80 protein-coding genes, 1 tRNA gene, 1 rRNA gene and 1 pseudogene are annotated in these 82,758 nt (G+C 62.0%); 36 read left to right on the forward strand and 47 right to left on the reverse strand.

Annotation, left to right across the window (positions count from 1 at the left end):
* Window positions 1-103: ribosomal RNA gene (rrf, locus tag G7016_RS21605) — 5S ribosomal RNA — on the forward strand; the annotation flags it as partial.
* Between the two features lie 107 nt (window positions 104-210).
* Here the strand turns inward: rrf and queD are convergent.
* Complete coding sequence (gene queD, locus G7016_RS21610) at window positions 211-567, reverse strand: 6-carboxytetrahydropterin synthase QueD (RefSeq protein WP_181117770.1); 357 nt, start codon at window positions 565-567, stop codon at window positions 211-213.
* 162 nt (window positions 568-729) lie between these two features.
* Between queD and G7016_RS21615 the strand changes: the two genes are divergently transcribed.
* The 9 genes and pseudogenes from G7016_RS21615 to G7016_RS21650 all read left to right on the forward strand — a co-directional run bounded on the left by G7016_RS21615 (window position 730) and on the right by G7016_RS21650 (window position 9,080).
* Window positions 730-1,032 (forward strand): PepSY domain-containing protein, encoded by a 303-nt coding sequence (locus tag G7016_RS21615; protein WP_181117771.1) that lies wholly within the window; start codon window positions 730-732, stop codon window positions 1,030-1,032.
* Window positions 1,033-1,701, forward strand: a complete 669-nt coding sequence (locus tag G7016_RS21620; RefSeq protein ID WP_181117772.1) for a response regulator transcription factor — start codon at window positions 1,033-1,035, stop codon at window positions 1,699-1,701.
* Window positions 1,698-3,038: a sensor histidine kinase gene (locus G7016_RS21625; RefSeq protein ID WP_181117773.1), complete on the forward strand. Its 1,341-nt coding sequence runs from the start codon at window positions 1,698-1,700 to the stop codon at window positions 3,036-3,038. The genes G7016_RS21620 and G7016_RS21625 overlap by 4 nt, the downstream gene beginning before the upstream one ends.
* Window positions 3,039-3,073: 35 nt before the next feature.
* Window positions 3,074-3,595 (forward strand): annotated as a pseudogene (locus G7016_RS25665) (cache domain-containing protein); the annotation flags it as partial.
* Window positions 3,596-3,712: 117 nt separating this feature from the next.
* Complete coding sequence (locus tag G7016_RS25670; protein WP_375139711.1) at window positions 3,713-4,753, forward strand: methyl-accepting chemotaxis protein; 1,041 nt, start codon at window positions 3,713-3,715, stop codon at window positions 4,751-4,753.
* A gap of 105 nt (window positions 4,754-4,858) precedes the next feature.
* On the forward strand, window positions 4,859-5,935 hold the full coding sequence (locus tag G7016_RS21635; protein WP_181117775.1) for an AI-2E family transporter: 1,077 nt from the start codon (window positions 4,859-4,861) through the stop codon (window positions 5,933-5,935).
* Between the two features lie 69 nt (window positions 5,936-6,004).
* On the forward strand, window positions 6,005-7,897 hold the full coding sequence (gene mrdA, locus G7016_RS21640) for a penicillin-binding protein 2 (RefSeq protein WP_181117776.1): 1,893 nt from the start codon (window positions 6,005-6,007) through the stop codon (window positions 7,895-7,897).
* Between the two features lie 141 nt (window positions 7,898-8,038).
* Complete coding sequence (gene wrbA / locus G7016_RS21645) at window positions 8,039-8,638, forward strand: NAD(P)H:quinone oxidoreductase (protein ID WP_181117777.1); 600 nt, start codon at window positions 8,039-8,041, stop codon at window positions 8,636-8,638.
* Between the two features lie 43 nt (window positions 8,639-8,681).
* The gene (locus G7016_RS21650) at window positions 8,682-9,080 is read left to right on the forward strand and encodes a VOC family protein (RefSeq protein WP_181117778.1); all 399 of its coding nucleotides are present in this window, start codon (window positions 8,682-8,684) and stop codon (window positions 9,078-9,080) included.
* A 70-nt stretch (window positions 9,081-9,150) separates the two neighbouring features.
* Here the strand turns inward: G7016_RS21650 and nuoN are convergent, their stop codons facing one another.
* The 23 genes from nuoN to cspD form a co-directional block, all read right to left on the reverse strand.
* Entirely contained in the window at window positions 9,151-10,620 is a 1,470-nt protein-coding gene (nuoN, locus tag G7016_RS21655; RefSeq protein WP_181117779.1) for an NADH-quinone oxidoreductase subunit NuoN, read from the reverse strand.
* Between the two features lie 6 nt (window positions 10,621-10,626).
* Complete coding sequence (gene nuoM, locus G7016_RS21660; RefSeq protein WP_181117780.1) at window positions 10,627-12,159, reverse strand: NADH-quinone oxidoreductase subunit M; 1,533 nt, start codon at window positions 12,157-12,159, stop codon at window positions 10,627-10,629.
* 40 nt (window positions 12,160-12,199) lie between these two features.
* On the reverse strand, window positions 12,200-14,050 hold the full coding sequence (gene nuoL / locus G7016_RS21665; protein ID WP_181117781.1) for an NADH-quinone oxidoreductase subunit L: 1,851 nt from the start codon (window positions 14,048-14,050) through the stop codon (window positions 12,200-12,202).
* Complete coding sequence (gene nuoK / locus G7016_RS21670; RefSeq protein ID WP_181117782.1) at window positions 14,047-14,355, reverse strand: NADH-quinone oxidoreductase subunit NuoK; 309 nt, start codon at window positions 14,353-14,355, stop codon at window positions 14,047-14,049. Before nuoK ends, nuoL begins: the two co-directional genes overlap by 4 nt.
* A 3-nt stretch (window positions 14,356-14,358) precedes the next feature.
* Window positions 14,359-14,859 (reverse strand): NADH-quinone oxidoreductase subunit J, encoded by a 501-nt coding sequence (gene nuoJ, locus G7016_RS21675; RefSeq protein WP_181117783.1) that lies wholly within the window; start codon window positions 14,857-14,859, stop codon window positions 14,359-14,361.
* A 9-nt stretch (window positions 14,860-14,868) separates the two neighbouring features.
* The gene (nuoI, locus tag G7016_RS21680) at window positions 14,869-15,417 is read right to left on the reverse strand and encodes an NADH-quinone oxidoreductase subunit NuoI (RefSeq protein ID WP_181117784.1); all 549 of its coding nucleotides are present in this window, start codon (window positions 15,415-15,417) and stop codon (window positions 14,869-14,871) included.
* A gap of 10 nt (window positions 15,418-15,427) precedes the next feature.
* Window positions 15,428-16,429 (reverse strand): NADH-quinone oxidoreductase subunit NuoH, encoded by a 1,002-nt coding sequence (gene nuoH / locus G7016_RS21685; protein ID WP_181117785.1) that lies wholly within the window; start codon window positions 16,427-16,429, stop codon window positions 15,428-15,430.
* Complete coding sequence (nuoG, locus tag G7016_RS21690; protein ID WP_181117786.1) at window positions 16,426-19,143, reverse strand: NADH-quinone oxidoreductase subunit NuoG; 2,718 nt, start codon at window positions 19,141-19,143, stop codon at window positions 16,426-16,428. Before nuoG ends, nuoH begins: the two co-directional genes overlap by 4 nt.
* 119 nt (window positions 19,144-19,262) lie before the next feature.
* Window positions 19,263-20,630: an NADH-quinone oxidoreductase subunit NuoF gene (gene nuoF / locus G7016_RS21695; protein WP_181117787.1), complete on the reverse strand. Its 1,368-nt coding sequence runs from the start codon at window positions 20,628-20,630 to the stop codon at window positions 19,263-19,265.
* A complete protein-coding gene (nuoE, locus tag G7016_RS21700) occupies window positions 20,627-21,124 on the reverse strand; it encodes an NADH-quinone oxidoreductase subunit NuoE (protein WP_181117788.1) in 498 nt (165 codons plus the stop codon). Before nuoE ends, nuoF begins: the two co-directional genes overlap by 4 nt.
* Before the next feature lie 2 nt (window positions 21,125-21,126).
* The gene (gene nuoC / locus G7016_RS21705; RefSeq protein ID WP_181117789.1) at window positions 21,127-22,911 is read right to left on the reverse strand and encodes an NADH-quinone oxidoreductase subunit C/D; all 1,785 of its coding nucleotides are present in this window, start codon (window positions 22,909-22,911) and stop codon (window positions 21,127-21,129) included.
* 88 nt (window positions 22,912-22,999) lie between these two features.
* Window positions 23,000-23,686: an NADH-quinone oxidoreductase subunit B gene (locus G7016_RS21710; RefSeq protein ID WP_181117790.1), complete on the reverse strand. Its 687-nt coding sequence runs from the start codon at window positions 23,684-23,686 to the stop codon at window positions 23,000-23,002.
* A gap of 10 nt (window positions 23,687-23,696) precedes the next feature.
* A complete protein-coding gene (locus tag G7016_RS21715) occupies window positions 23,697-24,110 on the reverse strand; it encodes an NADH-quinone oxidoreductase subunit A (protein WP_181117791.1) in 414 nt (137 codons plus the stop codon).
* A 446-nt stretch (window positions 24,111-24,556) separates the two neighbouring features.
* Window positions 24,557-25,882 (reverse strand): isocitrate lyase, encoded by a 1,326-nt coding sequence (gene aceA, locus G7016_RS21720; RefSeq protein WP_181117792.1) that lies wholly within the window; start codon window positions 25,880-25,882, stop codon window positions 24,557-24,559.
* 470 nt (window positions 25,883-26,352) lie between these two features.
* The gene (locus G7016_RS21725; RefSeq protein ID WP_181117793.1) at window positions 26,353-27,093 is read right to left on the reverse strand and encodes a secretin N-terminal domain-containing protein; all 741 of its coding nucleotides are present in this window, start codon (window positions 27,091-27,093) and stop codon (window positions 26,353-26,355) included.
* 87 nt (window positions 27,094-27,180) lie between these two features.
* Entirely contained in the window at window positions 27,181-27,606 is a 426-nt protein-coding gene (locus tag G7016_RS21730; RefSeq protein ID WP_181117794.1) for a GNAT family N-acetyltransferase, read from the reverse strand.
* Complete coding sequence (locus G7016_RS21735) at window positions 27,599-28,765, reverse strand: ribosomal protein uL16 3-hydroxylase (protein ID WP_181117795.1); 1,167 nt, start codon at window positions 28,763-28,765, stop codon at window positions 27,599-27,601. Before G7016_RS21735 ends, G7016_RS21730 begins: the two co-directional genes overlap by 8 nt.
* A gap of 76 nt (window positions 28,766-28,841) precedes the next feature.
* Entirely contained in the window at window positions 28,842-30,212 is a 1,371-nt protein-coding gene (gene purB / locus G7016_RS21740; RefSeq protein ID WP_181117796.1) for an adenylosuccinate lyase, read from the reverse strand.
* A gap of 104 nt (window positions 30,213-30,316) precedes the next feature.
* On the reverse strand, window positions 30,317-30,940 hold the full coding sequence (hflD, locus tag G7016_RS21745) for a high frequency lysogenization protein HflD (RefSeq protein WP_181117797.1): 624 nt from the start codon (window positions 30,938-30,940) through the stop codon (window positions 30,317-30,319).
* Window positions 30,937-32,082, reverse strand: a complete 1,146-nt coding sequence (mnmA, locus tag G7016_RS21750; RefSeq protein ID WP_181117798.1) for a tRNA 2-thiouridine(34) synthase MnmA — start codon at window positions 32,080-32,082, stop codon at window positions 30,937-30,939. The genes hflD and mnmA overlap by 4 nt, the downstream gene beginning before the upstream one ends.
* A 163-nt stretch (window positions 32,083-32,245) precedes the next feature.
* Window positions 32,246-32,683: an NUDIX hydrolase gene (locus tag G7016_RS21755; protein WP_181117799.1), complete on the reverse strand. Its 438-nt coding sequence runs from the start codon at window positions 32,681-32,683 to the stop codon at window positions 32,246-32,248.
* Between the two features lie 61 nt (window positions 32,684-32,744).
* On the reverse strand, window positions 32,745-34,970 hold the full coding sequence (locus G7016_RS21760) for an NADP-dependent isocitrate dehydrogenase (protein WP_181117800.1): 2,226 nt from the start codon (window positions 34,968-34,970) through the stop codon (window positions 32,745-32,747).
* Window positions 34,971-35,343: 373 nt separating this feature from the next.
* On the reverse strand, window positions 35,344-35,595 hold the full coding sequence (gene cspD / locus G7016_RS21765) for a cold shock domain-containing protein CspD (protein ID WP_181117801.1): 252 nt from the start codon (window positions 35,593-35,595) through the stop codon (window positions 35,344-35,346).
* 222 nt (window positions 35,596-35,817) lie between these two features.
* Here cspD and clpS point away from each other — a divergent pair, with 222 nt between their 5' ends.
* Complete coding sequence (clpS, locus tag G7016_RS21770; protein ID WP_181117845.1) at window positions 35,818-36,240, forward strand: ATP-dependent Clp protease adapter ClpS; 423 nt, start codon at window positions 35,818-35,820, stop codon at window positions 36,238-36,240.
* Between the two features lie 31 nt (window positions 36,241-36,271).
* On the forward strand, window positions 36,272-38,542 hold the full coding sequence (clpA, locus tag G7016_RS21775) for an ATP-dependent Clp protease ATP-binding subunit ClpA (protein WP_181117802.1): 2,271 nt from the start codon (window positions 36,272-36,274) through the stop codon (window positions 38,540-38,542).
* Window positions 38,543-38,633: 91 nt separating this feature from the next.
* Here clpA and infA read toward each other — a convergent pair whose 3' ends face one another.
* The 3 genes from infA to aat all read right to left on the reverse strand — a co-directional run bounded on the left by infA (window position 38,634) and on the right by aat (window position 40,396).
* Window positions 38,634-38,852, reverse strand: a complete 219-nt coding sequence (gene infA, locus G7016_RS21780) for a translation initiation factor IF-1 (RefSeq protein WP_002553999.1) — start codon at window positions 38,850-38,852, stop codon at window positions 38,634-38,636.
* A gap of 98 nt (window positions 38,853-38,950) precedes the next feature.
* Window positions 38,951-39,658: an arginyltransferase gene (locus G7016_RS21785; protein WP_181117803.1), complete on the reverse strand. Its 708-nt coding sequence runs from the start codon at window positions 39,656-39,658 to the stop codon at window positions 38,951-38,953.
* Window positions 39,659-39,682: 24 nt separating this feature from the next.
* Window positions 39,683-40,396, reverse strand: coding sequence for a leucyl/phenylalanyl-tRNA--protein transferase (gene aat / locus G7016_RS21790; RefSeq protein ID WP_181117804.1), 714 nt, complete (start codon window positions 40,394-40,396; stop codon window positions 39,683-39,685).
* Between the two features lie 390 nt (window positions 40,397-40,786).
* Here aat and G7016_RS21795 point away from each other — a divergent pair, with 390 nt between their 5' ends.
* Genes G7016_RS21795 through cysG form a run of 6 tightly spaced genes read left to right on the forward strand, consistent with a single transcriptional unit; the run spans window position 40,787 to window position 48,496 of the window.
* Window positions 40,787-43,426, forward strand: coding sequence for a DNA translocase FtsK (locus tag G7016_RS21795; RefSeq protein ID WP_181117805.1), 2,640 nt, complete (start codon window positions 40,787-40,789; stop codon window positions 43,424-43,426).
* A gap of 51 nt (window positions 43,427-43,477) precedes the next feature.
* Window positions 43,478-44,101 (forward strand): outer membrane lipoprotein chaperone LolA, encoded by a 624-nt coding sequence (gene lolA / locus G7016_RS21800; protein WP_181117806.1) that lies wholly within the window; start codon window positions 43,478-43,480, stop codon window positions 44,099-44,101.
* Between the two features lie 15 nt (window positions 44,102-44,116).
* Complete coding sequence (locus tag G7016_RS21805; RefSeq protein ID WP_181117807.1) at window positions 44,117-45,442, forward strand: replication-associated recombination protein A; 1,326 nt, start codon at window positions 44,117-44,119, stop codon at window positions 45,440-45,442.
* Window positions 45,439-45,813, forward strand: coding sequence for a fluoride efflux transporter CrcB (crcB, locus tag G7016_RS21810; protein WP_181117808.1), 375 nt, complete (start codon window positions 45,439-45,441; stop codon window positions 45,811-45,813). The genes G7016_RS21805 and crcB overlap by 4 nt, the downstream gene beginning before the upstream one ends.
* A gap of 16 nt (window positions 45,814-45,829) precedes the next feature.
* Window positions 45,830-47,110 carry a serine--tRNA ligase gene (serS, locus tag G7016_RS21815; RefSeq protein ID WP_181117809.1) on the forward strand — a complete coding sequence of 427 codons (1,281 nt, stop codon included), beginning with the start codon at window positions 45,830-45,832 and terminating at the stop codon, window positions 47,108-47,110.
* Window positions 47,111-48,496 (forward strand): siroheme synthase CysG, encoded by a 1,386-nt coding sequence (gene cysG / locus G7016_RS21820; RefSeq protein WP_181117810.1) that lies wholly within the window; start codon window positions 47,111-47,113, stop codon window positions 48,494-48,496.
* Here cysG and G7016_RS21825 read toward each other — a convergent pair.
* From G7016_RS21825 to G7016_RS21850, 6 genes are all read right to left on the reverse strand, one after another.
* Window positions 48,493-49,494 carry a glycosyl transferase family protein gene (locus G7016_RS21825; protein ID WP_181117811.1) on the reverse strand — a complete coding sequence of 334 codons (1,002 nt, stop codon included), beginning with the start codon at window positions 49,492-49,494 and terminating at the stop codon, window positions 48,493-48,495. The two genes, cysG and G7016_RS21825, sit on opposite strands and share 4 nt — an antisense overlap.
* Entirely contained in the window at window positions 49,491-49,832 is a 342-nt protein-coding gene (locus G7016_RS21830; protein ID WP_219854704.1) for a TusE/DsrC/DsvC family sulfur relay protein, read from the reverse strand. Before G7016_RS21830 ends, G7016_RS21825 begins: the two co-directional genes overlap by 4 nt.
* Window positions 49,823-50,116: a sulfurtransferase complex subunit TusB gene (tusB, locus tag G7016_RS21835; RefSeq protein WP_181117812.1), complete on the reverse strand. Its 294-nt coding sequence runs from the start codon at window positions 50,114-50,116 to the stop codon at window positions 49,823-49,825. The genes G7016_RS21830 and tusB overlap by 10 nt, the downstream gene beginning before the upstream one ends.
* Window positions 50,116-50,475 (reverse strand): sulfurtransferase complex subunit TusC, encoded by a 360-nt coding sequence (gene tusC, locus G7016_RS21840; protein WP_181117813.1) that lies wholly within the window; start codon window positions 50,473-50,475, stop codon window positions 50,116-50,118. The genes tusB and tusC overlap by 1 nt, the downstream gene beginning before the upstream one ends.
* 1 nt (window position 50,476) lies before the next feature.
* Window positions 50,477-50,869 (reverse strand): sulfurtransferase complex subunit TusD, encoded by a 393-nt coding sequence (tusD, locus tag G7016_RS21845; protein ID WP_181117814.1) that lies wholly within the window; start codon window positions 50,867-50,869, stop codon window positions 50,477-50,479.
* 85 nt (window positions 50,870-50,954) lie between these two features.
* Complete coding sequence (locus G7016_RS21850; RefSeq protein WP_181117815.1) at window positions 50,955-51,626, reverse strand: Bax inhibitor-1/YccA family protein; 672 nt, start codon at window positions 51,624-51,626, stop codon at window positions 50,955-50,957.
* Between the two features lie 179 nt (window positions 51,627-51,805).
* Here G7016_RS21850 and G7016_RS21855 point away from each other — a divergent pair.
* Window positions 51,806-51,893 (forward strand) — tRNA-Ser (locus tag G7016_RS21855).
* A gap of 134 nt (window positions 51,894-52,027) precedes the next feature.
* On the opposite strand, the gene G7016_RS21860 is transcribed toward G7016_RS21855, so the two are convergent.
* Complete coding sequence (locus G7016_RS21860; RefSeq protein WP_181117816.1) at window positions 52,028-52,723, reverse strand: RES family NAD+ phosphorylase; 696 nt, start codon at window positions 52,721-52,723, stop codon at window positions 52,028-52,030.
* Window positions 52,717-53,118 carry an antitoxin Xre-like helix-turn-helix domain-containing protein gene (locus G7016_RS21865; protein WP_181117817.1) on the reverse strand — a complete coding sequence of 134 codons (402 nt, stop codon included), beginning with the start codon at window positions 53,116-53,118 and terminating at the stop codon, window positions 52,717-52,719. The genes G7016_RS21860 and G7016_RS21865 overlap by 7 nt, the downstream gene beginning before the upstream one ends.
* A gap of 192 nt (window positions 53,119-53,310) precedes the next feature.
* Here G7016_RS21865 and G7016_RS21870 point away from each other — a divergent pair, with 192 nt between their 5' ends.
* The 3 genes from G7016_RS21870 (at window position 53,311) to G7016_RS21880 (ending at window position 56,741) form a co-directional block, all read left to right on the forward strand.
* The gene (locus G7016_RS21870) at window positions 53,311-53,742 is read left to right on the forward strand and encodes a DNA methylase (protein WP_181117818.1); all 432 of its coding nucleotides are present in this window, start codon (window positions 53,311-53,313) and stop codon (window positions 53,740-53,742) included.
* Window positions 53,743-53,862: 120 nt separating this feature from the next.
* Window positions 53,863-56,028, forward strand: coding sequence for an outer membrane assembly lipoprotein YfiO (locus G7016_RS21875; RefSeq protein WP_181117819.1), 2,166 nt, complete (start codon window positions 53,863-53,865; stop codon window positions 56,026-56,028).
* Window positions 56,028-56,741 carry a DUF3142 domain-containing protein gene (locus G7016_RS21880; RefSeq protein WP_181117820.1) on the forward strand — a complete coding sequence of 238 codons (714 nt, stop codon included), beginning with the start codon at window positions 56,028-56,030 and terminating at the stop codon, window positions 56,739-56,741. The genes G7016_RS21875 and G7016_RS21880 overlap by 1 nt, the downstream gene beginning before the upstream one ends.
* A 16-nt stretch (window positions 56,742-56,757) precedes the next feature.
* Here G7016_RS21880 and G7016_RS21885 read toward each other — a convergent pair whose 3' ends face one another.
* The 3 genes from G7016_RS21885 to G7016_RS21895 form a co-directional block, all read right to left on the reverse strand.
* Complete coding sequence (locus tag G7016_RS21885) at window positions 56,758-57,084, reverse strand: hypothetical protein (protein WP_181117821.1); 327 nt, start codon at window positions 57,082-57,084, stop codon at window positions 56,758-56,760.
* A gap of 138 nt (window positions 57,085-57,222) precedes the next feature.
* The gene (locus G7016_RS21890) at window positions 57,223-57,579 is read right to left on the reverse strand and encodes a YajD family HNH nuclease (RefSeq protein WP_181117847.1); all 357 of its coding nucleotides are present in this window, start codon (window positions 57,577-57,579) and stop codon (window positions 57,223-57,225) included.
* A gap of 87 nt (window positions 57,580-57,666) precedes the next feature.
* Window positions 57,667-57,852 (reverse strand): DUF1289 domain-containing protein, encoded by a 186-nt coding sequence (locus G7016_RS21895; RefSeq protein ID WP_181117822.1) that lies wholly within the window; start codon window positions 57,850-57,852, stop codon window positions 57,667-57,669.
* A 220-nt stretch (window positions 57,853-58,072) separates the two neighbouring features.
* Between G7016_RS21895 and hpxO the strand changes: the two genes are divergently transcribed.
* Window positions 58,073-59,230: an FAD-dependent urate hydroxylase HpxO gene (gene hpxO, locus G7016_RS21900; protein ID WP_181117823.1), complete on the forward strand. Its 1,158-nt coding sequence runs from the start codon at window positions 58,073-58,075 to the stop codon at window positions 59,228-59,230.
* Between the two features lie 123 nt (window positions 59,231-59,353).
* On the opposite strand, the gene G7016_RS21905 is transcribed toward hpxO, so the two are convergent.
* The 3 genes from G7016_RS21905 to G7016_RS21915 form a co-directional block, all read right to left on the reverse strand.
* Window positions 59,354-59,764 (reverse strand): ester cyclase, encoded by a 411-nt coding sequence (locus G7016_RS21905; RefSeq protein ID WP_181117824.1) that lies wholly within the window; start codon window positions 59,762-59,764, stop codon window positions 59,354-59,356.
* A gap of 30 nt (window positions 59,765-59,794) precedes the next feature.
* The gene (locus G7016_RS21910; RefSeq protein ID WP_258195286.1) at window positions 59,795-61,903 is read right to left on the reverse strand and encodes an amylo-alpha-1,6-glucosidase; all 2,109 of its coding nucleotides are present in this window, start codon (window positions 61,901-61,903) and stop codon (window positions 59,795-59,797) included.
* A gap of 282 nt (window positions 61,904-62,185) precedes the next feature.
* Entirely contained in the window at window positions 62,186-62,563 is a 378-nt protein-coding gene (locus G7016_RS21915) for a hypothetical protein (protein WP_181117826.1), read from the reverse strand.
* A gap of 199 nt (window positions 62,564-62,762) precedes the next feature.
* Between G7016_RS21915 and G7016_RS21920 the strand changes: the two genes are divergently transcribed.
* Together G7016_RS21920 and G7016_RS21925 are read left to right on the forward strand one after the other, a co-directional pair.
* A complete protein-coding gene (locus G7016_RS21920) occupies window positions 62,763-64,295 on the forward strand; it encodes an MFS transporter (RefSeq protein ID WP_258195288.1) in 1,533 nt (510 codons plus the stop codon).
* A gap of 75 nt (window positions 64,296-64,370) precedes the next feature.
* Window positions 64,371-65,738: an MFS transporter gene (locus tag G7016_RS21925; protein ID WP_181117827.1), complete on the forward strand. Its 1,368-nt coding sequence runs from the start codon at window positions 64,371-64,373 to the stop codon at window positions 65,736-65,738.
* Here the strand turns inward: G7016_RS21925 and G7016_RS21930 are convergent.
* Entirely contained in the window at window positions 65,727-66,449 is a 723-nt protein-coding gene (locus G7016_RS21930; RefSeq protein WP_181117828.1) for a CerR family C-terminal domain-containing protein, read from the reverse strand. The two genes, G7016_RS21925 and G7016_RS21930, sit on opposite strands and share 12 nt — an antisense overlap.
* A gap of 100 nt (window positions 66,450-66,549) precedes the next feature.
* Here G7016_RS21930 and G7016_RS21935 point away from each other — a divergent pair, with 100 nt between their 5' ends.
* The 4 genes from G7016_RS21935 (at window position 66,550) to G7016_RS21950 (ending at window position 71,280) form a co-directional block, all read left to right on the forward strand.
* Complete coding sequence (locus tag G7016_RS21935; RefSeq protein ID WP_181117829.1) at window positions 66,550-67,683, forward strand: HlyD family secretion protein; 1,134 nt, start codon at window positions 66,550-66,552, stop codon at window positions 67,681-67,683.
* Window positions 67,676-69,238, forward strand: a complete 1,563-nt coding sequence (locus tag G7016_RS21940; RefSeq protein WP_181117830.1) for a DHA2 family efflux MFS transporter permease subunit — start codon at window positions 67,676-67,678, stop codon at window positions 69,236-69,238. Before G7016_RS21935 ends, G7016_RS21940 begins: the two co-directional genes overlap by 8 nt.
* Window positions 69,235-70,647: an efflux transporter outer membrane subunit gene (locus G7016_RS21945; RefSeq protein WP_181117831.1), complete on the forward strand. Its 1,413-nt coding sequence runs from the start codon at window positions 69,235-69,237 to the stop codon at window positions 70,645-70,647. Before G7016_RS21940 ends, G7016_RS21945 begins: the two co-directional genes overlap by 4 nt.
* A gap of 117 nt (window positions 70,648-70,764) precedes the next feature.
* The gene (locus G7016_RS21950) at window positions 70,765-71,280 is read left to right on the forward strand and encodes a CinA family protein (RefSeq protein ID WP_375139712.1); all 516 of its coding nucleotides are present in this window, start codon (window positions 70,765-70,767) and stop codon (window positions 71,278-71,280) included.
* Between the two features lie 60 nt (window positions 71,281-71,340).
* On the opposite strand, the gene G7016_RS21955 is transcribed toward G7016_RS21950, so the two are convergent.
* Together G7016_RS21955 and G7016_RS21960 are read right to left on the reverse strand one after the other, a co-directional pair.
* Window positions 71,341-72,225 carry a manganese catalase family protein gene (locus G7016_RS21955; RefSeq protein ID WP_181117833.1) on the reverse strand — a complete coding sequence of 295 codons (885 nt, stop codon included), beginning with the start codon at window positions 72,223-72,225 and terminating at the stop codon, window positions 71,341-71,343.
* Between the two features lie 379 nt (window positions 72,226-72,604).
* The gene (locus G7016_RS21960; RefSeq protein ID WP_181117834.1) at window positions 72,605-73,273 is read right to left on the reverse strand and encodes a polysaccharide lyase family 7 protein; all 669 of its coding nucleotides are present in this window, start codon (window positions 73,271-73,273) and stop codon (window positions 72,605-72,607) included.
* 629 nt (window positions 73,274-73,902) lie between these two features.
* On the opposite strand from G7016_RS21960, the gene G7016_RS21965 reads away from it, so the two are divergent.
* Both G7016_RS21965 and mqo read left to right on the forward strand, forming a co-directional pair.
* Window positions 73,903-74,577 (forward strand): polysaccharide lyase family 7 protein, encoded by a 675-nt coding sequence (locus G7016_RS21965; protein ID WP_181117835.1) that lies wholly within the window; start codon window positions 73,903-73,905, stop codon window positions 74,575-74,577.
* A 164-nt stretch (window positions 74,578-74,741) separates the two neighbouring features.
* The gene (gene mqo / locus G7016_RS21970) at window positions 74,742-76,403 is read left to right on the forward strand and encodes a malate dehydrogenase (quinone) (RefSeq protein WP_181117836.1); all 1,662 of its coding nucleotides are present in this window, start codon (window positions 74,742-74,744) and stop codon (window positions 76,401-76,403) included.
* A gap of 57 nt (window positions 76,404-76,460) precedes the next feature.
* Here mqo and G7016_RS21975 read toward each other — a convergent pair whose 3' ends face one another.
* Window positions 76,461-77,048: a flavin reductase family protein gene (locus G7016_RS21975; RefSeq protein WP_181117837.1), complete on the reverse strand. Its 588-nt coding sequence runs from the start codon at window positions 77,046-77,048 to the stop codon at window positions 76,461-76,463.
* A gap of 198 nt (window positions 77,049-77,246) precedes the next feature.
* On the opposite strand from G7016_RS21975, the gene G7016_RS21980 reads away from it, so the two are divergent.
* Both G7016_RS21980 and G7016_RS21985 read left to right on the forward strand, forming a co-directional pair.
* On the forward strand, window positions 77,247-77,471 hold the full coding sequence (locus tag G7016_RS21980; RefSeq protein WP_181117838.1) for a DUF2188 domain-containing protein: 225 nt from the start codon (window positions 77,247-77,249) through the stop codon (window positions 77,469-77,471).
* Between the two features lie 119 nt (window positions 77,472-77,590).
* On the forward strand, window positions 77,591-78,100 hold the full coding sequence (locus G7016_RS21985) for a ferritin-like domain-containing protein (protein ID WP_181117839.1): 510 nt from the start codon (window positions 77,591-77,593) through the stop codon (window positions 78,098-78,100).
* A 25-nt stretch (window positions 78,101-78,125) separates the two neighbouring features.
* On the opposite strand, the gene G7016_RS21990 is transcribed toward G7016_RS21985, so the two are convergent.
* A complete protein-coding gene (locus tag G7016_RS21990; RefSeq protein WP_181117840.1) occupies window positions 78,126-78,353 on the reverse strand; it encodes a hypothetical protein in 228 nt (75 codons plus the stop codon).
* A gap of 184 nt (window positions 78,354-78,537) precedes the next feature.
* On the opposite strand from G7016_RS21990, the gene G7016_RS21995 reads away from it, so the two are divergent.
* A complete protein-coding gene (locus G7016_RS21995; protein WP_181117841.1) occupies window positions 78,538-79,470 on the forward strand; it encodes a 5'-nucleotidase in 933 nt (310 codons plus the stop codon).
* Between the two features lie 9 nt (window positions 79,471-79,479).
* Here the strand turns inward: G7016_RS21995 and G7016_RS22000 are convergent, their stop codons facing one another.
* Entirely contained in the window at window positions 79,480-79,929 is a 450-nt protein-coding gene (locus G7016_RS22000) for a hypothetical protein (RefSeq protein ID WP_181117842.1), read from the reverse strand.
* Window positions 79,930-80,233: 304 nt separating this feature from the next.
* Between G7016_RS22000 and G7016_RS22005 the strand changes: the two genes are divergently transcribed.
* Complete coding sequence (locus G7016_RS22005) at window positions 80,234-81,637, forward strand: alginate export family protein (RefSeq protein WP_181117843.1); 1,404 nt, start codon at window positions 80,234-80,236, stop codon at window positions 81,635-81,637.
* 15 nt (window positions 81,638-81,652) lie between these two features.
* Window positions 81,653-82,758: 3-(3-hydroxy-phenyl)propionate transporter MhpT (mhpT, locus tag G7016_RS22010; protein ID WP_181117844.1), on the forward strand; the 1,106-nt coding region annotated here is incomplete at its 3' end.

Here is an 82,758-nt window from a genome sequence, read left to right on the forward strand (position 1 = left end):
GAGCATTGGAACCACCTGATCCCATCCCGAACTCAGCAGTGAAACGATGCATCGCCGATGGTAGTGTGGGGTTTCCCCATGTGAGAGTAGGTCATCGTCAAGATTCAAACCCAGAACCCCTGATCGCTTCGCGATCGGGGGTTTTGTCTTTTCCGGGCTACGCGCAGGCAGAAAAAAACCGCGACAGCTGCCGCGGTTTCATAAAAGCGATCAATCGCCGGTGTATTCGCAACCACTCGTGCAAGTTTCGTGGATACGGACCTTGCTGAGCTCTGGGAGCAGCGGTTTCAGTGCCTGCCAGATCCATACCGCCAGGTTTTCGCTGGTCGGATTTTCAAGGCCCGGAATATCATTCAGATAATTGTGATCGAGCTGCTCGTAGATCGGTTTGAACACTGCCTTGATCTCGGAGAAGTCCCGGATCCACCCGGTATGAGCATCAACCGCCCCTGTCAGGTGAATGCCTACCTTGAACGAATGGCCGTGCAGCCGCCCGCACTTATGCCCGTCGGGGACATTTGGCAACTTGTGCGCCGACTCAAACGTGAATTCCTTGAAAATTTCCACGCAACGGTACCCATAACAAATCCAAAGCGCGATTCTACCACCCGAGGCTTGGGGAGTCCGCTTCAGCTTCGTTTAAGGGCTGGGGGTTAACCTTGATGCTTTCAACGATCCAGTGCGCGGAGGCATCTCGCATCCGTTGCCTGAACCTCTCGAGGATATCCAATGTCTGTCGTGCGCGCGATCTGCCTGCTGGTCCTGCTGCCAGTGACCGCTGTCACGGCACATGATCTTGGCCAGGACGAAGCCCTGCGCCTGCGCCAGCAAGGCGTGATCATGCCGTTGGACACACTCACGGCTGACGCTATCAGCCGCCATCCGGGTTCAGCTTTGCTGGAAGTGGAACTGGAAGAGGACAAGGGCCGATATACCTATGAAATCGAGGTTGTGCTGCCGGACGGTCTGGTTCGCGAACTTGAATATGATGCAACGAGCGGCAAGCTGCTCGTAGACAAGGATGATGACTGAATGCGGGTACTGTTAGTCGAAGACTCCGTTCCCCTGGCCGACGAACTGCTTGCGCTGTTAGGCAGCAAGGGCTATGCGGTGGACTGGCTGGCCGATGGCAGGGATGCGCTGGTGCAAGGGCAGGTCGAGCCCTACGATTGTGCGGTGTTGGATCTTGGGCTGCCAGGTATGCCCGGGCTTGAGGTGTTGGCCCGGTGGCGCCAGGAAGGCGTTGCGCTACCCGTGCTGGTGCTGACGGCCCGAGGTTCCTGGGCCGAGCGTATCGAAGGCTTGAAGGCGGGCGCCGACGATTACCTCAGCAAGCCCTTTCATCCTGAGGAGTTGCTACTTCGCATCCAGTCGCTGTTACGACGTTCCAAGGGCCTGCCGAACCAGCCTCGGTTGGAGGCGGGTGGATTGGTGCTGGACGAGGCTACGCAAAGCGTGACCATTGGCTCGAACACGATCAGCCTCACCGCAGCGGAGTTTCGTCTGTTGCGGTACTTCATGCTGCATCCCGGGAGGATACTTTCCAAAGCTCACCTGGCCGAGCACCTTTATGACGGTGAGAACGAGCGGGGTTCTAATGTCCTTGAAGTGCATGTAAACCACTTGCGCGGCAAACTGGGCAAGGCGGTGATCGAAACCCGCCGTGGGCAGGGCTATCGGTTGGGTGGGTGTAGCGGATGAGGTCGCTGCAAGCCCGGCTGAGCATTGGCCTGCTGGGGGTATTGCTGGTAGGAGGGCTGATCTTCGCCCAGGCAGGTTTGTGGCTTTTTGAAAAAGGTATTGAGAAATACCTCGAAGACAATCTGCGAAGCCAAAGCGAGAACCTTCTGCTGGGCCTGGCGCGCGGGCCTGAAGGTGTCGAACTGATCGAAGAGCGTGTACTGCCCGCCTACCAACGCGCCTTCTCGGGCTATTACTTTCAAATCACGTTACCTGATACCCAGCTTCGCTCCCGCTCCCTATGGGATGCGCAATTGCCCCAATTCACTGCGCCGGGGCTAAGCCGGGCGACCGGGCCGGAGGGCCAGCAACTGATCCTCCTTCGCGCGGACTACCGGCGGCTGGGCCTGGCGCTGTCTATCACGGTCGCCCAGGACTACAGCCCCATTCGTGACAGCTTTGCGCGGTTGCGCCACTGGGGCTTGGCATTTGGTGTGGTGTTGCTATTACTGGTGCTTGGCTTGCAACGCCTGATCGTCACTCGGGCTCTGCGGCCATTGGAGGCGGCACGGGCACAGCTTGCACAGTTGCAGCAGGGCCAGCGTAGCCAGTTGCAAGTGAATGTACCGCTGGAGCTGGAGCCCCTCGTTACACAGATCAACCATTTGCACGCCCATACCGAAGACAGCCTCAAGAAGGCCCGTACTGCTCTGGGCAACCTGGGCCATGCCCTGAAGACGCCGCTTGCGGTGCTCTTCAGCCAGGCCAATGGCCCACGCCTGGACCGCGACCCGTCCCTTCGCCGCGCACTGCTTGAACAGCTTGAGCATCTACAAGCCCGGCTGGACAAGGAACTGGCCCGGGCCCGCCTGGCCGGCGACGCACTTCCAGGTACGCCCTTGGACTGCGCCGTCGAGCTTCCAGGCTTGTTCGCTACCTTGCGCGCTATCCACGGCGAGCATCTACAACTCGACTGGCACTTACCGCCGGGCCTCATATTGCCTTGGGATCGGGAAGATCTTCTCGAATTGCTGGGTAACCTGCTGGATAACGCCTGCAAGTGGGCAGACAGCCAGGTGTTGCTGACAGTGACGAACGACGCTCAAGGTTATCGCCTGTGCGTCGACGATGACGGGCCCGGCATACCCGCCGACGCTAGGAAGCAGGTACTGGGCCGCGGGGAACGGCTGGATGAGCGTACCGAGGGCCATGGGCTGGGCCTGGGCATCGTGAAGGATATCGTCGAGGCCTGTCACGGCCGGCTCTGCCTCTCGGAAAGTCACTTGGGCGGATTGTGCGCGAGCGTTTGTCTGCCCCGCCGTGGGGCAAGCTCAACTTTCTCAGGGCAGGGCCGATAAGCCGAGTATTCATTTTCTGCCTGTGAGAGTTTCCCATGCGCCTTAGCTTGAAGGGCAAGGTCCTGTCCGTTGCCGTTGTGCCTGTCGTGCTGTTCGCGCTGATCATCAGCCTGTGCACCCTGTGGATCCTGCGCCAGCAGGCGGCTCAAGAGGTGCAGGAAACCCGCGAGCGTTACATCACCGACGCCCGGGCATCCTTGCAAAACTACGTCGCGGTTGCGCTGGGCACCGTCAAGCCGATTTATGATGCGGCCGATGGCAATGACACAGCCGCCCGGGCTCAGGTCGTGAAAATGCTCTCCACCGTTACCTACGGCAAGGATGGCTACTTCTTCGGCTACGATTCCCAGGCCGTGCGCCTGTTCAAGGGCAATAGCAGCGAAGGTGTTGGCCAAAGCTTCATCGACGCCAAAGACCCCAACGGTGTCTATGTGAACCGCGAGCTGGTGAACGTAGGCAAGAACGGCACTCACTTTGTCAGTTACTCGTCCAGCCTGCCGGGCAGCCAGAAGCTTGTCCCAAAGCTCGCCTACACCGAATACCTGCCCAAGTGGGACATGGTGATCGGCACCGCGGTCAACCTGGACGGCATCGACGCTCAGCTCGCTCAGGTGCGCGAAGCGGTGCATGCCCGCACTATCGACATGCTCATGACCATCGTAGGTATCGCATTAGTGTTGGTACTGATCATCGCTTCGATTGGCCTGCTGCTGGCACGGAATATTCTGCGCCCGCTCATGCTGATGAAGCAGAGCCTGGATGACATTGCTGCCGGTGAAGGCGACCTTACCCGCCGGTTGCCAATCACCAGCCAGGACGAGCTGGGCGCGCTGGCTGGCTCCTTCAATCGCTTCGCGGAGAAGATTCACGGCCTGGTGCGCCAGATCGCAACCATGACCGGCGAACTCACCGGCCTGGTCAGCGAAGTGGCCGATCAGGCCCAGCGCTCGGAGCGCGCCATGGAGCGCCAGCGCCAAGAGACAGATCAGGTGGCCACTGCCGTCAACGAAATGTCCGGCGCGGCGCAGGAAGTGGCTCGCAGCGCACAGGGCGCCGCCACCGCGGCTCAGGAAACCGACAACGAAGGCCGTCAAGCCAAGCAGGTCGTGGATGGCAGCGTGGCCCAGATCCACTCGCTGATTGCCGATATCCGCTTGAGTGGCAATTCCCTCGACACCCTGCAGAACGACGTGCGCTCCATCGTCAGCGTACTTGGCGTTATCCGCTCGATTGCCGAGCAAACCAACCTGCTGGCGCTCAACGCGGCTATCGAAGCGGCGCGGGCAGGGGAAGCCGGGCGTGGGTTCGCGGTGGTGGCGGACGAAGTGCGCGCGTTGGCCAGCCGCACGCAGCAAAGCACCCAGGAAATTCAAGGCATGATCGACCGCCTTGAAAAGGGTACCCGCGATGCCGTGGAAGCCATGCGCCGTTCCAGTGAGGCGGGCGAGGGCACCAGCGTTCGTGCCAATGAGGCCGGCCGTTCGCTGGACGCCATGGGCAGCCTGATTGCGACCATCAGCAACATGAACGCGCAGATTGCAACCGCTGCCGAAGAGCAAACCGCCGTGGTGGAAGAAATCAACCGCAGCGTTCATCAGATTGCCGGCGCGGTGGATCAGGTGGCCGATGAAACCCGCCAGGGCGCGGAGACCTCCCGCAAGCTGGCAGCCCTGGGCCAGGGCCTTGGGCGGCTGGTTGCGCAGTTCCGAATCTGAACCGAGGATTCTGCACCGCGATCGAGGGCACTATCCCAAGCCCAGCCGGACTAACCTTCAGGCGCCCCATGAGGGGCGCTGAAGGCAAGCCGACATGGAACGCGCATGAACGAAACCAACCTCCAATACAAGACACTCCTCTTGCTGCTTGTACTGGTCACCCTCGCTTTTATCTGGATACTCCTTCCTTACTACGGCGCCGTCTTCTGGGCAGTGATCCTGGGCATCCTGTTCGCGCCGCTGCAGCGCAAGCTCATCCAACGCTATAAATGGAGCCGCAACGTCACCTCGGTGGTTACGCTTGGCGTGTGCGTGCTGGTGGCGGTACTTCCCGTGATCATCATCAGCGCCTTGCTGGTGCAGGAGGGGACCAGCGTTTACAAAAGCATCCAGAGCGGCGAGCTGGACGTGGCCAGCTACATGAGCCACTTCAAGCATGCCTTGCCCACCCCGGCACAGCACCTGCTGGACCGCATGGGCATGGGCAACCTCGATGGCCTGCGGGAGAAAATTACCTCGCGCGCAATGCAGGGCAGCGAGGCCCTTACATCCCAGGCCTTCAGCTTTGGCCAAGGCACGCTCGACTTCATCGTCAGCTTCGGGGTGATGCTCTATCTGGTGTTCTTTTTCCTGCGCGACGGCCCAGAGCTTGTGCGCAAGGTGCGCATGGCGGTGCCATTGGCCGAGCACCAGAAGCGCCGGCTGCAGCTCAAGTTCACCCGGGTGGTACGGGCCACGGTCAAAGGCAACATGCTGGTGGCTATTTCCCAGGGCGCACTGGGCGGGCTGATCTTCTGGATACTGGACATCCCCAGCGCGTTGCTGTGGGCGGTATTGATGGCATTTCTTTCATTATTGCCCGCAGTGGGTGCCGGGGTAGTATGGGCGCCGGTGGCGGTTTACTTCATGCTTGACGGCGAAATGTGGCGGGGCGTCGTGCTCACGCTTTACGGCATTTTCGTGATCGGCCTGGTCGACAATGTGCTTCGGCCCCTTCTGGTAGGCAAGGACACAAAGCTTCCGGACTACCTGGTGCTGATTTCCACCCTCGGTGGGCTCGCGGTCTTCGGCCTGAACGGGTTCGTGATCGGCCCGCTGATCGCGGCGCTCTTCGTGTCGAGCTGGAGCATCTTCGTCGGCAACCGGCCCACCATACAATTGCCCCCCGACCTGCAACGGTGAACCGCGTGATGTACGAATCGAGCGTTCGCCGCCGGCGGGCGCTTCGATCTGTACACACGAGCGGTGCCAATGCCAGACCCGATTCCCTTAAAGGACCACGACAAGGAACAACTCCTGGTCAACGGCCGCCTGGTCGCTTGCGCGGTTCTGGTGCTGGGGCTGGCATTCGCCCTGGTGGCTCGGTTGTATTTCCTGCAAGTGGTTCAATACGACTACCACTCGACCATTTCCGAAAACAACCGCGTTCACGTACTGCCGATCCCGCCGGAACGCGGTTTGATTTATGACCGCAACGGCGTGGTGCTGGCCAACAATCGCCCCAGCTTCAACCTGACCCTTACCCGTGAGCGCGCCGGGGACTCCGCACACGTACTCGATACCCTGGCAAGTATTCTGCAGTTACCCGAAGAGCAGCGTCGCCAGTTCGACAAAGACATGCGTCGCGCTCGGCATCCCTTCGAGCCGGTGACCTTGATGTATGAACTGACCGAAGAGCAGATTGCACTGATCGCAGTAAATCAGTTCCTGCTGCCGGGGCTGGATGTGGAGGCGCAGTTCGTGCGCGAGTACCCATTGGGCGAACAGTTTGCCCATTCCCTGGGCTACGTGGGGCGCATCAACGAGAATGAAGCCAAGGTGCTGGACCCGGTGGAGTATCGCGGTACTCAGTCTGTCGGCAAAACGGGGGTGGAACGCTTCTATGAACCCGCCCTGCATGGGCACGTCGGGTTCGAGGAAGTGGAAACCAATGCCCAGGGCCGTGTGATGCGGGTGTTGCGCCATACCGACCCGATAGCGGGCAAGAACATCACCCTCACCCTCGATGCCAACCTGCAGCTTGCCGCGGAGAAAGCCCTGGGCGGCCGCCGCGGCGCCATCGTGGCGCTGGACCCGCAGAACGGCGACGTGCTAGCGATGGTGAGTGAGCCCAGCTTCGATCCCAATTTGTTTGTCACCGGGATCAGCTTCAAGCAATACACCGCGTTGCGTGACTCCATCGACCGGCCGCTGTTCAACCGTGTGCTTCGGGGCCTGTATGCGCCAGGCTCGACCATCAAGCCGGAAGTGGCGATCGCGGGGCTTGATAGCGGCGTGATCACACCGGCCAGCAGGGTGTTCGACCCGGGGTACTACGAGCTGCCCAACTACGACCACAAGTACCGCAACTGGAACCGCAGTGGTGATGGCTGGGTAGACCTCTATGCCGCGATCATGCGGTCCAACGATACCTATTTCTATGAAACTGCCCACCGGCTGGGGATCGACCGCCTGCATGACTACCTCAGCCGGTTCGGCATCGGCCAGAAGGTATCGCTCGACATGTTCGAAGAAGCGCCTGGCCTGATGCCTTCCGAGCAATGGAAGCGCGCGACCCGCCGGCAGCCGTGGTTCCCGGGGGAAACACTGATCCTGGGGATCGGCCAGGGCTATATGCAGGTCACGCCTTTGCAGCTGGCGCAGGCGACATCGTTGATCGCCAGCAAGGGTGTGTGGCATCGGCCGCACCTGGCCGAAACCATTGGTGGCGAGCCCCCGGTCGATACCAACCCGATGCCTAACATCGTATTGCACGACCCAGGCGAATGGGAGCAGGTGAATCGCGGCATGCAAGCGGTGCTGCATGACCCCAGGGGTATCGCCCGGCAATCGGCAGTGGGGGCGCAATACCGTATTGCGGGCAAGAGCGGTACCGCGCAAGTAGTCGCCATTCGCCAAGGGGAGCGCTACAACCGGGAAAAGACCCAGGAGCGTAACCGGGATAACGCGCTGTTCGTAGGCTTTGCCCCGGCCGAGAACCCGAAGATCGTGGTGGCGGTGATGATCGAGAACGGTGAGGCCGGCGGCCGAGTTGCCGGCCCGGTGGTTCGCGAGGTGCTCGATGCCTGGCTGCTGGACCAGAGCGGCCACCTCAAGCCGCAGTACGCCAGCCCTGCGCTGCCAGTGAAATCACCGGCCAGTTGAGTGCCAGCTACACTCGCAGGCAGGGGCGGGATTCAACGTTTCGATCAAACCGTTCGAATCAACCCGTTTTTATCCTGTCTCTGGCTGTGCGAAGTTCATGAGTCCGCGCCATGCCGGCGCGGCACATCAAGGAGCGTCTCTGTGGCTAAAGTTCTTGTTCTCTACTACTCCACCTACGGGCATATCGAAACCATGGCCAATGCCATTGCCGAGGGCGCCCGTAGCGCCGGCGCGACCGTGGATGTCAAACGCGTACCCGAAACTGCCCCGGCGGAAGTAGCGCAAGCCGCCCACTTCAAGCTCGATCAGGCAGCGCCCGTCGCTACCGTGCAGGAGCTGGCAGACTACGATGCAATCATCCTTGGAAGCCCGACCCGTTTCGGCCGTGTAAGCAGCCAGATGGCCGCCTTCCTCGACCAGGCAGGTGGGCTGTGGGCCGCTGGGAAGTTCAATGGCAAGGTTGGCGCGGCCTTTACTTCCACGGCCAGCCAGCATGGCGGCCAGGAGACCACGCTGTTCTCGCTGATCACCAACCTGCTGCATTTCGGTATGGTCATCGTGGGGCTGCCCTACAGCCATCAAGGGCAGATGAACATGGACGAAATCGTCGGCGGCGCCCCCTATGGCGCAACGACCATTGCCTCGGGTGACGGCTCGCGCCAGCCCAGCGAAATCGAACTGGCGGGCGCACGCCATCAGGGCGAGCTGGTAGCCAAGACAGCGGCCAAACTGTTCAGCTGATCTTTATCGCCCGGCCGGGGCGTCCTTGCCTGAGGGCTGCATCATGTTCTCCCACATCATCGTTGGCGCCCGTGACTTGAACCGCCTGGTGGCATTTTATGACCGTGTGCTCAGCGAGTTGGGCCTGGTGCCCATGTCGGAAGAAGACGACGGTGGCCCTCCGGGCAAGGGCTGGCAGCTGCCGGGTCGGCGCTGGCCGCAGTTCTTCGTGCAGGAGCCCTTCAACGGCCAACCCGCTTCACCGGGTAATGGCACCCAGGTCAGTTTTGCTTGCTCCAGCCGGGACCGGGTAGATGCCGCCTGGGCAGCTGCGCTGGCCAACGGCGGTAGCGACGAAGGCTCGCCGGGTGTGCGAGTACGGTATGCCCCGGATTACTACGGGGCCTATTGCCGCGACCCGGAGGGCAACAAGCTCTGCTTCGTTCATGCGTCGGGCCTGTAATCATTCCTCCCGCACAATAAAAAAACCCGCCGGCAGCGCCAGGCGGGGTTTTTTGTTCAAGCCAACCGGCTTAGCCCATCAGATGAAGCCCGGCATGCTGCACCAGGTCCACCAATGGCTGAGGGTAAACCCCCAGCACGAAGGCCAGGATGGCGATGGCCAGCAGCATCACGCCACCGGTGCGCTGCTCCCAGTTCAGCGGCGCGTCCTGGCGTGGAATGCTAGATTCCATCAGGTACAGGGTCACCATCACGCGCAGGTAGTAGAACAGGCCAATGGCGCTGCCCAGTACCAATGCGCCCACCAGCCACCACAAGCCAGACTCGACACCGGCTGCCATGATGTAGAACTTGCCGATGAAGCCTGCGGTGAGCGGGATGCCCGCCAGGGAGAGCATCATGACGGTCAGCACTGCGGTGAGGTACGGGCGGCGCCAGAACAGCCCGCGGTACTCGAACAGCGCATCGGCATCGCGGCCTTTGTACGGGGAGGACATCAGCGTGATCACGCCGAACGCACCCAGGCTGGTGATCACATAAGTGGCCAGGTACACGCCGATGGCTTCAACAGCCAGGCCCTTGCTCGCCACCAGCGCAATCAGCAGGTAACCGAAGTGGGCGATGGAGGAATAACCCAGCAGCCGCTTGAGGTTGGTCTGGTTCAGTGCCAGCAGGTTGCCCACCACGATCGAAGCGATGGCGATTGCACTCAGTACCACGTTCAGTACGCCGCTGCTCCCGGCTGGGGAGAGCTGGAAGAGCCTCACGATCACTGCGAACACCGCAACCTTGCTGGCGGTGGCCAGGAAGGCCGCCACCGGCGCAGGTGCGCCTTCGTAGACGTCGGGGGTCCACAGGTGGAAGGGCACCAGCGACAGCTTGAATGCCAGGCCCACCAGCATCATGCCCAGGCCCAACTGCGCCATCAGGCTCGGCATGCCGGTAGCGGCAAGCGCGGCGCCGATTCCGGAGAAGCTCAGCGTGCCGGCGTCGGCATACAACAGCGCCATGCCGAACAAGAGGAACGCCGAGCCAGCGGCCGATAGCACCATGTACTTGATACCGGCTTCCAGCGAGCGCTTGTTGAAGTACGCGTACGCTACCAGCCCGTACACCGGCACCGACAGCAGTTCCAGCCCGATGAACAGCGCCGACAGCTGTTGTGCACACACCAGCACCAGGCCACCGGCAGCTGCCAGCAGGATCAGCAGGTAGAGTTCTTCACGGTTGCCCGGGTAGCCGATGCCACCATCACCGAGGTAGGCGTGGGCGAGGGTGACGCAAGCCAGGGTGGCGATCAGGATCAGCGCCATGTACAGGCACGCGAAGTTGTCCACCTGCAGCAACGAGGTCACGCTCATCGGGGTGATCTTGAGCACTGGCAGGATCGACAGCAGCGCCAGGTTCAAGCCCGCGCAGGACAGCAGGAACGTTTGTGAATGGTTACGGCGCCAGGCGATCGCCAGCATCACCACCACGATGGTGACGCTGGTGATCAGCAGCGGCGCCAATGCCAGAAAGTGTTGAGAGGTCAGTTCCATTACAGGTTACCGGGCCGATGCAAGTTGAGAGAAAGCCGAGCCGAACCACTGCTGCACGCCGGCCATGGTCGCGGCCGAGGTGTCCAGCACCGGTTGCGGGTACACGCCCAGCAGCACCAGCAGCACCGCCAGCAGCAGGATCATCGCCAGCTCGCGGCCGTCCATGCCGTGCAGTACGGTGTCCGACTTTGCCGGGCCGAAGTAGGCCCGGTGGATCATGATCAGCGCGTAAACCGAACCCACTACCAGGCCGAAGGTTGCAACGGTGGTCACCCAAGGCGCGACCGCGAAGCTGCCCAGCAGGATCAGGAACTCACTCACGAAGTTACCGGTACCCGGAAGCCCCAGCGATGCTGCGGCGAAGAACAGGCTGATGGCCGGCAGGTAGCTGATACGCGACCACAGCCCGCCCATCTCACGCATGTCACGGGTATGCAGGCGCTCATACAACTGGCCGCTGAGGATAAACAGCGCCGCAGCGGACAAGCCGTGGGCGACCATCTGCACCACAGCGCCTTGCAGCGCTTGCTGGCTGCCGGAGTAGATCCCGATCAGCACAAAGCCCATGTGAGACACGCTGGAGTAGGCGATCAGGCGCTTGATGTCGGTTTGCGCGAACGCCAGGAAGGCGCCGTAGAAGATGCCAACCAGGCCCAGGCCCATGGCGATCGGCGCGAACTCGGCCGAGGCGTTGGGGAACAGCGGCAGGGCAAAGCGCAGCAAGCCGTAGGCGGCGGTTTTCAGCAAGATACCCGCCAGGTCCACGGAACCCGCCGTTGGCGCCTGGGCGTGCGCATCAGGCAGCCAGGAGTGCACCGGCACCACTGGAAGCTTCACTGCAAAGGCCACGAAGAAGCCCAGCATCAGCAGGTACTCGGTACCGGCTGGCAGGTGCGCCTTGAGCAGGTCGCTGTAGTTGAAGGTGATCACGCCGGTAGCGTTGTAGTTCACCAGCACCAGGCCAAGGATCGCTACCAGCATGATCAGGCCGCTGGCCTGAGTGAAGATGAAGAACTTGGTGGCAGCGTAGATCCGCGTGCGCTTGCCGTCCGACGAGCTATGACCCCAGAGCGCGATGAGGAAGTACATCGGCACCAGCATCATTTCCCAGAAGAAGAAGAACAGGAACAGGTCCAGCGCAAGGAACACGCCGATCACCCCGCCCAGGATCCACATCAGGTTCAGGTGGAAGAAGCCCACATGGCGCTGGATCTCTTTCCAGGAACACAGTACGGACAGCACGCCCAGCAGGCCGGTGAGCAGGATCATCAGCAGCGACAAGCCATCGAGCGCCAGGTGCACGCTGATGCCGAAGCGCTGAATCCAGGCCAGCTTGAATTCCACGGCCCATACCGGGTCGGCCCCCGGCGCGGGCGCCAGGGAGTAATCGCCCTGGGACCAGAGCCAAAGCCCCAGTACCAGTTCCAGGGACATGGTCAGCAATGCGATCCAGCGGGGGAGGGTGGCGCTAGAGCGCTCAGCCATCCAGCACAGAAGGCCGCCGATGAAGGGAATCAGGATCAGCCAAGGCAGAATCATGACGGGTTCGTTTCCTTTCGCAAATTCGCAAGGTTCATAGTCAGGCTGCCATTACCACGGCGCCCAGTACCAATACGGCACCGAAGGCAAGGGAGGCGGCATACCAGCGCAGCTGGCCGTTCTCGGTGCGGCTCATGACGGAGTGCCCGCCTTTCACCAGCCGAGGTACCAGGCCAATGCCGCGATCCATCGGATCCCTGCGCAGCACGTGGCTGATCCACAAGTAAGGTTTTACCAACAGCTTGTCGTAGATCCAGTCGAAGCCCCAAGCCGCGAACCACCAGGCAGACAGCACACGGCCCGGGCCACTGTTGGCGATGGCGGTGGCTACCCGACGCTTGCCCAGGAACAGCAGCGCCGACAGCAGAATGCCCGCTAGCGCGATGGCGCCGGAAGCGATCTCCAGGCTGTGCTTGGCCTCACCGCCGGCATGGCCCGCGCTTTCAGGCAGCACACCTGCCAGCGGTGGGTGAATCCAGGCGCCGATGAAGGTGGACAGTACCAACAGCACGCCCAGCGGCAGCCAGTGGGAGATGCCGTGGCCAGGGTGGGCATCGGTCTTCGCTTCGCCATGGAAGGCAATGAAGATCAGGCGGAAGGTGTACAGCGAGGTCATGAACGCGCCCACAAGCCCGGCATACAGCAAACCGGTGTGGCCGCTGGCAAAGGCTTCCCAGAGGATCTCGTCCTTGGAGTAGAAGCCCGCAGTGAGGATCGGCAAGGCCGACAGCGCCGCGCCGCCAACGATGAAGCAGGCATACGCCAGCGGCAGCTTTTTCCACAAGCCGCCCATCTTGAAGATGTTCTGCTCGTGGTGGCAGCCGATGATCACAGCGCCCGAGGCAAGGAACAGCAGTGCCTTGAAGAATGCGTGGGTCATCAGGTGGAAGATAGCGCCGTCCCATGCACCTACGCCCAGGGCCAGGAACATGTAGCCGATCTGGCTCATGGTGGAGTAGGCGAGGATGCGCTTGATGTCGGTTTGTACCAGCGCGGCGAAGCCTGCCAGTACCAGGGTCACGCCGCCGACGATACCCACCAGGTGCAGGATGTCCGGCGCCAGAGTGAACAAGCCGTGGGTACGGGCGATCAGGTACACGCCCGCGGTCACCATGGTTGCCGCGTGGATCAGCGCCGAAACCGGGGTAGGGCCGGCCATCGCGTCCGCCAGCCAGGTTTGCAGCGGCAACTGAGCGGATTTACCGACCGCGCCGCCTAGCAGCATCAAGGTGGCCAGCACGATCCAGAAGTCGCCCACCTTGAAGTGCTCGGGTGCGCGTACCAGCAGCTCCTGAATGTTCAACGTGCCCAGTTGCTGGAACAGGATGAACAAGCCGATGGCCATGAACACGTCGCCGATACGGGTGACGATAAAGGCCTTTAGTGCTGCGTTGCCGTTGTTGCGGTTGCTGTAGTAGAAGCCGATCAGCAGGTAGCTGCACAGGCCCACGCCTTCCCAACCGAAGTAGATGAACAGCAGGTTGTCGCCCAATATCAGGAACAGCATGCTGGCGATGAACAGGTTGGTGTAGGAGAAGAAGCGCGAGTAACCCTCTTCACCGCGCATGTACCAGGAGGCGAACAGGTGGATCAGGAAGCCCACGCCCACGACCACGCCCAGCATGGTGACCGACAGGCCATCCAGATATAGCGTGAAGGTTGGCGCGAAGGTGCCTACCGACATCCAGGTCCATAGCAGGTGGGTGTACACACCGCCGGGTGGCGGGGCCATGTTGAATTGCCAGATCACATAGGCGGCCACCACGGCGGACAGGCCCACCGAGCCCACGCCGATCAGCGCCGAGGTGTTCTCCGAGAAGCGCCCGCGGGAAAAGGACAGCACCAGCCAGCCCAGCAGGGGAAAGACGAAAGTCAGAAAGAGTAGGTTCATCCGCGCATCTCACTGGCAGCGTCGATATCAAGCGTATGGAAGCGGCGATACAGCTGGATCAGGATCGCCAGGCCGATACTGGCCTCGGCTGCGGCCAGGCTGATTACCAGGATGAACATGATCTGCCCGTCCGGTTGCGCCCAGCGGCTGCCAGCCACGATGAAGGCCAGTGCAGAGGCGTTCATCATGATTTCCAGGCTCATCAGCACAAAAAGGATATTGCGGCGGACCAGCAGGCCCACCAGGCCGAGTACGAACAGCACGCCGGCGACGGCCAGGCCGTGTTCAAGAGGAATGGCTGGCATGGGTTACTCCTTCGCCTCGTTGCGGCCAATGTGGAAGGCCGTGATGGCCGCGGCCAGCAGCAGCATGGAGGCAAGCTCCACCGCCAGCAGGTAGGGGCCGAACAGGCTGATGCCCACGGCTTTGGGGCCGATGGTGGTTTCGCCGACCGGAATGTTGCCCGGGCCGGAGAACAGCACGTACATCAACTCCAGCAGCAACAGGGCGGCCAGCAACATCGGGCCTGCCCAGATGCCAGGCTTGAACCACTCCTGCTCTTGATGGGCAGATGCGGTGCCCAGGTTGAGCATCATCACCACGAACACGAACAGCACCATGATCGCACCGGCATAGGCAATCACCTCCAGCACGCCCGCGAAGGGCGCGCCGAGGGCGAAAAAGGTCATGGCCACTGCGATGAGGGAGATGATCAGGTACAACAAGGCATGGACCGGATTGGTGCCGGTAATGACCCGAAGGGTCGCCAGCACCGCAACGCCAGAGGCGAAATAGAACGCGAATTCCATCTTTCTTCCTTAAGGCAGCAGGCTTTTCACGTTGATCGGCTCGGCTTCGTTCTGCGCGGCGCCTTTCGGCTTGCCGGCCACGGCCATGCCCGCGACGCGATAGAAGTTATAGTCCGGATTCTTGCCCGGGCCCGAGATCAGCAGGTCTTCCTTCTCGTACACCAGGTCCTGGCGCTTGTAGTCCGCCATTTCGAAGTCCGGCGTGAGCTGGATAGCCGTGGTAGGGCAGGCTTCTTCGCACAGGCCGCAGAAAATGCAGCGCGAGAAGTTGATCCGGAAGAACTCCGGGTACCAGCGTCCATCGTCCGTTTCTGCCTTCTGCAGGGAAATGCAGCCCACCGGGCAGGCGACCGCGCACAGGTTGCACGCCACGCAGCGTTCCTCGCCGTCCGGGTCGCGGGTGAGCACGATGCGGCCCCGATAGCGCGGCGGCAGATAAACAGCCTCTTCCGGATACTGGAGGGTGTCACGCTTGCGGAAGCCGTGACCAAAAATCATGATCAGGCTGCGCAGCTGGGTATAGGTGCCATGTACCACATGGCCGATATATTTGAACATGACGTTGTCCTCAAGCACCGGCCGGCGTGTTCAACAACACGATCGCGGCGGTGACCAGCAAATTGATCAGGGTCAGCGGGAGGCAGAACTTCCAGCTGAAATCCATCACCTGGTCATAGCGCGGCCGTGGGATCGAAGCCCGCAGCAGAATGAACAGCATGATGAAGAAGGCGGTCTTGAGGGCGAACCACAGGAACGGTACCTGCGGCAGGATATCGAACGGGCCGTGCCAGCCGCCGAAGAACAGCGTGACCAGCAGCGCCGAGATCAGCACGATACCGATGTACTCGCCCACGAAGAACATGCCCCATTTCATGCCGGCATACTCGATGTGGTAACCGTCGGCCAGTTCCTGTTCCGCTTCAGGCTGGTCGAAGGGGTGACGGTGAGTCACGGCCACGCCAGCAATGAAGAACGTACAGAAGCCGAAGAACTGGGGAATGATGAACCACAGGTTCTGCGCCTGGTACTCGACGATGTCGCGCATGTTGAACGACCCCGCCTGCACGATCACACCCATCAATGCCAGGCCCATGAACACTTCGTAGCTCACGGTTTGCGCCGAGGCCCGCAGGCTGCCGAGCAAGGCGTACTTGTTGTTGCTCGACCAACCGGCGAACAGCACCGCGTACACCGACAGGCCTGCCATGGCGAAGAAGAACAACACGCCGATGTTCAGGTCCGCCACGCCCCAGGTGGGGGTGATCGGGATGACAGAGAAGGCGATCAACAGGGCGCTCATGGCCACAACTGGCGCCAGGGTGAAGATCACCCGGTCCACGAATGGCGGGTTCCAGTCTTCCTTGAAGAACATCTTGAGCATGTCGGCGGCAATCTGGAACAGGCCGAACGGGCCAACGCGGTTTGGCCCGTAACGGTCCTGCCACCAGCCCAGCAGGCGGCGCTCGACAAAGCTGAGGAACGCGCCGCAGACCACCACAGCCAGCAAAATGACGATGGACTTCACCACCGACACGATCACGTCGATCACTTCAGGCGTGAACCAGGTCATTGTGCTGCCTCCTGCAGGCCTTCAACCGTTAACCCACCAAATGCCGGTGGAATGCCTGCCAACCCTTTGGGCAGCGCCACCAGGCCGGCGGCGAGTTGCTCATCCACGCGCAGCGGCAGGCGCAACTGCACCCCGCCAATGCTGAGGCTCAGCAGTGCGCCGTCGTTCACGCCCAGCCGGTCGGCTTCGGCCTTGGCCAGGGCCACATAAGGGGAGGGGATACGGGACTGTACAGGCGCGGCACGGGAAGAGGTTTCTTCACTGCCGAACAGGTGGTAGTAAGGCACCGCCGTCCAGGTGCCGCGAGCCGGGGCAAACGCCGCTGGAATGCGGGTGAACCAGGCCAGGTTGTCGCCGCGGGTTTCGATCAGGCGCACGCCCGGGTCGCCTGCGCGCAGATGGCCGCCCACTTCGTCCTGGAACTTGTTCCACGCTTGAGGCGAGTTCCAGCCCGGGGACCAGGCGAACGGCACCTGTTGGCGCAGCTCCTTGCTGCCCGAGTAACCTTCCATGGAGAAGGAGAATGCGCTGTCCACGTCCTGGCTGGTACGTGGTTCGTGCACGCTGATGTTGGCGCGCATGGCCGTACGGCCGGAGTAACGCAGCGGTTCGCGGGCAAGCTTCAAACCCTTGATGCGGAAGGCAGCGGACGGTGCAGCCTCCACAATGCGGGCCAGCTGCGGTGCGCTGGCGGCGCAGGCGGCGGTCACGTGGTCGAGCTGGGTCCAGTCGACCTTGCGCTCCAGCAGGGTGGCGCGCAGGGCATGCAGCCAGCGCCAGCCTTCGTGGGTGAAGTTCTGCGGGTCGAGGTAGTTCGGGTCGAACACCTGGAAGAAGCGCTGTGCGCGGCCTTCCTGGCTGACCAAGGTGCCGTCGCCTTCGGCAAAGCTGGCTGCTGGCAGGATCAGGTCCGCACGGTCGGTGGTCGCGGTTTGCTGGTGGTCGGCAACGATCACCACCTTGGCGGCGGCTAGGGCAGCGTCTACCTTGGCTTTCGGGGCGCGGGTGTAAAGGTCGTTTTCCAGTACTACCAACGCATCTGCGCGGCCTTCGATCAGGGCATCCAGCGCCGCGTCGAGGGATTCACCGCCGAGCATGGCCAGGCCCAGGCTGTTTGCTTCCGGCACGATCAGGCTAAGCGAGCCGGCCTTGGCGCGCAGGGCCAGTGCCTTGGCGATGTTGGCGGCGGCTTCGATCAGGCTGTCATTGCCCAGCGAAGTACCGGACACCACCAGCGGGCGCTTGGCGTTCACCAGTGCATCGGCAATGCGTTGCGCCAGGTCAAGGGCTTCGTCATCCAGGCCCGGTACTGCGGGTGCGCTGGCGTCGATGGCGTGGGCCACGGCGAAACCGATACGCGCTAGGTCTTCGGGCGACGCGTGTACGCATTCTTCGGCAACGTCATCGAGCTTGGTGTCGGTGAGGCTGGCGATGAACAGCGGGTACATCTCGTGCTGCCCGATGTTGTTCACTGCGGCGTTGAGCCAAGGCTGTACGCGCATGGCTTCGGCCATCGCCTCGGCCTTGCCTTTTACCGACTGACGCAGCGCCAGGGCCATGCGGGCGGCGGTCTGGGTCAGGTCTTCGCCGAGTACGAAGACCGCGTCGTGGTCTTCTACTTCGCGCAGGCTCGGGATAGGCAGCGGGCTGTTGTTGAGCACATCCAGTGCCAGGCGGATGCGGGCCAGCTCACCGGCTTCGATACCAGTGTGGTACCAGTCGGCGCCTACCAGTTCACGCAGGGCGTAGTTGCTTTCGAGGCTGGCGCGTGGCGAGCCGATGCCCACGATGGTACGGCCGCTGAGCAACTGGGCAGCCTTGTCCAGCGCAGCGTCGACGCCCAGCATGGTGCGCTCCTGACCCAGCATCGGATGCTTGGGGCGATCCTTGCGGTTCACGTAGCCATAGCCAAAACGCCCGCGGTCACACAGGAAGTAGTGGTTCACCGAGCCGTTGTAGCGGTTCTCGATGCGGCGCAGTTCGCCATAACGTTCACCGGGGCTGATGTTGCAGCCGCTGGAGCAGCCGTGGCAGATGCTCGGGGCGAACTGCATGTCCCACTTGCGGTTGTAGCGCTCGGAGTGGGTTTTGTCGGTGAACACACCGGTAGGGCAGACCTCGGTCAGGTTGCCGGAGAACTCGCTTTCGAGTACGCCATCTTCCACGCGGCCGAAGTAGACGTTGTCGTGGGCGCCGTACACACCCAGGTCGGTGCCGCCGGCGTAGTCCTTGTAGAACCGGACGCAGCGGTAGCAGGCGATGCAGCGGTTCATCTCATGCGCGATGAACGGGCCCAGGTCCTGGTTCTGGTGGGTACGCTTGGTGAAGCGGTACCGGCGCTCGTTGTGGCCGGTCATCACGGTCATGTCTTGCAAGTGGCAATGGCCGCCTTCCTCGCACACGGGGCAGTCGTGCGGGTGGTTGGTCATCAGCCATTCGACAACACTGGCCCGGAACGCCTTGGATTCTTCATCATCGATGGAGATCCAGGTGTTGTCGGTGGCGGGTGTCATGCAGGACATGACGATGCGGCCGCGCTTGTCGTTCTCGTCGTTGTACTGCTTTACCGCGCACTGGCGGCAGGCACCGACGCTTCCCAGCGCCGGGTGCCAGCAGAAGTAGGGAATGTCGAGGCCGAGGGAGAGACATGCCTGTAGCAGGTTGTCCGCACCATCGACTTCGAGCGCTTTGCCGTCTACGTGGATAGTAGCCATGGTTCAAAGGTCTTCGTTGGCCCGGTTTCCCGGGCGTGGCTAATGGAAATCTTGTTCTGGGCCTGGCGCATCGCGTTCACAGGCCGGGGGCGAGGCCAAGCCATCGCCCCTTGCATCAATCAGGCTCCAGCAGGGATCGGCCGTGGTTGGCCAAAGCCTGGCGCCGGGCTCGCCGCTCCCACGGGGGCCATGCCGGCTTCGAACTCTTCCCGGAAGTACTTGATCGCGCTGCCCAGTGGCTCTACGGCGCCGGGGGCATGTGCACAGAAGGTCTTGCCTGGGCCCAGGAAACCTACCAGCCCCAGCAGGGTGTCGATGTCCCCCTGGGTGCCCTGGCGGTTTTCCAGTGCGCGCAGCAGCTTGACCGACCAGGGGAGGCCGTCGCGGCACGGCGTGCAGAAACCACAGGACTCACGCGCGAAGAACTCTTCCATATTGCGCAGCAGCGAGACCATGTTCACCGTGTTGTCCACGGCCATGGCCAGGCCGGTACCCATCCGCGTGCCCACCTTGGCGATACCGCCGGCGTACATCTGCGCCTCGAGGTGCTCGGGCAGCAGGAAACCGGTACCGGCCCCGCCAGGCTGCCAGCACTTGAGGGTATAGCCGTCACGCATGCCGCCGGCGTAGTCCTCGAACAGCTCCCGCGCGGTCACGCCGAAGGGCAGTTCCCACAGGCCTGGGTTCTTCACCTTGCCGGAGAAGCCCATCAGCTTGGTGCCGTGGTCTTCGCTGCCTTCACGCGCCAGGCCCTTGTACCAGTCGATGCCGTTACCAACGATCGCCGGTACGTTGCACAGGGTTTCGACGTTGTTCACGCAGGTCGGCTTGCCCCATACGCCCACGGCGGCCGGGAAGGGCGGCTTGGACCGGGGGTTGGCGCGGCGGCCTTCGAGGGAGTTGATCAGCGCGGTTTCTTCACCGCAGATGTAGCGGCCGGCACCGGTGTGCACGAACAGCTCGAAATCGAACCCGCTGCCCAGGATGTTCTTGCCCAGCAGGCCGGCGGCTTTGGCTTCTTCCACTGCGCGGTTGAGGTGGCGCGCCGCGGTGGTGTATTCGCCACGCAGGAAGATGTAGCCCCGGTACGCCTTGAGCGCGCGGGCGCTGATGAGCATGCCTTCGATCAGCAGGTGCGGCTGCTGCTCCATGAGCATGCGGTCTTTCCAGGTGTTGGGCTCCATTTCATCGGCGTTACACAACAGGTAACGGATGTTCATGGACTCGTCTTTGGGCATCAGGCCCCACTTCACTCCGGTAGGGAAGCCAGCGCCACCCCGGCCCTTGAGGCCGGAGTCTTTCACCGTTTGCACGATCTCGTCCTGGGACATCTGTGCCAGCGCCTTGCGGGCAGCGGTGTAGCCGTCCTTGCGCTGATATTCGTCGAGCCATACCGGCTCGGCGTCGTCACGCAGGCGCCAGGTGAGCGGATGGGTTTCAGCCGCACGGGCAATCCGGTTGGCCGGGCCAAAGGAAGTGAGCGTCATACGTAGGCCTCCAGCAAGCGGCTTACACCATCGGGCTTCACGTCGCCGAAGGTGTCGTCGTCGATCATCAGGGCCGGGGCCTTGTCACAGTTGCCCAGGCAGCACACCGGCAGCAGGGTGAAGCGACCATCGGCGGTGGTCTGGCCCAGGCCGATGCCCAGTTCCTGTTGGATCTGCGCCACCACGGATTCGTGCCCACCGATGTAGCAGACCATGCTGTCGCACACGCGAATGATGTGACGCCCCACGGGCTGGCGGAAGATCTGGCTATAGAAGGTGGCCACGCCTTCGACGTCGCTGGCTGGAATGCCCAGGATGTCGCCAATGGCGTAGAGCGCGCCATCTGGCACCCAGCCACGTTCCTTCTGCACGATCTTCAACGCTTCGATCGACGCGGCGCGCGGGTCTTCGTAATGGTGCAACTCGTGCTCGATGGCCGAGCGCTCGGTTTCGCTGAGGACGAAACGGTCAGTCTGGATAAGCGTACTGTTCATGCTTAGCGGTCCACATCGGCCATGACGAAGTCGATACTGCCCAGGTACGCGATCAGGTCGGCGACCATGCTGCCACGGATCACCGAAGGGATCTGTTGCAGGTGCGGATAGCTGGGGGTACGGATACGGGTACGGTAGCTCATGGTGCCGCCGTCGCTCGTCAGGTAATAACTGTTGATACCCTTGGTCGCCTCGATCATCTGGAAGGATTCGTTGGCCGGCATCACCGGGCCCCACGAAACCTGCAGGAAGTGAGTGATCAGGGTTTCGATATGCTGCAGCGTGCGCTCTTTGGGCGGCGGCGTGGTCAAGGGGTGATCCGCCTTGTACGGGCCGGCCGGCATGTTGCGCATGCACTGCTCGATGATCCGGATGCTCTGGCGCATTTCTTCCACGCGAACCATGCAGCGGTCATAGGCATCGCCATTCACGGCAAGCGGCACCTCGAATTCGAAGTTCTCGTAGCCCGAATACGGGCGCGCCTTGCGCAGGTCGAAGTCGCAGCCGGTAGAGCGCAGGCCAGCGCCGGTAACGCCCCATTCCAGCGCCTCGCGGGTGTTGTACTGCGCCACGCCCTTGGTACGGCCGATCAGGATGCTGTTCTGAAGCGCGGCCTTGGTGTATTCATCCAGGCGCTTGGGCATCCATTCGATGAAGTCTTTGACCAGCTTTTCCCAGCCGCGGGGCAAGTCGTGCGCCACGCCGCCGATCCGATACCAGGCCGGGTGCAGGCGGAAGCCGGTGATCGCCTCGATCACGGTGTAGGCGCGCTGGCGGTCAGTGAAGGTGAAGAACACCGGGGTCATCGCACCCACGTCCTGGATATAAGTGCCCAGGAACAGCAGGTGGCTGGTGATGCGGAAGAACTCGGCCATCATGATGCGGATGGTGTTCACCCGGTCCGGCACAGTGATGCCAGCGAGTTTTTCCACGGCCAGCACGTACGGCAGGTTGTTCATCACCCCGCCGAGGTAATCGATGCGGTCGGTGTAGGGAATATAGCTGTGCCACGACTGCCGCTCGCCCATCTTCTCGGCGCCGCGGTGGTGGTAACCGATATCCGGCACGCAGTCGACGATCTCTTCACCGTCCAGCTGCAGGATGATGCGGAATGCCCCGTGGGCCGAAGGGTGGTTCGGGCCCAGGTTGAGGAACATGAAGTCTTCGTTCGCCGTGCCGCGTTTCATGCCCCAGTCTTCGGGGCGGAAGCGTGCGGCCTCTTCTTCATGGGCCTGCTTGGCCAGGCTCAGGCTGTAGGGGTCGAACTCCGTAGCCCGGGCAGGGTAGTCCTTGCGCAGCGGGTGGCCTTCCCAGGTGGGCGGCATCATGATGCGGCTCAGGTTCGGGTGGCCTTCGAAGGTAATGCCGAACATGTCCCACACTTCGCGCTCGTACCAGTTGGCATTGGGCCAGATGCTGGTGACGCTCGGGAGGTTCAGATCGCTTTCGCTCAGCGCGACCTTGAGCATTACATCGCTGTTACGCTCGATCGACATCAGGTGGTAGAACACGGTGAAGTCTGCGTCGGGCAAGCCGCGGCGCTGTGTGCGCAGGCGCTCGTCCACGCCGTGCAGGTCGTACAGCATCGAGTAGGGCTTGGGCACGCCGCGCAAGAAAGCGAGTACTTCCTTGATTTGCGCGCGTGCCACCCACAGCACGGGCATGCCGGTGCGGGTGTGTTGGGCGGTGAAGCTGTCGGCGCCGAAGCGGTTGGTCAGTTCAACGACCACATCCTGGTCGTCAGCCTTGTAGGGCGGGATATACAGAGCGGTGTCCGCTGTTGTCATGGTGTCGGTCGCTTTCGCTTTCGGTCAACGTAAAGAATGAAGGCCAGGTGCGCGCCCGGCCCGCAAGCGGGGCAGGGCGAGCCATGGATCACACTTCGTCTGGGCTGCGCAGGTTGGTGACCTGGATACGCTGTTCGCGGCGCACGTCTTTCTGGGAGGGCATTTCAGCGCGGTATACGCCCTGATCGCCCACTACCCAGGACAGCGGCCGCCGCTCCTTGCCGATGGATTCCTGCAGCAGCATCAAGCCTTGCAGGAACGCTTCGGGGCGCGGCGGGCAGCCGGGCACATACACGTCCACGGGCAGGAACTTGTCCACGCCCTGTACTACGGAATAGATGTCGTACATGCCGCCCGAGTTGGCGCAGGCCCCCATGGAGATCACCCACTTGGGTTCCAGCATCTGTTCATACAGGCGCTGGATGATCGGTGCCATCTTGATGAAAGGCGTACCGGCAATCACCATGAAATCCGCCTGACGCGGCGATGCCCGGATTACTTCGGCACCGAAACGGGCGATATCATGAGGCGCGGTAAACGCCGTGGTCATCTCCACGTAGCAGCACGAAAGCCCGAAATTGTAAGGCCACAGGGAGTTCTTGCGGCCCCAGTTGACCGCACCGCTCAGCACATCTTCGAGCTTGCCCATGAAGACACTGCGGTGCACCTGATCCTCGAGCATCTTGTCATCGACGATGCCTTGTTTGCCCAAGGGGTAGCGCTGTTCCGGATCCTGGGGAGCATCCGGGTCGATCTTGGTAAGGTTGTATTGCATTGCCAAAGCCTCATTGTTTCAGCTTCGCCTGCCGCTTGAGACGACCTTCGGGCGCCCAATCGAGAGCCCCCACTCGCCAAAGGTAGACAAGACCCGCCAACAGAATTGCTATGAAAATGAGTGCTTCGGCAAAGCCTGCCCAGCCGCTTTCGCGGACGGACACAGACCAGGCGAACAAAAAGAGGGCTTCGATATCGAAGATCACGAACAGCATCGCGACCAGATAGAATTTTGCAGACAACCGCAGGCGCGCGCTGCCAACAGGCAGCATGCCGGATTCGAAGGGGTCGTTCTTGCTTCGGCCCCAGGCCTTGCCGCCGAGCAGGCTGGAAAGGCCAAGCATGAAGGCACAAAGCCCCACTACACCCAGAAGGAAGATGGCAAAGCCCCAGTTGTGGGCGATGAGTCCTGCTGTTGGGGTCATGCTGGCAGTCCTTAACAGAGACATAAGGCTCTGAATCGAAGTAGGGTAAAGCAGTGACGAAATGTCGCAGCCATAAGATCGGCGGATTTTATGGGCAAACCCGCAGCAAGTAAATTTGCTGCATCAAATTAATTCGTCCAATCCAATGAGTTAACGCTTTCTATCGAAGGTCTAGGGCCCGCCGTCCGGGCATTCGACCCGTTTTGTTCAATGCTGTTTCCTCCGCTGCGCAATAAACTTAAGTAAATGATAATTAGTCGCAACTACTGTACTTGAGCCGCTGTTTGTACGCGCTGAAGTCACTATAGTCCCGGTTTCAGTTTATGCCGTTTTCATTTGGGAGCATTGACGCAGATCATGCCTGGAGGGAAGTGCCGCGGGCGCCCCAGCACGCCTCGCGGGCAATAAAAAAGCCGCCCGAAGGCGGCTTCTGTATCACACGGCTGTCAGTGGAACTGTTCTTCCTCGGTGGAGCCGGTGAGGGCGGTCACCGAGGAAGCGCCGCCCTGGATCACGGTGGTCATGTCATCGAAATAGCCAGTACCCACTTCCTGCTGGTGCGCCACGAAGGTGTAACCCTTGGCAGCATCGGCGAATTCCTGCTCCTGCAGCTTCACGTAGGCGGTCATGTCGTTGCGAGCGTAGTCATGGGCCAACTGGAACATGCCGTGCCACATGTTGTGAATGCCGGCCAAGGTGATGAACTGGTGCTTGTAACCCATGGCGGACAACTCGCGCTGGAATTTCGCAATGGTCGCGTCGTCCAGGTTCTTTTTCCAGTTGAAGGAAGGCGAGCAGTTGTACGACAGCAACTGGTCGGGGTATTCCTTCTTGATCGCTTCGGCGAAGCGACGCGCTTCGTCCAGGTCAGGTTTGGCGGTTTCACACCAGATCAGGTCGGCATATGGTGCGTAGGCCAAGCCGCGAGCGATGGCCTGGTCCAGGCCTGCGCGCACTTTATAGAAGCCTTCCGGGGTGCGGGTGCCGGTCACGAACGGCTGGTCATACGGATCGCAGTCCGAGGTCAGCAGGTCCGCCGCGTTGGCGTCGGTGCGGGCCAGGATGATGGTCGGTACGCCGGCAACGTCGGCTGCCAGACGAGCCGCTACCAGCTTCTGCACGGCTTCCTGGGTAGGCACCAGTACCTTGCCACCCATATGGCCGCATTTTTTCACCGAAGCCAGCTGATCCTCGAAGTGAACGCCGGCGGCGCCTGCCTCGATCATGTTCTTCATCAGCTCATAGGCGTTCAACACACCGCCGAAACCGGCTTCGGCATCGGCAACGATAGGCGCGAAGTAATCGATGTAGCCGTCGTCGCCCGGGTTTTTGCCGGCTTTCCATTGAATCTGATCCGCCCGGCGGAACGAGTTGTTGATGCGTTTGACCACGGTAGGCACGGAGTCGACCGGGTACAGCGACTGGTCGGGGTACATGGACTCGGCGCTGTTGTTGTCGGCAGCGACCTGCCAGCCGGACAAATAGATCGCTTGGATACCGGCTTTTACCTGCTGCACCGCCTGGCCACCCGTAAGAGCGCCCATGCAGTTGACGAAATCTTTCTCAGGCCGGAAGGACGGGTGTGCGCCTTGGGTCACCAGCTTCCAGAGCTTCTCCGCGCCCAGTTTGGCCAAGGTGTGCTCGGGTTGGACCGAGCCACGCAGGCGGACGACATCGGCGGCGGTATAAGTGCGGGTTACCCCTTTCCAGCGTGGGTTTTCCGCCCAGTCTTTCTCAAGGGCCGCTATTTGTTGTTCGCGTGTCAGTGCCATGGGGTGAACCTCGTCGCATAGGTCTCGTAGGGGTGTCAGCTCCACCCGCAGGTGATACGCCAATCAGGGCAGCGGCAGGGGCCTTGGGGTGCGATGGGAAGTTTGCGAGGGGCGAACGGGCGGTTCGACGAACCAGGGCGAACTGAGCTGCGTGTAGTGTGGGGCTCAGGCCACTCCAGATCGCGCGAAACTGGCAGGGGTGCCATCAGCGCTTCCGTCCCTCGGGACAACTTCGTTCCAGTCGCAACCCCGTCGGACCGCCTTTTGGGCCGTGCTGACACAGGAACGGCCCTCGGGATGGTGAAGGCACGCGCCGGAGGCCTTGGTTCAAGGCCCCTGATTAGCGGGAGCGAGGCCATCATGCCTTCGGAGAAATGCATCGTCAAACGTTTTGTAGTGTTTTTTTAAAGGCACTACATATTCCTGAAAATACGACTGAAGGGTCATGAAAAGGCCCTGGAGTCGGTACTTCAGGGCAGGGCATCGACCCGCACGCGCAGGGTCATGTCATCGTGGCCCTGGGTGCCGTAATACCGGGTACCGCCGCTGCGCTCGGCCTGGCTTTGCCCGTTGATCCCGGCCACGGTTATCCATTGGCCAAGCGGGCCGCTTACGCGGGTGTCGGTGCTTTGCACGTTCACCACATCCGGGCGCTCCTGGCTCATTCGGTCGTTGTTGGCGCTGATCGCCAAGTGCACGGTGTCGCCGGTTACGCTGGCCGTCACGTAAAAACCCTGGGTCACGTTGCGGTATTCGGTCTGGGTTTCAAGGCGCCCATACCCATCGGTTTGCGCGGTGGTAAGCGGTACGCTCTGGCCTACCTGGATCAGCGCAGGGCTGCCTTCGCTGGCCTGCACTTGCTGAAGGCCGCCGGTGCGGTTGGCGGTGCCGTAACGGATTACCCGGCCATTGCCAGCGCCGCCGCCCGAGCTGTGGTTGCTGTCACTGGTATCCACGCTGATCAACAGGCGGCGCGCTGGTGCATCGATGCGCTCCATGAGGGCATTGAGCTCATCCAGCTTGCCTGGCTCGGCATTGACGACCAACTGATTGCCCAGCGCACTGACACTGCCTTGATTGCCAAGGAAGCTGCGAATCAGCGGGAGTACATCTTCGCTGGTGCGGTAGTGCAGGTCTAGCACCTGGGTAGCGGCTTGTGTGGCCGGGGCGAGGGCCAGCAGGGCAAGGAAAAACAAAGGGCGCAGCGGCATGGCAGGTTACTCCGCAAGGTTCAGCCCTGAGTATGAACCAGGGCGGACCATGACGGAGCCCCTGCCGGGGCGTGAATCTTTCGCGGCCTAGGCTATGTGGCGCAGCATATCCACATGGGGCAGGCCGGCTTCGAGAAACTCTTCGCTGACCACTTCGAAGCCAAAGCGCTGGTAAAAAGCGGTGGCGTGTACCTGCGCCGTGAGTTTCAGCTCGCCGATGCCGCGCACGCTGGCCTCTGCGATCACCGCTTGCATGAGCGCATCACCCACGTGCAAGCCACGCCAGTCCTTGAGCACTGAAAGCCGCCCTACGTAGCCGTCGGGCAGCAGGCGCGCGGTACCAATGGCGAAGTCTTCCTGCTCTGCGAGGAAGTGGATCGCGGTTTCGTCGTCCGAATCCCACTCCTGCTCGGGCGGCATGGCCTGTTCGGCCACAAAGACGCTTTCCCGAATGTGGTGGATCTTCGAATAATCTCGATGCCAATCTGCCAACCGGACGCGCAGGTCATTCATCGGCGAACCCCAGGCTGCCCTGCATCACTAGCTGGCTGAGGAGGGTAACGGCGTCATCATCGCCCAGCCACGGGGCCAGGTTTTCCTCGTGCAGCGCGTCGGCCGAGCATACCTGTTGCAGCAGGCCGCGAAGGTTGCCTGGCAGCAGCCGGCTTTGCCCGCTGGCGAACAGCATCAACTCGCTGTCCATCTCCGACCAGGCAAGGCGCGCGCTGGGGTTGCGCACCAGCACCGCGCCCTGGCCCAAAGCCTCGAGCAGGTCGGCCTCGCTGAGCTCGCTGCCCGCCACGCGTTCGGCGTACCGGGGTTCGGTCATGAACTGGCCGAACCAGGTGAGCAACAGGCGGTCGTCGCTCATGTGGCGGGCAAGCAAGTCCTTGAGGCGCGTGAGCGCGTCATGCTGGATCTGGCTCGGGTCAACCGCCGGCTTGATGTCCGGGTCACTGTAGCGCTCGTCATCGGGAATGAACTGGCTCAGGAAATCCGTGAAGTGGGTCAGCACTTCGCTGGCGCTCGGGGCACGGAAGCCAATGCTGTACGTCATGCAGTCATCCACGGCCGTACCGTAGTGAGCCAGGCGCGGGGGCAGGTAGAGCATGTCGCCGGGTTCGAGCGTCCAGCTTTCGTTCTCCTCGAATTCAGCGAGGATGCGCAGGTCGGCGTGCTCCAGCAGCGGGCTGTCGGCATCACACATTTGCCCAGTACGCCAGGTGCGCTGGCCCAGGCCTTGGAGCAGGAACACATCGTAGTGGTCGAAATGCGGCCCAACGCCGCCGCCAGGCGCGGCATAGCTGATCATCACGTCGTCGATGCGCCAGGTGGGCAGAAAGCGGAACGGCTCCAGCAGGGCGCTGACCTCGGGTACGAATTGATCCACGGCCTGTACCAGCAAGGTCCAGTCTTTGGCGGGGAGGTTGGCGAAAGCGTCTTCGGCGAACGGGCCGCGGCGCAGCTCCCAAGGGTGATCCCCGTGCTCGAGCACGATGCGGGACTCGATTTCTTCTTCCAGCGCCAGGCCGGCCAGCTCATCGGGGTTTATCGGGTTTTCGAAATCGGTGAAGGCCTGCCGCACCAGCAGCGGTTTCTTCTGCCAGTAGTCGCGAAGAAATTCCTGGGCCGTCATGCCGCCTAGCAGTTGAAGAGGTTTATCGGAAGACATGGATAACTCGTTGTAATTTATGGATATACACAATAAAAAACGCCCGGCCAGGCCGGGCGCTTGCACGATGTTTCAGTCAGACGCGGCGCGCCTGTTCGGCGGCGTTGCCGATGTAGGTCGCTGGCGTGAGGCGAGTGAGCTCGGCCTTGGCAGCGGCTGGCATGTCCAGGCCCTCGATGAACTCCTGCAAGGCTTGAGCAGTAATGCCCTTGCCCCGGGTAAGCTCCTTGAGCTTCTCGTAGGGGTTTTCGATGTTGTAGCGACGCATCACGGTCTGGATGGGCTCGGCCAGTACCTCCCAGCAGGCGTCCAGGTCTGCGGCGATGCGCTGCGCGTTGATTTCCAGCTTGCCGATACCCTTGAGGCTGGCCTCATAGGCGATCACGCTATGGGCAAAGCCCACGCCCAGGTTGCGCAGCACGGTGGAGTCGGTGAGGTCACGCTGCCAGCGGGAGATTGGCAGTTTGCTTGCAAGATGCTGGAACAGCGCATTGGCGATCCCGAGGTTGCCTTCGGAGTTCTCGAAGTCGATCGGGTTGACCTTGTGCGGCATGGTCGAAGAGCCGATTTCGCCAGCAACGGTGCGCTGCTTGAAGTAGCCCAGGGAGATGTAGCCCCACACGTCCCGGTCGAAGTCGATCAGGATGGTGTTGAAGCGGGCGATGGCGTCGAACAGCTCTGCGATGTAGTCATGCGGCTCGATCTGCGTGGTGTAGGGGTTGAACACCAGGCCCAGTTCGTCCTCGATGAAGGCACGGGCGTTGGCTTCCCAGTCGATATCGGGATACGCCGAGAGGTGAGCGTTGTAGTTACCCACGGCACCGTTGATCTTGCCAAGCAGGGGCACGGCCGCGATCTGGGTGATCTGCCGCTCGAGGCGGTACACCACGTTTGCCAGCTCCTTGCCCAGGGTGGTGGGCGAGGCAGGCTGGCCGTGGGTGCGGGACAGCATCGGCACGTCGGCGAAGCGGTGAGCCAGTTCGCGCACGGCTCCGGCAATCTGCCGCATCAGTGGCAACAGCACGGTGTCGCGGCCTTCGCGCAGCATCAGCGCATGGGACAGGTTGTTGATGTCTTCGCTGGTGCAGGCGAAGTGAATGAATTCGCTGACCTTGGCGAGCTCCGGCAGCCGCTCGGCCTGCTCCTTGAGCAGGTACTCGATCGCCTTCACGTCGTGGTTGGTGGTGCGTTCGATTTCTTTCACGCGCTCGGCATGCTCCAGCGCGAAGCCGGTGGCCAGTTCGTTGAGCAGGGCGTTCGCGCCTTCGGAGAACGGCGGCACCTCGCTAACCTGCGGGTGAGCGGCCAACCGCTGCAGCCAGCGCACTTCGACCATGGCGCGGAAACGGATAAGGCCGTATTCGCTGAAGATGGGGCGCAGGGCCTCGGTTTTGCCGGCGTAGCGGCCGTCAACAGGGGAAACCGCAGTGAGCGAAGAAAGCTGCATAGGGTGTTCTCGGGCAGTCGGGCAACGAAAAGGGCGCATATGATACATGAAAAACCACCTGGCTCGCTGACCTATCGGGCCAGTGAGCGAGGCGGGGCGGGCAATCACCCGTCTCGTAGCATGGGGTATAGCTCGCGCAACAGCTTGCGGCGGCTGATCAACAACTGCCAACGGTGGCCGCCGAGCTGGCGCCACAGGCGGGCACAGCGGATGCCTGCCAGCAACAGCGCGCGAATTTTGGAGGCGTTGCTGGGCTGCTGAAGGTGGCGCATGTCGCCGTGCACCTGAATGCGCTGGCGCAGAGTACTGAGGGTGTCCTGATACAGGCCGCCGGTGGCAGCGATCACGTTCTCATGCGCCGGCCCGAAGTGTTCCACCTGCGCCTGGATCTGCGGCAACCGCTTGCCAATGGCGTCCAGCATGGCGGGGCGTTTTTCCAACTGCCGCTCCAGCGTCACCATCGACAGCGCATAGCGCAGTGGCTCGCGCTGAAGGCTGGTGGGGTCGCGCTCGAGCGCGGCGGCCAATGCCCGGTACCCCTCGCGCAGTTGCTTGTCGTCGCCACCGAACACGTCCAGGGTGGTCTTGGGATCGCGCACCAACAGCGTGCCGAGCATGGCCGCCAGCTCCGCTTCGCTGACCTGCCCGGTCTTGGCTATGCGGTCTACCAGCACCGCTGCCTGGAACACGCTGCCCAGGGCCATGAGCTGCTCATGCACCTTGCTCATGAGGTCGCTTCCTGCTGCGCTGCACAGTGCGCCGCCTCGATCACGCCGCCACCCAGGCAGATATCCCCATCGTAGAACACCACGGATTGGCCTGGCGTGACGGCCCGCTGAGGCTCGTCGAAGGTGACCCGATATCCGCGGGCGGTGAGTTCGAGCGTGCAGGGCTGATCGGCCTGGCGGTAGCGCACTTTGGCGGTGAGGCGTCGTGGCTGCGACAGGTCGATAGGGTTTACCCAGAAGATCTCGGAAGCTTCGAGCGATTCGGCGAACAACCAAGGGTGGTCGTTGCCTTGGCCCACGATCAGCTCGTTGCGGGACAGGTCCTTGGCCAGTACGTACCAGGGTTCGTCTCCAGCGCCTTGCAAGCCGCCGATGCCCAGCCCCTGGCGCTGGCCGATGGTGTGGTACATCAGGCCATGATGGCGGCCGATGATCTCGCCTTCGGTGGTTTTGATCTCGCCCGGTTGTGCCGGGAGGTACTGCTTGAGGAAGTCACTGAAGCGGCGCTCGCCGATGAAGCAGATCCCGGTGGAGTCTTTCTTCTTCGCAGTGGCCAGCCCATGCAGGTCGGCAATGGCGCGCACTTCGGGTTTTTCCAGCTCGCCCACCGGGAAGAGGGTACGCGCGATCTGCTCGCCGCCAACAGCGTGAAGGAAATAGCTCTGATCCTTGTTCGGGTCCAGGCCCTTCAGCAGTTCGGTGACGCCGTCGCGGTCACGGCGCCGCACGTAATGGCCGGTGGCAATGAGGTCTGCCCCCAGGCCAAGGGCGTAATCCAGGAATGCCTTGAACTTGATTTCCCGGTTGCAAAGGATGTCCGGGTTGGGCGTGCGGCCGGCCTTGTACTCTTCCAGGAAGTGCTCGAACACATTGTCCCAGTACTCGGCGGCGAAATTGGCCGTGTGCAGCTTGATGCCGATCCGGTCGCACACCGCCTGCGCGTCGGCGAGGTCTTCGCGCGCCGTGCAGTATTCGGTGCCGTCGTCTTCCTCCCAGTTCTTCATGAACAGCCCTTCCACCTGGAAGCCTTGCTGCAACAGGAGGAGGGCGGACACAGAGGAGTCGACGCCGCCGGACATGCCGACGATCACGCGCGTATTACGAGGATCCTTGTAGGGATCGTGGGAAACGGGCTCACGCATGGGCTTGAAAAGGTTCTGGTGTAAAACGCGACAGTCTAACAGGCTGGGCTCTTATAGAACAAAGCTGTTGTGGCTGCAGCAGCGCACCCTGTGGGAGCCGGGCGCAGCCGTAGGCGTAGCTCGCGAATAGGCCTTTAAGAAAGACAGTGAAGCCCTGCCGGGATCAGTCGCGAACCACATCAAGGCTGTACACGGGGCCGGCCAGGTAATCATCGATGCACCTTAGTACCAGGTCGCTACGCCACCTCTTGGGCTCGGCGGCCAGCTCGTCACGGGTCAGCCAATGAGTGGCCGTGATATCGCGGTCCAGTGGGTGATCCTTGCGGCGTATGGGGCGTGCGGCAAAGCACACGCGCTGATAGGTCACGCCGTTGGAAGGCGCCGTGTACAAGTAGATGCCGACCACGCCGGTGAGCTCGACCTCCCAGGCGGTTTCTTCACGGGTTTCACGCAGCGCGGCTTCGCGCAGGGTTTCGCCGCGCTCGAAGTGGCCGGCAGGCTGGTTCAACACCAGGCGGCCCTCTTTGTGTTCTTCGACGAACAGGAAGCGGCCGTCATCTTCAATCACGGTGGCGACGGTAATGTGGGGGTGCCAAGTCATAAAGTGTCCAGTTTCAAAAGAAATAAAAAACCCCAGCTGGGCTGGGGTTTTGTGAAGCGGGTTACTTCAACGAGGCGATAGCCTCATTGAGCGTTGCGCTCGGCCGCATGGCCTTGCTGGCCAACTCCGGCGTGGCGAAGTAGTAGCCGCCGATGTCCACCGGCTTGCCCTGGGCGCCGTTCAACTCGCCGACAATGGTCGCCTCGTTGCTGGTGAGCGCTTCGGCCAGCGGCTTGAAGCGCGCCTGCAGGTCGCTGTCGGTGGTCTGCTCCGCCAGTGCCTGTGCCCAGTAGGTGGCCAGGAAGTAGTGGCTGCCACGGTTGTCGATACCGCCGACCTTGCGCGATGGCGACTTGTTGGTATCCAGGAACTTGCCGGTGGCCTGGTCCAGAGTGTCCGCCAGAACCTGGGCCTTGTTGTTGCCGTAGGTGGTCGCCAGGTGTTCGAGCGAGGCGGCCAGGGCCAGGAATTCACCCAGCGAGTCCCAGCGCAGGAAGCCTTCTTCGTTGAACTGCTGCACGTGCTTGGGCGCGGAGCCGCCGGCGCCGGTTTCGAACAGCCCGCCGCCGTTCATCAGTGGCACGATGGACAGCATCTTGGCGCTGGTGCCCAGTTCCATGATCGGGAACAGGTCGGTCAGGTAGTCGCGCAATACGTTACCGGTGACCGAGATGGTGTCCTTGCCTTCGCGGATGCGCGAAAGGGACAGCTTCATGGCCTCGACCGGCGCAAGGATCTGGATGTCCAGGCCGTTGGTGTCGTGGTCTTTCAGGTAGCGCTGCACTTTCTCGATCAGGGCGGCGTCGTGGGCGCGGGCGCTGTCCAGCCAGAAGATGGCAGGCGTGCTGCTGGCGCGAGCACGGTTGACGGCCAGCTTGACCCAGTCGCGGATCGGGGCGTCCTTGGTCTGGCACATACGGAAGGTATCGCCGGCTTCAACGGCCTGTTCCATGAGCACGGAACCGTCAGCGGCCAGTACGCGAACCACGCCGTCGGCCTTCACCTGGAAGGTCTTGTCGTGGGAGCCGTATTCTTCGGCCTTCTGGGCCATCAGGCCAACGTTCGGCACGCTGCCCATGGTGGTCGGGTCGAAGGCGCCGTTGACTTTGCAGTCTTCGATCACGGCCTGGTAGATGGTCGCGTAGCAACGGTCCGGGATCACAGCCTTGGCGTCCTGCAGCTCGCCCTGGGCGTTCCACATTTTGCCCGAGTCGCGGATCATTGCCGGCATCGAGGCGTCTACGATGACGTCGCTCGGTACGTGCAGGTTGGTGATGCCCTTGTCCGAGTTCACCATGGCCACCGCAGCGCGAGCGGCATAGACGGCTTGCAGGTCCGCTTCGATTTCGGCCTGCTTGTCGGCTGGCAGGGATTTGATACGCGCGTACAGGTCGCCGATGCCGTTGTTGCTGTTGAAGCCCACTTCAGCAAGGGTGCTGTCGTGCTTCGCCAGCGCGTCCTTGTAGTACTCCTCCACGAACTGGCCGAACATGATCGGGTCGGAGACCTTCATCATGGTGGCTTTGAGGTGCACGGAGAACAGTACGCCCTGTGCCTTGGCGTCCTCGATCTGGGCTGCGACGAATGCGCGCAGGGCCTTGCGGCTCATCACTGCACTGTCGATGATCTCACTGGCCTGGACCTTGGTTTTTTCCTTGAGAACGGTGGTAGTGCCGTCCTTGCCGACCAGTTCGATGCGAACGGCGCCGTCGGCCTCGATCAAGGCCGCCTTTTCGCTGCCGTAGAAGTCGCCGCCGTCCATGTGCGCCACGTGCGCCTTGGAGTCGCTGGCCCAGGCGCCCATCTTGTGGGGGTGCTTGCGGGCGTAGTTCTTGACCGACAGCGGGGCGCGGCGGTCGGAGTTGCCTTCGCGCAACACCGGGTTCACGGCGCTGCCCTTGATCTTGTCGTAGCGGGTGCGAACGTCCTTGGCTTCGTCGCTGTCGGCGGTGTCCGGGTAGTCCGGAACATCGAAGCCCTTGGCTTGCAGTTCCTTGATCGCTGCCTTCAGCTGCGGAACCGAGGCACTGATGTTCGGCAGCTTGATGATATTGGCCTCGGGCGTGGTAGCCAGTTCCCCCAGCTCCGCCAGGTCATCGGACACGGCGCGGTCGCCCAGGCGCTCCGGGAAGGCAGCGAGGATGCGGCCGGCCAGAGAGATGTCGCGGGTCTCGACAGCGATGTCAGCGGTTCGGGTAAACGCCTCGATGATCGGCAGGAGGGAATAGGTGGCGAGGGCAGGGGCTTCGTCGGTGAAGGTGTAGATGATCTTGGATCGGGTGGGCATGTCGGGTTAACTCTCTGTTTTGCTGAGCATGCTAAGCATCTCGTTACGCAGGGTAGGCGCTTTCGGTGGCGTGCACGGAAAGTCGAGAGGCCTCGCGGTGATGTTGGGTGCATCAGTCGAGCGTCAAACGGCCGGGCCGAGGTGCTGGCCCGAACGGGTTCACAAACGTGCGGTGGCGCCCCTTGCGTGGAGGTTCGCCGCCATGACTCGGTGGTCACCCGGCGGAGTATATCAAACCCGTGGAAAGGCGCACCTGGCTTCGCCCGATGCTCGGGCGCGACGATGTAAACAGGGGGTAGGGCGAGAGTCTGCGCAAGGCTTGCGCGACTGACCACCCCGGGGAGAGGCAGCCAGCCATCAGTGAGACGCTGCGTCAGGCGTGCGAGGTTGAAGACGCGTGAGAAGTAGTGGCAACTGTTTCAGTCACCGGTGAAATGCCCACGGCATGCATGCCCTTAGGACCCTGGATAATGTTGAATTTCACGGGTTGCCCGGCCTTGAGCGTTTTGTAACCTTCCATTTCGATAGCCGAGAAATGGGCGAAGAGATCTTCCGATTTCCCGTCCTCGATGATGAACCCGTAGCCCTTGGCATTGTTGAACCACTTGACTTTACCGCTTGGCATGCTCATATCCCTCTGCAAAGGACCCCATTGCTGGAGTATCATCCACCTCGTTCGCGCACCGGCCGAAAATTTATTTGACTGTGCGGACCTTTCTTCCCCAATGTGGGTTCTACTGTTTGTAACACCGTTTTGCCGATAGTCAAGGTCATGCGGCGGCCGAGTATCAATCTGGACACACGTCTCACCACAACCTTCAATCGCTCAACGATGAACACTTCCGAAATGCATGCAACCAACCATACTCGTCTAACCTTCAAGCAGTATCGGCACGGTCCGTACGGGCACAGCCAGTGCAGGCACGGCCAGTCTCGGCTCGGTCCCGACAGCCCCGCTCCTCTGGAAGATGATTCCGCCGGAGTTGCGGTGCAGGAATCCAAACCGACGCTGCAGGCGCCACCGATGTACAAGGTGGTGCTGTTCAACGATGACTACACCCCGATGGATTTCGTGGTAGAGGTGCTGGAGCTGTTCTTCAACCTGAATCGCGAGCTGGCGACAAAGGTGATGCTGGCGGTACATACGGAAGGGCGTGCAGTCTGCGGGCTGTACACCAGGGACATCGCGGAAACGAAGGCCATGCAGGTGAATCAATACGCCAGGGAAAGCCAGCATCCGCTACTCTGTGAAATCGAGAAGGACGGTTGAAATCCGGCCACTTGGGTTATGAGGTGAAGCTATGTTAAACCGCGAGCTCGAAGTCACCCTCAATCTGGCCTTCAAGGAGGCTCGGTCTAAGCGTCATGAGTTCATGACCGTCGAGCACCTTCTGTTGGCCTTATTGGATAACGAAGCCGCTGCTACCGTGCTACGGGCATGCGGCGCAAACCTCGACAAGCTCAAGCACGACCTCCAGGAGTTCATTGACTCCACCACGCCGCTGATTCCCGTTCATGATGAAGACCGCGAAACCCAGCCAACACTGGGGTTCCAGCGCGTGCTTCAACGCGCCGTGTTTCATGTGCAGAGTTCGGGCAAGCGTGAGGTCACCGGCGCCAATGTACTGGTAGCCATTTTCAGCGAACAGGAAAGCCAGGCTGTCTTCCTGCTCAAGCAGCAGAGTGTCGCCCGCATCGACGTGGTCAATTACATTGCCCATGGTATTTCGAAGGTGCCGGGTCACGGTGAGCATTCGGAAGGGGAGCAGGAAATGCAGGACGACGAGGGTGGCGAATCCTCTGCATCCGGCAATCCGCTGGATGCTTATGCAAGCAACCTGAACGACCTTGCGCGGCAGGGTCGCATCGATCCGCTGGTAGGCCGGGAGAGCGAGGTCGAGCGCGTGGCTCAGATCCTTGCCCGCCGGCGCAAGAACAATCCATTGCTGGTAGGCGAGGCGGGCGTAGGTAAAACCGCCATTGCCGAAGGCCTTGCCAAGCGCATCGTCGACAGCCAGGTGCCAGACCTCCTTGCAAACAGCGTGGTCTACTCGCTGGATCTCGGTGCCTTGCTGGCCGGTACCAAGTACCGCGGTGACTTCGAGAAGCGCTTCAAGGCGCTGCTCGGTGAGCTGCGCAAGCGCCCGCAGGCCATCCTGTTCATCGACGAAATCCATACCATCATCGGTGCGGGCGCGGCGTCCGGCGGCGTGATGGATGCGTCCAATCTGCTCAAGCCACTACTTTCCTCGGGCGAGATCCGCTGCATCGGGTCTACCACGTTCCAGGAATTCCGCGGCATCTTCGAGAAAGACCGTGCCTTGGCGCGTCGTTTCCAGAAGGTGGACGTCACCGAGCCTTCGGTGGAAGACACCATCGGGATCCTGCGCGGCCTGAAAAATCGCTTCGAACAGCACCATAGCATCGAGTACAGCGATGAGGCTCTGCGTGCAGCGGCTGAACTGGCCTCGCGTTATATCAACGACCGTCACATGCCCGACAAGGCTATCGACGTGATCGACGAAGCGGGCGCCTATCAGCGGTTGCAGCCGGTCGAAGCCCGGGTCAAGCGCATCGAAGTAGCGCAAGTCGAGGACATCATCGCCAAGATCGCGCGCATTCCCCCGAAGCACGTCAGCAGCTCCGACAAGGAATTGCTGCGTAACCTGGAGCGCGACCTCAAGCTCACGGTGTTCGGCCAGGATGCCGCCATCGATTCGCTGTCCACCGCGATCAAGCTGTCTCGCGCCGGGCTCAAGGCGCCGGACAAGCCTGTAGGTTCGTTCCTGTTCGCCGGGCCTACCGGCGTGGGCAAAACCGAGGCTGCGCGGCAGTTGGCCAAGGCTTTGGGTATCGAGCTCGTGCGGTTCGACATGTCCGAATACATGGAGCGCCATACCGTATCCCGGCTGATCGGTGCCCCTCCAGGGTACGTAGGGTTCGATCAGGGCGGTTTGCTGACCGAAGCCATCACCAAGCAGCCTCACTGCGTACTGTTGCTTGACGAGATCGAGAAGGCGCACCCGGAAGTCTTCAACCTGCTGTTGCAGGTGATGGATCACGGCACCCTGACCGATAACAACGGCCGCAAGGCGGACTTCCGCAATGTGATCCTCATCATGACCACCAACGCTGGCGCTGAAACCGCCGCGCGGGCGTCCATCGGCTTCACTCACCAGGATCATTCCTCGGACGCCATGGAAGTGATCAAGAAGAGTTTCACGCCAGAATTCCGCAACCGCCTGGACACCATCATTCAGTTTGGTCGCCTCAACCACGAAGTCATCAAGAGTGTGGTGGACAAGTTCCTTACCGAACTGCAGGCCCAGTTGGAAGACAAGCGGGTGCTGTTGGAAGTTACCGATGCCGCGCGCAGCTGGCTGGCTGCCAGTGGCTACGACGCCCAGATGGGTGCCCGGCCGATGGCCCGGCTTATCCAGGACAAGATCAAGCGGCCTTTGGCCGAGGAGATCCTGTTCGGGGAGCTTGCCGAGCATGGCGGCGTGGTGCATATCGATATCAAGGACGGCGAGATGACCTTCGATTTCGAAACCACGGCTGAGATGGCCTGATGCGGTAGCGGCGGGGCTAGCCTCGCCGCCATCTGTTTTTCAGGCGCAAACGAAAAGCCCGGCTTATGCCGGGCTTTGTCGTTTCAAGCTTTTAGCGAGCGCGGTACGTGATCCGGCCCTTGCTCAAATCGTAAGGGGTCAGCTCCACGCGGACCTTGTCGCCGGTGAGGATTCGGATGTAATTCTTGCGCATCTTTCCAGAAATATGCGCGGTAACGACGTGCCCGTTTTCCAACTCCACGCGGAACATGGTGTTGGGCAGGGTGTCGACGACAGTGCCTTCCATTTCGAAGCTGTCTTCTTTCGACATGCAGTAAAGCCCTCGGTATCCAGTATGTGGCCCGGTGCAACTGCGCCAGGCAAAAGCGGCGCATATTGTGCCCGAAAAACAGACCTTGCGCCAAGGGCTCAGTTCAGCGTGACCCACCTTTGATTGATCAATAGCTCGATGGGGCGGTATTGAGTCTTGTAATTCATCTTTTTGCAGTTCTTGATCCAGTACCCCAGGTACACCGCGCCCAGGTCGAGCCGCAGGGCTTCGGTGATTTGCCACAGAATGGCGAAACGGCCCAGGCTACGCCGCTCCTGCTCTGGCTCGTAGAAGGTGTACACCGCCGAAAGCCCATTGGGTAGCAGGTCTGTCACCGCCACGGCCAGTAACCGGGTGCCCAGGCGGAACTCGTAGAAGCGGGAAAATGGCAGATCCCGCACCAGGAAGGTCGAGAACTGATCCCGGCTGGGAGGATACATATCGCCATCGGCGTGGCGCTGGTCGATATAGCGCTTGTACAGGTCGAAGTACTCTTCGGTGAAGCGCGGCCGTGCGGCGGTCACCGTAAGGTCTGCGTTGCGCTTGAGAATGCGTTTCTGCTGCCGGTTGGGGAGAAAGCGCGCCGCGGGAATGCGAGCGGGCACACAGGCGTTGCAGCGCTGGCAGTGCGGGCGGTAGAGGTGATCGCCGCTGCGCCGGAAACCCAGTTCCGACAGGTCGGCGTACACGCCCGGATCCATCGGCTGGCTCGGGTCCAGGAACAGCGTGGTCGCCTGCTCATCCGGCAGATAGCTGCAGGTGTGGGGTTGAGTGGCATAAAACTTCAAGCGCGCCAACTCGGTCATGGTCAACCCTCGGTCCAAACTTACTCAGTGAGTGTATGCCAGAGCGATGGAACTCGCTCGGCCAGCCCAGTTGGCGCCCGCGGGCGCATCCAGGTACTGGTCGAGGTATTGGACGAATTCTGCCCGGCTGATCTCCCTTGCGCCCAGGCTTTCCAGATGACGGGTATGCATCTGGCAGTCTATCAGCGCAAAATCGGCGCCTTGCAAATGCTGGGCGAGCGTCACAAAAGCCACCTTGGAGGCGTCCGTGACGCGGCTGAACATCGACTCGCCGAAAAACAGTTGGCCAATCGCAATACCATACAAGCCGCCAACCAGTTCATCTCCTTGCCAGGCTTCGACGCTGTGGGCGATCCCGCGGCGATGCAGCTCTACATAGGCCTGCTCGATGGCTGAAGTGATCCAGGTGCCCCGTGCATAGTCACGCGGCGCGGCGCAGGCCCTGATCACCGCGGGAAAATCACGGTTCAGCGTAACGGTGAAGCGCCCCTGGCGTATGACCTTGCGCAAGCTTCGCGACGCGCGCACCTGGGCAGGCGGCACGACCATGCGCGGGTCGGGTGACCACCAGAGGATCGGCTGACCCTCCTCATACCAGGGAAAGCAGCCGTGCCGGTAGGCCGCTACCAGGCGTTCCGGGCTCAGGTCGCCTCCGGCCGCCAGAAGGCCGTTGGGGTCGCGCAGCGCCCGGTGCAGCGGGGGGAAAGTGAGGTCGTCACGGTTGAGCCAGGTGAGCATGGTCGCGGTGCAATGATTCGATCGATGGAAGGGGAGGGCAGTATCACGCGCCATAGCCCCAGCGTCGAGGGCTGGCTATGTGCCGGATTGCAGCGTTGGTTATTCTCGATGCACGTTTGTTCCACCTGCCGGGACGGGCTGGAACCCTAAGGGCGGCCTGAGGTCCATGAAGGTTCGCGCAGTAACTTTAAATATGCGCTTAAACCTTTGTCAGCCAACATAAAGCATGGTGAAATTGAAGCCGCCTTTTTTGGCCTGGGGCCGGTAGCAGGTGGCTTGCTGCCACCCTATGACATCGGTACTGTAAATCCGTACAATGGTCGGCCATGAACGGAACCGGCCGCGATAGAGTCCCTCTGATCGCGCGCACCGCGCAGGAAAGAACGCGTTTTGAAGAAGTCCACCGCTAAACCCGTCCCTGTCCCCCTCTGGCGGCAGCAATTTCATTACCGCCTGAAAGAAGGTGCGCTCATCGCCATGGCGGCGCTGTGCCTGTACCTCTGGATGGCGCTGCTCAGCTATGATCAGGGCGATCCAGGCTGGAGCCATACCGGCACAAGCGTGGGCCAGGTGCAGAATGCCGCAGGGCGGGCCGGAGCCTATGCCGCGGACATCCTGTTCATGGTGCTGGGCTATTTCGCCTACATTTTCCCGTTGCTGTTGGGTGTGAAAGCCTGGCAGATCTTCCGTGAGCGCCACCAGGCCTGGCAATGGAGCGGCTGGTTGTTTTCCTGGCGGCTGATTGGCCTGGTATTCCTCGTGCTTTCAGGCGCGGCCCTCGCTCACCTGCATTTCCACTCGGCTGCCAGCCTCCCGGCGTCGGCGGGTGGTGCACTGGGCGAAAGCCTGGGCGACCTGGCCCGTAATGCGCTGAACGTTCAAGGCAGTACCTTGCTGTTCATCGCGCTGTTCCTGTTCGGCCTGACGGTGTTCACCGATCTTTCATGGTTCAGCGTGATGGACACCACCGGCAAGATCACCCTCGATCTGATAGAACTGGTCACGGGTGCGGCAAGCCGGTGGTGGGCGGCCCGTACCGAACAACGCAAGCTGGTCGCCGCGCTGCGCTCGGATGAGCCGGCCTACGAGGCGCCACCGACGCGCAAGGAAACTCGCCCCGAGCCCAAGCCGCAGCCTGCGGTATCGGCGCGGCAGGAACCCGTGGTAGAGCCGCGTTTCGAGCCCTCGGTAGCAAAGGCTCCCCAGGCGGCGGTTTCAGGTACTGGCCTGAATGCCACCCCACCCCGCACCCAAGCGGCGGAACGTGTACCGGCGGTTGCGCTGCGCATGCCCTGGGATGACGAAGACGACGAATTCGAAAGCTTCTCCGCTACCGGTGAAAACCCTGTGCTGGAAGCACCACGGCTAGTGGCCGAGCGCAAGGTTGCCCAGGTGTCCGCGCCCTCGATGCCTCCCATTATTGCACCTTCCGCGCAGCCTCCCGCCGTGGCGCCGCCTGCGGCAAAGGCAGAGCCTGTGCGTCTGGCCTTCCCTGAAAAGCCCCAGCCCCCCATGGTCGATGCCGCGCTGGAAGGTACCATTCCGCCGCTGTCGATCCTCGACCCGGTAGAAAAGAAGCAGGTGCAGTACTCTCCCGAGTCCCTGGCAGGGGTAGGGCAGCTGCTTCAGATCAAGCTGAAGGAATTCGGTGTAGAGGTCACGGTGGATTCGATCCATCCGGGTCCGGTGATCACCCGTTACGAAATCCAGCCTGCCGCGGGCGTGAAGGTCAGCCGCATTTCCAACCTCGCGAAGGACCTCGCGCGCTCGCTCGCGGTGACCAGCGTGCGCGTTGTGGAGGTAATCCCGGGCAAAACCACCGTGGGCATCGAAATTCCCAACGAGGACCGCCAGATCGTGCGGTTCTCCGAAGTGCTGTCCACGCCTCAGTACGATGATGCCCAGTCGCCCGTCACGCTTGCCCTCGGGCATGACATTGGCGGTAAGCCGGTCATTACCGACCTGGCCAAGATGCCCCACCTGCTGGTCGCCGGCACCACCGGTTCCGGTAAGTCGGTGGGCGTGAACGCGATGATCCTGTCGATCCTGTTCAAGTCCACGCCACAGGAAGCGCGGCTTATCATGATCGACCCGAAAATGCTCGAGCTGTCGATCTACGAAGGCATTCCGCATCTGCTGTGCCCGGTGGTCACCGACATGAAGGACGCTGCCAACGCCCTGCGCTGGAGCGTGGCCGAGATGGAGCGCCGCTACAAGCTGATGGCGGCCATGGGTGTGCGTAACCTTGCGGGTTTCAATCGCAAGGTGAAGGACGCCGAAGAGGCCGGCACTCCGCTGGGGGATCCGCTCTACCGTCGCGAAAGCATGGAAGACGAAGCCCCACTGCTTAAAACACTGCCAACCATCGTGGTGGTGGTGGACGAGTTTGCCGACATGATGATGATCGTCGGCAAAAAAGTGGAAGAGCTGATCGCCCGTATCGCCCAGAAAGCGCGCGCGGCGGGTATCCACCTCATCCTCGCTACCCAGCGTCCGTCCGTGGATGTGATCACCGGCCTGATCAAGGCCAACATCCCGACGCGGATGGCGTTCCAGGTGTCGAGCAAGATCGACTCCCGCACCATCATCGATCAGGGAGGCGCCGAGCAGCTTCTCGGCCACGGTGACATGCTCTACATGCCTCCTGGTACCAGCCTGCCGATCCGTGTGCACGGTGCGTTCGTGTCGGACGACGAAGTTCACCGTGTGGTGGAAGCCTGGAAGCAACGTGGCACGCCCGACTACAACGACGACATCCTTAACGGTGTTGAAGAAGGTAATGGCGCCAGCTTCGAAGGTTCGGGTGGTGGTGACGGTGACGATAGCGAAAGCGATGCCCTGTACGACGAGGCCGTGGCCTTCGTGCTGGAGAGTCGCCGAGCGTCCATCTCCTCCGTGCAGCGCAAGCTGAAAATCGGCTATAACCGCGCCGCCCGGATGATCGAAGCCATGGAAATGGCCGGTGTGGTCACACCCATGAACAGCAACGGCAGCCGCGACGTCATCGCGCCCGGCCCGACACGAGACTGATAGGCCAGTGCCGAACAGGCACTGGTTCGCCCACCTGACTAGAGGATTATCATGCGCCTGATTCGCATGTTGTTGGTGTCTGCCCTGGCCATGGCCAGCGTTTCCGCATTGGCGGATGACCAGGCGGTAAAGTCGCTGACGCAACTGCTGGAAAAGTCCCAGACCCTCACCGGGCGTTTTTCCCAGCTTACACTCGACGGTAGCGGCACCCAGCTGCAGGAAACCAGCGGTGAAATGGCGCTCCAGCGGCCAGGGTTGTTCAATTGGCATACTGATGCACCACAAGAGCAGCTGATGGTGTCGGACGGCAAGAAGGTATCGCTCTGGGACCCTGACCTGGAGCAGGTGACTATCAAAACCCTCGACCAGCGCCTGACTCAAACCCCCGCGCTGCTGTTGTCTGGCGATGTGTCCAAAATCAGCCAGAGCTTCGACATCACTTCGAAGGAAGCCGGCGACGTTATCGACTTCGTACTCAAGCCCAAGACCAAGGACACCTTGTTCGACTCGCTGCGGTTGTCGTTCCGCCGTGGCCTGATCAACGACATGCAACTGATCGACAGCGTAGGGCAGCGCACCAATATCCTGTTCATGGGCATCAAAGCCAATGAGCCAGTGCCGGCCAGCAAGTTCACGTTCGTCATCCCCAAGGGTGCCGACGTGATTCAGGAATAGGGCGGCTCCGCTTTCATGGATCTGTTCAGCTCGCCGCCGCCTTCGCAGCCTCTGGCTGCCCGGCTGCGGGCCAGCACGCTGGATGAATACGTGGGCCAGGAGCATCTGCTTGGCCGCGGCAAGCCCTTGCGTGAAGCCCTGGAACAGGGTGCCTTGCACTCGATGATCTTCTGGGGGCCACCTGGTGTGGGTAAAACTACGCTGGCGCGACTGCTGGCCAAGGTTACCGACGCCCATTTCGAGACGGTTTCAGCGGTACTGGCCGGGGTGAAAGAGATCCGCCACGCCGTGGAGATGGCGCGGCAACAGGCGGCCCAATACGGGCGGCGCACGCTCTTGTTCGTGGACGAAGTGCATCGCTTCAACAAATCCCAGCAGGACGCGTTTTTACCCTATGTAGAAGACGGCACCCTGATTTTCGTCGGTGCCACGACGGAAAATCCCTCTTTCGAACTCAATAACGCCCTGCTGTCCCGCGCCCGGGTGTATGTGCTCAAAAGCCTGGACGAGGCTGCGATGCGACAGCTTGCGCAGCGTGCCCTTACCGAGCAGCGGGGCCTTGGTGCCCGTAACCTCACGTTGGGGGATGAAGCCTTCGGCATGTTGGTAGCAGCGGCCGACGGGGATGGCCGCCGGCTGCTGAACCTCCTGGAGAACGCGTCGGACCTGGTCGAGGACGGCGAAGAGATCGGCACGCCGCTGCTGCAAAGCCTGCTGGGCGATACCCGGCGCCGCTTCGACAAGGGCGGCGAAGCCTTTTACGACCAGATATCAGCGCTGCACAAGTCGGTCAGGGGTTCCAGCCCCGACGGCGCGCTCTATTGGTTTGCCCGAATGCTGGATGGCGGCTGCGATCCTCTCTACATCGCTCGCCGCGTGGTGCGCATGGCCAGCGAAGACATCGGCAATGCCGATCCCCGAGCGCTGGGTGTGTGTTTGGCGGCCTGGGACGTCCAGGAGCGGCTCGGCAGCCCGGAAGGCGAGCTGGCGGTCGCCCAGGCCATCGTCTACCTTGCCTGCGCTCCCAAGAGCAACGCGGTGTACACGGCGTTCAAGGCCGCCAAGGCCGACGCCGCGGGAATGGGCTCCCAGGAAGTGCCGTTGCACCTTCGCAATGCGCCTACCAAGCTGATGAAGCAGCTCGGGTACGGCGAGCAATATCGCTATGCCCACGACGAGCCGGATGCTTACGCGGCCGGCGAAGACTACTTCCCTGAAGGTATGGCACCACGGCATTATTACCAGCCCGTGCCCCGTGGCCTCGAACTTAAAATCGGTGAGAAGCTGCGGCACCTCGCCGAGCTGGACCGTACCAGCCCGCTGCAACGGAGAAAGTCGTGATCCCGGTTGTACTCTCAGTAGCCTGTTTCGGTGCGTTAGGTGGTTTGCTCCGCTTCGCAACCGGAGTTTGGGTAAGCGCCCATTACCCTCGCCATTTCTATTTGGCCACCCTGGCCGTGAATATCGTAGGGTGCCTGATCATTGGCTATCTTTATGGGGCCTTTCTGGGCAGGCCGGACGCCCCGGCCTACCTGAAGGCCGGGCTGATTGTAGGTTTCGTGGGTGGGCTGACCACGTTCTCATCCTTTTCCCTGGACACGCTGCGCCTGCTGGAAAGCGGGCAGGCGCCACTGGCCATAGGCTATGCGGCCGCCAGTGTCCTGGGCGGCCTCCTGGCGACCTGGGCTGGCCTGTACCTGACAAAAATCTGATCAACGAGAGAACCACATGCTCGATTCGAAACTGTTACGCGGCCAACTGCAAGAAGTAGCCGAGCGCCTTGCCACCCGAGGCTTCAGCCTTGATGTGGCTCGCATCGAAGCGCTGGAAGCCCAGCGCAAGGTGGTGCAAACCCGTACCGAGCAGCTGCAGGCGGAGCGCAACAGTCGATCCAAATCCATTGGCCAGGCCAAGGCCCGTGGCGAAGACATCGCCCCGCTGATGGCGGACGTGGAGCGCATGGCCCAGGAGCTTGCCCAGGGCAAGGCGGAACTGGACGACATTCAAGCACAGCTCGACGGCATCCTTCTTGGTTTGCCCAACCTGCCTGACGCCTCGGTGCCGGTAGGCAAGGATGAAGACGACAACCTGGAAGTGCGCCGCTGGGGCACGCCTGCGGCCTTCGATTTCGAAATCAAGGATCACGTCGCCCTGGGCGAACGCTTCGGCTGGCTGGATTTCGAAAGCGCCGCGCGCCTGTCTGGCGCACGCTTCGCGGTGCTGCGCGGGCCGATTGCGCGGCTGCACCGTGCCTTGGCGCAGTTCATGATCAACCTTCACGTGGCCGAGCACGGTTACGAAGAGGCCTACACCCCGTATCTCGTCCAGGCCCCGGCGCTTCAGGGCACAGGGCAGTTGCCCAAGTTCGAGGAAGACCTGTTCAAGATTGCCCGCGACGGCGAGGCGGACCTGTACCTTATCCCTACGGCCGAGGTGTCGCTGACCAACCTGGTTGCGGACCAGATCCTCGATGCCAAGGTGCTGCCGTTGAAGCTGGTGGCCCATACGCCGTGCTTCCGCAGCGAGGCGGGCGCGTCCGGCCGGGATACCCGCGGCATGATCCGTCAGCACCAGTTCGACAAGGTCGAGATGGTCCAGGTGGTCGAGCCTTCCAAATCCATGGAAGCCCTCGAAGGCCTCACTGCCAACGCCGAGCGTGTACTTCAGCTCCTTGAACTGCCTTATCGCGTGCTTGCTTTGTGCACGGGTGACATGGGCTTCAGCGCAATCAAGACCTACGATCTTGAGGTGTGGGTGCCTAGCCAGGGCAAGTACCGGGAAATCTCGTCCTGCTCCAACACCGGCGACTTCCAGGCACGGCGTATGCAAGCCCGCTGGCGTAACCCGGAAACCGGCAAGCCCGAGTTGGTTCATACGCTCAACGGTTCCGGCCTGGCGGTTGGCCGTACCCTGGTAGCAGTGCTGGAAAACTACCAGCAGGCCGACGGCTCCATCCGGGTGCCGGAAGTGCTCAAACCTTATATGGCTGGCCTTGAGGTCATTGGCTGAATGAATTTCCTGCCGCTGTTTCATAAGCTGTCCGGGCGCGTCGTACTGGTAGTGGGGGGCGGCGAGATCGCCCTGCGCAAGTCTCGCCTGCTGGCTGATGCGGGCGCGGTGCTGCGGGTGGTTGCTCCGGTTGTGGATAGCCAGCTGGTTGCGTTGGCTGAAAGCAGCGGCGGTGAAGTTCGCGCGCGCGGGTATCACGCTCAGGACCTGACCGATTGCGTGCTGGTCATCGCGGCAACCGATGACACACCGCTCAATGCACAGGTTTCGGCGGAGGCGCAGCACCGTTGTATTCCCGTGAATGTGGTGGATGCACCGGCACTGTGCACCGTTATCTTCCCGGCCATCGTTGACCGCTCGCCATTGGTGGTCGCCGTTTCCAGCGGAGGCGATGCGCCGGTGCTGGCGCGTTTGATCCGTGCACGCCTCGAAGCGTGGATTCCGTCGGCCTATGGTGAACTTGCCAAGCTTGCGGCGGGCTTTCGCGATCGGGTAAAGCAACGCTTTCCCGAGGTGAATCAACGCAGGGCGTTCTGGGAAGAGGTATTCCAGGGGCCGATTGCCGAGCGGCAACTGGCTGGCCGTGGCAGCGAGGCGGCCAGCATGCTGGCGGAGCGGGTGGAAGGCGCGCCGCCTCATGCGCCGGGCGAGGTTTACTTGGTAGGTGCCGGGCCGGGTGATCCCGATCTGCTCACCTTCAAGGCGCTGCGGCTGATGCAGCAAGCGGATGTAGTGCTCTATGACCGCCTGGTGGCGCCCGCCATCATCGAACTCTGCCGACGGGATGCCGAGCGCATCTATGTAGGCAAGCGTCGGGCGGATCATGCCCTGCCCCAAGACCAGATCAACCGCCAACTGGTAGAGCTGGCCCTGCAAGGCAAGCGCGTGGTGCGGTTGAAGGGCGGCGACCCGTTCATCTTTGGCCGCGGCGGCGAGGAAATCGAAGAGCTGGCGGCTCATGGCATTCCCTTCCAGGTGGTGCCGGGCATTACCGCTGCCAGTGGTTGCGCCGCATATGCCGGCATTCCACTGACGCACCGGGACTATGCACAATCGGTACGCTTCGTGACCGGGCACTTGAAGGATGGGAGCAGCGACCTCCCGTGGAATGACCTGGTGGCCCCTGCGCAAACGGTCGTGTTCTACATGGGCCTGGTGGGTTTGCGGGTTATTTGCGAAGGTATGATTCGCCATGGCCGTTCACCCGACACCCCGGCGGCACTGGTGCAGCAGGGAACTACGGCCCACCAGCGGGTGTTTACTGGCACCCTGGCAGATCTGCCAGCGCTGGTGGCCCGCCATGATGTGCATGCGCCAACGCTGGTGATCGTGGGCGAGGTGGTTCGCCTGCGCGACAAGCTCGCCTGGTTCGAAGGCAGCGCCTAGCGGCTGCTGTCCCGAGCATCCCACCATGCTTGCGCGGTCGCGAAAGCCTCTTCACGAGGCTTGCCCAGGCCGCGCAAGGCCAGGGCCATGGTCGAAACCACAGCCAGTTCGCCGTAGCGGTCTTCAGTTTCCCGCTTCCATACCCGTTCCAACTGTGCCGGGTCCAGGAAGCCGGGTTTGAGGTGCCGCTGCGCCGACTGCTGTGGCCATTCTTCATCCCAAGCCTGGCCGCCACTTGCCCCATAGAGATGGCAGGCCGCGTCCGGGTTCACTTCCAGCTCTCCGCCGTCCCCCTTTATCACGATAGACGTGTCCCCCAGCAACCGGCTGGCTTCACGGTGCACAGGCTGATAGCCCGGGTGGAAAATGCTCTGCAAGCCACAGCGAGCGCCGAGGGGGTTCAGCACCCGCGCGAGCGAGTGAATAGGAGAACGCAATCCCAGGGTGTTTCGGAGGTCGATCATGCGCTGCAAGGGGCCTGCCCAGTCGGACAGCGGTGCGAAGGCCACCCCAGAGGTATCCAGGGCGGCGCTTACCTGCGGCCAGTCCCGGCACAGTGCAATGCCCAGGTCACTCAACAGGTGTTCGGTGTACAGCCGCCCGGCAGTGTGTGCGCCTCCGCCATGCATGAAAATTCGCAGGCCATTTTGGCCCAGGCATTTCACCGCCAGCAAGTACCAGGGCAGGTGGCGTTTCTTGCCGGCGTAGGAAGGCCAGTCCAGGTCCACGCGCAGTGCCGGGGCGGCTACTCGGGCGCGGACGGCCTCGGTGAACCCCGCCAACTCTTCGGCGCTTTCTTCCTTGTGCCGCAACAACATCAGGAAGGCCCCGAGCTGGGTGTCCTCGACTTCACCGTCGAGCACCATGCCCATCGCCCTGAAGGCTTCCTCACGGGTAAGCGCACGCGCGCCTCGCTTGCCTTTGCCCAGTATTCGTACGAACTCGGCGAAGGGGTGTTCGGCCGGGGTGTCGAGGCGAAGCGGTTGGATCGTCGTCATATGCAATTGGCCGGTTTGGGCAGGCCCGCCAGCTTCGCAGCCAGCTTGGCCGGGGTGCCCTTGAACAGATGGTTGAGGTAGGCACTGTTGCCTTTGTCGGGCCCCAGTTGGGCCGCTACGTATTTCACCAGCGGCCGCGTGGCAGGTGACAGCTGAAATTCGGCATAAAAGCGCCTCAGTGCTATCACTACCTCTTCATGAGCCGGGGTAAGCGTGATGCCTTCCGCCTGTGCCAGCGCGGCGGCAACCTCCAGGGACCAGTCCCCCAAGTCGACAAGGAAGCCTTCCTTGTCGACTTCGATGTGTTTGCCAGCTATAGCCAGCGCGCTCACAGCCATGTATTCACCCGGTCATAGGCCAGGGACAGCTCGACAAACTGAGGGTAGTCGATGGGCTGGGCCTTGGAGTGTTCAACCCCATGCGCTTCGCAATCCTCGTTCAACGCATAAAGCCGTGTGGAGGCGAGCTTGTGGAGCTGCTGAGCCGCTACGGTACCTGGGCGTAGTGCTTGTACCGCCGCACCACAAAGCAACAGGCCGTCATCAGGCCCCAGCGTACGCAGACAGCTGCCCAAGCGGGTGTCGGTGAAAGGAGAACTGGAGATTACATGCAGGGTCGCCATCAGAGCGTAATGACCTCGTCGAACTGGTTGAACAACGCCGACAAGCCTTCTGGCGCCGTTATTGCCGCAAGCGGCGTAAGCTGGCTGGCGTCAAGCCCGCGTTCGGCCAGGCTGGCTGCGCAGACGAAGAGGGCGTCCACACCGAACAGCGGCAGCGCCTGGAGGTTCGCGGCCAGGTTCTTTTGCTTCACTGCCTCAGGCCGCTGACCGTCGACCAGCTGGAACACGCCGTCATCCATGAAGAGCATACCCACAGCCAAGTCGTAGGCGCCGCCGGCCAGGGCAATGTCCAGCGCTTCCCGAGCCGTCATGCCGCTCCAGGGCGCGCTGCGGCTGACAATCAACAGGGACCTGGCCATTTCAATCGCCTCCGAAGCAGAGCAGACGATCTGCTGCCTGCGCTGCTTCGTGCAGCTGACCCAGGCCAGAAAGCTCGAGCGGTGGTAATACATTCGCCGCCGGGCGCTCCCAGCGCACCGCCTCTTCGGCGTTCAGGGTGCCTCGGCGCAACGCCGCAGCAATGCACACCACGCCATCCAGGCTGTTGTTCGCGATCAATAACCGCCAGGCCGCCGCGCTATCGAATTCATCCTGAGGCACCACGATGTTGGCCGACGCGTTATGTACGCCATCGCCATAGAAAAACACACGGGTGATTTCATGCCCCGCCGCAAGGGCCGCCTCGGTGAAGCGCAAGGCGCGTCGGGTGGCCGGAGCATGCGGCGGACTGAATACGGCGATAGCGAACTTCATGGCGTTTCCGGGCTGGGCGACAGCTGAATTCTAATCGCTCACGCATAAAAAAGCCCGCCGAAGCGGGCTGGGGTAAAGCAAGTGATCAGTCGTCGCGGCTCATCAGGCCGAACAGCTGAAGCAGGCTGACGAACAGGTTGTAGATGGATACATACAGGCTGACAGTGGCCATGATGTAGTTGCGCTCGCCGCCGTGGATGATCGCGCTGGTCTGGAAGAGGATGCATACCGACGAGAACAGCACGAAGCCGGCGCTGATCGCCAGGTGCAGGCCGCTGATGTTGAAGAACAGGCCGGCCAGGGTCGCGCCCAGCAGCACGAAGAAGCCTGCGGTGATGAAGCCGGAAAGGAACGACATGTCCTTGCGGGTAATCAGCACGTAGGCCGACAGGCCACCGAATACCAGGGCAGTCATGGCAAACGCCGAACTGACGATTTCCGCGCCGCCGGCCATTCCCAGGTAACGGTTGAGCACAGGGCCGAGGATGTAGCCCATGAAACCGGTAAGGGCGAAGGTGGAGACGATGCCCCAGACAGAATCCTGCAGCTTGTTGGTGAGGAAGAACAGGCCATAGAAGCCGATGAGCACCACGAACACGTTCGGGTAGCGGACGTTCATCTGCTGCGCGGCGAAGGCGCAGACCGCGCTGAAGGCCAGGGTGAGGGCCAGCAGGCCATAGGTATTGCGAAGTACTCGACTGACTTCCAGCTCGGCGCCCTTCGCGCCGTGGCTGAGGGTGTAATCCTGTTCGCGCATGGCGAAACTCCTTTAGGTCGTTGATGAGGCGATTGAACAGGCCTTTCGGCCCGGGGGCAAGCGCCGTATCCGCCCCGGAAATCTCTAGTCGCAAAACAGCATACCAAAGCGGCGCGGTAAGGCGAGCAGCAGTGTTTGACAGCTTGTTTCATTCCGGTATGATGGCGCCCGCAATACGAGGAGGTGTGGCCGAGTGGTTTAAGGCAACGGTCTTGAAAACCGTCGATGGGCAACTATCCTAGAGTTCGAATCTCTACGCCTCCGCCATCTTTTCATCATTAAAGCCCTGCCCAAGCAGGGCTTTTTTGTTTCCGCCTTTCCCGTTCATGCGCCCAGCCATACGTCTGTGGCGCCGGCTTTAAGCGTACGCGAAACTCCGATTGCCCCTTCGCCAAGGCGCATCACACCCCCGCCACCAACTTGTTTACGCTGGTGATCTGCTTGTTCCAGACCATCTCATAGTGGCCGGCCTGAATGATCGAGGCTACCCGGCGGGGAGTCATCAGTGCCCAGCAGGTATTACCTGGCGAGCGAACCGAGTGATAACGCAGGCCGGGGGCTTTTGCTTTCTTTACGTCCCGCCCCAGCAGCCGGGATGCACTGTAATCGTCTGGCGCGTAAATCGCGTGGGTGGGCGGCAGGGCCGTGGCGTCCAGTATCCCCGTTTCGTCGAACCGGCACGCCAGGCCGCGAAACACGAAGCGCTCGTAGCTCAGCCCCTGAACCTTGCTCCAGTAAGCCTCTTGATGATAGCGGACCTCGGCAAGCGCGGTTTCCATGGTGTCGGCCAGGTACAACACCCCGAACGTGCCGTCGCTGAAGCGGGAGCCATTGGGATTCACGTGGGTGAAGGGGGCTGTGGCGTACGCGCACCCTGTGATCCCGAACGGGATTTCACCGCGTGGAATGAGATCGAGCATGCCTATCTCATTTTGCAGGCGCGGATTGGTCAGCGCCTGAACCTGGTAAAGGATCTCGAACTCCTCCGCGTTGGCGACATCGTCGAACAGATCGATTGGAGGGTACTTGGAGTTCACCAGCCGATAACACTTGAGCGTGTCGCCGCCCAGTGTGGTCAGCTCCACCGCGCTTACCATTGGGCGCCCCGCAGCGCGTCGACACGGCGAAAGGTTTCATAAAGGCTGATGAATGAACCCGTGGACATCACGTCCAGAGGCGCCTGCCCATTGAAGAAATCATTGTCATTCTTCAGGGAAGGAAAGCCGTACACGTTTTCAGGGTTGTCGAAAATCGTGCGCAGCGCCGCGTGTATGTTGAGGATGAGACTGATACGCGCGAATTGATCGCTGTCCAGGCTTACAGTGCGATCCTGATCTTTGGCGCGCGCATAAGTGCTACGTGATATCCGCAGGGTGTTTTCGATTTGGCGGGTAGTGGCTTTCCACCGTTCCATGATGGTCACCGCTGTGCGCAACGCGACTGCCCCCGCGTCCTTGGTCGAAAGTGCATGTGCGTTGATAGGCTGGCTCATCAGGATCTCACGCGATTAATCTGTAGACGCAAAACTATAGTATTTGGGTCTGTAGATCAACTCTCTTGCAGTTTTCTGCTTAAACGTCGCACGTTGTCCGCCTGCACGGTTCCAAAGTTCTGATAGCGCACATAAACCTGAAGGTTGTGCATGAGCATCGATCCCAACCGAGGACAAGGAGCGCGTGCGCCCATGAGCAGGACCATTACGGCCCAAGATCTGAACCTGACCCTGCACAATAACGACGAAGCCAGCCTGTTCAAGTGGCTGATCGCCAGTTTCCTGATGGGCAAGCGTATCCGCGCCGAGATTGCCGCCCAGGCGTATCAAGTAATCGTGGACAAGCATCAGCGCGATACACCGCGCAAGCTCGCCCATTGCCGTCATGGCGATCTGGTGGCCATGCTTGGCGAGGCGGGCTATGCGCGTTATGACGAATCCACTGCCGACCGCCTGGTGGCCTTGGCGCAACAGTTGAACGTCGAATATGCCGGCAAGGTATTGAACATTCATGAAGCAAGCGCGGATCGTTCGGAGTTCGAACAGCGGCTCCAGGCCTTCAAAGGTATCGGGCCCAAGACGGTGGAAATCTTCATGCGCGAGGCAGGTAAGGCGTTGTATTAAAGCGCGCGGGCGGCCAATGGGGCTTGCTGTCAGGCTTGCCCGCCTCCCTTCGGCGACCCAAGGGTAGTATCATTCGCGCCCGTTTTTTCGAACACCCGCGTAGAACACAAGGATCGTAGAATGCGCACGCGTTTCCTCACCTCAGCGGCTTTTTTTCTGGGTGCCATGGTGTGTACCCAGGCTCAAGCCAGTGGCGACGATAGCTGTTATCCCGACTGGTCGCTGGCGGCACGTTCGCCAGACACCTGTAACAACGTTCCCTTCCTGGCCCCCGGGAACGATAGCCGGGTCAACCTGCGCCTGTTACTGGCTGACCGCGGCTTGTTGGAGATGGCGCCCAGCGACCTGAGCGAAGACGAGATCTCGGAAGGTTATGGCCCGGTGCCGTTCGGTCTGGCTCGGCTTCAAGCTCCCGGTATAGCCGAAGAGCAGGGTGATCACAGCGGCACCGCGGCGCTCAATGAGCTATTGCAGAACCTGGGGCTGGAACGGGAGAACCTGGAAACCGCCGGCGGTGCATTCCTTGAGGGGGAGGGCAGCCGCTGCCGGAGTAACACGGACGACAGCGCGCTGGCGTTCATGCAGCAGATCGTGAACAGCACACAACTGACCCAGCCCGAGCGCCGCGCCTTGGCCCGCACCCGGATGCAGTTGCTCGAAGCCTGCAGCTGGGCCCCCCAGCAAATAGCCGACCTGTTGCCGAAAGGTTCAGCATCCGCTGAAGCCGAAGCCTTCGCGACCTACCTGCGGGCGGCGGCAGATTTCTACAGTGGCCGCTTCAGTGAGGCGCACACTGGCTTCATGGCCCTGGTGGCCAATCCCCAGCCATGGTTGAAGGAAGTGAGCAGCTACATGGTTGCGCGCGTTCAACTCAATGCCGCGCAGGAAGGCGCGTTCGATGAGTATGGCAGCCTGAAGCAAAGGGCTGGCGCTCAGTCTTATGCCGCCGCGGAGCAGGCCCTGCAAGGCTACTTGAGCGTCTACCCGGACGGCAGCTACGCCGCCTCCGCCAAAGGCTTGGTGCGGCGCGTACATTGGTTGGCCGGCGAAAAGGCCAAGCTTGCCGGCGACTATGCCGCGCAGCTCACGGCGCCCGCCGCAGCGCAACGCAATGTGTCGCTCGAAGCGTTGATTCAGGAAATCGACACCAAGCTTCTCCCCTCCAGAGACCAGGATTTGCCGGCGCCGCTATTGGCCGCAGTGAATGACCTGATGGGCATGCGTGCTGATGATTCACGCAAGCTTACCCGCGAGCAATTGCTGTCACAGCGCGACGTGCTGGAACAAGTGCCTGGCCTGTTCGAGTACCTTCAGGCAGCGTTCGCGTTTTACACGGACCACGATCCCGCAGCAGCTATCGAGCGACTGCCCACGCAGATGCCAGCGCAGCTCGATTACCTCGCGTTCAGCCAGCAGGCCCTGCGCGGCCTGGCCCTTGAAGCCAAGGGTGAAGGGGGCGCCGCACAGGCGCTGTGGCTCCAATTGATACCCTTGGCACGTCAGCCGCTGCAACGGGAAATGCTCGAACTCGCGCTGGCCATGAGCTATGAGCGGGACGGTGGGTTGGCCAAGGTATTTGCCAGTGACTCCCCAATCAGGTCGGAGCAGGTGCGCTTGATACTACTGGGCAAGGTTGCCGACGCGCCGCTGCTGCGCCAACAAGCCACGCAAGGTATCAGCGAGAAAGAGAAAGCCACGGCACGGTTCGCACTGTTGTACAAGGACCTGTTTCGTGGCGAATACGCGGCGTTTCTCGATGACATGGCCGCTTCGCCGGAAGCACTGGCGCAGGTCAAGCTCGACAGTAGCCTGGGCTATGTCTACGGCAAAAGCTATACGTTGGACCTGTTTCAGTGGTCGGGCGAAAAAGCCGACGCCGGGTACGCCTGCCCGAGCGTGGCCGAGACCGCCGCTATGCTGAAGGTGCGCGCCGATGATCCCAAAGGGTTGAACTGCCTTGGCGAATTGGTGCTGCGCAACGGGTTGGACGGCATGCCGCTGGACCAACGCCCGGAGGCAGACCACCTCGGCGGCACGGAGCCAGGATTCAAAGGCAGAGTGTTCTCCAGGCTGGAGGCGTATCGGGCCGTCATTGCGAACGCACAGGCCAGCCGGGAGGACAAAGCCTATGCATTGTACCGTGCGATCAATTGCTATGGACCGTCCGGCTATAACGGCTGCGGCGGTGAAGACGTGAATCAGCCGGTGCGCAAGGCGTGGTTCAAGCAACTGAAAACGACCTACGGCAACACCCGTTGGGGCAAGTCCCAGCAGTATTACTGGTAATGGCCAGGCAGCTCTGGCCCTGGCTGCTTTGCCTGTTAAGCGGTAGCTGCATCGCCGCGCCGGTGAATGCTGGCGACCACGATGCGTTCTGGCTGTGGAGCGGCGTGAACGCCCAGGCGGTGCTCGCTCAGGCCAGTACGCTGTATGTGCTGCAAGGCCAGATAACGGCGCCGCACGATGAGCGCCAACCTGTAGCGTTCATTGCCCAGGGCATGAGCGTCACCCGACTACCGCAGCCGCGGGTGTGGATCGTGTACCGGGCTCACACGCTTCGCTGGCCGGAGTCGGTGTATCGCAAGCTCCTGGGCCAGGTGCAACGTTGGCAGGCTGCGGGAAGCACCATCGTGGGGGTGCAGATCGACTTCGACGCGCGCACGCGCTACCTCAATGAGTACGTGGCCTTTCTGAAAAACCTGCGCCAGCGCCTGCCAGTGCACTACAAGTTGAGCATCACCGGCCTGCTGGACTGGAGCAGCAACGCCAGCCCCGAATCCATCAGGGAGCTGAACGGCGTGGTCGACGAAGTGGTGGTGCAAACCTATCAAGGTCGGCGAAGCATTCCAGACTATGGCGCCTACCTACCGCGCCTGAGTCGGTTGGGTTTACCGTTCAGGATCGGCCTGATTCAGGGCGGGGAATGGCAAGCGCCTGCCTGGCTGAGCGAGACGCCAGGGTTCCTGGGCTACGTAGTGTTTCTGCTGAACCCTCCCTGACCGGAGGCGATCAGCGCTATGCGCACTCCCTCGCCACCCGTGCAAACCCCGGCGAGAGCAGGCTGCGCTCGTACACGAACACCTTCCCACCCTCTGCGGCCTTGTAAGCGTCGATCACGTTATCGGCGGCAATCGAGCTGGGTACCACGATTCTGTAATTACGCTGGCCCTGGGTAAGGGTAGGGTGGAAAGCATGCTCCTGTAACCGGGGCATGACGCAGGCAGCATAAGCGTCGGGGCTTTTGCTGGTTTGCAGGGCGAGGGTCGGTTCGTTGGGCGCGGAGGCGCAGCCTGTCAGAGCACCAAGGGCAGCCAGGCTGCAGATAGCGAGTGAAGTACGCACGGTGTGAATTCCTGGATCGTTCCTGGCCGGGAGGGCGCGGTAGGGAGTACCGATATTTTCCCGGGCAGCGGAGCGAAGCGGAATGCATCAAGCGTGATGGTGGGTATTGCCAATAGCAATAGTGGCAGCCCGCCTGGCTTACTCCTTCTTCATCAACCCCGCCAGTGCGGCGAACGGGTTGTGCGTGGCTTTGGCAACGGAAGGCGTGCTCAGGGAGCCTTCAGTGAAATACTGCTGATCGGTATAGCGGGCGTGCTCGTTGTCATGACAATACAGGCACAGGAGCTCCCAGTTGGAGCCATCCTGCGGGTTATTGTCGTGATTGTGGTCGCGATGGTGCACGGTGAGTTCGCTGAGGCGCTTGCCGGAAAACTCCCGGGCGCAGCGGCCGCACACGTGGGGGTACATCTTCAGGGCCTTGTCGCGATAACCGCTTTCGCGCTCGCGCTGGTTGTCGGCGAGGATTCGATCGAGCTTGGAGGTATCGGTGGCCATGATGCACCCGTGGTCTGTGTGAGCGGCCATTTTATAGCCCCCGCGCAGGTTGCGCCACGGCCCCGGGCCAATGGTTTGCGCCGAGCATTATTTCTTCTTCTTTCCCTTGAGCGCTTTCAGCCGTTCGCGCGCCCGTTGCACCACGGCGGCGCGCTCTGGGCGCTTGAGGCGTTTCCATGCTTTGATTTCTTCCTTGGAACGACCACAGCCCCGGCAAACACCATCGCTGAGCTTGCACTCCGAGGTGCAGGGGTTTTCGGCGTCTTTGCCCAAGGGGCCTCCAATGCTGTGCTTCGATTGCTCGTAGCGAAGCATACCGCGAAGCGAAGCGTCCCGCCCTGGCCCGGAACAGGTGCGCAAAGCGCACAAGATGCACCTCCGTGGGTCGCCAGGCCGCCAGTGGGGCCTGTGTTCCCGGCTGCCCTGTCACCTGACCACTTGGTCAGCTTTTTGCTTTACACTAGGCGGGCACAATCAACCTCGCGGACGGATCATGCAAAACCTCAATGTGATAATCGCCGGTGCAGGCATGGGCGGGCTGAGCGCGGCGATCGCCCTGCGCCAGGCGGGCCATAACGTACACCTCTACGAGCGCGCGGCAGAGTTGGCACCCATCGGCGCGGCTATTTCCATCTGGCCGAACGGGATGAAGGTACTGCATGCGCTGGGTGTCGGTGAGGCGGTAGAGGCCGTGGCGGGCGATATGCGTGCGATGAGCTATTCCACCCATACGGGCGAGCTGTTGACCCGCTTCAGCCTCGACCCGCTCTACCGCCAGGTGCGCCAGCGCGCGTGCCCCATTGCCCGTGCCGAACTGCAACGGCTGCTGCTGGAGGCGGCGGGGCCGGAGCATGTCACCCTCGGCGTAGGTTGCGAGGGCTACACCGAATCGCAGGAGGGTGTAAGCGTGCACCTGTCCACCGGCGAGTCGGTCCAGGCAGACTTGCTGATTGCTGCGAACGGCACCCACTCGGCGTTGCGCAATACCGTTGCAGGCGAGCGGATCGACCGTCGCTACTGCGGCTACGTGAACTGGAATGGCCGTATCAGGATGGACGCCGCCTTGAGCGACCGGCATGAATGGGCCCAGTTCGTGGGCGAGCACAAGCGGGTGTCGTTGATGCCGATGGGCACCGACGAATTCTACTTCTTCTTCGACGTGCCCTTGCCTGCGGGCACGCCCAACGTGCGCGAGCAATACCGGGAGGAATTACTCGCGCACTTTGCCGGCTGGGCCCAACCGGTACAGCAGTTGATCGACCGCCTGGACCCGGCCGGCATTGCCCGGGTAGAGATCCACGACACGCAACGGGTGCCTCATCTGGCGAGCCAGCGCGTGGCCTTGCTGGGCGACGCCGCCCATGCCATGACGCCGAATATAGGCCAGGGCGGCTGCCAGGCCATGGAAGACGCCTGGGTGCTGGCGCGCAGCCTGGAGGGGGCGAGTTCGGTCCAGGCCGGTTTGCAGCGCTACGAGGCGCAGCGCGCCGACCGCGTTGCCAACCTGGTGCTCAAGGCACGGGAGCGGGCGGCAATCATCCATGGTGAAGACGAGACAGCAACCCAAGCCTGGTACGCCGAGTTGCCAGGGAGTGAAGAGGCGATCATCGCCGGGCTGGTGAAAACCACCGTGGGCGGGCCTTTGGCATAACCCGCCGCAACTTTGGCGCCTGGCTACCGCTGTGCGCCAAGGCCAGGTAGCCAACCCCTTGCGCTGGGCGATGGCCACCCACACAAGTGCTCGCATGGCTCGCGCAATGGCGTTTGGGTAGGGCTACAGGAACGAGTCGCGAGCAGGGCGCAGTTGTGCCTGGATCGCCGCCTTGTCGATCACTGACCACACCCGGCGGATCTTGCCCGCTTCGAACTGATAGAACACGTTCTCGAAAAACCGCACACGCTGCCCGTTCACGGCCATCCCGAACAACTCCCCTGCAGGGGTGCAGTCGAAGGCCAGGCGGCTGGCGATATGGGGCGGCTCGGCAATGAGCAGGGTGGGTTTGAAGCGCAGGTCTGGAATGGCGGCGAAGTCAGCTTCCAGCATGGCGCGGTAGCCTGCCAGCCCAACGGGGGCATCGTTGTATTCCACCTGGGTGTGAACATGCTCGCCCAGCCTGCCCAGGTCCCGTTCGTTGAGGCAGGCCAGATAGGCATGGTAGAGCGTAGGCAACTCGTGTTCAGCCATGGGTGAACCTCGTTGAATTGGCGAGCCTGTTCAGTAGCGTACATCCACTTGTATCGATCGGCCCTCGGCCTGGCGTTCGACGTAACACACGATACGCTTGCCTACGCGCTGGAAGATGAGGTCCAGGCTGCTATCGCCAAAGCCGATGTGTTGCACTTCCAGCCGTGAGATACCAAAAGGCAGTTGGGGACGGGTAATGGTGATCTTGCCCCGCTGCGCATCAATAGAGATACCCAGGCAGGCTTGCAGCAACATGAATACCGAGCCGGCCGCCCAGGCCTGCGGCAGGCAAGCCACAGGGTAGGCGATAGGTGACTCGCCAGGCGCGCGTTCGAAGCCGCAGAACAGCTCTGGCAAGCGCATGTCGAAATGGCTCGCCGCCTCGAAGACACCTCCCAGCAGTCGCACCACGCCGTCATGTAGCCCATAGCGGCCTATGCCCAGCGCGCAGAGGGCCACGTCGTGGGGCCACACCGACCCGTTGTGATAGGACATCGGATTGTAGCGGGCCGCTTCCCGGGCCAGGGTTCGCACGCCCCAACCATTGTGGAAGGCGCTGCCTAGCAGTTGCCTGGCCACCAGTCGGCCCCGTTCAGGCGCGGGCAAGCCTGAGGCCAGCAAGTGGCCTACATTGGAGCCCCGCACACGACACGGCCGGTTTTCACCGTCCAGCGCCAAGGCATAAAAGTGCTGATCCTCCTGCCAGAAATGCCGCTCCACGGCCTGCTGCATGCGCTGCGCCTGCTGGGCCCAGTGCAAGGCAGCGGCCGGGTCGCCTCGGCCCTCGGCGATGTACGCCAGGCTTTGGTAAGCCTCGAAGGCGTAACCCTGGACTTCGATCAGGGAAATGGGCCCCACCGGGCTGTCGCCGTTCTCGTGGAAGATCGAGTCGTGGCTGTCCTTCCAGCCCTGATTGGCCAGGCCGGTGCTCTCACCCCGGGCGTAGCTGATAAACCCGTCGGGGTTGCGACCGGCGTTCTGGGTCAGCCAGCCAGCGGCGGCTTCGAGGTGTGGCCACAGGTTGTCGATGAATGCCCAGTCATCCACTCTGCGCACGTAGGCGCCCGCCAGTGCGATAAACAGCGGCGTTGTGTCCACCCCCCCGTAATAGCGGCCGAAGGGTAGCTCGTTCAGCCGGGACATCTCACCTTGACGGGTTTCATGCATGATCTTGCCCGGCTCGGCGTCCCGGAAGGCCGATGTTTCCTTCGCCTGGTGTTCGGCCAGGTAGCGCAATACCCCGCTCGCGAGGGTGGGATCGAGCCACAGCAACTGCCGCGCGGTAATGATCGCGTCGCGGCCGAACGGCGTGGAGTACCACGGGATGCCTGCATAGGGGTAGGGGCCTGTGGGAAAATCGGCAGTAAGCAAAGCGACGTCGGCGCGGGATTTATCCAGCCAGTTCTGGAACAGCCGGCCAGAAGCAACCAGCCGGGCTCCCTTACGCTGCTTCTTGCGCATCGCCAGCCTGGCCCGCGCGGCGCATGCCCGGTAGTGCTCGCGGCAGGGCGCCTGGCCAACGGGGCCCACCAACACATACAGGGCGCGATCGGCATGGGGCGCCAGGCTTACGTGAAACTCGGCCACGTTTTCAGTGAGCATTGCCGGCGCTTCGGAGAAGCGGATTATGTTGTTGCGAACGTGGTCATCCAGGCCCTTGTAGCTCATGACGACCTGGCCGTCGCTGACCACGGTAGGTTCCAGTGTGCCCCGGTGGGGCCGGGGCGCACCGCGTACCTCGAACATGTCGCGAAAGTCCCCGGCAAAGTGCAGTGCAACGGAAAGCGCCGCGGTCGCATCGCTGTAATTGGTCAGCACGATGCACTCGTGCATGCTGCCTTCCCAGAGGAATCGGCGCCGCTCGATGTGCAGCACCCCTTGCGGCGCGGAAGTTTCCCCGATCACCGGCAGTGGGTGATTGGTGAAATGGGACGTGGAGTAGACGTTGTCCTGGCTGACCGAAGCCGAGAGCAGGCAAGGTTGCTGGCCGGCCACGCTCAGGCGGTAATCCGACAGCACCCGGGTATCCTGATAGAACAGCCCGTCGGCGCCACCGGTGATGTCGCCGAACGAGTTGGTGACCAGAAACATGTCGCCTTCCACCAGAACGTAGTCTTGCTGGCTGCCTGCGCTGTTCATGGGCGTGCGCCTGTGTTCGCGGCCAGCCCGTGGGCGGCCACCCATAAAGGAGCGACGTGGGTAATCTTCATGCGTGCCTCCGACGTAGCATCCAGGGGGGCGTCAGAAGCAAGGTAGGCCGTAATCCGGGACAACGCTGCGCGGCGGTTGCTGCTGGAACGTTCAGGGTGGACTGCGCTCTGCCGCCTATCGTTCAGCGTGCCCGGATCAGCGGTGTCCACCGGCTACGGGCGTGATGAAGAAAATCTGCGCCCAGCCAGTCGGCCCTTGCAGCGGGGCGGTTCAGGTATCCGATCCGGGCTCGGCCGTGGCCCGCTCCGCGCGGCGCGCCCTGCGCTGACGGGGGCTGGGAAGGCGTGGCTGGTCTGCACCGGGGTCGTCGGCGCCTTGGGTGTCCCATTCCGAGCCCTCGGGCAAAGGGGCAGGGCGAGGCGCTGCGGGGTCGGTCTTGCCGAGGCGCCGGCGGCGGAGATCGCCGAACAACACCATGCTGGCGGCGACCGCTGCGATCACTACCAGCACAACCACACCGCCACCTACCTTGTAGCCACGATGATGCGGCCGTGGGCCGTCGTGACTGTCACCCTCGCCGCCCACGGCAGGCCCGGCCGAAATGCCCAGGGCCAGTACAAGGAACGCACATCGGGTTAACGCCTTCATGTCCATAAAAAAACCGCTGATTCCATAGGCTGGCTGATGCTATCCAGCCACTATGCTACCCCGCCGTGTGACAGTTGTCTGGGCCTACGGACGAAGCGCGTAAATAAGGAGAAAACAAGGAGATTGGTTCCCGACCCTTGCCTGCACCGGCCACCCTCGGCTAAATGGACGGCCGCGCGTTATCGTCACAGGAGTTCTCTTGGCCCGTTCTACCGTTACAGAAGCTCAAACCACCGTGGCGCCGGCCGCTGATACCCGCAGCCGTCCCTCGGCGGCGCTCATCGTGTCGCTGCTGCTGGCCATGGTGCTCGGCGCCCTGGACCAGAGCATCCTGGCCACGGCGCTGCCGGCCATTGCCAGCGATCTGCACGGGATCGAAAGCCTGAGCTGGGTGGTCACGGTGTTCATGCTCACCTCCACCATCAGTGCGCCGTTGTACGGCAAGCTGTCGGACCTGTACGGCCAGCGGCCACTGTTCATGCTCAGTATCGGCGTGTTCGTGGCGGCGTCGGTGCTGTGCGGGATGTGTTCGAGCATGGGTCAGTTGATCGCTGCGCGTGGCCTGCAGGGGCTAGGGGCAGGGGGGCTGATGACCTTGTCGCAGATCGTGATCGGGCGTTCGGTCAAGCCCAGCGAGCGTGGACGCTACCAAGGTGTGTTCTCCGCTGCCTTCGCCATCAGCAGTGCCCTGGGGCCGCTGCTTGGTGGGTTCATCACCTCCAACCTGAACTGGCGCTGGGTGTTTTTCATCAACCTGCCGCTGGGCGCGCTGGCCATGGCAGGGCTGTTCCGTAACCTTCCCGCGTTGCAGCGTCAGGCCCAGGTGAGTGTGGATTATGCCGGGGCGGTGGTACTCGGCGTTGCCACGTCGGCGTTGCTGTTGCTGACCCACGCGTACTCGTTTTCCGCCGAGGGCGGCGTGGCCATCCCGCTGGGCCTGGGCGTGCTGGCACTGGCTGGGTTCGCCCTGCTGTACCGGGTAGAGCGCGCCGCCACCGCGCCTATCATCGACCCGGCACTGTTTGCCAATCGTCGCTTTACTGTGGCGATCTGCGCCATGGCCGCCATGGCCTTCGCCATGATGGGTTCGTTAGTGTTCATGCCGCTGTATTACCAGGCGGTGCTGCATCAAACCCCTACAGAGTCAGGGTTCATGACCCTGCCGCAGGTGGTGATGATGGTCATCAGCTCCTTTGTGGGCGGGGCTATTTCTACACGCCGGCAGAATTTCGTGAACCTGCTGTTGGTAGGCGTGGCGCTCGAATGCCTGGGGCTGTGCCTGCTGTTGGCCTTTACCCGCGCCGGCATGAGCGCGCCGTGGTTCTTCCTCACCATGGGCGTACTCGGCCTGGGCATGGGCGTAGGCATGCCCAACGCCACGGTGCTGGTGCAGAACGCGGTTGCACCGTCGGTGATGGGCGCGGCAACCGCGGCGTTGACGTTCTGCCGTTCGCTGGGCGCTGCGGTAGGGGTGGCCACTGCCGGCGGCATCATGAGCTACATCCTGGCGCGCGGCGCGGCGGGGTTGCCGATATCGCTGTCGAGCGTGCAGTTGGGCGATGCGCAAGCCTTGACCGCAGTGCCTGCCGATCAGTTGGAGCAGGTAACCGAGCTGTACCGCAGTGCAATCAACGCCAGCCTGTTCGCCGGTGCAATCGTGATGGGCATCGCCGTGCTGCTGGTGGCCTACCTGGCTTGCCGCGATCGTGGTGTGGCGCGGCAAACGGCTTGAGCAGGGATTCATCGTGGGTTGGCGACAATTTGCTAACCTAGCGCCCGTATGTCCGACAAAGGATTGCCCGCCACGATGCCAGCCCCTGATGGTTTACCCCGCAACAAGCTGATCCCCGCCGTTATCGCCGTATGCCTCGCGGTAGGCATGGCGACGCTGGACACTGCCATCATCAACACTGCCCTGCCTACCGTTGCCGGTGGGATCGGCGCCACGCCCGCCTCGGTAATCTGGGTAGTGAACGCCTATCAGTTCGCCATGGTGGCGACGCTGCTGCCGTTTGCCTCGCTCGGTGAAGTGCTGGGGCCGCGGCGGGTGTACCTGGGCGGCTTGCTGGTATTCGTGGTGGCCTCGCTGTTCTGCGGGCTGGCGTGGTCGCTGCCCAGCCTGGCGATCGCCCGGGTGGTTCAAGGGCTGGGCGCAGCGGCGTTGATGAGCGTGAACGCCGTGCTGCTGCGGCATATCTACCCATTCGCCCGGTTGGGCCGGGGGATGGGCATCAACTCTCTGGTGGTGGGGCTGGCGTTTACCCTCGGGCCGACGTTGGCATCGGCAATTCTGTCGTTTGCCAGCTGGCATTGGTTGTTTCTGATCAACGTGCCCCTCGGGCTGCTCGCCATGTGGATGGCCAGCCGCAACCTGCCCCTGATCGAGCCCGCCAGCCATCCCTATGATCGTACCGCTGCGGTGTTGTGCTCGGGTTTGTTCGGTTTCACGGTGCTGGCGCTCAGCTCGGGGGTACAGGGCGGGCACGGGCTGATGATCGGCGCCGAACTGGCCGTCGCCCTGATCTGCGGTGTGTTGCTCGGGCGGCGCCAGGCCGGCCATCCGGCGCCCATGCTGGCGGTGGACCTGTACCGCCTGCCGGTGTTCGCGCTGTCGTCGCTCACCGCGGTGTGCGCGTTCTGTACCCAAGGGCTGGCGTTCGTGGCGCTGCCGTTTCTGTTGCAGGAGCAGTTGGGCCACAGCCAGGTGGCCACGGGTTACCTGATTACTCCATGGCCGGCTGTGGTGGCAGTCATGGCGTTGATTGCCGGGCGTTTGTCGGACCGCATTGCGCCAGGCCTGCTGGGCGGCCTCGGGTTGCTGGTACTGAGCCTGGGCATGGGCGCGCTGGCCTTGCTCGAGCCTGGCGCGAGCGCGCTGGACATTGGCTGGCGAATGGCCGTTTGCGGTGCCGGATTCGGCTTCTTCCAGTCGCCCAACCTCAAGGCCCTGATGACCAGCGCACCGGTGTCGCGCAGCAGTGGGGCGAGCGGGGTAGTGGCGTCGTCGCGGCTGGTGGGGCAAACCCTGGGGGCTGCCCTGGTCGCTTTATGCTTCCACCTGTTCAGCAGCGCCGGTGCCCAGCTGTGCCTGTGGCTGGGCTGTGGTTTCGCGCTTGTGGGCGCCGTGGCCAGCGGTGCCAGGTTGTATGCCGTACCCGGCGGTTCACGCGCCTGACGCGGGGGGGCGGGCGTTCCGCTCGGCCACCAGTCCGCGCAGGATCAGCCGCGTTTGAGTGAACAGCAGATCGCGCACCTGCAGCATCCGGGCGTGGTTGATTTCGTCCCAGCCCATTGCGCTCAGCACTTGCAGGCGCATCACCCGAAACACCATGCCCTGGCTGATGATCGAGAACGAGTGCAGTACGGTTCGCTCGTCGTCCACGGCATAGCCCGACAACCGCGCGATGATTTGCCGGCTAAGGCCACCGATACGCTGGTTGAAACTTTCGTCCAGCATCCGGAACGCCGCCGGTGGCCCTTGACCTGCCTGCTCGCGCGCCATGAACAACCGCCATTGCGCGGCGTGCGGGGTGTCCTGGATGAAGGACACAAACCCCCCCAGCATGCCGAGCAGCGCGTCGATCAGTTGTTCGTCTTCCACCCGTGGATCGCCCAGCGCGGCGCTGGCTGCGGTAACCGCCTCGCCTAGCTGTTCCTTCATGCGGTCCAGGATGAAGCCCATGCAGGCGAGGTACAGGCCTTCCTTGTTGTCGAAGTAATACTGCAATGCCGGGGCATTGACCCCGGCTTCGCTGGCGATTTCGCGGGTGGAAGCGCCTTCGTAGCCCCGTTCGCCGAATACACGCACTGCCGCGTGAATCAGCCGGGCGCGGGTTTCCTCGCCCCGTTGATAGCCGCCCTCGGCGGCAGGTTTATGTCGTGCCATGGCATCCGGCCTATGCAAAGGTATCGGCGCAAAATATATCAATTGACAAAAATTTGCCCAGCCTTGATTTTATTCCGACTGGAATATTTTGGAGTCATGCATGTCTGCCGAGCAGTCATTGGGCGCGCAACACCGCCTTGCGCCCACAAGCCCCGCGCCTGGTAACGCACGCACGTCCCGGGGCAAGCGCGTACTGCGGGTGCTTGCGCTGATCGCGTTGTTGGCAGCCGCGGGGTGGGCCGGTTACTGGTGGCTGGAGGGGCGTTTCTTTGAAAGCACTGATGACGCCTACCTGCAGGCGGACAGCCTGACCGTTGCGCCGAAAATCAGCGGCTATGTGGCCGAGGTGTTGGTCAAGGACAACCAGGCAGTGCATGCCGGCGATGTTGTCGCGCGGCTGGACGCCCGTAAATACCAGGCCGCGCAGGACGAACGCGAGGCGACCGTGGCCTCCCGCGAGGCGGATGTGGCCAGCGCGCAGGCCCAGCTTGCGCAGCAGCAGGCGAGCGTGGGTGAAAGCCAGGCCCAGTTGGCTGGCGCCCAGGCCGACCTCAAGCATGCCCGTGCGCAGGTGGCCCGGTATGCGCCGCTCACACGTTCCGGCGCTGAAACCGAAGAACACCTGGCTGACCTCAATAACGAACTGGCCCGCGCGCTGACCACCGTGGCGGCCCGGGAAGCGGCCCTGCGCTCGGCACAAGCCCGGGTGGGCACGTTGCAGGCGCAGCTCAAGCAAGCCCGCGCCCAGTTGGCGGTGGCCCAGGCAAGCGGAGAGCAGAGCGGCCTGGACCTGGCGGACGTTGAGTTGCGCAGCCCGGTGGACGGTCGCGTGGCCGACCGCGCGGTGCGGGTGGGGCAGTTCGCTCAACCGGGCACCCGCCTGATGACCATCGTGCCGCTACAAGCGATTTACCTCACGGCCAATTTCAAGGAAACGCAGATCGGCCACATGCGCCCGGGCCAGGCCGTCACGGTGAAAGTGGATGCGCTACCTGGCCAGCCCTTGCACGGCCATGTGGACAGCCTGGCCCCGGGCACCGGCGCGCAGTTCGCGCTGCTACCGCCCTCCAATGCCACGGGCAACTTCACCAAGATCGTGCAGCGGGTGCCGGTTCGCATTCAGCTGGACATCCCGGACAGCCTGAAAGATGTGCTGGTGCCGGGGTTGTCCGCCACGGTCGACGTGGACCTGCGCAGCGGTGCCCAAAGCGGTTCGGACGGGCGCCATGGCTGAGGCGCCCACCCCGGCGGCCAACGCGTCGCTTACCGACTGGATCGCCGTGATTGCCGGCTCGCTCGGCGCCCTGCTGGCCACGCTGGATATCTCCATTACCAACTCGGCGCTGCCGCAGATCCAGGGCCAGATTGGCGCCACCGGCACCGAAGGCACCTGGATCTCCACCGGCTACCTGATGTCCGAGATCGTGATGATTCCGCTCGCGGCGTGGCTCACCCGGGTATTCGGGCTGCGCCGCTTCCTGATTGCCACGGCGGCGCTGTTCAGCCTGTTTTCCATGTATTGCGGGCTGTCGAGCAGCCTCACCATGATGATCATCGGCCGCATCGGCCAGGGCTTCGTTGGCGGGGCAATGATCCCTACCGCGCAAACCATCATCCGCACGCGTTTGCCGGCGCACCAACTGCCTATCGGCACCACGCTGTTTGGTCTCACCGTGTTGCTGGGGCCACTGCTGGGCCCGGTGATCGGAGGATGGCTGACCGAGAATATCGACTGGCGCTGGTGCTTCTTCCTCAACCTGCCCATCAGTGTCGCGCTGATTGCGCTGCTGTGGACCGGGCTGGCACCGGAAAAGGCCGATGCGCGGCAGTTCTTCGAAGCCGATTGGCGCGGTATTGCAGGGCTGGCGCTGGGGCTGAGCTCGCTCACCGTGGTGCTGGAGGAAGGGCAGCGTGAGCGTTGGTTCGATTCGGGTCTGATCTGTTCACTCACGGTGTGCACCTTGGTGGGTTTCGCCCTGGTAGCCTGGGGGCAATTGAGCGCCAGCCGTCCGATCCTGCGCTTGCAGCTGCTGGCCAATCGCAGCTTTGGCAGTGTGCTGTTCATCGGCACCGTGATCGGGGCCGGGCTGTACGGTACCGCGTACCTGGTGCCGCAGTTCCTCGCCACCCTGTCGGGCTATAACGCCGAGCAGGCCGGCGGCATCATGTTGCTGTCGGGCTTACCGGCCTTTCTGTTGATGCCCTTGCTGCCGCGCATGCTTAAAGTCCTGGACCTGCGGCTGCTGGTGGGGGCGGGCTTGTTGATCTACTGCGCCAGTTGCCTGTGCGACGTTTACCTCACGGCCGAAAGCGTAGGGCATGACTTTTACGCCTCCCAGCTGCTGCGAGGCTTTGCGCAGATTTTGGTAATGATGCCGCTGAGCCAGTTATCCATGGGCAGCGTGGCGCCCCGGGATGCCGGTGACGCCGCCGGGCTGTACAACATGGCGCGCAACCTGGGCGGGACTATCGGGCTTGCCCTGATCGGTGTGCTGGTGGACCGCCGCAACCATTTTCACGACGCAGCCATTCGCGAATCGGTCAGCGCTAATAGCCCGTTGGCGCAGGACCAGTTGGCAGCCCATGCCGCCGGTTTCCTCGCGCAGGGAGGGGACCCTGCCTTCGCCCAACTGCAGGCGCTGGGACAGTTCGCCAATGACATTGCCCGCCAGGCATCGGTCATGACGTTCAATGATGCGTTCCTGTTGCTGGGGTTGGTGATGCTCGCCTGTGCGCCGTTGGCTTTCATTCTCAAGGGGCGCCCGGCGCCCGTGGTGGTTCGTTCATGATTCGACGGCTGGTTTTACCCTTGGTGCTGATTGCCTCGGGCGGTTGTACCGTGGGCCCGGATTACCAGGGGCCACCTTTGCTGGCTGACAGCACGTTGGCCGCGGCGCGCTTGCCGCATGCACCGTCGGCCGTGGAGAGCGCGCCGACAACTGCCCGCTGGTGGGAAGGGCTGGGCGACCGGCAGCTCGATGGGCTGGTTGAAACCGCCCTTCGGCGAAGCCCGGACGTAGCCTCAGCCGAGGCGCGCCTGCGGCAGAGCCGGGCAGGGTTACGCGGGGAACAGGCCAGCGGCCGGCCGAAGGTAAGCGCGGGCGCCACAATGCTGCGTATGCGATCGCCCGACACCAGCGCCTTGGGTACCGGCGACGGGCGTGGGCCGCTGAGCCTGTACCTGGCCAACTTCGATGCCAGCTGGGAAGTGGACCTGTTCGGCGGCACACGCCGCGCCGTCGAAGCGGCCAGCGCCAGTTCCCAAGCCAGCGAGGCACAGCTGGCTGACGTACAGGTAAGCCTGGCAGCGGATGTCGTGCAGGCCTATGTGGACCTGCGGGACCGACAAACCCGCCTGGCCTTGGTCGAGGCGTCCAGCACCAGCGAAGACCAGGCTTTGGAGCTTACCCGCCAGCGCCGTGAGCGCGGTGTGGCGTCGCAATTGCAGCTGGAGCAAGTGCTCACTCAGGCGGACACCACGCGCGCGCAACGCCTTCCGCTACAGGCCGACATCATCGAAGCCCTTGACCGCTTGGCTGCCCTCAGCGGCCTGGAACCAGGAGAACTGGACGCGCAACTGGGTGCCGCGCGGCCTTTGCCCCAAGTGCCGGCCAGCGTGCCTCAGGCCGACCCCGCTGCCCTGCTCAAGTCGCGGCCGGACGTACGTGAGGCGGAACGGCAGTTGGCATCACGCCAGGCACAGATCGGCGAGAAAACCGCCGACTGGTTTCCCAAGCTAAGCCTGTACGGCAGCCTGGGGTTCAGCGCGGGGGACCCCTCGCACCTGGCACGCTCGGATAATGCCACCTGGCTTGCAGTGCCACGGCTGACCTGGAACGCGCTGGATTTTGGCCGGGTAGCAGCTTCAGTAAATGCTGCCGAGGCGGGACGCGACGAAGCCCTGGGGCACTATCGTGGCGTTGTGCTGGAGGCGTTGCGCGATGCTGATACCGCACTGGCTCGTTACGGTCACCAGCGGCAGAACGTGGTGCTGCTGCGAGACATCGAAGCATCGGCCACGCGCGCCGCGACCTTGACCGGCGAGCGCTACCACGCGGGCACCGCCAGCACGCTGGACTGGCTGGACGCTGAACGTACGCGCTATCAGGCCGAGCAGAACCGTGTGGCCGGCGATGCCCAGTTACTCAAGGATTTCACCGCCCTGCATAAGGCGCTGGGGCTGGGCTGGACGCTGTAGCGGCGCGGCATGTGAACTCCGGCACTAAGTTGAAACACCGCGCGCGGCGGATGATCCAAGGGTGATCGGGCGCGGCAATCAAGCAGCCGTAGCCCTTCACAGGGGGAACCTATGGAGATGCCTGAAGCAGTATTCGAAGACCTCGAAGCCACTGTGACCTACTTGCTGGACCATAAGCTCTACCTGGCCACTGCCGAGTCTTGTACGGCCGGGTTGATCGCTGCGGCGCTGGGCTCGGTTCCTGGTGGTGGCAAGGTAATGGAAAGCGGTTACGTGGTGTATTCGCCTACCGCCAAGCACCGTTTGCTGGGCGTGTCGGCACAAACCATTGATCGGTTCGGGCTTACCAGTGAGGAAGTAAGCCGGGAGATGGCATTGGGCGCGCTGCGCGACAGCGAGGCCAATGTGGCGGTGGCCACTACCGGCGTGGCTGGCCCGGACCCTATGGACGATATACCGCCTGGCACTGTGTGCTTTGCCTGGGCATTCGGGGTGGGTGGCAAGGCCGCGTTGTTTTCCCGCACCGAACGGTTCTCAGGCGACCGCCAAGAGGTGATTCGCCAGGCCGCTTGCCATGCATTGGCTGCGCTCAAAGGCTTCCACCAACGTGCCCAGGCCGGCGAAACGGATTAGCGAGGGGGAGGGCAGGCAAACGAAAGCCGCCCGAAGGCGGCTTTCTTCACACGCTACCACTTACTTCTTGAGCGCGCCCAGCTTGCCCAGATCAGCCCCGGTCATCGGGTCTGCATCAGGGTTGGAAGCGGTACGCAGCTTCATGGCTTCTACCACTTCCAGATCTTGCGGGGGCAGGTCTACAGTTGCCAGGCCATCGCCGCCGTCTACGGCCGGGGTGGCTTCGCGTACTTCCCAGGTATCCACCGCATTCTCGCCAGTGTTCCAAGGGCCTTTCATGTCGTCGCCTTGCGACATGTTGAAGTACACCGATGCAAACTCAGGCTTGGGTGGCAGCTTGCCTTGAGGGAAGTTAGGTTGAATGGCGTGCAGCGCCTTCTCGAACGACATCTGGTGAGCCACTTCACGAGTCATCAGGAAGCCCAGCGCATCGCGGATGCCCGGATCATCTGTCACATTGATCAGCCGCTCATACACAATCTTGGCCCGTGCTTCAGCGGCGATGTTGGAACGCAGGTCGGCGGTAGGTTCGCCGATGGTGTCCACATAGGCTGCGGTCCAGGGCACACCGCCCGAGTTGATCAGCGCGGCGCCACCGCCATACAACAGGCTGGTGATATGAGAGTCGTTACCCGCCCCGGTGAGCGAGCGATAAAGTTCACCCTCTTCCTGTACACCTTCGGCCAACTGGCCGCGCGCACCTTTGTTCAACATCACAATGATGGAACCAATGATTTCAAGGTGGCTAAGTTCTTCGGTGGCAATGTCGTACAGCATATCTTTACGACCTGGATCTTCCTCGGTCACTGCCTGGGTGAAATAACGCATGGCAGCCGCAAGTTCCCCTTGGGCGCCCCCGAATTGTTCGAGCATCAAATTGGCCAGGCCTGGGTTAGGCGCGGCAACACGTACGGTATACTGCAGACGCTTGTTATGTATGAACATACTTTCGTCCTCGGTTCGTCACGGGTTTGAAAAAGGTTCAATTACAGGTCGTTGCCTGGTTCCCCTTCTGTGGCATCGCGCAGCTCATGGCTGCTTGTGCCGTACTCCAGGCTTCGCTTCAGCAGGCCAACTACTTACCTAATCTTTAGCGTCCCAGTGTTTGTAACTTTCTTTCATAACCAAATCGTCAATCTCTTGGTTACATGGATATAGGGAGCTATCGAGGGCGATGGTTCATTTAAAAAACCTATCGTGGCGATGCAAGTGCTCAATGAAATGGGACGAACGCAGGCAGCGCGGGGGTCTACAGCTTTTTGCAGGCAAAAAAAAGCCTGTCCGAAGACAGGCCAAAGTAGTGTTGCGTTGAATTCGAGGAGCATCAGCCTTTGGGGTTGTGCTCGATGGCCAGCTTATAGAAGGTAGCGGCGCCGCCTTCGGTGGCATAGCCAGTGTTGTCCTGGGTGTACACGCCAGCCTTGAAGTACAAATCCTGCGAAGCCCAGCTGGTGGCAACCTTGGTACCCCATTGGAAGCCTGCTGCATTGACCGTCAGGCTCCCCGTAGGCGTCAGGTGAATGGTGTAGGTGAAGCGCTGGTTCATCGGCACCTTTTCGGCTACGGTGATCACTGCTGGTTCCGAGTCCGGGGTAGCGCGGAACTTGGCAACGACGTTCCCCAGGCGGCTTGCGTCTTTCCATTGGTATTCAAGCTTGAGCATCGGCTCGGTGCTGCCGTTGCAGTGAATCTGTCCGATCACGATCTTGCCCGTGGAAGGCACCTGGTTCACCGCCACGGCGGCGCGCAGCATATTGTCCGCAGCGGTGTATTTCCAGTTGTTCAGGCTACCGTTAGCCTTGGTTTCGCGCAGTTCGGTACGCGGATACTTGGCGCTTTTGGTCGTGGTGCCGGTTACCGGGGCCCAGAAGAACAGGGTATCGCCCGATTTGAAGAAGCCGTCGGTGTAGCCGCTAGCCAATTTGGGGGTGTCGATGGTGATGGCCGGGCTGCCAACGGGGATGCTCAGGTTCCAAGTGTCCAGTGCGATCATGAAACAACTCCAATACGTAACAAGGGGCCGGTAAGCACGCTGCTCACCATCTGGTTACTTGTTGTTTCGGCAATGGTCGCCAAGGCTAAAGGGCCCGTATTCAAGGGGTTTCGCCAGATTTTCGGCTTAACCCCGTCACTGATAGCCTTATGCCTTCAATCCGCAAGGCAATAGCACTATGCCATCTATCAGTCTTTTCAAGGGTTTGCGCTGGATCCTTGGCGTCTATAAATTGGCGCTCGCGTTGATTTAACCGTCGTCATCCAGAATTTATTAATTCAGGAGCCGACGAGCGGTCATAAAATTATCCGGTTTTGCTGCAACTCACCGCTTCGTTAACGGTCCCGCGTAGGCGGTTGTGGTCAAAATGCCATCAATACTGGCCAAATAGCATAAACCGCCAACGTTCAGTTTAGCCGACGAACGGTCAAGCGCTGAAAGCGCCCGCACTTATTGGGCTGCAATGACTTGGCGGTTTTCAGGCGCCAATCGCAAGGCGTGCCATCATTAACAATTTTGATTCATCTATATATAAAGCGGCCGCCCCGCTTAGCGCCAGGATGGTGCTAGGTTTTATCCGCACTCGGCACACCGACGTGTGATGTGCCGAATCACTGGTAACGCCTGACATGATCGATCTCTCCACCTGGAACCTCAGCATCCCCGTGGGCTCACCCGCCAAAACCATCGAAACCCCTGCACTGGTGAAAGGGTACAAGGACAAGTATTTCCGCAAGGACGGCAGCAAGCTCTATTTCTGGGCGCCAGTGACCGGGGCTACTACCGCAAGCGCCAAATACCCTCGCAGTGAGCTGCGCGAAACCTACGCTGACGGCTCCCTGCGCAACTGGAAATACACCGAAGCGGATAATTACCTGCGCGCCAAGCTCTCCGTGAACAAGGTGCCGTCCAGCGGCAAAATCGTTATCGGGCAGATCCACCAGTACAACAGCAACGACCCGCTGCTCAAGGTCGAGTATCAGTACATGGATGACGATCGGCTGGGCAATATCGTGGCCAAGCTGCGCAAGACACCTAGCCAGGATGACCCCACGGTAATCACGATCGCCAAGAAGGTGCCGTTGAACGAAGCCTTCTCTTACGTGATCACCCTGACCAAGGGCGGCAAGCTGAGCGTGGTTGCCGCCAACTACGGCTGGAACACCGAGCTGAGTTCCAAATGGAAGGAAAAGCCGCTGTACTTCAAGGCCGGGGTGTACACCCAGGATAACTCTGGCTACAGCAAGGAAGGCGGCCGGGTCACCTTCGAGAACCTGTCGGTTTCCCATAAGCACAAAAGCTGACCCACGCGCCGGCCCGCCGGCAAATGAAAGGCTGGTGAAAGCTTCGTGAAAGCCTTTGCCTTTAGCCTTGCGCGCGCTGGCGGCCGGCCAGCCGATTACAGGCATCCCTGTCGATCGGGAAGCCCTGCGCGCGCGGTGCAGGCCTCATTATCGTGGAAGTGAATATGTTGAAGAAAGCAAGCGGGGCGGTGCTGGCCCTGGCCGTTTCGATCGCCAGTGGTTCCGCCCTCGCGGCCGAGGCAAAGCGGGTAGATGTGCTGCTGATCGGTGGCGGCATCATGAGTTCCACTCTCGGCATCTGGCTCAACGAGCTGGAACCGGGCTGGACCATGGAAATGGTCGAACGCCTTGATGGCGTGGCTGAAGAAAGCTCAAACGGCTGGAACAACGCCGGTACCGGCCACTCCGCGCTGGCAGAGCTGAACTACACCCCGGAAGACAAGAACGGCCACGTCGAGATCGCCAAGGCGGTGGAGATCAACGAAGCCTTCCAGATCTCCCGCCAGTTCTGGTCGTGGCAGGTGCGTAACGATGTGCTGAAGAACCCGCGCTCGTTCATCAACTCCACGCCGCACATGAGCTTCGTATGGGGCGACGACAACATCGCTTTCCTGAAAAAGCGCTACGAAGCGTTGAAAGCGAGCCCGCTGTTCGCCGGCATGCAGTATTCCGAAGACGCCGCCCAGATCAAACAGTGGGTGCCACTGATGATGGAAGGCCGCGATCCGAAGCAGAAGATCGCCGCCACCTGGTCGCCAATCGGTACCGACGTGAATTTCGGCGAGATCACTCGCCAGTTCGTTGGCCACTTGCAGGCTCAGCCGGGCTTTTCGCTCAAGCTGTCCAGCGAAGTGGAAACCATCAAGCGTAACGACGATGGCAGCTGGCACGTCGAGTACAAGAACCTGAAAGACGGCACCGTCAGCGAAACCGACGCGCGCTTCGTGTTCATCGGCGCCGGCGGCGGCGCGCTGCACCTGCTGCAAAAGTCGGGTATCCCTGAAGCCAAGGAATACGCAGGCTTCCCGGTAGGCGGCTCGTTCCTGGTCACCGACAACCCTGGCGTTGCCGAGCAGCACCTGGCCAAGGCCTATGGCAAGGCTTCTGTCGGCGCGCCCCCGATGTCGGTGCCACACCTGGACACCCGCGTGCTGGATAGCAAGCGCGTGATCCTGTTCGGGCCATTCGCAACCTTCTCCACCAAGTTCCTGAAGAATGGCTCGTACCTGGATCTGCTCACCAGCACTACACCACACAACGTATGGCCAATGACCAAGGTGGGCATCGAGCAGTACCCGCTGGTGGAGTACCTTGCTGGCCAGCTGATGCTCTCGGACGAGGACCGCTTCAACGCGCTGCGTGAATACTTCCCGAACGCCAAAAAGGAAGACTGGCGCCTGTGGCAAGCCGGCCAGCGCGTACAGATCATCAAGCGGGACGAAGAGAAGGGCGGCGTGCTCAAGTTGGGTACCGAGGTTGTAAGCTCCGCCGATGGCAGCATCGCCGGCCTGCTGGGCGCATCGCCAGGTGCCTCGACCGCCGCGCCGATCATGCTCACCGTGCTGGAGAAGGTGTTCAAGGACAAGGTTGCTACGCCTGCCTGGCAGGAAAAGCTTCACCAGATCGTGCCCAGCTATGGCACCCACTTGAACGACAGCCCTCAGCGCGTGGCCGAGGAATGGGCCTACACGGCCAAGACCTTGCAACTGGCGACCCCGCCGGCCATTGAGCAAGCGACCGCCGCAGCACCGGCTGCCGCAGCACCGGCCGGCAGCGCTCCAGCAGCTCCAGCCGCCGCAGCGCCGGCTGCAGACATCGCGCTGTGACGCACTATCCGGCGGGGCTGCATCCCTGATGCCTCCGCCGGGCCTTTCATTCCCCGTTCACGCCTCGCCGGCGTGGCGGGCGACTATCGACTCCCCAATCGCGTAAAACTGCCCGCCTGCCACGTAGTGAAGGCTGCGCAGCGCAGGGTCAGCTTCTTCGAACTTCCAATGCCCGTCGCGGAATACCCGGCTGTCTGCCCAGGCGCCTGTCACCTGCGCAATGAACAGGTCATAGGTGATTTGGTTATGTGGCTCCGGTATCAGTGTGCAAGCCAACCAGGCGCAGCAGCCCTTCACGAATGGCTGGTCATGCCCCTCGAACGCCTGCACGGTCACACCACACCGGTCGAGCTTGGAAGGGTCATCGTTCAGCGACCGGTTACCCACGTCATGGGTAAGCTGGGCCTGCGCAGCGGTCGGTACCTGTATCACAAAGCTTCCCGCCTGCTCTACGAGGCTGCGCGTGCGCGTGCTTTTGTCCAGTACCACCGTGAGCTTGGGCGGGTCGAAATCCAGCGCGCATGCCCAGGCCGCAGCCATCACATCGTCTACCCCGTCATGCCGGGCAGACACCAGCACGGTTGGCCCATGGTTGAGCAACCGATAGGCCTTTTCCAGCGGCACAGGGGCAATGTAATCGTTCATTCATAGTCCTCGGGCTGTTTCCAAGCAGGGGTGTGACTACTTTCCAAACAGTTCGATCCGCCAGCCAGCCCCCTGAGGCAGCCAGCCGTGTGGGAGCCCTGTTCATCAACGGGACCAAATTCGTTCGAACTGCCGCTTGTTTGGCGCCTCTACACAGTCAAGGCCTGGATAACCGCAGGCGCTTATCAGGAGAGCGACATGGATAACTATCACGTCACTAAAGCCGGCGACCATTGGGAACTGAAAAAAGAAGGTGCCGCCCGAGCTTCCCGCACCGCGCCCACCAAGGACGCCCTGATGGAAGAGGCCGCCACGTTCCTGGAAGGCAAGACCGCCTCGCTCAAGATCCACAAGGGCGACGGCACCATTCAGGAAGAGCGCACCTACCCGCGTAGCGCTGACCCGCGGCGCAGCAAGGGCTGATCACCGCCGGTCTGGCAATCGTCAACCCAACGAAGCCGGGCCGACAGCACCGGGGTCTGCTCTTGTAGCCCTTATCAGTGGGCATTGACCCGACTCAAGCCAACCTGGAGGACATCAACATGGCATCGGTACAAGACAACTTGCTCGATTGGCTCAAAGACGCGCACGCCATGGAGCAGCAAGCGGAAAAAATGCTCACCGCGCAGGCTGAGCGCCTGGAGCATTACCCGGACCTCAAGCAACGTATTCAGCAGCACATCGAAGAAACGCGCTGGCAGCAGGGAATCGTCGATGGCGCGATCAAACGCCTGGGCGGTAGCCCGTCGACGCTCAAGGACATCGGCGGCAAGCTGATGGCGTTCGGTCAGGCAATGGCTGGCATGACCATGCCCGACGAAGTGATCAAGGGTTCGATGAGCGGGTATGTATTCGAAAATCTCGAGATCGCGACGTATACCGTGATCATTGCCGCTGCCAAGGCTGCTGGCGATAACGTAACGGCTACGGAGTGCGAGAAAATCCTGGAGCAGGAAAAAGCCATGGCGCAGTGGATTCTGGAGCACTTGGCGCCGACCACCCAGCAATTCCTCGGGCGGTCGGAACACCCGGACCTCGAAGCCAAGCGCTAAAGGACGCGGGGAGCTGGTGCCGGCATTACATGGCCGCGCGCACAGCCTTGCACTGGGCGCAGCCGCACCGCTTGCTGGTGCGGCTGCGGAAATAGAACGATGCGGCTTCTGCGGCGTTCACCGATTCCTGTTCGGCAGCCGCCTGTTCAGGTTCGCTGGGGCGAGCGAGCCGGGCCATCACGCCATCGCTCAACAGGTTCATCAAGCTCTTGTGCGCCTGGGTGTAAGAACCTACGAAATTGTTGTGTTCCATTGCGCGCCCTCCGGCGTATCTGCAAACCCCCGCGGCAGCCTGACAGGCCACCCCTCACGCTGGGCTCGTTAACGCTATCGGCTTGCTCTGTGCGCGCTTGAATGCCGCCGATCAAAGCGTGTGATTGAGATATGCTCTGGGCGCGAGCCAGCCCGCAAATACGTTTCACTGCCAGTAGAGGCCTATGCCGTATCCCATCGAGAAAAAGCTGGTCATCGGCGTTGCCTCCAGCGCGTTGTTCGACCTGTCCGAGTCCCATCAGGTGTACTTGAGCGAGGGCGTGGAAGCCTATCGGCTGCACCAGCAGCGCAATGTGGACGAGCCGTTCGCAAAGGGCGTGGCCTTTCCTTTCATCCGGAGGTTTTTGAGTATCAACCGCTGGTTCGCGGCCGAGTCGCCGGTAGAGGTGGTGTTGTTGTCGCGCAATTCACCGGAAACCGGGGTGCGGGTATTCCGTTCCATTCGCCACTATGGCCTGGACATCAGCCGCGCCGCCTTCATGACCGGCCGCTCGCCCCACGAATACATTCCTGCGTTCAATGCGTCGCTGTTTCTCAGCGCGAATGAAGGCGACGTGCAGCGGGCGATCGACGCCGACTATCCTGCCGGGGTTGTCTTGCCCTCGAAGGTATTCGATGACGAAATCGACACCGAGCTGCGTGTGGCTTTTGACTTCGATGGGGTGATTGCCGACGACGAGGCCGAGACCGTGTTCAAGCGCAACCTGGACGTCGCAGAATTTCAGACCTACGAAACCGAGAAGCGCGCCATTGCCCATCAGCCCGGGCCCCTGGCTGACCTTTTTCGCAAGCTGGCGTTCTTGCAGCAGCTTGAAGAACAGCGTTTGAACGAGGATCCGGCCTACCGCAAAATCCTGCGTATCGCGATCGTGACGGCGCGAAATGCTCCTTCCCATGAGCGCGTGGTTACCACCTTGAACAGCTGGGGCGTGTCGCCGGATGAGTCGTTCTTTCTAGGCGGCATGGAAAAGTCGCGCGTGCTGTCGGTGCTCAAACCCCACATGTTTTTTGATGACCAGCGCAGCCATCTGGCGTCGGCCGCCGGGAATATCCCCATGGTGCATGTGCCGTTCGGCATTGCCAACAAGCCAGGGTAACCTTGTGGATCAGCCGCAGTGGGCGTGGCGGGCAGTGTTGGCGTTGGCCGCGGGAGTGTGGAGCAGCGCACGCAACCAATCCCGCACGTCGGCGATGGAGCCCGGCGAACGGTCAGGGCCGAACAGCTCGCGGGCCAGCGGTTCGCTCAAGCCGAAGTACGCGCACACGGCCTCCCAGCCCTTTGCCAGCCGCGCATGGGCCCGCGCCGTACCGGCGATGCGAGTGCACGGTTCCAACCCGTCAAGGTAGAGGCCCTCGAACCGGGCATCCAGGCAGGCAAAACCAATAGCGCAGGCAGCATGGCCCAGCGGGTCGTCCATGGACGTGACCCATACATCTGGCAAAAAGGACGGCCGCCGGTGGCTTGAGCCGGCGTAGCCCTTGCGGCTTACCTGCCAACGGCCCGAGGCAAGTTCCTCGAGCATCTCCAGCATCAGCGCCAACCGTTCGATGTGCACCCTTATCCTCCTTCAGCGTGGTAGCGCCGAGACTTCATAGACGGGCTTCCGACCGGGCCTTCCTTGAGCCGGTTCCGTTTCTGCCCTCGCTGCAACCCGCTTTCCAGACAGTTGGGCTGTTTCGCTGCCCACTTTGTGACACGCATCACAGCGAAGCGGCCGTCAAGCGGCCATCAAGCTAGCAGTGCGGTAATCGCCCGCCTTCAAGCTGATGGAAGCAAGGCCGCGCTTGACGGCGATAAAGTTAATAAATATAACCGTTAACTGTCTTATCCAAATTCATAAAAACAACAAAGGATTCGCCATGGCGCCTTTATCCCTCGCGCGAGCGCTGTCGGCTGCGCTGTGCCTGCTCGGTTGTGCCCAACCGCTGCTGGCCGCTGACAACCCCTTGGAACAGTCACGGCCCTCGCGGCCGGGAGCGCCTCGCTGGAGCGAGGACTACCGGTTTCTTGATCACGAGGCCAAACGTACCGACCCCTTCGACCGCTTTCGCTACGTGCGCCTCAGCGACAGCGCATGGGCTCAGTTCGGCGCCGAATTGCGCTACCGCGCCGATGCGCTCGACAAACCGTTTTTTGGCTTGCGTGGCGTGAACGATGACAGCTACTTCATGCAGCGGCTGCAGGCGCATGCCGACCTTCACCTGCTCGATGACGCCGTACGGGCCTTTGTGCAGCTGCAGAACACGCGGGTGTTCGGCAAGGATTTGTACTCCCCTTCGGACGAAGGCCGTAACGAGGTGAGCCAGGCGTTTATCGACCTCAACACCCAATTGGGCGCGAGCCGGCTGACCACGCGGGTAGGGCGGCAGGAAATGGCCTACGGCAGTCAGGTACTGGTGACGTATCGCGATACCCCGAACGTGCGCCAGACCTTCGATGGCCTGCGGTTGAGCCTGGCCCTTGCGCCGGGCCGCAAGCTCGATGCCTTTGCGGTACGCCCGGTCGCGGTCGATGCCGCGGACAGCTTCGACGACGGCAGCGATAACGCTGTGAAGTTTTACGGGTTGTACGCCACCTCACCTGTCGCCGGGCCGCTGAACGCCGACCTGTACGCCTTCGGCCTGGAAACGCGTGAGCGCACGCTCACTGCCGTAACCGGCAGCGAAAAACGCTACAGCGTGGGTACGCGACTGTTCGGCCAGGCTGATGGGTTCGACTGGAGCACCGACCTGGTAGGCCAGTTCGGCCATCTGGGGGGCGCATCGATTCGCGCCTGGGCGGTGTCCTCGGACACCGGCTACACCTTTGACGGGCCGTTGCGGCCACGGTTGGGTTTGCGCGTAGACGCGGCCAGCGGGGATGACGCCGCGGGTGATGGCCGCGTGGGCACCTTCGATCCGCTGTACCCGCGCAACGGCGTGTACGGCGAAGCCAGCCTTACCACCTTGGCCAACATCGTGATTGTGGGCCCCACCTTTGCGTTTTCACCGCACCCTCGCTTGCGGCTGGAGCCGGGCGTATTCGCAGTATGGAAAGAAAATCCACACGACGGCGTGTACATGCCCGGCATGAGCATGTTGCCGGGCACCCGCGACAGCGGCCGCCACCTGGGCACCATCTACCGCGCCAACCTGCGCTGGCTGGCAAGCGCGAACACCACCTTCGACCTGGACTGCAAATATTACGACGTGGGCTCGGCCATCACTGATGCCGGCGGCGAAGACGCCTCGTTCGTAGCCCTGCGCGGCACCTTCCGATTCTAGAACCAGGAGTTCGTCATGACCGCCATGCCTCGTTCCACGTTGACCATCACGTTGTGTTTCGTAACCGCCCTGCTTGAAGGTTTTGACCTCCAGGCCACGGGTATCGCCGCACCGCACCTGGCCAAGGCGTTCGAGCTTACCCCTGCCATGCTCGGTTGGGTGTTCAGCGCCGGGTTGCTGGGTTTGCTGCCGGGCGCTTTCGTGGGCGGCTGGCTGGCCGATCGCATTGGGCGCAAGCGGGTGCTGGTAGGCGCTGTGCTGCTGTTTGGCGCGTTCTCGCTCGGTACGGCCTATGCGTGGGATTTTCACAGCCTGTTGCTGGCCCGGCTGATGACCGGCCTCGGCCTGGGCGCGGCGCTGCCGATCCTGATCGCCCTGGCCTCGGAGGCGGTTGACCCCCGCTGGCGCAGCACCGCGGTAAGCCTTACCTATTGCGGCGTGCCTTTGGGCGGCGCCGTCGCTTCACTGATCGGCCTAAGCGGCGCCGGCGCCGATTGGCATGTGGTGTTTTATGCCGGTGGCGTCGCGCCCCTGCTGGTGGCGGCGGCACTGGGCGGGTGGCTGCCCGAATCACGCGCCTTCAACGCCCAGGCAGCGTTGCGCGTTGGCGTTGGTCACGGGCTGTTTGGCGAAAGCCGGGCTACCCGCACATTGCTGCTATGGCTGGCGTGCTTCTTCACCCTCACCGTGCTGTACATGCTGCTGAACTGGCTGCCCTCCCTGTTGATGGGCCAAGGGTTCAGCCGCCCGCAGGCGGGGGCAGTCCAGGTACTGTTCAACCTCGGCGGGGCTGCGGGCTCTTTCATCACCGGGCGCTTGATGGACAAGGGCCGGGCAAAGGGGGCAGTGGCGATGGCTTACATCGGCATGCTGGCAGCGCTGGCTGGCCTGGGGTTATTCAGCCAGTTCGGCTGGATGCTCGCGGCGGGTTGCCTGGCTGGCTACTGCGCCATCGGCGGGCAACTGGTGTTGTATGCACTGGCGCCCACGCTTTATCCCACTGCCTGCCGCGCCACAGGCGTAGGCGCTGCCGTTGCGGTCGGGCGGCTGGGCTCCATGGCCGGCCCATTGGCTGCCGGGCAGATACTCGCTGCCGGGGCAGGGGCTGGGGGCCTTTTGGG

Origin of the sequence: Pseudomonas japonica, assembly GCF_013522925.1 — a bacterium.
GTDB lineage: Bacteria > Pseudomonadota > Gammaproteobacteria > Pseudomonadales > Pseudomonadaceae > Aquipseudomonas > Aquipseudomonas japonica_A.

Excerpts from the sequence above, each read along its gene's own strand:
- G7016_RS21650 (WP_181117778.1), top strand. The coding sequence starts at position 8,682 with ATGTTCTCCCACATCATCGTTGGCGCCCGTGACTTGAACCGCCTGGTG.
- mrdA (WP_181117776.1), top strand. The coding sequence starts at position 6,005 with ATGCCAGACCCGATTCCCTTAAAGGACCACGACAAGGAACAACTCCTG.
- tusC (WP_181117813.1), bottom strand. The coding sequence starts at position 50,475 with ATGGCCAGGTCCCTGTTGATTGTCAGCCGCAGCGCGCCCTGGAGCGGC.
- G7016_RS21830 (WP_219854704.1), bottom strand. The coding sequence starts at position 49,832 with ATGGCTGTGAGCGCGCTGGCTATAGCTGGCAAACACATCGAAGTCGAC.
- G7016_RS21625 (WP_181117773.1), top strand. The coding sequence starts at position 1,698 with ATGAGGTCGCTGCAAGCCCGGCTGAGCATTGGCCTGCTGGGGGTATTG.
- mqo (WP_181117836.1), top strand. The coding sequence starts at position 74,742 with ATGTTGAAGAAAGCAAGCGGGGCGGTGCTGGCCCTGGCCGTTTCGATC.
- tusD (WP_181117814.1), bottom strand. The coding sequence starts at position 50,869 with ATGAAGTTCGCTATCGCCGTATTCAGTCCGCCGCATGCTCCGGCCACC.
- tusB (WP_181117812.1), bottom strand. The coding sequence starts at position 50,116 with ATGGCGACCCTGCATGTAATCTCCAGTTCTCCTTTCACCGACACCCGC.
- nuoF (WP_181117787.1), bottom strand. The coding sequence starts at position 20,630 with ATGACGCTCACTTCCTTTGGCCCGGCCAACCGGATTGCCCGTGCGGCT.
- G7016_RS21955 (WP_181117833.1), bottom strand. The coding sequence starts at position 72,225 with ATGTTCATACATAACAAGCGTCTGCAGTATACCGTACGTGTTGCCGCG.
- nuoH (WP_181117785.1), bottom strand. The coding sequence starts at position 16,429 with ATGACCTGGTTCACGCCTGAAGTGATCGACGTGATCGTGTCGGTGGTG.
- G7016_RS21865 (WP_181117817.1), bottom strand. The coding sequence starts at position 53,118 with ATGAGCCAGCCTATCAACGCACATGCACTTTCGACCAAGGACGCGGGG.
- G7016_RS21950 (WP_375139712.1), top strand. The coding sequence starts at position 70,765 with ATGCCTGAAGCAGTATTCGAAGACCTCGAAGCCACTGTGACCTACTTG.
- G7016_RS21890 (WP_181117847.1), bottom strand. The coding sequence starts at position 57,579 with ATGGCCACCGATACCTCCAAGCTCGATCGAATCCTCGCCGACAACCAG.
- G7016_RS21870 (WP_181117818.1), top strand. The coding sequence starts at position 53,311 with ATGAGCAGGACCATTACGGCCCAAGATCTGAACCTGACCCTGCACAAT.
- G7016_RS21805 (WP_181117807.1), top strand. The coding sequence starts at position 44,117 with ATGGATCTGTTCAGCTCGCCGCCGCCTTCGCAGCCTCTGGCTGCCCGG.
- cysG (WP_181117810.1), top strand. The coding sequence starts at position 47,111 with ATGAATTTCCTGCCGCTGTTTCATAAGCTGTCCGGGCGCGTCGTACTG.
- nuoK (WP_181117782.1), bottom strand. The coding sequence starts at position 14,355 with ATGCCAGCCATTCCTCTTGAACACGGCCTGGCCGTCGCCGGCGTGCTG.
- G7016_RS21635 (WP_181117775.1), top strand. The coding sequence starts at position 4,859 with ATGAACGAAACCAACCTCCAATACAAGACACTCCTCTTGCTGCTTGTA.
- G7016_RS21710 (WP_181117790.1), bottom strand. The coding sequence starts at position 23,686 with ATGCAATACAACCTTACCAAGATCGACCCGGATGCTCCCCAGGATCCG.
- G7016_RS21785 (WP_181117803.1), bottom strand. The coding sequence starts at position 39,658 with ATGACCGAGTTGGCGCGCTTGAAGTTTTATGCCACTCAACCCCACACC.
- G7016_RS22005 (WP_181117843.1), top strand. The coding sequence starts at position 80,234 with ATGGCGCCTTTATCCCTCGCGCGAGCGCTGTCGGCTGCGCTGTGCCTG.
- G7016_RS21875 (WP_181117819.1), top strand. The coding sequence starts at position 53,863 with ATGCGCACGCGTTTCCTCACCTCAGCGGCTTTTTTTCTGGGTGCCATG.
- hflD (WP_181117797.1), bottom strand. The coding sequence starts at position 30,940 with ATGAGCAAGGTGCATGAGCAGCTCATGGCCCTGGGCAGCGTGTTCCAG.
- G7016_RS21960 (WP_181117834.1), bottom strand. The coding sequence starts at position 73,273 with ATGATCGCACTGGACACTTGGAACCTGAGCATCCCCGTTGGCAGCCCG.
- G7016_RS21980 (WP_181117838.1), top strand. The coding sequence starts at position 77,247 with ATGGATAACTATCACGTCACTAAAGCCGGCGACCATTGGGAACTGAAA.
- G7016_RS21985 (WP_181117839.1), top strand. The coding sequence starts at position 77,591 with ATGGCATCGGTACAAGACAACTTGCTCGATTGGCTCAAAGACGCGCAC.
- G7016_RS21930 (WP_181117828.1), bottom strand. The coding sequence starts at position 66,449 with ATGGCACGACATAAACCTGCCGCCGAGGGCGGCTATCAACGGGGCGAG.
- G7016_RS21730 (WP_181117794.1), bottom strand. The coding sequence starts at position 27,606 with ATGAATGACCTGCGCGTCCGGTTGGCAGATTGGCATCGAGATTATTCG.
- G7016_RS21925 (WP_181117827.1), top strand. The coding sequence starts at position 64,371 with ATGCCAGCCCCTGATGGTTTACCCCGCAACAAGCTGATCCCCGCCGTT.
- G7016_RS21910 (WP_258195286.1), bottom strand. The coding sequence starts at position 61,903 with ATGAACAGCGCAGGCAGCCAGCAAGACTACGTTCTGGTGGAAGGCGAC.
- G7016_RS21945 (WP_181117831.1), top strand. The coding sequence starts at position 69,235 with ATGATTCGACGGCTGGTTTTACCCTTGGTGCTGATTGCCTCGGGCGGT.
- G7016_RS21860 (WP_181117816.1), bottom strand. The coding sequence starts at position 52,723 with ATGGTAAGCGCGGTGGAGCTGACCACACTGGGCGGCGACACGCTCAAG.
- serS (WP_181117809.1), top strand. The coding sequence starts at position 45,830 with ATGCTCGATTCGAAACTGTTACGCGGCCAACTGCAAGAAGTAGCCGAG.
- G7016_RS21905 (WP_181117824.1), bottom strand. The coding sequence starts at position 59,764 with ATGGCTGAACACGAGTTGCCTACGCTCTACCATGCCTATCTGGCCTGC.
- cspD (WP_181117801.1), bottom strand. The coding sequence starts at position 35,595 with ATGCCAAGCGGTAAAGTCAAGTGGTTCAACAATGCCAAGGGCTACGGG.
- nuoE (WP_181117788.1), bottom strand. The coding sequence starts at position 21,124 with ATGAACAGTACGCTTATCCAGACTGACCGTTTCGTCCTCAGCGAAACC.
- aceA (WP_181117792.1), bottom strand. The coding sequence starts at position 25,882 with ATGGCACTGACACGCGAACAACAAATAGCGGCCCTTGAGAAAGACTGG.
- G7016_RS21990 (WP_181117840.1), bottom strand. The coding sequence starts at position 78,353 with ATGGAACACAACAATTTCGTAGGTTCTTACACCCAGGCGCACAAGAGC.
- G7016_RS21735 (WP_181117795.1), bottom strand. The coding sequence starts at position 28,765 with ATGTCTTCCGATAAACCTCTTCAACTGCTAGGCGGCATGACGGCCCAG.
- nuoN (WP_181117779.1), bottom strand. The coding sequence starts at position 10,620 with ATGGAACTGACCTCTCAACACTTTCTGGCATTGGCGCCGCTGCTGATC.
- G7016_RS21760 (WP_181117800.1), bottom strand. The coding sequence starts at position 34,970 with ATGCCCACCCGATCCAAGATCATCTACACCTTCACCGACGAAGCCCCT.
- G7016_RS21715 (WP_181117791.1), bottom strand. The coding sequence starts at position 24,110 with ATGACCCCAACAGCAGGACTCATCGCCCACAACTGGGGCTTTGCCATC.
- clpS (WP_181117845.1), top strand. The coding sequence starts at position 35,818 with ATGCATGCAACCAACCATACTCGTCTAACCTTCAAGCAGTATCGGCAC.
- G7016_RS21725 (WP_181117793.1), bottom strand. The coding sequence starts at position 27,093 with ATGCCGCTGCGCCCTTTGTTTTTCCTTGCCCTGCTGGCCCTCGCCCCG.
- mnmA (WP_181117798.1), bottom strand. The coding sequence starts at position 32,082 with ATGCGTGAGCCCGTTTCCCACGATCCCTACAAGGATCCTCGTAATACG.
- G7016_RS21620 (WP_181117772.1), top strand. The coding sequence starts at position 1,033 with ATGCGGGTACTGTTAGTCGAAGACTCCGTTCCCCTGGCCGACGAACTG.
- nuoM (WP_181117780.1), bottom strand. The coding sequence starts at position 12,159 with ATGATTCTGCCTTGGCTGATCCTGATTCCCTTCATCGGCGGCCTTCTG.
- nuoI (WP_181117784.1), bottom strand. The coding sequence starts at position 15,417 with ATGTTCAAATATATCGGCCATGTGGTACATGGCACCTATACCCAGCTG.
- G7016_RS21975 (WP_181117837.1), bottom strand. The coding sequence starts at position 77,048 with ATGAACGATTACATTGCCCCTGTGCCGCTGGAAAAGGCCTATCGGTTG.
- G7016_RS21940 (WP_181117830.1), top strand. The coding sequence starts at position 67,676 with ATGGCTGAGGCGCCCACCCCGGCGGCCAACGCGTCGCTTACCGACTGG.
- G7016_RS21825 (WP_181117811.1), bottom strand. The coding sequence starts at position 49,494 with ATGACGACGATCCAACCGCTTCGCCTCGACACCCCGGCCGAACACCCC.
- G7016_RS21755 (WP_181117799.1), bottom strand. The coding sequence starts at position 32,683 with ATGACTTGGCACCCCCACATTACCGTCGCCACCGTGATTGAAGATGAC.
- purB (WP_181117796.1), bottom strand. The coding sequence starts at position 30,212 with ATGCAGCTTTCTTCGCTCACTGCGGTTTCCCCTGTTGACGGCCGCTAC.
- aat (WP_181117804.1), bottom strand. The coding sequence starts at position 40,396 with ATGCTCACCTGGCTCAACCGTGACGACCTCACTTTCCCCCCGCTGCAC.
- clpA (WP_181117802.1), top strand. The coding sequence starts at position 36,272 with ATGTTAAACCGCGAGCTCGAAGTCACCCTCAATCTGGCCTTCAAGGAG.
- nuoG (WP_181117786.1), bottom strand. The coding sequence starts at position 19,143 with ATGGCTACTATCCACGTAGACGGCAAAGCGCTCGAAGTCGATGGTGCG.
- G7016_RS21850 (WP_181117815.1), bottom strand. The coding sequence starts at position 51,626 with ATGCGCGAACAGGATTACACCCTCAGCCACGGCGCGAAGGGCGCCGAG.
- G7016_RS21880 (WP_181117820.1), top strand. The coding sequence starts at position 56,028 with ATGGCCAGGCAGCTCTGGCCCTGGCTGCTTTGCCTGTTAAGCGGTAGC.
- hpxO (WP_181117823.1), top strand. The coding sequence starts at position 58,073 with ATGCAAAACCTCAATGTGATAATCGCCGGTGCAGGCATGGGCGGGCTG.
- G7016_RS21615 (WP_181117771.1), top strand. The coding sequence starts at position 730 with ATGTCTGTCGTGCGCGCGATCTGCCTGCTGGTCCTGCTGCCAGTGACC.
- G7016_RS21995 (WP_181117841.1), top strand. The coding sequence starts at position 78,538 with ATGCCGTATCCCATCGAGAAAAAGCTGGTCATCGGCGTTGCCTCCAGC.
- nuoL (WP_181117781.1), bottom strand. The coding sequence starts at position 14,050 with ATGAACCTACTCTTTCTGACTTTCGTCTTTCCCCTGCTGGGCTGGCTG.
- nuoJ (WP_181117783.1), bottom strand. The coding sequence starts at position 14,859 with ATGGAATTCGCGTTCTATTTCGCCTCTGGCGTTGCGGTGCTGGCGACC.
- infA (WP_002553999.1), bottom strand. The coding sequence starts at position 38,852 with ATGTCGAAAGAAGACAGCTTCGAAATGGAAGGCACTGTCGTCGACACC.
- nuoC (WP_181117789.1), bottom strand. The coding sequence starts at position 22,911 with ATGACAACAGCGGACACCGCTCTGTATATCCCGCCCTACAAGGCTGAC.
- lolA (WP_181117806.1), top strand. The coding sequence starts at position 43,478 with ATGCGCCTGATTCGCATGTTGTTGGTGTCTGCCCTGGCCATGGCCAGC.
- G7016_RS21935 (WP_181117829.1), top strand. The coding sequence starts at position 66,550 with ATGTCTGCCGAGCAGTCATTGGGCGCGCAACACCGCCTTGCGCCCACA.
- G7016_RS21915 (WP_181117826.1), bottom strand. The coding sequence starts at position 62,563 with ATGAAGGCGTTAACCCGATGTGCGTTCCTTGTACTGGCCCTGGGCATT.
- G7016_RS21965 (WP_181117835.1), top strand. The coding sequence starts at position 73,903 with ATGATCGATCTCTCCACCTGGAACCTCAGCATCCCCGTGGGCTCACCC.